Here is a 115,343-nt window from a genome sequence, read left to right as displayed (position 1 = left end):
TATTATCGCCATGATTTTATTGATCATGCCTATTTATATAACCTTTATTTTCCCCCGGAAGAGGTGTTTACCTGTTTTAAAAACAACATTCATGATCTTGTCCTGAACTACCCGGTTGCCCAGGATGTCCTGGCCAGTCTGGTAGGTAAGCTTATTGATCAACCGCCCGAGCGCATTGTTGTCGGTAATGGCGCGGCAGAGCTTATCAAAATCGTCTCGGGGCATCTGACAAACCGTCTCATTGTTCCGGTGCCGTCATTTAATGAATATGTAAATGCAGCGCCAAAGGGCAGCGCCATAGAGTTTGCCCTTGAATGGCCCTCTTTCCAGCTGGATGTGGACAAATTTGCAGCTCACGCCATTAAAGCCAACGCAGATGTTGCAATTGTGGTCACACCGAACAACCCCACCTCCATCGCTGTTCCAAAACAGGACCTGGTACGCCTGGCCAAAAAACTTTCCAGTCATGATTGTCAGCTGATTATTGATGAGTCCTTTATTGATTTTACCCGAGATCCGGATCAATTTTCAATGGAAGATCAAATTGAAAAGTATCCCAATATCGCAATTTTCAAAAGCATGAGCAAAGCATATGGTATCTGCGGCATTCGAATCGGATATCTGGTGACAGCAAATCTGAAATTTGCCGATGCGGTTCGCCAGGGTATCCATATCTGGAATATTAACGGATTTGCCGAAGAGTTCTTAAGAATCCTGCCTGATTTTCATAATGATTTTATTAAAAGCTGCAGCCAGGTTAGACAAGATCGGGATAAACTCTATGAAAACCTGAACGCCTTTTCACAGCTTTCGGTTTATAAACCAGATGCAAATTTTATTTTTTGCCGTCTGCCCGACACTGGATTGAATGCACCCCAATTAACAAAAAAATTATTTGTTGACCATAATATATATATTAAACATTGTCTGGGTAAAACCCTGGCCCATGGGGATCGTTTTGTCCGTATCGCCTCCAGGACACAACAAGAAAACACCAACCTGGTGGATGCCCTGGCATCTATCCTTGGGTATAAATAGAGAGCTTATGATGAAAACACCACCATATCAACCTTCCCATCAGACCGGCATGCTCTGGTTTGCCAAAGACCTTCCGAATATCTGCTCCCTTGCAGGGCTTTTATGTGCACTTTTAGGAATCTATTTTGCAATTTTACAACATTTTTCCATTGCCGTCATTGCAATGATCTGGGCCGTTCTTTTTGACTGGGGAGACGGCATTATTGCCCGAAACATGAAGGGCAGAACACAAAAACAAGGGGAATTCGGAGGCCAGCTGGACTCATTGATCGATATGGTCAGTTTTGGCATCTGCCCGGCTGTTTTTCTTTTAAGTTACGGGCAGTTCAGTGCATGGTATTTGCCGGGTGCCTTTGTGATTGTTGCCGCAGGTGCCATACGACTGAGTTATTTTAATGTATTCGGCCTTGTGGACAGCACAACTTACAAGGGGCTTGCACTGGACAACAATGTTATTGTTTTCGCGTTTATTTTTCTGTTTGAACATTTTTTTGATCCCGGTACTTTTTCAATCATACTCTATGCAATGTTCATGATCATGGCGGGCTTTAACCTGTCATCCCTGCGAACACCAAAATTTTCCGGCGCCTGGTTTTATGTCCTCATGGGGTATACGGTAATTTTAACACTTATTTATAGCTTTATCAGTTTTTCATAAATGATTGAGTGGATATGACCTAGGGTCCAGGCGACAACTATCTGTTTAAACGATGAAGAACATCGTTTAAAGGGCCCAAAAGATGTGATAAAAGAAAGAATGCTCTGGCTTTTAAAAATAATATTGGCCCCTGTTTTAATCTACCAGGGGAAACAGGTCAGGAAAAATACCCCCAGATTGCCCGAAGCCGCTGGACTTCGCAAGGGTATCCAGGGCAATGGGGTTAAACAGGTCCGCCTGCTGATCCTTGGGGATTCTGCTGCTGCCGGGGTTGGTGTGGATGACCAGGCCAGGGCATTGTCCGGGCAGATTCTTGTCTGTTTTGGAAAAGAGTTCAGGGTTGAATGGGAATTGATTGCAAAAACCGGTGCCACCACCGCGGATACCGTAACGCATATGCAATCCCTGCCTTCGGCAACTTTTGATGTTGCGGTCACCTCCCTGGGGGTCAACGATGTAAAAGCGGGGGTGACAAAGGACCAATGGATGGCAAGCCAAAAAAAACTGGTGTGTCTTTTGCGGGAAAAATTCAAGATTAAAAAATTGCTCATTTCTGCAGTTCCCCCCATGGAAATGTTCCCGGCGCTGCCCTGGCCCCTGGGATTTTACCTGGGATTGTGTTCAAGCCAGATGAATCGACCCATGGGGGCCTGGCTTGCGACCCAGGCCGATTGTGAATTCCTGAAATTTAATTTACCCTTTGATGAGAAACTTATGGCCGAGGACGGCTTTCATCCGGGCCCCAAACTTCATACCCTCTGGGGAAGACAGATCTTTGAACAGATCAACCGGCACTTTCGCACATGAACATTCGATAATTAAACTTTAAGGTTGGAAAAATACGACCGGTTGCAAGCCCGACTGAGCCGCCATTATCCACCGATAATTCACACCGGATTCATTGGTCTATTATATTTTCATGGTTTCAAAACTGATCAGGAAAGATAACTTCCCATTTTTTAGTTTTCAAAAGCGGACTCTCATTTTTATCCAGTCCCTTCATTGCACAGATTTTTTCTTTTAAAAGATTCTGCTGCTCATCGTTTTCCGTGACAAAAATTTTCATACCAGGTTCTGTCTTTGCATAATCAAGCATGGCAAAATCACTCTCTGAATTGCCTGCCACAAGCACTGGCTTTTTTACGGAATCGACATATTCTTTTATGGCAGCGACCTTACCTGAATACCAGGTTGTGATACCTGACAAAGAAGACGTAATCATACTTTCATAATAATTTTTATTCAGACGCTTATCATACTGACCTAAAAGGTTCTTACCATTTGAAGATCTAAGGGCAAGCCTCATTCCGATGACGCTTGAAGACGGAATATCAAAACCGTATTTCGGATCTGCAACAACCATTCGCACAAGCTCTTCCTGGGATGCCGTCACAACATAAACCTTAATCCCTTTTTCAAATAAAAATGCCCGCAGCTCCTGCTGCCAGAAAAACACTGTTGGTCGATCAATCCGCTTTTCAACAATGGAACCATCATTTTGAGATGCCATATATGAAATTGAACCATTTTTATTAAACAAGTCATCAATATGCTCTTTTAACGCTCCGGGTGAAAAACCGGCAAAGGCCTGACACAGCCAGAAGTAACCAAGATTTATATCCGCATCACAAAGTCTGAGGTAATAAGAGACCAGACTCTCTCCTGACATAATCGGCATTGGAAACATAGCTGCATTATACCTGCCAACTGAAATAATCTTCTCAGATTCAAGAAGAGAAAGCAGCGATTCACTTAGATCATTGCTCCAAAGGGTTCCGTCTGCATCGAATACGGCATAGTTATCATCATAAGCAAAGGCTGAAGCAAGCTTTTCAAGTCTGGCAACAATTTTTTCAGGCCAGGAAGAAAGCATTCTTCATTTCCTTTAGTTTTACTTTAGTTATTCCACCCAATGTCTCATCAAAGTGAATTGGCAATAAATTTTCCGATTACACAATCCCCCCGGGCAGGGGCGGGACCTCTTCCCCGGCCAGGACAAAACCGCCGTCAAGACGGACAACGCTGCCGGTCATATAGGGGGCATCCTTGATCATAAAAAGGCAGGCCTTGACCACATCTTCGATGGTGCCGGTCCGCTTTACAAGCGTGTGGTCAATGAGTGCTTGTTTTTCATCCTCCGTGAGCACCTCTCGCCAGCCCCGGGTTCCCTGGGCATGACGGGTTTCAAAAATCCCCAGCATAAGCTCGTTAACCCGAAGAGTGGGTGCCCCCATTCGGGCCCAGGTTTCGGTTAAAGAAGAGATCCCCCGGTTGGCCATGGCATATCCGTCATTGAAGACAAGCGCTGCGGGACCTGCTCTTCCCACCATGCCGGCAATGGAGGACAAATTAATTACAATGGCGTCACGAGACGCCATGAGCTGCGGATAAACCGCGTCAAAGACCCATCGTTTGGCCTTGAGGGTGGTTTGAATTTCAAGGTCCCACTGCGCTTCAGTGTATTTGCCGTGGACCGTGGGCCATCCTCCCCGTTCAATATTATTAATAAGGATATCCAGACGACCGTATCTGTCCCGGATGAAACCAGCTATTTTTTCTATATCCGAAGGTTTGCACAGATCTGCGGTAAAGATATGGTGTTCGGCCCGGCTGGCTGCAAACGCGTCCTCCATGGCGTCAAAATCGGTTTCCCAATCATGGCGGGTGAGTATGAGAGTTGCCCCCTGATCCGCCAGGGCAAGCCCTATTGCTTTTCCGATTCCCTTTACCGCCCCCAGAACCAGGGCGACCTTGCCTTGGATCTCCATTGCCTATTCCTTTATGTATAGTTCTATACCAAAGAGCATATTTTTCACCCAGGCAATGCCAAAGTCCATGAGGGCTTCATCATCGATTTTCAGCGTCTGCAAACGGGAGTCGGCCAAGTTGAAATTCTTTAAAATACCCCGCTCAAAAATCCTATACCTGAATTCATCCAGGTCATACAAGGCCAGATATACCTGATCGGACTGGGCACCGTCAAGCTTCCCCGGCAAAATCCTATTTTTCAAACTGATCAGTTCCATGAGTTTGTCATTGTGCAAATTATGGAGCGCCACCTCCTGACCGTCCATCCATTCACGGACCGTCAAATTTGTTTTTTTGCCAAATCCCTTGCAATGGGGTTCTTCAATTAAAGCAAAATATTCATTAATTTCCTTGGTTTCCCGATCCATGGCAATGGCCCGAGCAAGGGGATAAAGTCGGCAGGAGCCTGGCCTGTCCGCATATACGGAACAGCCTTTTGGGGTTACAAAGGGGCATTCATAGCCTGTGGCAGGATCGAGTTTAAACGCAACAATGGGCAGCCCCGAATTCGGTCCGAAATGAAAGGAGGTGTAGCGTTTGAGAAAAACCTGGGAAGATATCCCCAGATTTCTTTTGAGCCTTAAAATATCATAGGGGGTTAAGGCCTGGTTCAGGTCCCGGCAGCAGTCATTAAAGCAGGGGTTCTCAGAACAACACTCAAAGGGCATCGGGTCTCGTTCATGGACGGGGATCATGTCTTCGGTCATTTTTATGTCCTTAATTAAATTTTTTCGTTTTTAAACCGCACTTAAATTACCAGGATTCCTTTAATTTTTCCAGTCCCTTTTTGATCAGGACACCTCACTACATATGGTACCTCGTCCCGCCTGAATTTAATATATATTGTAATGAATTTCAGCCGCCAAAACAATTGGAAATATAGGTCAATCTTTTTTCAAAATTTCTTGACAATAGCCATATCAGAGTGCTATTGCCTTAACATTTATGCGAAGCTTGCATCAGGTGCAGATTAACTTTTTTACTTGGAATAAACTGCACTGGTCCAAGAACTGGCTTATGGATTACCAGGCGGAACAGTGAATGATTCGGCCTATGTTGTTAATAAAAATAGTAGCACAACGGTATTGTGCGATTTGATTAACTTAAATTATGGAGGTATTTTAAATGCCATCTTTTGTAATTGCAGAAAAATGTGACGGCTGCAAAGGTGGGGACAAAACAGCTTGTATGTATATCTGTCCCAATGACCTGATGGTTCTTGAACCCAACGAAATGAAAGCATACAACCAGGAGCCAGATCAGTGCTGGGAATGCTATTCATGTGTAAAAATTTGTCCTTCCCAGGCAATTGAAGTCAGAGGATACTCTGACTTTGTTCCAATGGGAGCTTCTGTTGTTCCCATGATGGGTACCGAGGACATCATGTGGACCTGTAAGTTCCGGAACGGTGTTGTGAAACGCTTTAAGTTCCCCATCAGAACTACTCCTGAAGGTGAAGCCAATTCCTATGATGATCTGAAAGGCAAAGATCTTTGGTCTGGTCTTCTTTCCACCCAGGAAGCTGACGGTTATGTTCTTGCAGCTCCAACCGAGCTTGCATAATTAACTGTCACAATTAAAATTTGATACTTTATATATAATTTTGGAGGTATATAATGGCATTACCAAATAAACCTGTTGGAGAGCTTAGAGCTGTAAGAGATCCTGAGGTTGATAAAAGAGACGTTGATGTTCTGATCATCGGTGGCGGTATGGCTGCCTGCGGAACAGCATTTGAAATTAAAAAATGGGCATCTGACGACACAAAAATTCTTCTTTGTGACAAAGCAGCCCTTGAGCGGTCTGGTGCAGTAGCCCAGGGTCTTTCCGCAATCAATACATATGTTGGCGAAAACAAACCTGAAGATTATGTCCGCATGGTTAGAAATGACCTTATGGGTATTGTTCGTGAAGACCTTATCTTTGACTTGGGTCGCCACGTTGATGATTCCGTACATCTTTTCGAAGAATGGGGACTTCCCATTTGGAAAAAAAGTGACGACGGAAAAACCCTTGACGGGAAAAAAGGTCTGAAACAGGGTACGCTTAAGGGCGGCGCCGCTCCGGTCCGTACCGGTAAATGGCAGATCATGATCAATGGTGAGTCCTACAAGAGAATTGTTGCCGAAGCCGGTAAAAAAGCCCTTGGCCCAGACAATATCATTGAAAGATGCTTCATCGTTGAGATTCTCAACGACAAAGATGATCCCACAAGAGTTGCTGGCGCTGTTGGTTTCTCACTGAGAGAAAACAAAGTTTATATCATCAACGCAAAAGTTATCATGTGTGCTTGCGGTGGCGCGGTTAATGTGTATCAGCCCCGTTCAGTTGGTGAGGGAAAAGGTCGTGCCTGGTATCCCATCTGGAATGCAGGTTCTACCTATACAATGGCTGCCAGAGCAGGTGCCGAGCTTTCCATGATGGAAAACCGTTTCACCCCTGCTCGTTTTAAAGATGGTTACGGCCCTGTTGGCGCGTGGTTCCTTCTTTTTAAAGCCCAGACCGTTAATGGTCTTGGCGAGAACTATGCTGCATCCGACGAAGCAAAAGCAGAGCTTGCAAAATATGCTCCTTACGGAACTGCTGCTGTAACGCCTACTTGTCTGAGAAACCATCTCATGATGAAAGAGTACAAAGAAGGCCGTGGTCCCATCATCATGAAAACTTCCGATGCCCTTGCAAAACTGGGCGAAACCATGAGCAAGAAAGAACTCAAACATCTTGAGTCTGAAGCTTGGGAAGATTTTCTTGATATGTCCATTGGTCAGGCCGGTCTCTGGTGCGCAACTAACACTGAACCTGAGCTGAAAGACTCTGAGATTATGCCGACCGAACCCTACCTGTTAGGTTCTCACTCCGGTTGTTGCGGCATCTGGTGTTCAGGTCCTGAAGAAGATTGGGTCCCGGACAGCTACAAATGGGGTTACAACAGAATGACCACCGTCAACGGTCTGTTTACCGCTGGTGATGGGGTTGGTTGTTCCGGTCATAAGTTTTCTTCCGGATCCCATGCTGAGGGTCGTATTGTTGCAAAATCCATGATGCAGTACCTGGAAAAAGAAGGTTCCAAGGTAACTGGTTTCAAAGAAACTGATGCAGAATTGGTTGACTTTGTTTATGCACCGGTCAGAAATTATCTTGATCATTGCGGTTATTCAACAGATGAGAATGTTAACCCCAACTATTGCAAACCTGCTGGTATGGCAATGCGTCTGATGAAGATGACCAATGAGTATGGTGGCGGTACTGCAACATACTACATGACAGGTGGAAAATCCCTTGAAATCCTCATGGATCTGTTCGAAATGTTCCGTGAAGACCTTGAGAAAATTGGCGCCGGTGATCTGCATGAATTGATGAGAGCATGGGAAATCAACCATCGTCTCTACACAGTTCAGGCCCATACCCGTCACATCCAGTTCCGTGAAGAATCAAGATACCCCGGTTTTTACTACCGAGGTGACTTCATGGGTCAGGATGACGAAAATTGGTTCTGCTTTGTTAACTCTACATACAACAAAGTAACCAATGAGTGGACCATGAAAAAAGTACCTTACATCAAAATCATTGCTGACTAATACAGCAATTGAGTTTTGAGGGTATAGTTTGATACGCAACCTCCAGGTGCTGGTTCTCCAGTGCCTGGAGGTTTTTTCAAATTACAGGCCTTATCCGGCCTTCTTCCTGTCTCCTCTTTTGTAAAGACATACGCGATTACTGCGTTAACCCAAGGCGTCTGTATTTACAAAATAGGAGAGAGGGTGCCGGAGAAAATCTGCAGGGCTGTAAGGCCTTGGGATTTTGGCATATAATAATAATGAGAAAACCAATAGAAACAACTCAATTGCACGGAGGGACAGCATGACAACAGATAATTCAGCCCCGGTAAGTGGAAGCATCATGGTGGTTGGCGGTGGAATCAGTGGCCTTACAACTGCCCTGGAAGCTGCCGAAGTGGGGTATGAGGTCTTCCTTGTGGAAAAGGAAGCATCCCTTGGCGGAAGAGTATCCCAGCTCAAACACTACTTCCCCAAACTTTGCCCGCCCACATGCGGACTTGAGATCAACTATAGACGACTCAAGGACAACAAAAACATCACCGTACTTACCATGTCTGAAGTGGCCAGCGTGGACGGCAAAGCCGGTGATTACACGGTAACCGTCAAGACGGCCCCCAGATATGTCAATGAAAACTGCACCGCCTGCGGCGAATGCGCCAAAGTCTGTGAAACTGAAATTTCCAATGATTTCAACTTTGGCATGGACCGCAGAAAAGCCGCATATCTTCCCCATAACATGGCATTCCCCCAAAGATATGTCATGGATCCTGCCATGAGCACCGATGACCGGGACAGAGTCAAGGAAGCCTGTAAATATGATGCCGTTGACTTTGACATGGAAGAAAAAACCATTGATCTTAAAGTCGGTGCCATTGTCTGGTGCACAGGATGGCAACCCTACGACGCCACCAAGATCGATAACCTGGGGTTTGGCCGGTATCAGAACATTGTGACCAATATGATGCTGGAAAGAATGGCCTCATTAAATGGTCCCACCGAAGGAAAGATTCTTCGACCCTCCGATAACAAAGCACCTGCAACCATCGCATTTGCACAATGTGCAGGGTCCAGGGACGAGAATCATCTGCCCTATTGCTCTTATGTATGCTGCATGGCCTCCCTAAAGCATGCCACCTATTTGAGAGCCCAGTACCCGGATGCCAAAATTTATATCTATTATATAGATCTTCGGACACCGGGTTTGAAATATGAAAAATTCTATGCCAACCTCAAGGCAGATGAGAACATCTTCTTTGTCAAAGGTAAAGTAGCAGAAGTCAGTGAAGAAGCGGAAAGCGCCAACATAAATCTTGTGGCGGAAGATACCATCACAGGCGCAAAGGTCCGTCAGACCGTTGACTTGTTGGTACTTGCCACCGGGATGCAGCCCACCTGCGCCATTGACAAACCCAATGCAGATCTTCAATACAACGAAGACGGCTTTATTGTGAATGACTTTTCAAAAGGCGGCATGTTTGCAGCAGGTTGTGCCAACAAACCTGCCGATGTCGTAACATCTAACCAGAATGCCACAGGCATGGCACTTAAAGCCATTCAGACCCTTGTAAGGAGGTAAGGACCATGGATAAAAAATACGGCGTATATATATGCACAGGCTGTGGAATCGGTGATACACTCGACATGGAAGCCTTGGTCGATGTCCCCGATGAAGAGGGCGTAAATTGTACCACTCATCCCTTCCTGTGTTCCAAAGAAGGCGTTGCCCTCATTCAAAAAGATGTGGATGACGGCAAGGTAAATGCAATGGTCATCGGGGCCTGCTCCAAGCGGGTAAACTTTGACGTGTTCAAATTTGATAATTGCATTGTGGAAAGAGCAAACCTTCGAGAAGGGGTTGTTTGGCCCCATTCAAGGGAAAAATATCCCGCCCTTACCGAAGATCAGAAGGATGATGAAGAACATTTTGACCCCATCCAGATGAAGGCGGAAGACTATATCAAGATGGCTATGATCTGTGTTGAAAAAGTCACTCTGCCCGAACCCTATAAATTAGAATCTTTTTCCAAGAAGATCCTGGTTCTGGGGGGGGGGGTTACCGGAATGGCAGCGGCACTTGATGCAGCTAAAACCGGGTATGAGGTAACTATTGTTGAAAAAACCGATGCCCTGGGCGGATATGCAGGCAAACTTCGCAGCCAGATGCCAGTTGCAGAGCCCTTTGAAGCGCTCCAGACCCCGGTGGTGGAAGCCATGATCCAGGAGATTGAATCCTTTTCAAACATCACGGTCAAAACCAATACACTGGTCGCCCGCATCGCAGGCCAACCCGGTGAGTTCACGGTGACCTTTAAAACCCCCGGTGAAAAGATTCCCTTTGACGTTCCGTTTCCGTGTCCTCCTGAGATGCTGTTGGATGAAAAAGGCAAGGAATTGGATGCCGAATCTGCCCATGCCAAATATCTCGAATACAATGAAGGAAGAGAAGATATCCTTCAATTGGATCCGGATGGCGAACTGTATGGCGCTGTAGTTCTGGCAGCCGGATGGCGACCTGCCGTTCTGGAAGGCGAAGAATATGCCCACCTGGGCGTGGACCTTGCCGATGTGGTTTCCAATGATGAATTTGAAATGATTGCGGCCAAGGGAAAGATTGTCCGACCCTCCGACGGCAAAGAAGCAAAAAACGTGGTATTCATCCAGAGTCCTGGCAAGGATGAAGATGATGCAGATTTTGAATATTGCGGTTCTGTTACCAGCATGGTGGCCCTCAAACAGGCCAAGTATGTCCGAAACGATTATTCAGACGGTAAAGCCTACATCATCTACCAGCACATGAGAACCCCCGGACTCCAGGAATATTTCTACAAAAGCATGCAGCAAGATGATGGTGTTTTCATGACCAAGGGGGCTGTCACAGAAGTTGTCCAACAGGGTGACAGCATTGCCGTCACCGCCGCCCATACCCTTTTGGGAGACAATCTTGCCATCAAAGCGGACATGGTTGTTGTTGCCGGCGGCATGGTACCGGTTACCAAGGATGATCCCATCATCAACCTGGCCTACAGACAGGGACCCGGCTTTCGGGACAATGATCTTTTCGGTCAATATGCAGACTCCAATTACATCTGCTTCCCCTATGAAACCCAGCGAACCGGCGTTTATGCAGCTGGCACCATCAGACGGGCCATGACCATTGAAGAATCCATTGAAGATGCAACGGGTGCTGCGCTTAAGGCCATCCAATGTATTGAAAGTGCCAACCGCGGCATGGCCGTTCACCCCAGGTCTGGTGACATGACCTATCCGGATTTCTTCTTCCAGAGATGTACCCAGTGCAAAAGATGTACGGTTGAGTGCCCCTTTGGCGCCCTGGATGATGATGAAAAGGGAACTCCCAAGATCAACCCCACCCGGTGTAGAAGATGCGGAACCTGCATGGGTGCATGTCCTGAGAGAATTATCACCTTCGCCGATTATACCATTGACAGTATCGGCTCCCAGGTAAAGGCCATCGGCGTCCCCTCTGAAGATGATTATGATGAGCCGCCCTTTAGATTTTTGGCCCTTGTCTGCGAAAATGATGCCTTCCCTGCCCTTGATATGGTGGGAATGAACCGAATTGATTATTCACCCAATGTCCGGTTTATTCCGGTCAGGTGTCTGGGTTCTGTCAATACCATCTGGATTAAAGATGCCCTGGCCCAGGGCCTTGACGGTTGCATTCTCATTGGTTGTAAACATGGGGATGATTACCAGTGCCATTTTATGAAAGGCTCAGAACTAGCCGAAGTCCGGGTAAAAAAGATTGGGGAGGCCCTTGCAAGTCTTGCCCTTGAAGAAGAGCGAGTGGCCTTTGAAGAGATTGCCATTGATGAATATGACAAACTTCCAGGGATTATTAATGCCTTTGTCGAAAAAGTTGAAGAAATGGGCCCCAACCCTTTCAAAGGATTCTAAGGGTAAATTTGCAAAATTATATGGAGGTATATTAGTATGACTGAAAAATATCTTGCACAACCAGATCTTGGGTTTATTGCCCAAGTAAAGGGTCTTGGTGGAGACACACTCAAAAAGTGTTACCAATGCGCCACCTGTTCCGTTGCCTGCCCCATTGCACCGGAAGACAGCCCTTTTCCCAGAAAAGAAATGATCGCGGCATCCTGGGGCCTCAAAGATAAACTGATCGGCAACGGTGATATCTGGCTTTGCCATAATTGCGGTGATTGTTCAGACCTTTGCCCCAGGGGAGCTGCTCCCGGAGACGTGCTTGCGGCTATTCGATCGGTTGCCATTATCGAATATGCAACGCCAAAGGCACTGGCAAGGGCGGTGAATGACCCGAAAAAACTGCCCTTCCTGATCGGCATCCCGGCCATTTGGTTTGCCCTTCTGGCCTTCATCACCATGAATTTTGGTGATACCATGACCAAAATTTTTAATGTCCTCTTCGGGGATGCCCTTGGGGGTCGCCTTCACTGGTCCCATGCCCACGAGGGAGCACATGTGATATCCCATTCCAATTTCTTTTCCACCTGGTTTGTGGATATGACCATGATTCCCACAGCCACCTTTGCTGTCATTGTATTCGTGCTGGCATTGAAACGCTTTATTGTGGATATTCATAAAAATGCCGTATCGGAAGGAAAAACCGACAAGACCACCCTGAACTATAAAGAACTCTTTCAGGCTCTTCTCCGGGTGATTCCCACCATACTCAAACATGATAAGTTCAACGAATGTGAAACAAATAAAGACCGTGCCACCCCGCATATGATGGTGTTGTATGGATTTATCGGACTTTTCATTGTCACAGCAGTCTGTGGAATGATGCTGTATCTTGGCGGATATCCCGGCCCCTACCCACAGCTGAACCCCATTAAATGGCTTGCCAATATTGCCGGGGTTTCTCTGGTCATCGGTTCCGGCCTGATGATCAAAAACCGGCTGAGCAATAAAGATACGCTGAACACTTACAAAGACTGGCTTATCCTGGGAATCGTTTTTACCCTGGGATTGACCGGTATGCTGACGGAAATGGCGCGTTTGGCCCATTTGGAATACATTTCCTATGCGCTTTATTATGTGCATTTGATTGCTATCTTCAACCTGTTTGCATTCCTGCCGTTTTCAAAAATGGCACATATTGTTTACAGATTTACTGCCATGGCCTATGCAGAATATGGAAATAGAAGATAAGGGTTAGGTTTGTTTTTTAGTGAAAGGAGGCTGGTGCAAATCAGCCTCCTTTTTTTTTTGATTGCATTTTGTGGGAATCAGTAATACTCCAATAATCACACTTTTTTATAGAATGACAAACAGGAAGGAGAAAAAATTTTGCAGCAGGGAACAATCAAGTGGTTTAATTCAAAAAAAGGATTTGGATTTATTGCCCAGGAATGCGGAGAAGACATTTTTGTGCATCATTCGGCCATCGAAATGACGGGTTTTAGAACTCTGGCCGAAGGAGAAGTGGTTGAATTTGAAACACAGCAGAATGACAAGGGACTGTCTGCTACCAGAGTGTTAAAAGTCTAAGAGCAACTATTCGCCCATGGGAACCGTTGTATAGGGGATCTTGGTCTTATAATTTCTTTTCACCCGCCTGCCGCAGCGAGGACTGCGGCATAAAAGTCCATTTTTTCCCCCTCTAAATCCTCGAATTAAATCCAGTATATCTAAATAGTTTTTATAATGACTGAATTTTAAGATTGCATAAAATCCAAATTCCTATATGATGGTAATAATATTTACCCAAAAAAGGAGATTGGTTAGAGTGAGCAAGATTGCAGTATTACCAGGCGATGGAATTGGACCCGAGGTCATGGCCCAGGCAATTAAAATTCTGGATGCAGCCGCAAAAATATATGAATTTTCCCTTGAATACGAATTTGCCGATATTGGCGGCGCTGCCATTGACAATCATGGCAAAGCACTTCCCGCCTCTACCCTTTCTCTGTGCGAACAAAGCGATGCGATCTTATTTGGCTCCGTGGGAGGACCCAAATGGGAGACCCTGCCACCGGCGGAACAACCCGAAAGAGGCGCCCTTCTCCCTTTAAGAAAACACTTTGGCCTATATTGCAACCTGCGGCCGGCCAAAGTATTCCCCACACTGGCATCGGCATCGCCCCTGAAGCCTGAAATTGTTCAAAACGGTTTTGATATCCTCTGTGTGCGGGAACTCACCGGCGGCATCTATTTTGGAGAACCCAAGGGAAGACGGGGTTCGGGAAAAGATGAAACGGCCTTTGATACAATGGTATATTCCAGGTTTGAGATTGAACGAATTGCCAGAATGGCCTTTGAAGCAGCCCGGCTGCGAGACAAACGCGTCACTTCCGTTGACAAGGCGAATGTATTATTTTCCATGGTGCTCTGGCGGGAGGTCGTAACAGAAATCGCAAAGGAATACCCCGACATCTCCTTGAACCATATCTACGTGGACAATGCCACCATGCAGCTTGTCCGCAATCCCCACCAGTTTGACGTATTGCTCTGCGGCAACATGTTTGGGGACATCATTTCAGATGAATGTGCCATGATTACCGGCTCCATGGGCTTGCTGGCCTCGGCCAGCCTGAACGAAGATAAATTTGGACTCTATGAACCAGCCGGTGGATCTGCTCCGGACATTGCCGGCAAAGGCATTGCCAATCCCATCGCCCAGATCCTGTCCTGTGCCATGATGCTCAAGTACACCCTTGGACAACCCCAGGCGGCTGATGCCATTGAATCCGCCATATCCAGCGTTTTGGAAGCTCAAATATTCACGGCAGATCTGACCGGCCAGGTAGAAAAATCTGTGGATACGAATGCCATGGGCGATGCAATTTTAAAAGAGTTAGTGGCATTGGCCTAAAAATTTTCATGGCCATCCCGGCACTCTGATTTTACAGGAGGTCACTTTCAACCCCTTTGAAATGACCTCCCCCCCTCTTTTGGGTCCCCACACCCCTTCCAACAAACAGCCCAGATGTTTCTCCTTGACTTTATACTTTTTTTTTCTTAGTTAATTATATTATTTCTCTAACAGCCAAATTTGGCCCAATCCTTATCCTGGATGAAAAAAAAGAATGAAATTAAAAATCAAAACAGTGGTGTTTTTATTGTGTACCGTTTGCTGGATGTCTTCTTGCCAAAAGGAAGAGGTGGCAACCCAGGCCCCCCCTCCACCTGAAGTAAATATTTACATGACAAAAGCAGAAGAGGTGCCTATTTATCAAACCTATGTGGGTCAGGTTTATGGAGCAAAGGACATTGCCATTCGCGCCCGGGTTGAAGGATTTTTAAAGGGAGTTCATTTTCAGGAAGGCTCGATTGTTACAGAGGGGACACTTTTGTATACCATTGATCAACAGCCCTTTGAAGCCCAGGTGGCTGCCCAGAGGGGACTTGTGGCCGAGGCCAATACCCGGTTAACCAAAGCCAAAAACGATCTGAACCGATACCGGCCCCTTGCGGCCAAAAATGCTGTCAGCAAGAGCGATCTGGATGCAGCCGAAGCACAGTACGAGGCGGCCCAGGGCGCTTTAGATGCTGCCAATGCCAACTTGAGGGCCGTTGAGATTCAAAAGGGATATACCAAAATTTATTCCCCCATTTCCGGCATCATCGGGAAGACAAAGGCCAAGGTCGGAGATTTCGTTGGCAGGGATGCTAATACCATCATTTTGAACACCGTCTCCAATACCGACCATATCCTGGTGGAATTTTTTCTGTCAGAAACCCAATACTTGATAGTTGCCCGAAGATTCTTAAGCGAAACAGGGGCAGAAAAACAAAATCCAGAAAAAAAATCCCGGGAAATTGAGCTTATTTTAGCAGATGACAGCATTTACAAACACAAAGGAAAGTTAACTTTCATTGACCGCATGGTGGATCCCATGACCGGTGCCATATTGGTCCAGGCCTCTTTTCCTAATCCCGAAGGCCTGTTGCGTCCGGGCCAGTTTGCCAAGGTAAAAATTCAAATCGACACGGCCGAAGAGGGCATCCTGCTTCCCCAGAGGGCTGTCACCGAACTCCAGGGAATGAACCGGGTGTTTGTGGTGGATGAAAAAAATACGGTCCAGGAACGAAAGGTCGAATTAGGTCCCAAGGTTGACAATCTCTGGCTGATCCGGGAAGGGGTAAAACCGGGTGAACGCATTATTTTTGAGGGCCTCCAAAAAGTTGCCGATGGGGTTGTTGTCAAACCGGTTGAAACAAAATTCAAACGCATAAAACAAGGGCAATAATTCACATGGGAAACTTTTTTGTCAGGCGGCCCATTGTCGCCATTGTTATGGCTATCATAACCACCATTGTGGGAACCTTGTCCATCAAGGGCCTTCCCATGGAACAATACCCCAATATCACCCCCCCCATTGTACAGGTGAGGGCCAATTACACCGGGGCCAACGCCATCAATGTGGAACAATCCGTTGCCACCCCCCTTGAACAACAGATCAACGGGGTGGATAACATGATTTACATGAAATCCACCAATGCCAATGACGGCAGCATGTCCATCGATATTTCCTTTGAAGTGGGTACTGATCCGGATATGAACACGGTGTTTGCCCAGAACAAGGTGTCTGCCGCAACCGCTAAGCTGCCCGAAGAAGTCGCCCGCATGGGGGTAACCACTCAAAAATCCCTGCCCAATATCCTTATGCTGATGGCCCTGACCGATGAAACCGGGGAATATGACCAGACCTTTTTAAACAACTATGCCCTCATCAATATCAAGGATATACTGGCCCGGATCAAAGGTATCGGACGGGTGGATATCATTGGAGCCTCTGATTATTCCATGCGGATCTGGATCAAACCGGACCGGTTGGCCCAGTTAGGTATCACCGTTCCCGAAATCATCAATGCCATCCGGGCTCAAAATATCATCGTCCCCGGCGGAAAATTTGGAGCGGAACCGGCGCCAGAGGGAACAGAATTCACCTACACCGTCCGCCTGCCCGACCGGCTGCAGTCGGAAAAAGAGTTCGGAGAAATTGTTATCCGAACCACCGAAACCGGTTCCCAGGTCAAGATCAAGCATATTGCACGGGTGGAATTAGGGGTGGAATCCTATCATGCTTTTACACGGCTCAATGGAAAATCCTGTGCTATTATCGGCCTGTACCAGGCCCCGGGTTCCAATGCAGTTCAGTTGGCCCAAGATGCCAAAACCGCCATGGAGGAACTTTCCCTGTCCTTTCCCAAGGGTATTAAATATGATGTCGCCCTGGATGCAACCCTGCCCATTACCAAGGGCATTGAAGAAATCATTGAAACCCTCTTCATCGCACTTGCCCTGGTTATCCTGGTGGTCTTTATCTTTATCCAGGACTGGCGGGCCACCCTCATCCCGACTCTGGCCATACCGGTTTCCCTTCTCGGGGCATTCATGGCCTTCCCCTTGCTGGGATTCACCATCAACACCCTTTCCCTGCTCGGCCTGGTGCTTGCCATCGGTATTGTGGTGGATGATGCCATTGTGGTGGTGGAGGCAGTTCAGGTAAACATGGCAAAGGGAATGAATGCCAAAGATGCAACAAACCTTGCCATGAAACAGGTAACAGCCCCTATCATTGCCACCACCCTGGTGCTGGTGGCGGTTTTTGTACCCGTTGCAATGATGGGGGGGATCACGGGCAGCTTATACCAGCAGTTTGCCATCACCATTGCCGTTTCCGTTCTCTTCTCATCCATGAATGCCCTGACCCTGAGCCCGGCCCTTTGCGGACTTTTACTCAAGCCCCCCAAACCCTACCGGGGTCCTTTGGGATGGTTTTTCTCCATATTCAATAAAATTTTTGACCGTTCGACCAAAACTTACATGAGGTTTGCCCATGTGTTGGCCCGGAAAATCATTATGGGCCTTATTTTCATCGTTGCCCTTGCTGTGGGAACCGGTATGCTCGGCAAAATACTTCCCGGAGGGTTCATGCCCGCAGAAGACATGGGATACCTCTTTGTTAATGTTCAGCTGCCCGACGCAGCTTCCCTCCAGCGCTCGGACGCCGTCACCAAAAAAATAGAAAAACTCATCAAACGCTATCCGGAAGTGGAATATATCACCACGGCCACAGGGTTTAGCATGCTTTCCGGCAGTATGAGTTCCAATTCAGGCTTTTTATTTCTCTCGTTAAAAGACTGGGATCAACGAAAAAAAACAGTGGCGGATCTTGTGGGGGAACTGAACCGTGACTTTTTCCTCAATGTCAACGAAGCCCAGGTGTTTGCCTTTGGCCCCCCCGCTATTCCGGGCCTTGGCAGCGGTTCCGGTTTCAGCATGATGCTCCAGGACAGGGGGGGAAAGACCCCGGCCTACCTGGGTGAGCAGGCGACTAAATTTATACAGGCCGCCCAGGCAAGACCGGAAATTGGGTCTATCTATACCACCTTTCGCCCCAGTGTCCCCCAAAAATTTATAGAAGTTGACCGGGATAAGGCCCTGAAAGCCGGGATTTCCCTCAATGATATGTACACCACCATCGGCGCATTTCTAGGAGGCGCCTACGTCAACGACTTCAATCGCTTTGGCCGGCTTTACAAGGCCTATATCCAGGCAGAGCCGGAATACAGAGAAGATGAGAAAAAAATCGGCCTGTTTTTTATCAAAAACGGGGAGGGAAAATCGGTCCCCCTCTCTGCTTTTGTGAAGGTCAGTGAAGTATACGGCGCCGACTACACCAACCGGTTTAATCTGCTCAGGGCAACGGAATTAAGCGGGGGGCCAGCAACGGGATATACATCGGCCCAGGCCCTGACAGCTCTGGAAGAAGTCGCAGCAGATGTGCTTCCCGACGACATGACCTACTCCTGGAGCAATATGTCCTACCAGGAAAAAAAGGCGGCGGGTTCCGGGGCAACGGTTTTTGTATTTTCCCTTCTTTTTGTCTTTCTCATTCTGGCAGCCCAATATGAAAGCTGGTCTCTGCCCTTCAGCATACTTCTGGGAACCCCTTTTGCTATTTTCGGTGCATTCCTGGCCGTGCTTGTGGCCCGGCACTACGATCTGGCCTATGAAAATAATATTTTTGCCCAGATTTCCCTGGTAATGCTCATTGGCATGGCAGCCAAGAATGCCATCCTCATTGTGGAATATGCCAATGAAAAATTCCAGGAAGGATTGTCTCTTTACGATTCTGCCCTTGAGGCGGCAAAATTGCGGTTCAGGCCGATTCTCATGACCGCCTTTTCTTTTATCCTGGGCATTTTGCCCCTGGTAATTGCAACCGGAGCAGGCGCCCAGGCCAGAAAAGTGATGGGGATGTCCCTTTTGGGAGGAATGGCCCTGGCAACCCTTCTGGGTGTGTTTTTCTACCCCATGCTTTTTATTTTCATTGGTAAAATCGGCCGGTATGAAAAGAAACGTGATCAAAAAAAAGAGGTTTAAACGATGAACTTTAAAAAATATTTTCCCGGGGTCATCCCCGCCAGCCTTCTCATGGGCCTCCTTCTCATGGCCTTTCTCGTTCAAGGATGCACCGTGGGGCCGGATTTTACCCCCCCACAGATCAAAACCCCGGATACATTCCGCTCCACCCTCAAAGGTGATGCAAAGACCACAAGTGACCTGAAATGGTGGGAATTATTTGATGATCCCATTCTCTTTCAACTGGTCAACACCGCCCTTGAAAACAACAAAAATGCAAAAATTGCCCTGAGCAGCATTGAACAGGCAAGGGCAGAACTTGGCTTTTACAAGGCAGATCAATATCCCGCAATCGGCATCAGCGGTGGGTTGTCCACGGGAAATTACGGCGGCGCCCGTTCAAACGATACCACCAGTAATGCCTATATTGCCCCCATGTTAAATTGGGAGCTGGATTTTTGGGGTAAATTTAAAAGATCCACAACTGCTGCAAGAGAAAGGCTTTTGGCCTCAGAATATGGTATGCGGACCATTCAAATCGGTCTGATTACAGACGTGGTCAGCACCTATTATCTCTTGCTGGACTACCACCAGCGATTAACAATCTCCCGGGAAACGCTTCTTTCCCGGACCAAAAGTCTTGGGATCATTCAGCTGCGGTTTGATAAAGGCATTATTCCTGAAATTGATGTAAATCAGGCCCAGATCCAGACAGCCATTGCAGCAGGTTCAATTCCCAAGTACGAGCGGGCCATTGCCAATGCTGAGAATGCCTTGAGCCTCCTCATGGGACAGCTCCCCCGGGAAATCCGAAACAAAGAGTCCCTGGACTTGCAGAAGATCCCCCCTTTTATTCCCGATTTCCTCCCCTCCCAACTGCTTGAACGGCGGCCTGAGATCCGAGAGGCCCTGGCCCTGCTCAAAGCCCAAAACGAGGAAATTGGGATTGCCGTGGCACAGCGTTTCCCTGCCATCAGCTTAACCGGTCTTCTCGGGATTGCCAGCAGTGACCTGGGTGCCGTCACCAGCAGCGGGGGTATCTGGTCTGTGGGGGCTGGCCTGGTCGGTCCCCTCTGGGATTTTGACAAGAGCAAAAGCCGGGTGGATATCCAGACAGAACTGACCAAACAGGCCTTATACCGCTATGAAAATATTGTGTTGATCGCCTTCACCGAAGTGGAGGATGCCCTGGTTGAAATAGAGACCTATCAAAGGGAGCTAACAGCTGCCAGCCAAAAGGTGACGGCGGCTCAAAATGCCAATAGCCTCTCCTTTGAACGCTATGATAAAGGGGTCAGCAGTTACCTGGAGGCATTAGATTCCGAGCGAACGCTTTTCAGCGCCCAGTTGGAACTTTCAGAATTGAAACGAAATTTTTTCAATGCCTATGTAAAATTGTATAAATCACTTGGCGGCGGTTGGATAAACGAGACTGAGGTAAAATCCCCTCCCCCTTCCTGAACCCAAAATTAAATTGCAGTGAAAAAAAGCAAGTTCTTATCCAAATAAAACAAACAGGTTGACTAATTTGAGTGAACCTGAAAATTTGTTATGCTTTTCTATGCAGGAATACAATATTTAAATATAAATAACTGTTTTAATAGGATTTAAATCTAATCATGGTATAAAACCATGTGAGATTGACTATAATGGATACTGCTCTTCCCCTTTTTTACCCTTTGTGTATGCCGGGGCATGGTGGTTTTGAACAAATAAAATAAGGACATCTATAATGAACAAAAAATCTTTTTTCCAATTTGGGATTCAAAATAAAATTTTATTCCCCATAGTTTTAATGCTTTTTTTATCAATCCTTGCTATCTCCGTTTATTCATACAGGCAGCAGAACCACATTATCAATGACCTGATGGCAAACATCGTGACCACATCTTTAGCACAAATTGCCTCAGATATTGATCGATCCGAAGATTCCATACAGGCCTTAAAAAAAGCGTTAAACAAAAATTACCTTCGCCAGGCAAGGGCCATCAGGGAAATATTTGAAAAAAATCCAGATATGATTTCAACCCAAAATATAATTGCCCTGGCAAAAGATATTGGTGTGGATGAAATCCATGTCGTGGATGAAAACGGAATACTTAGATGGGGAAATATTACCGGGTTTTATGGTTTTGATTTCAGCACCACAGACCAGACCCGATCCCTGCTCAAGGGGTTGAAAGACAAAACCTTTGAACTGGCACAGCGACCCACGGAAAGAGGTGCAGACAAGGTATTCTTTCAATACATAACGATTGCAAGAAGGGACACCCCAGGCCTTATTCAGATTGGTGTTCAGCCAAAAGAACTTCAAAAATTGATAGCAAAAACAGACCTGCAGACCATTGTTAAAAACCAGAGGGTCGGTGAAAAAGGATATGCAGCTCTTATGGATCTTGAGGGAAGGATAATTGCACATCCTGATTCCCAGAAAATAGGGTCAAAAATTACCGACCTTGAATGGGGCCAAAAAATTGTCCAGCAAAAGCAGGGAAAGCTTAAATATTTTTTTAACGGCCAGGAACATTTTTCCGCCTTTCAACAAAAAACTGATAAAATTATCCTGTCAACCCTGACGACAGAACCATATATGGCACCTTTAAAGCAGCTGCGAAACCGGATGATCATGGCTGCTATCCTCTCCATGGTGATTTCAGTCCTGGTTATCGTTACCATTGTCAGGAAGATTGTTATCTCAGTTAACCACGCCGTCAATGGCCTCAAGGACATCTCGGAAGGAGAAGGAGACCTTACAAAACGACTTACAATTAGCAGTAACGATGAAATTGGGGAACTCGGAAAATGGTTTAATGTCTTTATAGAAAAACTCCAAGGGATCATCACCCATATTTCAAAAAACTCAGGTGATCTAAACGGTTCATCCGACACGCTTTTAACCATAGCAAAAGAGATGTCTGATGAGGCCAATAATATGTCCGAAAAATCTCAGTCGGTTGCAACCGCTGCAGAAGAAATGAGCGCCAATATGACATCAGTGGCCGCTGCTGCTGAAGAGTCTTCTGCTAATATTAATATGGTTTCTGCGGCAGCCGAAGAAATGACATCAACGATTAATGAAATTGCACAAAATACCGAAAAAACGAAACTTACAAGCAATGATGCCGCGATTCAAGCAAAGAGCGCATCATCCAAAATTAATGATTTAACAAAAGCTGCCCTAAAGATTGGCAAGGTTGTTGAAACCATTACCGATATTTCGGAACAAACAAATTTGCTTGCTTTAAATGCCACAATAGAAGCTGCCCGGGCTGGTGAAGCAGGAAAGGGATTTGCTGTTGTTGCGGCTGAAATAAAAGTTTTGGCAAGGCAAACAGCAGAAGCAACATTGGATATTAAAGAAAAAATCGAGCAAATACAAACGTCAACAAAAGATTCTGTTTCTGAAATTGCACAGGTGACAAACGCTATTTTGAATGCCAATGAAATGATTGATACGGTTGCTGCTGCGGTTGAAGAACAGTCTGCGACCACAAAAGAAATTGCTGAAAATGTGAATCAGGCAGCTCTGGGTATTCAGGAAGTTACTACAAATGTCGCCCAAAGTTCGGTGGTGTCACATGAGATCGCAAAAGATATTGCCGATGTTAATCATTCATCAAATAAAATGTCTGAGAATAGTCATAAAGTAACCAAAGATTCTGAAGGACTGAGTAATTTATCCGAAGAGCTTAATAAAACTGTAGATCAATTTATTATTTGATAAATGAGCATTCGTTCGGTTATCAAACGAACAAGAAAAATAAAAAGGGTTTCAGCAAAGTGCTGAAACCCTTTTATATTGTGGCGGGAGTGACGAGACTCGAACTCGCGGCCTCTTGCGTGACAGGCAAGCGTTCTAACCAACTGAACTACACCCCCGTATGTCACTTTTGTTGGTGGGCGATGCAGGGCTTGAACCTGCGACTTCAACCTTGTAAGGGTTGCACTCTCCCAACTGAGTTAATCGCCCGAAAGCAGAGAGGTTATAACAATAAACAAAAATGGTGTCAAGCACTAAATACTCAAATTTTACTTTTTCCTTCCAATAAAAAAAAGGCGGCAGGATTCTTCACCAGGGCCTTGCAACACGCGCATATTAGTGGTATATTTGTAGCCAATAGTAAAATGTAAGAATACAATTACTCGATAAAATCTAAAGCAGGGCATTTTTCTTTTTTTTCTTCTGAGGCTTCCAGTCACAAAGAATGATCGTAAATTCTTAACCCGTCTTTTTTATCGCTAAAGCAATATCCCAGTTTGAATGAAGGAGTTTGACCATGGAACCAGTCCAAGGATATCTGGAAATAATGGACAAAGGGTTTGGTTTTTTAAGGACCATTGAAGAAAACTTTCAACCCCAGCCCGAAAATCCCTACGTCCCCAATAGCCTTATCAGAAAATTGAATCTCCGGGAAGGTTGTTTTATCCAGGGATTTGGTGAAAAGAAAAGCCCCAGGAATCTTAACCTTGCCCTGATCCGCATAGAGACCATCAATGGTCTTCCCTTTGATGAATTTGCTGACGTGCCAATGCTCCAGGATCAGACCAGTATCAATCCATTTGAACGATACACCATGGCCCAGGATGAAGAGGATATCACCGGCAAGGCCCTGGACCTGATTGCCCCCCTTGGTATGGGGCAGAGGGGGTTGATTATTTCCCCTCCCAAATCCGGAAAAACAACCATTTTAAGACATATGGCCAATTCAGTTGTTACCAACCATCCAGATTCAAAGGTGTTTATCCTTCTGGTGGATGAACGCCCTGAAGAGGTAACCGATTTCCAACGGGGCCTGACCCAGGCCCATGTTCTCTATTCTTCTGCTGACCAGCAGATCGGCCAGCACATGAGGATGACACGCCTTGCCATGCACACAGCCATTCGTTGTGCTGAGATTGGACAGGATGCGGTTGTTTTTATAGATTCCCTGACCCGCATGACCCGTGCCTTTAATGCCGACACAGACAGCCATGGCAAAACCCTTTCCGGCGGCCTTGGCGCCAATGCCATGGAATTTCCCAGAAAAATTTTTGGAGCAGCCAGAAAACTTGAAAACGGAGGTTCCCTAACCATAATGGCCACCATTTTAGTGGACACGGGCAGCCGAATGGATGACATCATCTTCCAGGAATTCAAAGGAACCGGCAATATGGATCTGTTCCTGTCCCGAGAATGTGCGGAACAAAGAATCTGGCCGGCCATCAACATCAATAAATCCGGAACCCGGAAGGAGGACCTTCTCATGGACAAGGACACCCATGAAAACATGGTTCAAATCCGCCGAAAAGTGACAACCAAAGACGAAGTTTCTGCCATGTCTGAATTTATCTCCATGCTCGAAGGCTAGAGCATTTATCTCCATGCTCGAAGGGTAGCGTTTGCTATCTCGAAGGATAACGTTTAATAAATAGATGTTCTCTTAAAAACAAAAGCCCCCTGATCTTGCAAAATCAGGGGGCTTTTATATCTTTTGTCCTATATCTTATACCAGTGCGTGGGTAAGCACCTGGCTCATATCATCCACAAAGACAATTTCCAATTGTTTTTGAATCGATTTAGGAATCTCTCGAACATCTTTTTCATTTTCCACTGATACAATCACTCGCTTAATCCCGTTGGCATGGGCAGCAAGCAATTTTTCCTTGAGGCCGCCAATGGGAAGAACCCTTCCCCTCAGCGTGATTTCACCGGTCATGGCCACTGTCCGGCTGACGGGTTTGTCCGTAAGGATAGAGACAACTGCGGTGCACATGGCAATCCCGGCCGAGGGTCCGTCTTTGGGAATGGCCCCTTCAGGCACATGGATATGGATATCGGTATCCTTGTAAAAATCTTCCCGAATTCCTAAGATCTTGCTGCGGGAACGGACATAGCTGACAGCTGCCTGACTGGATTCCTTCATCACCTCCCCCAGCTTTCCTGTCACCATAACCCGTCCCTTGCCGGGCATGGTAACCGCTTCAATGGTGAGCAACTGGCCTCCGGCCTGGGTCCAGGCAAGACCGGTAACAATCCCTGCCTTATCTTCTTTTTCAAGGCCGCTGTCACGAAATTTTGGCTGTCCCAGATATTTGAGCACCATGGTGGTGGAAATCTGATGGCGCGTTCTCTTATCGGTCTTGACAATCTGGGTGGCAATCTTTCTGAGTACCGATGAAATTTCCCGCTCCAGGTTTCTGACCCCTGCCTCCCGGGTATACTGCTTGATAATCGACCGAATCGCTTTTTTTGAGAACACGGCATCTGAATCATCAAGGCCGGTTTCCCTTAATTGCTTGGGTACCAGGAAACCTGTGGCAATGTGCTCTTTTTCATATTCCGTATAGCCGGGGATCTGGATAATTTCCATCCGGTCTCGCAGGGGCGCTGGTATGTCGTACAATGTATTGGCCGTGGTAATAAAAAGGATTTCAGATAAATCATAATCCACTTCAAGATAATGGTCGTTGAAGTTTTTGTTCTGCTCCGGATCCAACGCTTCCAAAAGGGCTGAGGAGGGATCCCCCCTGAAGTCCGATGTCATTTTATCAATCTCATCCAGGCAGAAAACCGGATTGTTATACCCAGTTTTTTTCAATGTCTGAATAATTTTACCGGGCATGGCCCCCACATAGGTCCGCCGATGCCCACGAATTTCTGCCTCGTCCCTGACACCCCCAAGGGAAATGCGGGCAAATGCCCTGCCCGTTGCAGACGCAACAGATCGGGCCAATGATGTTTTTCCCACACCCGGTGGCCCCACCAGGCATAAAATAGGTCCCTTGATTTTCTTGACCAGAATCTGGACTGCCAGGTATTCAAGAATTCTTTCCTTGGGTTTTTCAAGGCCAAAATGATCTCGATCCAGAATGGATTCAGCCTTTTTCAAGTCAATTTTGGCTCGATTCTTCCTGAACCAGGGCAGCGCAATAAGCCAGTCAATATAATTTCTGACCACAGTGGCTTCAGAAGACATGGGAGACATCATCTTGAGCTTATCCAGTTCCTTTCGAACCACCCCTGAGGCTTCCCGGGACATTCTCTTTTGTTTTATTTTTTTCTCAAGATCTGCAAACTCTCCCGGTCCGCCATCTTCCCCCATTTCCTTTTTAATGGCACGCATCTGCTCATTGAGATAATGTTTTTTCTGGAGCTTTTCCATCTGATCTTTCACTCGACCCTTGATCTTCTGGGACATGGAAAAAACCTCTGTTTCCTTTTGGATCAGTTTGAGCAGGAGAAAAAATCGTTTTTCAATATCTCCGCATTCGAGCAATTCCTGTTTCTCTCCCACCTTGAAGGGCAGTTGGGAAGCGATGGTATCCGCATACCTGGAGGTCTGATCCAAAAGCCCCTCCAGACCCTTAAAAAAACTCTTAGAAACCACTCCAGACAAATTGGCATAGTTCTGGAATGCCTCAAAAACAGTCCGCATGGCAGCTTCAGAGGCTTCCTCAATAATGGGTATTTCCGCAACCGCTTCATAGTCAACCGCCAGAAACCCCTCTTCATCTATCAATTTAAGAATTTTTCCCCGGGCAGAGCCCTCCACAAGGGCCTTGACCGTGCCATCGGGCAACCGAAGCAATTGGGTAATTTTTGCCTCGGTTCCCACCTGGAAGATATCCTGAATATTGGGTTTAAGAACTTCAGGATCCTTCTGGGTGGTGAGAAATATTCTTTTATCGGCAGCCATTGCTTCGGACAAAGCTTTAACAGACTTGTCCCTTCCCACAAACACAGAAGTGGTCATATGGGGGAACAAAACCATATCCCGTAAAGGCACCAGCGGCAGTGTTTTTTTCATTTTTTGATTACCGTCCTGGTTGAAAAACTTAGAAATTTTGATCATTAGAAAACTTTCTGTTTCAGGCCTGCTTTTTGGGCTGTTCGTAAAGAAGGATGGGCTCTTCATTTTTCAGAACAACTTCTTCGCCGACCACACATTCCACAACATTTTCCTTGGAAGGAATCTCATACATGATGTCCAGCATGGTTTCTTCCATGATAGCCCGAAGGCCCCTGGCGCCGGATTTTCTGGAAACCGCTTCCTTTGCCATGGCCACAAGGGCCTCATCCGTAAACTGGAGATCCACCCCTTCCACCTTGAAAAGCTGCTGATATTGTTTGACAAGGGCATTTTTGGGTTCTGTCAGAATCTTGACCAAAGAGCCTTCATTGAGCTCCCCTATGGAGGTGACAATGGGCAATCTGCCAAGAAACTCGGGAATCAACCCGAATCGTATCAGGTCTTCGGGCTTAACCTGTCCCAAAAGCTCCCCGAGATTGACATCTTTCTTTTCAGCTATTTTTGCACCAAATCCCATTGTCTTTTGGGTAAGCCGTCTTTCAACCACCTTTTCAAGGCCGGTAAAGGTACCACCGCAAATAAAAAGGATATTGGAGGTGTCCACTTTTACATAATCCTGCTGGGGATGCTTCCTCCCCCCCTTGGGCGGGATACTGGCGACGGTGCCTTCAATAATTTTCAAAAGCGCCTGCTGAACCCCTTCCCCTGACACATCCCGGGTAATCGAAGGATTATCTCCCCGCTGGGAAATTTTATCGATCTCGTCAATATAGATGATGCCCCTTTGGGCTTTTTCAACATCATAGTCTGCATTTTGAACCAGGGAAAGAACAATGTTTTCCACATCCTCCCCCACATATCCGGCCTCTGTGAGCGCCGTTGCATCGGCAATGGCAAAGGGAACATCCAGAAAGCGTGCAAGGGTCTGTGCAAGAAGAGTTTTACCGCAGCCCGTAGGTCCGATGATCAAAACATTGGATTTTTGAATCTCAACATCATCACTGGTTTTTTCGATTACCGAGGCCAGGCGTTTATAATGATTGTAAACCGCAACGGAAAGCACCTTTTTGGCCTTGTCCTGTTCAATCACATAGGAATCGAGCATGCCCTTGATCTCTTTGGGCACCATAAATTCCTTGGACTCTTCACTCTCTTCGGACTTTTCCTTTTCTTCATCTTCAATGATTTCACTGCACAGCTTGATGCACTCATTACAGATATAAACACTTGGCCCTGCTATCAGTTTTTTGACTTCTTTTTGGTTTTTCCCGCAAAAAGAGCAGAAAAACTGATCCGTGGGTTCTTCTTTTTTAGTCATGTTTTACGACTCCTTTGAAGCCTCCTCGGTTTCTTTTTCCAATTCGCTTCTGTCAGCAACCACCCTGTCAACGATACCGTATTCCAGTGCTTGGGCACCGGACATGAAAAAATCTCGTTCCGTATCAACAGCAATTTTTTCAATATCCTGACCGGTATGCGAGGATAAAATCTGATTCAGGGCAGCTTTCATTCTCAATATTTCATTTGCCTGGATCTGTATATCGGTTGCCTGCCCCTGGGATCCCCCTGAGGGTTGGTGAATCATTATTCTTGCGTTGGGCAGGGCAAACCGTTTGGTTTTCGCCCCTGCCGCCAATAATAATGCCCCCATGCTTGCCGCCTGGCCAATACAGACAGTGGCAACATCGGGTTTTATATATTGCATGGTATCATAAATAGCCATACCAGCGGTTACCACTCCTCCCGGAGAATTTACATAAAAGCTGATATCTTTTTCAGGATCTTCTGATTCCAAAAATAAAAGTTGGGCCACAATAACATTGGCAACTTCGTTGTCTATGGCAGATCCCAAAAATATAATTCTGTCTTTTAACAGACGCGAATAAATATCGTAGGCACGCTCTCCCCTGTTGCTCTGTTCAACAACCATTGGAATTAGAGGCACGATTGAACTCCTTTAATTATCTCGTTTCTATGTTTAATGCATAAATAACATACACTAAGATTCAGTGTCTTCTTTGGCGTCTTCTTTGACGTCTTCTTCAGCAGTTTTAGGTTCCACTTCTGAAACGCTGCCTTTTTCTATTATAAGATCAATCGCCTTTTTTTCAAGCTGGGTATGGGTATAATATTCCAGTTGTTTGGGATCCATCTTAAAATAATTTTTAATGGAATCCACTGGGGCATTCATGCCAACGGCCATCTCCTCAAAGCTTTTATCCAGTTCTTCTTCGGTAAGTTCAAGCGCTTCCTGAGTGATCACCTTGTCCAGAATCAAATGTCTTCTGGCCTGTTTTTCAGCGACATCCCGGTACTGGGTTTTCAAAATGTCACGGCTCAAGCCGGCTTCTTCAAGACTGGTGTTATTCTGGGAATAAGCTTGTTCCGCTTCTGCAATAATGCCGTTAAGTTCCCCGTCCACCATGGCATCAGGAACTTCAAATACATATTTTTCAAGCAGATGGACAAATACCTGCTCGCTCATCTCATGTTTCACCCGCTGAGCATAGCCTTTCTCAAGATTTTCACGAATGGAGGTCCGGACCTCATCAAGGGTTTCAAATTTACCCAGATCCTTTACAAGGTCATCGTTTGCTTCCGGAAGAACCTCTTCCTGAATTTCCTTGAGACTCACCTTGTAAACAATGGTTTTCCCTTTAAGATTTTCATCATGGAAATCATCTGCATAAACAACTTCAACCTCAAGATCCTGGACCGGAATGGCACCGATCAATTTTTCTGAAAATTGATCGGGTAATGCACCCTGCCCAATACCCATCACATAATTTTCGATTTTCGGTGTTCCGGCAAAGGCTTCTTCGTTTAAAAATCCTTCATAGTCAATCAGAACAAAATCCGTTTCTTTAACAGGACGTGGTTCCGCAACCGTCTCTTTCTTGGCCAGGGTCTTTTGGATCATGTATATCTGACTTTCAATCTCGGCATCGGAAACGGCATAAGCTGTCTTTTCAAGGGCAATCCCCTCAAAGGCAATATCATCAAGCTCAGGCTTTATTTCCACAGTAATCTCAAAGGCATAGGCCTCATCTGGATTCAACTCCGGCGGATCCAGCTGGGGACCTCCCACAATATTCAACTTGTGTTCCTGAATGGTTTCCACAAATGAGTCTTGAATCAGACGGGGGGCAATCTCCGCATGAACATCTTTGGCAAATCTGTTTTCAAGGACCTTTCTGGGAATTTTTCCCTTTCTAAATCCTTTTACATCTGCTGTTTTTTTCAGTTCATTATAGGCTTTGTTAAGCTCTTTTGCGATAGTTTCCTTTGGAATTTCAAAAGAGAGCACTTTTTTGACACTGCTCTTATCTTCAATTTTTACCTGCATGTTTCCGTCCCGTTTATAATAATATTAGTAATGATATTAATTTGAACTATTCTTAAACAATTCTTCATAAAATTAAAAAAGTATGTCATATATCTATAATTATTGCGTGATATAATACATACTATACACAAAGTTTACTAAGATAACGCTTATAAATAAAGGTGTCAAGAAAATTGACCAAAGAAATATCCCGGCTCTTGTTCATAGCCTTACTTGTGACAATCGTGTTCCCTTGCGTGGCAGATGCCCTGACAATAAAAACCACCCGAAAGGTCGTCGTTCTGGATCCGGGCCATGGCGGCAAAGATACTGGGATCATATCCACCACCGGCATCCTTGAAAAACAAATCGTCCTGAAGCTTGCCCGAATGACAGCAAACCTGCTCGATGACCGATACCACCCCCTTTTAACCCGCACAACAGACACCCGCCTGTCAGCGACAGATCGAACTGCTTTTGCAAACCGAAACAAGGCAGATCTTTTTCTCAGCCTCCATCTCCACGCAATGAAAAACAAAAGTTTTTTCTTCTACTTTGGTACGCCTGACACAAACCCTGCGACCAATACCACCAAATGGGAAACCCAAGGGTTGGCACACCAGCAAACGAGCAAACAGGCAGCAGCTCTTTTTGCAAAAATATTCCAGAATCCAAACCAAGAGACCAAACCCCATTTCGGACCTGCCCCTGTCATTCCCTTGGAAGGCTTGCAAATGACAGCCATATTGGCAGAACCGTTCACCATCTCAGATATCCCCACGGCTGTCGAGCAGCAGGATTTCCTTACCCCCTATGCACAATTGCTGGCCCGCTGCATCGAGGCATACTTTGAAAACAAATTTTAAATTTCTTGCTTTTTAACCCCGTGGATGATATTAAGCATCTTTGTTTTGTTGGCGGGGCGTAGCGCAGCCTGGTAGCGCGCCTGCTTTGGGAGCAGGATGTCGGAGGTTCGAATCCTCTCGCCCCGACCACTAAACAAAAGAATCTAATTGTCCCCCCTACAAAACATCACCCTGCATAATTTTATTTTTTATCCTTCTAAAAATATTTGTAAGTTGTTTCGAGTTGCCCTATTATAGAAAGACCAATGATCAGCAATCTGGATTGCACCGTCAACAACACAGGACAACAAGGTTTAAAATGGTATTTTTTACATCCATCCTCATCGTTATTATTCTCTATTATTTGCAGTCAGACGGACTTATCTATGTCACCATTATTGCCTTGGTGGCAGAGCTGATTAATATTTTCATGACACATACGATGACAAAAGCCGTTGAAAAAAGGTTAACGGTTCAACACAGACGCATTCTGGACGAATACAAAAACCGACTCAACTCCAAGACAAATGCCATAAAAGAATTTGAAAGACTTCAAGAAGACGCTGTCAAGAAACTCTACAATGCCAATATGAAGATAAAAGAATACGAACAAGAGTTGGCCGGGTATAAGACAGCCGCTGAAACAGCTAAAATCCATCAGCCCAAATCCATCATGGAAGAGGCGCCATTGAAAACTTCCCCAGAACAGGCGATGCCGAAAAAAGAATATAGTGATCTTCCAGATGGATCTGCCAGAAACAAAGCAACCGATTAAGATGCTTCCCAACACCCTTTTCCCTGGCCATTAAAATAAATCATTCTCGGGTAATTGTAATTTTAACGATCTGACCTTCTTTGTTCAGGTAGGCAATTCCCTTTGCAAGGGCCATTCTATTAGAAGAATCCACAACCTCGACATCCCTTTCATAGAGAACAATAGGAGAAATTTCCCTTTTTTTCTTTTCCTTACCAAGAACAACAGCCGGTTTGGAGTCAGCGTTTAGTTGTTGTCGTTCAAGGGCCTTTTGCCGGTTATTTTTGTCAGAAAGCGCCTGACGTACTTCACTTCTCTCCTCCACCAGATTTGACAGGCCAGAAAAACCATCTTTTTTATCATCACAGGCAGACAGAACCAGCAGACCAAACAAAATGCTCCATAAGATTTTTCCCCGATTCATTGTTCTTCGCTTATCCCACTCCCTCAACGGTAAACCTGCGATTGAGCCTCATGGTGGTAAAAAGGCCATAGACATCCTTTGTCACATTTATCACTTTCAATTTCCGGTCGGCCTGGTTCAGTGTATTATGGGACGCAATAATAACGCCGATTCCAACGGAATCAACCATTTCAACTCCCTCCAGATCAATTACAATAATACCATCGGATGAATTAATGGCAGACAAAAGATCATCTTTAAACGCTTCTGCCATGGAAGCAACAACATCTGTACCCGGCCTGACAATTGTCTGGTCTGCCTCATTTACGATTTCACTCATATTATTCTCCTAATTTTAGAATAGACATATCCTGCCATGGATTTTTCAGTGTGACCCTGCAAGAAAAAATTTTCATTTATTCCATGCATATTATGTTATCCCAAAAATAATTTTTCATCAAACAATAATTGCATCTTAACAAAAAAATGGGCCCTGTCTATATTGGACTTGAAAAAAAAACAAAAAGCCTTTATATATATTTCTTCCGGCTGGTAGGCCGGGTGGGTTTATTCTGATCGGTCGCCTCGTAACAGAAGGCCATGAACCTCGTCAGATCCGGAAGGAAGCAGCGATAAGTGATCTCTTCTGTGTCGTGGATCGATCCCGGTCATGCAATTTTCCTTTAACCCACCTGCCAGCCGGATCTTTTCTTTCCTCCCCCTCCATACTTTTATAGCTTGACATGCATTTAAACAGACTTATTTTTCAGCCATAATTTAGGTTTTGTTAACCATTTAACGCTTACATATCAGGAATTTTGGAGCTGGAGAACACATTTGGTACTAAAAGAGAAGAAACAAACAAAGGAAAAGAAGCGAGACGATTCTCCCCAAAAAGATGCCCCAGAGAAAAAAGGCCCATTAGCGTCCGGCAAGGGAAAGAATAAAAAAGATGAAATCCAGGAGTTAAAAGACCAGGTGGAGGCTGAAAAAGACCGTGCATTAAGGCTTTCTGCTGAATTTGAGAACTATAAAAAGCGGACCCAAAGAGAAACCAATGACTTTAAAAAGTTTGCCAATGAATCCATCTTCAGGCAACTTCTCTCGGTTGTAGACAACCTTGAACGGGCCATTAGTGCGGCCGAGGAAAATTCAGAGGAATCCGCTCTTTTTGAAGGGGTAAAGCTGACCCACAAGGACATTATCAAGCTTTTTGAAACCTTTAATGTAAAATCGGTGAATGCGGACAATGAATCCTTTGATCCAAACTTTCACCAGGCAGTCACCCAGGAAGAAACTGACGAATTCCCGGATAATACAGTCACAAAGGTACTCCAAAAAGGGTACCTCCTTCATGACAGGTTGATCAGGCCGGCAATGGTTGTTGTTTCAAAAAAAGCAAAAAAAGACACAGAAGAAATCACAGAAGAAATCACAGAAAATTAAAAATATTTTGGAGGGTATGTTATGGGTAAAATTATTGGAATTGACTTGGGCACAACCAACTCTTGCGTCGCAGTCATGGAAGCCGGTGGAGAAGTAAAAATTATCACCAATTCAGAAGGGGGCAGAACCACGCCATCCATTGTGGCAATTACCGAAAGCGGTGAACGTGTTGTGGGCCAGGCAGCCAAACGCCAGGCTGTCACCAACCCTGAAAACACCGTTTTTGGTGTCAAACGACTCGTTGGAAGAAAATTCAGCTCCAAAGAAATTCAGATGGATATCCCCAACCTTCCCTATAAAATTGAAGCGGCCTCCAACGGAGACACCCGGATTAATCTAAGGGGAAAACAATACAGCCCGGCTGAAATATCTTCCTTTATTTTGAGTAACATCAAAAAAACAGCCGAAGACTATCTGGGAGAAGAGGTAACAGAAGCGGTCATCACCGTACCTGCCTATTTTAATGACAGCCAGCGCCAGGCCACCAAGGATGCAGGAAAAATTGCAGGCCTTCTTGTAAAGCGGATTATCAACGAACCCACAGCCGCCTCCCTTGCCTACGGCCTTGACAAAAAAAAGGAAGAAAAAATAGCTGTTTTTGATCTTGGCGGCGGGACCTTTGATGTTTCTGTCCTTGAGATCGGTGATGGTGTCTTTGAGGTAAAATCAACCTCCGGCGACACCCACCTGGGCGGCGAAGATTTTGATTTAAGAATCATTGAATATATTGCAAATGAATTCAAAAAAGATCAAGGTATTGATGTCCGGGGTGATAAAATGGCGCTCCAGCGCCTCAAGGAAGCAGCGGAAAAAGCAAAAATGGAATTGTCCACTGCAACTGAAACCAACATCAATCTACCATTTATAACAGCAGATGCATCGGGTCCCAAACATCTGGATGTCAAATTAACCCGGGCCAAACTGGAATCTCTGGTGGCCGATCTTCTGGACAATCTTGAAAAACCATGCAGAACCGCTCTGAAAGAAGCCAACCTTGGTGCCGGAGGAGTAGACGAAGTGGTTTTGGTCGGCGGCATGACCCGTATGCCAGCCGTTCAGGAAAGAGTTGAGAAAATATTTGGTAAAAAACCCCACAAGGGAGTGAATCCAGATGAAGTGGTTGCCATGGGCGCTGCTGTCCAGGCCGGTGTTCTCCAGGGAGATGTCAATGATGTACTGCTCCTGGATGTTACGCCGTTATCCTTAGGGATTGAAACCCTGGGCGGTGTCATGACCAAACTCATTGAAAAAAATACCACCATCCCCACCAAGAAAAGCCAGGTATTTTCCACTGCAGCCGACAACCAGCCAGCCGTTTCCATCCATGTACTCCAAGGAGAGCGAGAAATCGCAACCGGCAACAAAACTTTGGGACAATTTGAATTGAAAGAAATCCCGCCGGCTCCCAGGGGTGTACCCCAGATCGAAGTTTCCTTTGATATTGATGCCAATGGTATTGTCCATGTGGCGGCAAAGGACAAGGCAACCGGGAAGGAACAATCCATCCAGATCACTGCAGCCAGCGGACTTTCCGAAGAAGAAGTTGACAGAATGGTCAAAGATGCTGAAATGCATGCCGACGAAGACAAGAAGAGAAAGGAACTTGTGGACACCAGAAACCAGGCTGAAAGCCTTTGTGACCAGACTGCAAAGACACTCAAGGAACATGGGGACAAGGTGGATGAGGAGACCAGAAAGGCCATCGAGACAGCTTTGGAAGCATTGAAACTCGCTAAGGATTCAGAAGATGTGGAGGACATAAAAGCCAAAGTTGAAACCCTTTCCCAGGCCTCCCACAAACTTGCCGAGGTCATGTACCAGCAAGCGGCCCAGGAAAACCAAGGGGAAGCAGGAGCTGATGCCGGTGCCCAGGCCAAACCGGCCGATGATGACGATGTTGTGGATGCTGACTTTGAAGAGGTCAAAAAAGACAAATAAAAGATTAGTAATCTGTTGAATATAATCCTGCCGTGGTCTATAGTTGCCCGGCAGGATTTTTTTATATTCATTCACAAGGCTTTGATATCCCATGCTAATTACCGACATACTCACACAAAACAACCAACTCTACCCGGAAGAAACAGCCATTGTCGAACGAATTCCTGCCACAAACACCCAACGACAGATCTCCTGGAGTAACTTTTTCAAATCCGCCTGCAGGTTTGCCAATGCACTGAACCACAGCGGGATCCAAAAAGGGGATAAGGTGGTCCAGCTCATGACCAATAGTCTTGACTGGCTCCCCCTGTATTTTGGTGTTTTGTATACAGGGGCATGGGCGGTTCCCTTAAACTTCAGATTTGAATCCGAGAAAATCCTTCTGTGCACCCAAACGGCAGAAGCAAAGGTCTTTATTTTCGGGCAGGAGTTTATCGGGCGTATCGAAGCGATCAAACCTGAATTGGACAAATCTGTCACCCTGTGGTTATTTTCAGGACCAAAGGAAGCCTGTCCCCAATGGGCAAGACCTGTCCAGGAATTTATCAGTCAAAATTTAAACAAGGACAATTCAAAGGCGGAGAATTCAAACGGTGGAACTTTTGATGATACCCCGCCAAATGTCGACCTTTCCATGGAAGACGAGGCAGCCCTGTATTTCACCTCTGGGACTACTGGCACCCCAAAGGCTGTGCTGCTCACCCATAAAAACCTGTCCCACGCCTGCTATTTGGAAAACTCCCACCATGGTCAGACCCATGAAGACATTTTTCTATGCATCCCGCCTCTGTACCATACCGGGGCCAAAATGCACTGGATGGGTAGCTTTCTTGTGGGGGGAAAATGTATCCTCCTCAACGGCGTAACCCCCAAATGGATTATTGAGGCGATATCGGAAGAAAGGTGCACCATTGCATGGCTCCTGGTCCCCTGGGCCCATGATATCCTCATTGCAATTGAGAACAAGGAGATTCTTCTCGCTGACTATAAACTGACCCAATGGCGCCTCATGCATGCAGGTGCCCAACCCGTTCCTCCCAGTCTCATCGAAAACTGGAAAAAATATTTCCCCGGCCAGGCCTATGATACCAACTATGGCCTCACCGAATCCACGGGACCCGGGTGTGTCCACCTGGGAGTAAAAAATGCAGATCGGATCGGCCCCATTGGATTACCCGGCCAAGGATGGGAGGCAAAAATTGTGGACAAACAGGGAAATCATCTCTTTGCCAACGAGTCCGGTGAACTCATCCTCAGGGGCCCGGGGGTGATGAAAGAATATTATAAGAACCCGGAAGCCACCCGAAAAACCATTCAAAATGGATGGCTCCACACAGGAGATATTGCCAGATTTGACAAAGAGGGATTTATCTGGCTTGTGGACCGGAAAAAAGATATGATTATCTATGGGGGTGAAAATATTTTCCCCGTTGAAATTGAAAACTTTTTTCTCACCCACGATAAAATTAAAGATATAGCCGTCATCGGCGTACCCGATGAACGGCTTGGGGAAATCCCCGCCGGGATCATCAGCGTTAAACCCGGCGCCATGATGGGGGAGCCAGAAATCATTGAGTTTCAAACAGCCCTGCCCCGGTACAAGCAATTAAAACAGATATTTTTCGGAGAGGTTCCCCGGAACCCCACCGGGAAAATAGAAAAACCAAAGCTGAGAAGGATGTATGCAGCAGACAAACGGAAAGATATTAATAAACTTCTCAAATAAAAGGATGCGTTCCCGTGAAATCCCGACTTATTAATTCCCTGGGTAGTCCTATACAATTTTTACTGTTATTGGCTGCCCTTCTTGCCCCACTGAACATTGCCCAGGCAAATACCCAGGCAAATACCCAGGCAAATACCCTTGGGGAAGACACATTGACTGCCATTGAAAAATTATATACCCACAACGGATTTTCAGCTGATTTTAACCAGGTTTCAGAATTAGCGGCTCTGGAAATTACGGAAACGGCTTCGGGCAAAGCCTGGTTCAACCATCCGGGAAAAATGCGATGGCTGTATCTTAGCCCCCAGCGCCACGAAATAATTACAAATGGCCAGACGCTTTGGATCCATCGCCCCGACCAGAATCAGGTCATGAGGGGGAATGCCCAAAAATTTTTCAAAGCCGGAGCAGGCGGTGCTTTTTTAGCCGACATTGGGCGGATGAGGAAAAACTTCACCATGGAGGTCAAAGAGACAACTGACACCCACATCTCCCTTCTTTTGACGGCCAAACAGGAGAACCCGGATTTGGTAACTCTTCTTATCCGGGTATCGCGCACCACCCATGAAATCCAACAGGTGACAACCCAAAACACCTATGGAGACACCACCTCATTTGAATTCACCCATATTCAATTTAAACCAATGGAACCCGCTATATTTGAGTTCAAGATCCCCGAGGGATACAGCATTATTGAAATGGACTAAGCAAAAAAAGGACCTCATAGAAAATGAACAATCAGACAGAAACAGGCCAGATAGAAACAAAAATAAGACAATTGGCCAAGGAAAAAAATGCCATTATCCTGGCCCATAATTATGAACCCCCTGAAATTCAGGAGATTGCCGATCTTTGCGGGGATTCCCTGGAATTGAGTATCCAGGCATCAAAAACCTCGGCGGATATCATCGTGTTCTGCGGGGTTCTTTTCATGGCGGAAACCGCCTATATTCTTTCCCCGGAAAAAACCGTGCTCCTGCCCAACCCAGATGCCGGATGCCCCATGGCAGACATGGTGGACCCGATCGCTCTTACCGCCAGGAAAAAAGAACTGGGCAATATACCGGTTATCACCTATGTCAATTCTTCCGCTGCGGTAAAGGCTGTTTCCGATATTTGCTGCACCTCGGCCAATGTTATTCGGGTGACCAATGCCATTGAAGCCGATGAAATCCTCATGACACCGGATAGAAACCTTGCCCAATATGCGGCAGCCAACACCCACAAAAAAATTCATCTATGGGAGGGATACTGCCCCTTTCACAACAATCTAAGGCCCCAGGATGTGGCCGCGGCAAAGGCGGCCCACCCAAAAGCCCTTTTCATTGCCCATCCCGAATGCCCCCCCGAGATTTTGGAATTGGCAGACAGTATTGAGTCCACCTCGGGCATGATCCGATTTGCAGGAGAATCAGACCGAGATCAATTTATCCTGGGAACAGAAACCGGACTGATTTATCCCATCTCAAAGGCCCACCCCAACAAACGCTTCTTCCCGGCCTCTGACAAGATGTACTGCCTTGACATGAAAAAAATCACCCTGGCCCATGTGCTCGACAGCCTTGAAAACCTGACAGGGGAAATCAAGGTGCCTGAGGATATAAGGATCGCCGCCCTTGGATCCGTACAAAAGATGATTGATATAGGATAAATTCAACAGACCTAAACCCCAAAAAAGGAACCCAAAAAATATCAGTTCCTTTTTTGGTTTTAGGATGGATCGAGCAGCCAGAATAACCTTGGCTTCAATCCTACATGGCTTCAATCCTACATGGCTTCAATCCTACATGGCACCAATCCTACATGGCTTCGAAGGCCTCATCGGGAATATCCGCATTGGTATAAAATTTTTGGATATCATCACAATCATCCAGGGCCTCCATGAAACGGATCATCTGCTCGGCTTCCTTTCCTTCCACGGCTGTCATGTTCTGGGGCAGCATGGTAATTTCCGCCACATCGTATTTTATTTCAGCCGTGTCAACGGCCTCCTTGACCGCATCAAAATCTTCGGGTGCGGTGATGATCTCAAAAACATCTCCTTCATCCGTGATATCTTCTGCTCCGGCTTCCAGAGCAACCTCCATCAAGGTCTCCTCATCGGAATCTTTCTTGCTCACCGAAATAAGCCCCTTTTTATCAAACATCCAGGCCACACACCCGTCGGTTCCCACGTTTCCACCGGCTTTCCCAAAGATATAGCGAACATCGGCAATGCTCCGGTTCTTATTATCGGTCAGGCACTCCACTAGAACGGCCACGCCTCCCGGGCCATACCCTTCATAGAGAATTTCCTCGTAACTCACCCCGTCCAGATCCCCGGCACCCTTTTTAACGGCCCGCTCAAAGGTATCCTTGGGCATGTTCTGGGCCTTGGCATCATTCAGGGCGCGGCGCAGCCGCGGGTTGGCTTCCTGGTCCCCCCCTCCCATTCTGGCGGCCACGGTGATCTCTTTGATCAGCTTGGTAAAAATTTTGCCTCTTTTTACGTCAGCCGCCCCTTTTTTATGTTTAATGGTCGACCACTTACTATGTCCTGACATGCTATTGCCTCCTTATTTTTTGCCTTTTGCAATTATATATATTTCTTTACTTTGTTTTCGACAACTTTCCGGCTTAAAGGTTTTACACTCTCTAAACGCAGATTTAACCGCTTGTTCAAATTTTTTAAACTCATTTCCCTGGAATATCTTACAGACAAAATTACCATTGGGAGCCAAAAATTTTTCAGCGGTTTTCAGGGCCATGTGACAAAGTTCAAATGACCTGAAGGAATCCACATCCTTTCGGCCTGTTGTGGCAGGCGCCATATCACTCAAGACGGCACCAAATCCCTCTTTCAAAAAATCATCACTTTCCAGAGCTAAGATATTATCCTGGATGGCGATGACATTATCCGGAAGTTTAATCTCTATCAACTTCAGATCTATTCCAAAAACCCGGCCCTTACCGCCCACCTGTTTTGCCGCATACAAGAGCCAGGAACCAGGGGCACACCCGAGGTCCAGCACTTGACTTCCCGGCCGAATGACCTTGAATTTTTTCTGGATTTCCTCCAGCTTATACACGGACCGTGCCGGATAATTTTCTGCCTTGGCCCGCTGGGTCAAATGGTCTGCCCATTCATTGCCCCCAGACCCCTTACCGGTCCCTTTACCAGACCCTTTGCTTAACCCTTTACTCTTCTTGGCCATCAAATAATACCTCCATGGCGTCCTTTAAAAAACTGACACTTTCTATGGTCATTCCCTCAACACGGGAGAGTTGTTTCATGGCGGAACTTGGCACCAGACAGGTGGTAAACCCCATTTTGGACGCTTCCTTGATCCGTGCCTGGGCATGGCTCACCGCCCGGATTTCCCCTGTCAGACCAATTTCACCGATCAGGGTGGTTTCCTTGTGGACCGGTTTGTCCAGAAAGCTTGAGGCCAATGCTGCAGCAATGGCAAGATCAGCAGAGGGCTCCACAATTTTGACCCCGCCGATGACATTCATAAAGACATCCAGTCCGGATAAGTTCATTCCCAGACGTTTTTCCATGACCGCAAGAATCAGGGCAACCCGATTTTGATCAAGCCCCAGCACCGTCCGCCTGGGGTTTCCCATGCCGGAACTTGAAACCAGGCCCTGGATTTCCACCAAGATAGGCCGAGTGCCTTCCATGCTGGAGGTCACCACCGAACCCGGCGCCACAGCCGACCGATCCGATAAAAATATAGCCGACGGGTTGGGGACCTGTTCAAGACCTGTTTCCCTCATTTCAAAAACCCCGATCTCGTTGGTGGACCCGAACCTATTCTTCACCGCCCGCAGGATTCTAAAAATATGGCTCTTATCCCCTTCAAAATAAAGAACGGTATCCACCATGTGTTCCATGATCCTGGGACCGGCAATGGCCCCGACCTTTGTAACATGCCCCACCAAAAAAATGGGAATCCCCGTGGTTTTGGCCAGGCGCATGAACTGCATGGAGGCCTCCCTAATCTGGGTCACGCTACCCGGGGTGGAAGACACATCGGGATGGAATACCGTCTGGATAGAATCAATCACCATGGCATCATAATGCTGTTTTTCCACCATGGAAAGGATGGCGTCCAAGTCTGTTTCCGCCACTATAAAAAGGGAATCACTTCCCGAATCCAGTCGTTTTCCCCGCATGGAAAGTTGGAGAATGGATTCTTCCCCGGATACATAAAGACATTTTTTTTGGGATTTAGACAAGGTCGCCAGCACCTGGAGCATAAGGGTGGATTTACCGATGCCGGGATCCCCCCCGATCAAAATCAGCGATCCATCCACAATCCCACCGCCCAAAACCCGATCAAACTCAGTGATGCCGGTCATCAACCGTTGGGATTCCGTGACCTCCACGGAATTTATGGAAACCGGCTTGGGAGCGGTTAGGGTTCGTGGTTTTCCCGACCCGGCGGAAATGATTTTCTCCTCGGCCAAGGTGTCCCAGGCCCCGCATTCCGGGCATCTTCCCATCCATTTCGGGGTCTGACAGCCACAGGCCTGGCACAAAAAAGTAAATTTATCTTTTTTTTTCAAAAAATCTCTTCTCAAATTAAATTTAATAAAGCGAAGAAATATACCATTTTAAGGCTCTGGTATCAAGGTGCCGGAACATTTCTGCAAAAAAGACTATTTGCAATTTTTACAAGGACCCAAAATGACAACAATGGTAACATAATGACCTGGATCAGAAAAATCCCCGCATAAAGGAATGTCAGTTTTAAAAGATTCTCTATGATGTCTCCCATATGGCTGACCGTATAACCAAGGGCATCTTTAAACGCTATTGATTTTCGTTTAAGAAAAGAAGCGCTATTTTCGATTGTTCCCAAAACACCATCAATTTCAGGAAGAGAAAAATCTTTTAATTTATCAAGTCCAACAGAACCCAGGGCCAGCTCTTTATTTACGTCCGTTATTTGATCGGCAAAATAATGCTTTTGAACGAAAGCATTTGCCGCAGAAGAAACCGGAAGACAAAACCGGGCAATGGCAAGAAGCAACAGAATCTGCAGTGTCAATTTCTGAAGGGCAGTTATCCTTTCATTCTCAAACCATATCAGGACAGACAGGATGAACAGGCAGACAGACAGCAGCATGGGTGCCAGCGATATGCTGATTTCATGCGCCAGTTTCTGAACCCCCAATGCAGTAATCGCAGTTATCAGCACATCGGACAACCGCTCGGTCATATCGTCAATCGGGTCCAGGGCCTGCCCCACAGCCAGTGATATCCCAACCCCTGCTGGTTCCAGTTGCAGGGTAGAATCCTTTACAATTGAAACCGACGCATTGATCACCCGGCAGGTGGCATAGGCAACACCTGCCTTTGTTATTGCTTCACGGAAATAAGTATCCGTGGTTGTATCTATCACCGGAAGTCTTAATCCCGCGGCAAAAAACAGCACAATTGCTATCAGAACACCAATAGATGACTGTATTGCCTTTTGTTTTATTGTTGTTTTCATTTTACGGATTACCTCAACGCCTTTTGCAGGTCCATTGCTTCAAAACATCATTTTTCCTCATATGCTTGAACCCTTCAAATACGAGAGTCGGCAATATTGATCCAGATGTATTCATAACCTCTGAGTATGACATTTTCTCCTGCCGGCAGTTCTTTTTGGGTACATACATCATAACCGTCAGACCGCATACCCATATCCTTAAGGCGGACTGCGCTCATGACCTGATCATGTTCGGAAAAATTATTAATGATCAGGAGCTTCTGGCCTTTATTTGCCCGGCTATAGCCAAATATATGGGGATTGCCGGTATCAAAGACTTCCATGCCGCCGTTTTTTAAACAGGGCAATTTTTTGCGCAACTGACACAGTTTCACCATTTCATGAAAAAACCGCCATTCAAGGGTGTCTTTCCGGGTCAAGTCATCAGCGGCATGCCATCGTTTTTTTGAACGGTGCACCCAGCGGCTGTCAGTAACCTTGGCGGGATCGGTCAGAAAGGTATAGTCATTCAGGTGCCCATATTCATCCCCGGCGTAGAGCAGCGGGATACCGCCAATGCTAACCAAAATGCTTCGCAGCATATTGATCCGTTTCACTGCAAGCTCGATCAGGATATGGTCCTGTTTTTCCAGAGCTTGTTCCAGTCCGGCCAGAGAGGATAAGGTGCCGGATATCCTCAGGTCCCCGGTTTCCGGATGATATTGAAAGGGCACTCCCCTGGCAAATGAACCCGGGTATTGTCCTGTATAAAAATCATTCAAAAATTGTCGATGTCCCTTGGGATCGATACCCATTTGTCTTGCGTCCTCGTCGTCAAATGTCCACCCGATATCATCGTGACACCTCAGATAATTGACCCAGGTACATTCATCCGGAAGCCGTTCCCGGTGCTTCATGGAAAACGCCAGCAGCTTCACTTCCCGGGTGGCCAACGCTTCCCAGATAAGTGCCATCTGCAGCGGGTTATAGGAAAGCTGGCATTCATCCCTGTGAATATATTGAATCACTTCATCGGGATGAACGATGGCCTCGGAAACAAAAAGCAATGATGGGGCAACGATTCCGGCCATGGCATTGAATGCCCGGATAATCGTATGGGCTTCAGACTGATTCTCGCAGCTGGTGCCGATCCGTTTCCATATAAAGGCCACTGCATCAAGTCGAAGCACCTCAACCCCTTCGTTGGCCAGAAACAGCATTTCTTCAGCCATGGCCAGGAATACGGACGGGTTGGAGTAGTTCAGATCCCACTGGTAATTGTTGAAAGTGGTCCATACCCAGCACTGCATTTGATCATTCCATGTAAAACTACCCTTGCGGATGGTGGGAAATATATCCCGCAGGTGTTCCTGGAAGCGGTCGACCAGGGCGCGATCCGTAAAAGTAAAAAAGTATTCTTTGTATTCCGGATCACCGGCCTTGGCTTTGGAAGCCCATTCATGCTCATCAGAGGTGTGATTAAAGACAAAGTCAAGTACAAGACTGATGCCATGTTCTCGAAGTGCCTGGGCCAGTCGGAAAAGTTCTTCCATGGTTCCCAGATCCGGATTAACCGATCGATAATCGCTGACGGCATAACCGCCGTCATTTTCTCCATGGGGTGTTGAAAAAAGAGGCATCAGATGCAGATAGGTCACCCCGAGCTTTTCAAAATAGGGGATATGATCATGCAGTCCGGCCAGGTTATCACTGAACAGATCCACATACAACACAATCCCGATCATTTTTTCAGACGTATACCAGAGAGGATCGGCTTCCCGTTTTTCATCAAGCCTATGCAATACAGGTGGACGATCAAACCAGTACCTGATAAGGATCTCCATGGTTTTTTCCAGGGTATGATAGAAATCAAACTGCCAGCCGTAAAGTTCGTGCAAATAGATAAACAGACGTTCCCATTCTTGATTTATGCGGGTTTTAAACCTGTCCCATTGTAATGGGGTATCAACGATCTTTTTTTGAAGGGATTGCTCAAAGCCGGGTAAGATTTGTGTCAATGCTTTCTGAGCCGCGGCCAACCGCCAATCATGCTGGTTCATCAAGACTCCTTTGCTTCACCATCAGGGTTTTTAAATAATAGGGTTTATCCTGCAATATCATCTTTTTTTTAAAAAAAAGCAACAAACCGGGCAATTCCAGGAGGGGTCAGGCTTGCGTTATTGTGCTTTTAACAAAAGCACAATAACGCAAGCCTGACCCCGTTTATTTAAAAAACAATTTGCCTATATATAAAAATAGGGTAAAACGATTTACGATGAAGCGGTAGGAACCTTTTTTGAAACAAAGGAGAATTGTGAATGAAGTTTTTTTTCGAACCCAGGGGAATTGCGATCGTGGGGGCCACAGCCAGTAAAGGAAAGGGTGGCAATATTATTGTTTCAAATCTCAAAAAAGGGTATCAAGGAGCGGTGTATCCGGTCAACCCACGATATGATGAAGTTGAAGGGTTTACCTGCTATCCTTCGGTTGCCGATGTTCCCGACCCTGTGGATCTTGCCATTGTATTTGTTTCGGCTCAAATGGTCCCCCAGGTCATCCAGGCCTGCGCCCGAAGAAAAATTCCCGGTGTTATGATCCAGTCGGCTGGATTTTCTGAAAGCGGACCCCAGGGAGATGCATTGCAGCAGGAAGCAAAACAGATCGCCGACAAGACCGGGATCCGGTTGTGGGGGCCCAACTGCATGGGGCTTGTGGATGCCGGCCGCAGGTTCGTTTTTTCCACGGTGACGCCCAGCATCTGGGATACGGGGCTTACATTCGGGAACGTTTCTCTGATTGCCCAAAGCGGTATGCTGGCCGGAGCGTTTCTTATCGACCTCATGTCTCACCAGACCATGGGAATCTCTAAGGTCTGCTCCATCGGCAATAAGATGGACGTGGATGAAAACGATCTCCTGGAATATTTAATCGATGACCCCCACACATCTGCCATTGGTTTATACCTTGAATCTTTTACCGATTGCAGACGGTTCATGGCGTTATCCCGAAGTACGACAAAGCCTATCGTGATCCTGAACGGGGGAAAAACAACCCGGGGAGCTGCTGCTGCACTGAGCCATACCGCCAGTCTTTCGGCCAACGGGATCATCATCAGCGGAGCCATGGACCAGGCCGGCGTTGTAAAAGCCAATGATTTCTATCAGCTGGCCGACTATTGCAAAACCCTGGGCATTTATCCTAAAATACCCCCCAAAAACGCAAACCGTGTAGCGGTTCTTACCTACACCGGTGCTGCAGGGATTGTTTCAGCCGATATCATGGACAAACACGGCCTGGTGTTGTCAAAACTGAATGCCGCCACTCTGGAGGCGTTAAAAACCGTTTTCCCGGAATGGATGCCGCCTTCAAATCCTGTGGATATGTGGCCGGGAATTATTCTGAATGGATCAAAAAAAGTTTACAACAAAGCCATGGAAGCGGTCTGCACCGACCCGGGTGTCGATGCTGTTTTTGTACATTGTTTTGCAGGCGGGTTCAGCCTTGAAACCGATCTATCGATGATGGCCAAAACGGCACAAAAGGCAGGTAAACCTTTCTTTTGCTGGATATCGGGTGAACGTGAACGGGTATATGAATTCCAGGCATCCGCTCAACGCCTCGGCATCCCTGTCTTTAGAGAAATTCTTAGAGCTGTCGAATGCATGGGAATGCTGCTGAACCGGCCCTTGTTAAATACGTCGAAGGAGCCCTCAAATGCGGGTCAAACGAGTTCCAAGATCAGTGGAGATACCCGCCTTGATATTCTGACATCGGGAAAAGGCCAGTTGGACGAATATGTATCTAAGAAGGTACTGGCCGCCTGGGGTATTCCAATTGTAGAAGAAAAACAGGTTACGTCTCTGGATCAAGCCCTGCAGACTGCAAAAATATTCGGATTTCCCCTGGTTGCCAAGGGAATACTTCCGGGAGTCTCCCACAAGACCGAGTCAAATCTGGTACAAGTGGGCATCTCTTCTGAACAAGCGCTTGAAAAAGCCGTGGAAGACCTTGAGCAAACCATGCAGGGCCGGGGCAGTATTCTTATCCAAAAACAGATAACAGGAAAAATTGAACTGGTAGCCGGATTTGTCAGAGACCCCCAATTAGGCCCCTGTGTCATGTGCGGCCTGGGCGGGATATTTGCCGAAGCACTTAATGACATAGTCTTTGGCGTTGCCCCATTGAGAATAGACGATGCGCTTAGGATGATTGACCGGCTCAAATGCCACCCTATTCTGGACGGATACCGCGGATTGCCTCCTGTGGACAAAAATGAATTTGGCCGTATCCTTGTCTGTCTGGGTGATCTGGGATGTGCGTATCCTTGCATCCAGGAAATCGACATTAATCCGTTCATCATCCACAAAGGAAAGCCCATTGCAGTGGATGGACTGGTGGTGGTATCGGCAAGCAACAACGCCTGTTAACAAATGAACCATGGAAAAAAATGAACCCGAAAAGTTTAAAGGATCGGTTAAAAAACTACAGGGCCCTTTTAGGTCAGGTGGATGCCCATATCAAACGGGTGGAAACAACCTATTCAGATCAAATTGTCTGCAAAAAAGGCTGTGACAGCTGCTGTCGGTTTTTAACTCTTTTCCCGGTTGAAGCCTTTGCCCTGGCATCCGCCTTCCTTGAGATGAACAAATCCGACCAAGACATTGTCAGGGCCGCGCTTGAAAAAACAACAACGGGTTGCCCCCTTTTAATCAACCATCAGTGTCTCCTGTATAAAGCGCGCCCCATCATCTGCCGGACCCATGGATACCCCCTTTATTTTAAAAAAAAGGGCGAAACACTTGTGGACTTTTGTCCTAAAAATTTTAAAGGTGTGACATCCTTTCCCAAGGAGAGTTTATTGAATCTTGAACAGCTGAACACACTGCTGGTGGCGATAAACAATCAATTTTTGGAATCCATTAAAACCAAGCCATTTGCTGACAGAATTCCCATGTCCAGCGCATTGTTATTGCTCGTTGAAAGTCTACTCTAGGATAGTGACCAGCTGACTGGCCGGAACAATACGAATTTTGCCTTTCAGCTTGGGCAATTCGATCTTCAGGGTCTCAAGGGTTGCCCTGTAGGGATGGCCGATACCGATGGCAGTCCCATGTTTTTGGGCATACTTGATGAGCTTTGCAAATTGTCCGGTAATATAGGGAATATTTTGAGAGTTGTCCAAAAAGACGTCCCTTTGGGCAAAGCTGAGCTTGAACAGCCGTGCAGAGGCCTCACCCTGGGAAGTGGAAGATGTTCTGGAATCGACAAAAAACAAATCCTTCTTTTTTAAAATCGTAAAGATCTGATTCATCTTATCGGAATCAGCTGTCAATTTTGACCCCATGTGATTATTGACGCCGACAACACCCGGCACCTCTTTTAAATCTTTCCGAAGCTGGGCTAGAAGCGTGTCCGGTGTCATTGAAGAGAACAATGCCCCCGGTCCCGGATCTGCCTTTGGGTATTGAACCGGCTCCATGGGCAGATGAAGCATGAGCTGGGCCCCTTTGGCACTAAGTTTGTGCGCAATGGCAGGCCCGAAAGGAGAAAAGGGAAGCACAGAAAAGGTAAGGCTTGGGTTCAGCAGGCACAATTCCATTGCAATCTGCTTGTCATAGCCGATATCATCAATAATGATGGCTATTTTCGGGATATCGTCCCTAACCTTTGGCAGAACAGTTTTTTTGTCAACCGGACTGTGGTCCAGGTCCTCAAAAATCTCATACAAAATCGGCCGCTGGGATTTGTCCCTGAGTCCCGCCGACGGCTTTTTATTCCGGATATCACCCATGTCTTCAGATACCGGTAGTATCTGCTTTATCTTTTCCCCCGGCTTCCCTTTGGAAGGTTTATCGGTTTGGGTAATATTGGATTTGGAGGGTTCACCGCCTGATTTTCTTTGCCCAGTAGTAATAAATATATCCGCTATCATGGCCACGGTCAAACAGACAGCAAGCAGGATGGCTACCCCCAGAACTATTTTTTTAAATTCTTTGCCAAGGTCTGGTTTCTGTTTTTTCCGGGCCCCTGTTTTTTTTCCCGGTGTTTTTTTTCCTGATGTTTTTTTGGGGGGAGCAGCATCTCGCCCCCGGGTTCCCCCCTTTTTCCTAGTGACCATTTAATTTACTAAACACCCCGTAACTTATCAGAATATCAAGGGCTCTTTTTACCTGGGCATCCTTCTCAAGCTGTTCAGCCTCTAAAATCTGGCGACTTTTTCCAGGCGTTTTCTTTTCAACTTTTTCCGGGTCTTCTCCTTCGGGCTTGAGACTGTTCTTCAAATCTTTTTCCTTCATCATTCTGTCAAAAACCGAAGGTGTTTTTTCTTTTTTCTCAATGATTTTAAATTCTACTTCTATATCCGGCTGGATCCCCTTGGCCTGGATAGAACGCCCATTGGGGGTATAATAACGGGCAATGGTGTATTTAATCCCAAATCCATCCTTAAGCGGCCGAACGGTTTGAACAGATCCCTTTCCAAAGGAGGGCGTCCCAAGGATAAGGGCCCTTGAGTGGTCCTGGAGAGCGCCGGCCACAATTTCAGATGCCGACGCAGAACCGCCGTTGATTAAAACAACAATAGGGTAATCCCTGTCTTCCTGGTCGGGGTATGCGTTAAACACCTGGGTGTTCTTTTCAAGTCGGCCTTTGATCGAGACAATACTGCCCTGGTCCAAAAACAAATCGGATATTTTAATGGCCTGGTCCAGCAGCCCGCCTGGGTTATCCCGAAGGTCAATGACAAGGCCCCTTAAGGGGGTATTTCCTGTTTCAAGTTTTTTCAACTCTTTTTCCATGTCTTCTGTGGTGTTCATCCGAAAATTGGTAACCCGAAGATATCCATACCCGGGTTTAAGAACAGCAGATCTCACACTGGTCATGGGGATCAGATCCCTTTTCAGAGAAAAGGCCAAAGGAACAGTCTCCCCTTCCCGGATCACCGTGATCAACACTTTTTTGTACCGGGGGCCCCGCATCTTGCCAACAGCCTCCCACAGGGCCATACCCTTTGTGGACGAATCATCTATTTTAATAATAATATCCCCGGCCTGGATGCCGGCCTTATACGCCGGCGTACCCTCAATGGGAGAGACCACGGTCAAAATACCCTCTTTCGTGGTGATCACAATACCAATACCGGAAAATTCTCCCTTGGTATCGTCCTGGAGGTCATCAAAGGCTTCCGGCGGCATGAAACTTGAGTGAGGATCCAAATTTCCCACCATGCCTTTGATGGCATTATGGATAAGCTCATCCGCATCCACCTCATCCACATAATTTTTCTCTAATTCTTCCAGAACCTCGGTAAAGAGCTTCAATGTTTCATATTTTTTTTCATCACTTGCCAGGACCTGAGAATAAGATCCTGTCATCAAGATAAAGACCAAAAAAGCTGCCGTTATCGACATCCAGTGCGTTATGAACTGGGGAAACTGATTTTTCATGTAGTTAAGCTCCTTTGCTTATCCATTGCATTGGGTTGACAGGTTTTCCATGATGCCTTACCTCAAAATGGAGGCACAGCCCTTTCACAGACCCGGTATCACCAGCCGTGGCAATTACTTCACCGGTATCAACCGTCTCGCCTTTCTTTTTAAAAATTTCTTCCACATGGGCATAGAGGGTATAATAATTATCACCGTGGTTGATAATTAGCAAATTCCCATACCCTTTCAGCCATTGGGCAAACAAAACCTCTCCTTTAAAAACGGATCGGACAGGCTCGCCCCTTTCCACCCTTATATCAACTCCGCTTTGAAAAGTGAAGGATTTGTAATCCCCGTTCTTTGAAGTACCGAAGGTTGATACGATCTTTCCTTGAACCGGAATGCGCAACCGCCCTTTCTGACGTGAAAATGACACGTCTCGAACAGGATCTGAAACCTGTTTATCAAAGGCACTCAATTTCTCATTGAGTGCATCTGCCGACGCTTTCAAGGATTCCAAGACCGCCTGGGACAGATCTTTTTTCCTTTGGATGTCATATAAAATCGCTTCTTTTTTAAAGGTCTCTTTTTCCTTAATCCGAATCTGAAGATTCAGTTCTGCTTCCAAATTGGTTTTTTCCGTTGCCTGTCGGCCCAGTTCCTCTTCCAAAACACCCAGGTGTTTAAGATCTTTGGCTTGGATTTCAAGAACCTGTAAATCAGATTGAATCACCTGTTTCATGGCATTTTGGGTTAAAAAAAAATCAAACACCGAGGAAGGCACCCCCGCAATATCCAAACGCCCGATCATCCGCATCCGGTAAAGGGCATTGAGCCGCTGGCCGGCGTAACCCCGGTCTTTTTCTATCTGGACTGTCAAAAGTTCCTTTGATTCCCGGACCTTTATATTTTTCATTTCCAGATCCCTTGTCTCCCGGGACAGGGTTTTGGCTTTTAAACGCGCCCGGTTCAGACCATAATCAATTTCATTCAACCCTTCAATGACTTCCATCTCTTTTTTAGAAAAGGTCGCTACTTTTTTTTCTTCAACGGCAATTTTTTCTTCAACAGCAATTTTTTCCTGGACAACCTTTTTGGAGACAGCTGCCGCCTGTTTTGGTTTGATTTTTTTGGATACCGGTGCTTTGGCCACAGGTTTCAAAATGATATACTCGGATCGATTCCGGATATACCCTCGTTGGCCCTGATATTCCACGGTCAGCCACCCTCCGATGCCTCCCTTTTCCTCAACAACATCCACCTGCCATCCTCGTTCAACCACAACAATCACATCTGAAGACCGGGAGGGTGTTCTCCTGATATTGAGTTTAAAGGACTTGACAATGCCTTTAAACAACACCCGTTCCCTGGCGCCGGAATGGCCAACAACCAGGAAAAAAAGCAGGCCGACAACAAGACAGCATCTGATTTTGAAACCAATTGATTTAGAACCCATTGCTTTTGAACCCATTACTGTAGAATCGGTTACTTTAAAATTTGTTTTAAGGACAGATAGCATCCAAACCAACCTAAAAATGTACTGGAAAAAAGAATAATGAGAATGGCTCGTACAGAAAGGAACTGGATGTCCGTGTATACATATGCAGCCAGGTTTTCTGCAATGCCAGATGATATGGTCAGATAGCCGACCAGAAGAATCACAAGACCCACCACTCCCCCTATAAACCCCTGGAAAACACCTTCCACATAAAAAGGCGTTTTGATAAACCCTTCCGTTGCCCCCACAAGTCGCATGATCTCAACCTCAAGCCTGCGGGAATAAAACGCCAGCCTCACCGTATTGGCTGTGATAAACAAGGCAATGAGCAGGAAAAGACCGCACATGGCATATCCGGTCATTTTAAACAGGTTAAAGATATTTAAAAATTTGCCCAGCCACCCCTGGCCGTACTCCACATTTTCCACCATATCAAGGGATTGAATCTGCCGGGCAAAGCCTTGTATCTGTTCAAAACTGCCATGGGATTTCATCTTGATTTCGATTGCATCAGGCAGGGGATTTGTTTGAAGGGTTTTAAAAAACTCGGTGCGGGACGCCATCTCTTTTTTTAATTTATCCAGGGCCTGGTCTTTGGAAATAAAGACCATTTCCTCAATCTCGCCCAGACCACGGATTGTTCGTGTAAGGTGGGGAAGCATCTCTTGGGAAAATTCTTTTTCCAGGTATATCATGGCACGGCCCCCCTGGTTCCAGACTTCAATGACCCGGCTTGCATTTTCAAAAAAAAGCATAAAGACCGACACGATCAAAATTGAAAGGGAGATGGTGATAATCGTAATAAAATTTAAAAATCGGTTGGACCGAATATCTGCCAGGGCTTTGTTTACAAAATGGATCATAGACTAAATCTCATCTTCATTAGAGCATGGTGGAGGTTGTCTTCAGTTTTCCTTCTTCCAGGACAATATTGCGCCCCCGGACCGTGCTTTCCATCAGGTGGAGGTTATGACTTGCCACAAGGATGGTCGCTCCTTTTTTATGGTATTCCATCAAAAAATCCATTACAGCCTGGGCAGCCTTGTCATCCAGGCTGCCCGTGGGCTCATCGGCCAGAATAATGGAGGGCTCACCCACAACAGCCCGGGCAACCGCCACCCGCTGCTGTTCTCCGCCTGAAAGGGTGGGGGGCAGGGCATTTGCCTTTTTTTCCATACCCGTGGTCCTGAGCACATGCATCACTTTCTTGCGTATAAAGCTTTGGCTTTCACCCGCAACTTCCAAGACCAAAGCCACATTCTCAAATACGGTTCGGTTGGTAATCAATTTAAAATCCTGGAACACCATACCAAACCTGCGCCGCAAAAAAGGCAATTTCCCCGAAGAAACCCGGGCCAGGTTCATGCCGTCAATAAGAATCTGGCCTTCGGACACATTTTCTGCAAGGTAGAGGACCCTTAAAAGGGTTGATTTCCCCGCTCCCGAAGGGCCGGAAACAAAGATAAACTCTCCAGGCTCAATATCTAAAGAGACATCGTTCAGTGCCAGCTTGGCGCCATAACGCTTGCTCACATTAAACAACCTTATAATCGGATTACTATTTTTGTCCACATTCATAATTTTGGTTACGGCCCTGCCATGGTCTATAATTGACTGAAGATGAATTTACTGATATATTCTTCGTGTGTCAAGGAGTGCTGAAAAACAGTTTTCCATACACCAAGCCTTCACTGTAACCGTAAACCGGCTTCTTCCACCAGTGAAGGCTTTGACATTTCAATCAATGGCAGTCAGGCAAACCAGTGACGCCATACAATAAAAAAAAGGAATAGCACTTGATGAAACTCTTTGATTCCCACTGCCACATTGATGACAAGGCCTATTCCAATGATATTTCAGAGGTAATAGACAGGGCCTGTCAGGAAGGGGTGAGGGGAATGATGATTGTGGGGGTTGATGTTCAAACTTCCCTGAAAGCCATTGAGCTGGCCCAAAATAAGATAACCCAGGATCATACAAATCAGGAGGTCCAGGGTCATCCCATCATAATCACCTCCGTGGGAATCCATCCCCATGATGCAAAAAATTGTTCCATAAAAACCCTGGAAACCCTTAAAAACATGGCCAAAGACCATACCTGTGTCAAAGCATGGGGGGAAATCGGTCTTGATTTTAACCGGATGTTTTCTCCGCAAAAGGATCAGGAAACCTGTTTTTTATCCCAGCTCAACCTTGCAGGAGATCTTGACCTCCCCCTGATTTTCCATGAACGGGATTCCAAGGGAAGATTTTACGAGATATTGAAATCAGAGGGTCCCCCAGCCCGAAAAGGGGTGGTTCATTGCTTTTCAGGCACAAGAAAAGAGATGTTCAATTACCTGGATCTGGGGTACCATATCGGTATCACCGGAATTTTAACCCTCCAAAAAAGAGGGGAATATCTCAGGGGAATAGCCCCTTTAATCCCGGAAGACAGACTTTTGATTGAAACCGATGCCCCCTACCTGACCCCGGCCCCCCAAAAAAACAAGTTCCGGCGGAATGAACCGGCATTTGTAAAATCTGTCCTGGTAAAACTGGCGCAAATAAAAGAGGTAGACCCCGAAACCTTGTCCCAAACTATTTTTGAAAACACCTTAAAATTTTACAACCTCCCGCTTTAGCAGGTTAGTTTTTGACAGCCGGACAGGATCGTCTTCAGAGGGGACGGGCCTGGAGATTAAACTCACTGCCCCTGCAGCTCAAGTACCCTGGCAATGATCTCCTTATTTTTTTCCCGAAGCTGGGAAGAATGAACCGCTAGAAGATCGGATTTTCTGGCCAGTTGTTCAGCCTGGTGCAAATTTCCCTGCAACAGCTGAATTTTGGCCAGAAGATGCCAGAGGAAAGGATCCTGGGCATCAATATCCACTGCCTGCTCCAAAGTGGTAAAGGCCTTTTCCAGTTCGGTTGCAGCAATCTGTTGTTCTGCTTTTTTTGTCAGGCGGATGATAATTTCCGGGCGGGGTGATTCCAGGGAAAGCGTCTCTTGCCGAGCTCCGATCTGGGGCAGATTTTCTGCAGGCCGTGTGTGTGACGGCCCAAGTTGCCCTGCGCAGGAAAAGAGAAACAGGCTGAACATGGGGCACAGCAGCCAGGAAAGTCCCTGAATAAAGTGACAACGTCTCATTTTACCAGCTCCTTTAGCCAGTCAATTAAATACCGGGGTTTTTGCTTTATTTTGCCAACCGGCAACCGACCGGTGCAGGAAGTAACTTTATTTGGGACAGACCCATTGATAAAGGGTATTGCCATGGCATTGCTACAGGTTTCATCGGTTCTAAGGCCGGTGATGGCATCCACCACAGCCCATTCCACATTTTCCGGCACAACCAGATCCAGGGCCTGATTCGAAATCTGGTTCATGAGATGCCCGAAAACCTGCATGGCCCCGGCAGATCCCGTGAGATTGCAGGTCTGATTGTCGTCCCGGCCCACCCAGACAACGGCCAGCCGGTTTCCGGTAAACCCTGCAAACCAGCTGTCTTTAAGGTCATTGGTACTGCCGGTCTTGCCTGCCACGCCCAGGTCCCTTGGCAGTATTTCTTTAAGGGATTTACCAGTGCCGTCCAGGACAACGGCCTGGAGCATTTTGTTCACCAGAAAAACAGCGCCCGGATCCAGGCGCTGCTCAATGGTCAAAGGATATCTTTCCAACAGCTTTCCCTGGGGCGTATAAATGGCGCGGATGCTCCGGGCAGGAGAATAAAATCCTCCGGATGCAAGGGTCTGATACATCTGGGCCACCTCAAGGGGCGACATTTCCAGGCTGCCCAGCAGGGAGGAGGGATACAAGGGGGCATCCCTTTTAACCCCCATTTTTTGCAGGGTTTCCAGAACGTTTGAAAGCCCGACATCCATGCCCATCCGCACACTGGAAACATTATAGGAATTGACCAGGGCAAGATAAAGGGGCACCTGGCCATGGTAGTGTCTGTCAAAATTTTCCGGAACCCAGTCTTTGCCGTCCTGAACCTTTATCGTAATGGGCCCGTCATCCACCCGGGTGACCAGAGTATAGGCGTTTGGCCGGCTTAATGCCGTTAGGAAAACAGCTGGTTTGATAAGGGATCCAATGGGCCGCCTGGCATTCAGGGCACGGTTAAACCCCTTGTCATGGGGATGATTTCCCCCGACCAGGGCCTGGATCTCATTGCTGCCCGTGGCTGTCACCACGACACCGGCCTCAAGCATCCCTATCTTTTTTTCCGCGGAGATCTTTTTGAGCTGGGATGAAAGGGTCTGTCTGGCAGCCATCTGAACCTGGGGATCCAGAGCCGTAAATATCCGCAGTCCCATGGATCTTAGATCCACCTCCCTGTATTCTGTCAGCAATTGGCGTTTTACAAGATCCAGGTAAAACGGAAAGGGGGAATTCCCCTGCATCGGCGTTTCAATCACCCCCAGGGGCATGGCCAGTTGCGTTTCCATCTGTTCCCCTGAAATAAGATGCTGGTCCCCCATCATCCTGAGCACGGTGTTCCGACGGCTTGTGGCCCTGTCCGGGTATTTCCGGGGATTATAATAGGAAGGCCCTTTAAGCATTCCCACCAAAAGCGCTACTTCATGGGCCTGGAGATCCTGAATGGATTTTCCGAAATAAAAAACAGAGGCCAGGCCAAACCCGTGAACCGCCCGGTTCCCGTCCTGGCCCAGGTACACCTCATTGACATAGGCTTCTATAATCTGTTGTTTGTCATGGTTCCGCTCAAGGGCTGCTGCCATGAAAAGCTCATTCACCTTCCGGGTCAAGGTCTTTTCCTTGGTCAGAAAAAAATTTCTGGCCAATTGCTGGGTAATGGTGCTGGCCCCCTGGGTCATTTCCCAATTCCTGATATTGACCAGCATGGCCCGCAAGATGGCCTGAAAATCCACGCCAGAATGGGTATAAAACCCTCTGTCTTCCACACAGATAAGGGTATCGGGCAAAAGAGAAGAAAGGTTCGTAAGATCGATCAAAATCCGGTCTTCCCTGGATACCGGGAAAAAACTGCCCACAAGCACAGGATCCAGCTGCACCATATCCAGAACAAGGCCGGTGTCTAAATTTTTTAATGTCATAATCTTGTTCTTTTCAATTTCCAGGACCAACCGGCAGGCAGGGGTTTGCCTGTCCCCGAAATCAAAGGGCCGGCAAAAGAGGGTAAATTGATTCTTCTTCTGGATGTATTTTCCCGGAACATCCAGTTCCTGGAGCAACCGCACCCGCTGGTACCCCATGAGCACAAGCTCCTGTGCCAGCGCCTGAGAAAAGAGCTCCATACCCGGATACAAAACCTGTGGCCGGGCATAGACCCTGGCCGGTAACTCCCAGAGACGGCCTTCAAATTTTTCCTTCACAACCTTGTCAAACCCTGAGAAATGCCGGTAAACACCCGCTCCTGCTCCCAGGAGTCCCACAAGAACAATTATTAAAATCAGACCTGTTTTTTTCATCTCAATTCCGATATCAAAAGACGCCTGTATCACTTTACAGAATGGCCTTTGGAAAATTTTTAAAAAAAGCGACACACAGCAGGAAGAAAGATACCGTAATGGATATTAAAAAGCCAGAAACATTTATGGAGGGTCCAATCGTTTTAATGGGAAGGCATTATTGTTTAATCTTATTTGTTAATGTGTTAACAGATATAATCCAATTTGGTTACATCATGAATTAAGTCCTTTACTACAGAAAGGGAAAAAATATGAAAAAAATATTGTCAATTTTGTTTATGGTCCTGTTCATGACCTGCGATTGTTTTGCAGGAACCCTACCGGATTTATCCTTACTCCTCAAGGAAGCAAGAAGGGGGGATGTTGAGGCCATGTGCGATCTGGGAATGGCCTATTTCCATGGAAATGGGACATTGAAAGATCCGTTTAAGGCCAAGTGCTGGATTAAAAAATCATATGATAACGGATCGGGGCGGGCAGAAAAAATCTGGAACGACTTAGAATTGTGGAGATATTCGGGAAAATGTGAGATGTCTTTTGATGATGCACAACTCCCCATTTATGCAAAAGGAGATTATTATAAGGATCCTGTGACCGGAATAGCCTTTGTATTTATCCCTGGCCGATGTTTTATGATGGGGTGTCATTCCTTGGCAGGAAAATGTAAAAAAGATGAAAAGCCAGGCCATGAGGTATGTGTCAGCGGATTCTGGATGGGAAAATTTGAGGTAACCCAGAAGCAGTGGCATCGGGTCATGGGAAGCAATCCTTCCCGATTTTCCGGTGACTTAGACCGTCCTGTTGAAAATGTTTCCTTTGATGACATCAAGGACTTTATAAAAACTTTGAATGCAAAGACCGTGGAAAAGGTTTCCCTGCCCACTGAAGCCCAGTGGGAATATGCCTGCAGAAATGGGGGAAGGGCTGTTAATTTTTCCTGGGGCAATGAATCCTATCGTCCTGATGAAAATTGCGGGACCTGCAATTCAGGTGATTTCCACGGGGAAACAGCACCTGTCGGCAGCTTTCCCCCCAATGATTTGGGATTGTATGATATGGGCGGCAATGTTAAAGAATGGTGTCAAGATAGTTATCATAAAGATGCCTATTCCCGGCATGCAAAAAAAAACCCGCGTTATGAAGGAAAAGGACAATCCCGGGTGATCCGGGGAGGATCCTTTGCAGACAACACGTCAAGGCTGCGATGCACCAGCCGGGATGAATCCATCGCCGGCATGAGAATCGATCATCTGGGTTTCAGGCTGGTTCTGGAGACAATGCCCTTGTGACCCGATTGATTCCAAACAATCAGATTACCCTTCTTGAAAACGGGGGAGCTTATTTTCCAGCCCTTGAGGCGGCGTTGGACAGGGCAGCGCATGAAATTTATCTGACCGCCTATATTTTTAAAAATGATACAATGGGCCGACGTATTGCAGAATCGCTCAAGAAGGCTGCCATGCGAGGTGTGAAGACCCGCGTGCTGATCGATGGATTTGGTTCGAATCCGTTGCCCAAAACCGTGGTCGCCGAACTTATTGCAGCCACTGTCATGGTGATCAAGTTCCGGCCAAAAATATCCCCCTGGACGATTCGGCGCCAGAGGTTACGCCGCCTGCACCGGAAAATTGTGGTTGTGGACCGGAAACTGGCATTTGTCGGCGGCATCAATATCATCAATGATTGTGAGACCCCTGATCAAACAGCGCCTCGGTATGACTACGCCGTCTGTGTGGAAGGGCCGCTGGTGAAAGAAATTCATGCATCTGTCCACCGGATGTGGCGGCGGGTGGTCTGGAACCGATTGTCTGTGTATGGTAGGGACGATCACGGACCGGTGCCGGTTATAGAATCCAGGGGTTGCATGCGGGCGGCTTTTCTGGTACGTGATAACCTTCGGCACCGCCGTGATATCGAAAATGCCTATCTTCGGGCCATTGAACAGGCACACACTGAAATCATTCTTGCAAATGCCTATTTTCTGCCCGGAAAAAAGTTTCGCCGTGCCCTCGTGGATGCTGCCGGGCGTGGTGTCCGGGTGGTTTTGCTGTTGCAGGGAAGAATGGAATATCCATTGCTGCAGTATGCCTCGAAATCCTTATACGGCAGCTTTCTGGATGCGGGAATTAAAATTTACGAATATCATAAAAGCTTTTTACACGCCAAAGTTGCGGTGATCGATACCCATTGGTCGACGGTAGGTTCCTCGAACCTGGACCCTTTCAGCCTGCTGCTGTCACTTGAGGCAAACATCGTTGTGGAGGGTAAAGCCTTTGCCAGCACATTAAAGCAAAGCATAGAGGCCGCCATCACTAACGGTGCACATCAGGTACAGCCGGTTGACTGGAAAACTCAACCTGTCCATCAGCAGATAAAAAGATGGATAAGCTACAGATTGGCGAGATTCATGACCGGTATGACAGGTTATGCCCCGGACACCCATGGAGATGAAAATGAAAAAAATACAAAAAGGAGGTCCCACGGATGAGTGATACACTTCATATGATCAAAACCCTGATGGTGGATGCTGGAACCGGTTTTTACCGCATGCAGCGCAACCGTACCGGCGAATTTTTTGGTCCGGTGGATATGGGTATCCACCTGGCCTTCAAGCATAACGCTCTGACCATTGGTGCCGGACTTTTGGCGGGCTCTGTCTTCCCCGGATTCAACCGGCTCGTCTTTGCCGGAATTTCTCCCTGCTGGCACGGATTCTATGTGTCTTCCATGGGAGGCGCAGCCCTGGTGTTTAATAACCTGGGCATCAACAACCTTTGTATCATTGGCAAAGCCTCGCACCCAAGCCTTTTATACCTGAACCGCAACCACGGCGAAGAGATAGAAATGGAGCTGATCAAGGTCGTTCCTGAACAGATCTGGGAAACGGGGCGCAAAGGGCTTTACGCTGTGATGGAACATGCCATTGAAACCTTTGGACCACGGTATGAAAAAGATCCCCGGGTACTGGCTGTTGGACCGGCCTCACACTGGTCTGATTTCGGTGCCATCGGATCTGCTCCAATAAAAAAAGGCCGGTTGACCCATGTGGATACCTGGGCGGGACGGGGCGGATTTGGCTCCAAATTGTTTCAGGAACACGGCATTATCGGCATCATCTATGGTGGAACACATATTGATGAGGATTTCCAGGACCGTTCCGTGGCAGACCAATGGTTTAAGGACAAATTTAATCAGCGGATGGCAGCCAAGGACCTGGAGGCCACCACCAAATACCGTTTTGACCCGAAATTCAATACCGGCGGCACCTTCGGGATCAATTATGCAACCATGGGCAGCGATATTCTCGCCTTTAACTACCGGACCATCTACTGGCCCGAGGCGGCGCGCAAGGACCTTCATGAACGGTTTATCCTCAATCATTATCTCAAACAATTCAATGAGGAGACCATCCAAACAAAACAGCAGCGCAATTGCGGTGAGCCATGCGCGGCCGTCTGCAAAAAAATGAATGGGCCTTATAAAAAAGATTACGAACCCTACCAGACCATGGGGCCCCTGCTAGGTATCTTTGACCAGCGGGCAGCCGAACAGATTAATCACCATGCAGACCAGCTGGGGTTTGATGCCATTTCCCTGGGCGGGACCCTTGCCTGGCTCATGGATTGTCTGGACAGTGGTCTGATAATGCCCCGGGAATTGGGGGTGGATCAATTGCCCAGATGGGATATGGACAGTTTTGATGTGACGGGTGATTCACTGCACAATGCCCAGTTGGGAATGGCATTAATGGATCAGATGACAGGACCCGAAGGGAAAATATCTTTGGCATTCGGGGCCAGAAAATGGGCCCGGGGTCTGGCGCGGAAAAAGGGCAAAGCCGTGCTGGAAAAGTTTGTATACAATGCCTTTGCCCGCCAGGGCTGGATGGTTCCCAACCAGTACTGGACACCCGGCGTTTTTTCACCCATGGCCATTATGGGAAAATATTATATGTATTATGGTCAAGATTTTTTTCCACCACGGGAATTGGGCAGAAAAAATGCCCGGCGCATGATAGACGAACTTATGCTGGACAACCTGGGTGTCTGCAGGTTTCATAGGGCCTGGGCCGAAGCGTTGATACCCGATATAATAGAAAACATCTTCGGGCAGAAGGATGCCTTCCTTACGTCCATCCGTCTCACGGCCGGCCGCATCACCAGCCGCAATGCATCGGTGTTCTGGGAGTCGGAGCGTAATATGGACATGGTGTTCACCTTCCTGAAGAACAAAAAATTAATAGATCATGTTGTGGATCCTGATCTGGAGTATTGGATCGACTTTTTCACCAGAGATAAACATGCGGCTGCTTACGAGTTCTGGTATGAAATGCACAAAGGCATCCATGAGACGCTTCGGGAATTTCCCGTGTAATGCGGCTGCATCATTCATTGGAATGGTTATTTTCTACCCTTAGTTTTTGACCATTAATTTTTCCACGGCTTTTTCAAGGCCGTCCAGGGAAAGTTCATACATGGGAAAAATCTGGGCAATGGTCATAATGCTGTGGGTATACCCCCACATGGATTCAGAAACCGGATTAAGCCAAACCGTATGGGGAAAGGTTTTGGCTATGAATTTCAATTGTTCAAGGCTTGGCCTGCCGCTTCTTTCCGAAATATGGATGGAGCCGTCATGGGCCATGAGTTCATAGGGGGCCATGCTGGCATCCCCCAGGACAATGAGGCGGGTGTCCGGATCAAGCCGGGAAAATTCCATGAGACTTTTGGGTTTCTTGTACCGGGCCGGATCCTCCCATAAATAATCATAGATCGTGTTGTGGAAAAAATAGGTCTTCACCTCTTTAAACTGGGATTTAGCATAGTCAAACAGGGTCTGGACCACCCTTATATAGGGGTCCATGGACCACCCCCCGTTGTCAATGGCAAGAATCACCTTGAGCCGGTCCTTTAATGCCCGGTCAAAGATGAGCTCAATCTCTCCTGCATTGCGCAGGGTCTCTTTAATGGTTTCGTCAATGTTAATCATGTCCTTGGGACCTGCGGGAATAAGATTGCGCAATCGCTTTAAGGCCTCGCCCATCTTGGCCTGGGTCAAGGGACCCTTTGTGGAATAATCCTTGTACCGCCGTTCATTGGCCACCTTTACCGCTGATTTGTTCCGGGACTCCCCTCCCACCCGCATGCCGCCGGGATGATGGCCTGAATGGCCCACGGGAGAACGGCCCCCTGTCCCGATCCATTTACTCCCGCCGTCATGGCGGCCGTCCTGATCCTTGAGACGTTTCTTAAAATATTCTATCAATTCGTCCGGGGACATTTTGCTCAGGGTTTCTTCGTCCATCCCAAGGGCTTTTGCCAATTCTTTAGGATTTTTCAGCCATTCATCCAGCATGCCCCTGGCAATCTCGTCAATTTCAAAACCATCCCCTTCGGGTAGAGGAACCCCTTCAAAATGGTGGGCAAACACCTGATCATAGAGATCAAAATAACGTTCACTCTTCACCAGAATGGCCCGGGCGCAGGTATAAAATTCATCCAGCCCGTTGATATCCCCCTGGTGCAGGGCTTTTTGCAGTATCAGAAAAGAGGTGGGAGAAACCGGGATGCCGACCTCTTTGAGGGTATAAAAAAAAGTTACAAACATGGAGTACCGCCCTTAAAACATTTTGCGTCTGGTGGTCAGCTCTTTGGCCCGTTCATAATCCGGGCTCTTTTTAAACAAAACCCCCAGGAAGGGCATTTTTTCTTTGACAAGATCCTTGGCCTTGAAATCCGGGTCCGCATTCAATGCCCGGATCCAGTTGAGCAATTCCCGGGTGGCTGGTTTTTTTTCAATGGCCTCAATCTCCCTTAACCGATAAAAGGAATTGATGACATTTTCTGCCAGTCGGTTGTCGATATTTTCAAAATGAACATTGATGATCTTGCGCATCATCTTGGGATCAGGAAAGGCAATGTGGTGGAAATTACACCGCCCGAGAAAGGGATCGGACAGGTCTTTTTTGGCATTGGATGTAATAATGATCACAGGCCTGTGGAGCGCTTTTACGGTCCTATCGGTTTCAATAATATCAAACTGCATCTGATCCAGAACATCCAGCATATCATCCTGGAAATCCGTATCTGCCTTGTCAATCTCATCAATGAGCAGCACGGTTCTTTTGTCAGCACAAAAGGCCTGGCCGATTTTTCCCATTTTAATATACTCGTCAATATCACTGACATCCCGCTTGGAATCCCCGAATCTTGAATCGTTTAACCGGGTCAGGGTATCATACTGATACAAGGCTTCCACAAGCTTCATGCTGGATTTAACATTTAATGTAATAAGGGGCATGGAAAGGGTTTCGGCAATGGCGTAGGCCAGCATGGTTTTACCTGTTCCCGGTTCTCCCTTGAGCAGCAGGGGCATTTCCAGTTTCATGGATATATTGACAATTGAGGCCAATTCCGTGTCCAGAACATATTTTTCCGCACCATGGAATTCATTGTTAAGGGGCTGGTTCATTGATGATGTCTCCACAAATTTTGTATTTTATAATTTTATTACCATTTACTATTCTTCAATATAATTCAATAAGAGAATATATGAATCATCTTCTCTCTTTTCACAAGGATTTTATTACCACCAGCTGGATTCCTATTATATTACAAATATGTTGTTTTGATTTTTTATTGTCAAACTCTAAAAGATTGACACCCATACAACTTAATGGTAATAATTTTATTTTGATTTTAAAAGTGATGACTTAATAGGAGCGTACTATGATTGGTGGACTCGGAATGCCGGAACTAATAATAATTCTTGTTATTATTCTTATCATCTTTGGGGCGGGAAAACTTCCTGAAATAGGGGCTGGCCTGGGAAAAGGAATTAAAAATTTCAAAAAAGCCACAAAAGATCCCATTGAACATAAGGAAGACGAACCCGAAAAAATCGATAAAGATTAGTTTTCTTCCTTTGACCTTAGGGTATATCCCCCCCGCCGGACATGGTTTCTATTTCCGGCGGAGGATTTCCCCCTTCTTCCCTGCAGATAGCAAGACATTCTTTATAAAGATCATCTTTTCTTTTAATTACAAAAATGAAATCTTATACCCCTAAATGGTGACATTTTTGTAATTAAAAATTCATTTTTTAATTCATTTCCACATCTCAATTCTGCCTCCGCTCTGAAAAGCTTGATAGGCAAGCCTTGGCACGCCCATTGCTTATTGGATTAAATTAGATCATAGATGTCACCATGTATTTTTAAAAAATGGAATTTAACAATGACCATTGAAAGACCGGAAGCAAGTATTTTAATCGAAAAAAGGGCAACACTGATCCAGGAGTTCCTTGCCGGGGAATCAATGGATTTTCTTAAATCCCTGACCTCTTTTCTGGATGAATACTTTTACACCGTGTTTGAAAAGAGCATCTCTGCCCGAAAAATGGTTGTCTCCGGCAATCCCTTTGCCATTATCGCCCTGGGAGGGTATGGCCGAAAAGAGCAGTGCATCCATTCGGACATTGATCTATTGATCCTTTTTGATCGATCCGTACCCCCGGAAGTGGAAGCCTTTGTCCAAGAACTTTTATACCCCCTGTGGGATGCAAGATTTGAAGTGGGATATGCGGTCCGGAATATTGAAGAATGCATTGACATGTCCTTTGAGCGGTTTGACATTTTAACCACGGTTCTGGATGCCCGGTTTATCTGCGGTGCCTCCCTGGTCTATTCCTCTTTTATGGAAACCTTCAGGTCCCGGTTGTCGGGAAAACGGCTCAAAGACACCCTGAACTATCTGTTTGAACATGGAAAAAAGCGACTTACCGACTTTGGGGACTCGACTTATCTGGTGGCACCGGATCTCAAATCCGGATTTGGCGGGTTACGCGATTACCACACCCTGCTCTGGTATTCAAAAATAAAATCCAATATCAAATTCAGGCGGGATCTGGAATACTATGGATTTTTGTCGAATGTTGAATATGACAGTCTTGAAGATTCCCTGACCTTTATCTGGGATATCAGAAACCGGCTCCACCATATCACAGGGCGCAAATGCGACACCCTCCATTTTGAATACCAGGCCGAGATGGCAACCCTTCTTGGCTATAAAAACAAAGCAGGGCAGCCGGATGTGGAACGGTTTCTTGGCGAACTCCATGAAAAAATGGAATTTTTAAAACAGCTGAACCAGATTACCTTTGAAGATATTCTTTCCAGCCGGAAAATCAAAAAAGAATTTGCCACCCCCAAGCCCACAAAAACAGAAGGCCTGGTCATCAAAAACAGACGGCTCTACTTTGCCAATACCGTGGCCATCCTCCAGAAACCGGACCTGCTGTTAAACATATTTCTGGAAAGCGGCCAGACCAAAATTCCCCTCTCCATTGAGGCCATGCGGGTTGTATCCGAATTTTCTCACCTGGTGACAGATGAAATGAGAACAGATCCCCATTGCGTTAAACTGTTCAAACGGATCCTGGCCTTGTCCTATTGGGAATTCAATGTCCTCAATGTCATGCTGTCCACGGGAATTCTTGAACGCTTCATCCCCGAATTTTCAGCCATTGTCAACAAAATTCAATATAACCACTACCATTTATTTCCCGTTGACAAGCACTCCATCCGATGTGTTCAGGTAATCAACAGCTTTAAAGAGCCTGGCGCCACTCGGATGAAATCGCTCTATGCCGGGATTTTTAAGGATATCCGGAATAAAAACATTCTATTGGTGGCAGCCCTCCTCCATGACATTGGCAAATCAGATCCCGCCAAGGAACATTCAAAACGCGGTGTAAAGATTGCCGGCCCCATACTGGACCGACTCGGGTTCAACCCAACGGAACGAGAAGATGCCCTCTTCTTGATCCAGCACCACCTGCTGCTGGCCAAAACCGCTACCCGCAGGGATATTTTTGACGAGGAAACCGCTGTATCAACAGCCAATACCATCGGCAAAATCCGCCTTTTGCGCATGCTTTTTTTACTCACGGTTGCAGATTCCAAGGCCACCGGCCCCAAGGCATGGAATGACTGGACCGAGAACCTTATAAAAGACCTTTTTCTAAAGACCATGGGCATTTTAAAAACCGGTGAACTGGCATCCAAAAAGACCCAGCGACTCATTGACAAAAAGAAACAAGAGGTCTTGGCACTATTAAGGGAAAACTGGCGGGAAGAAGAGGTCACCAACCAGTTAAACGGCATGTCCCAGCGGTATCTCTTATATGTTCCAGCCCAAAATATTGTGGATCATATCAATTTGTACCGGAACCTTCGAGACAGAGATTTTATCTGGCAAATAACCAAGGAAAACAACTCGGATATTCGAACCGTTTCCATCTGCGGCAAGGACAAGCCGGGATTTTTTTCCAAAATAGCCGGGATTTTTTTCCTGAACCAGATTGATATTGTTGCCTCCCAAGCCTATTCCCTGGGCGACAGCCATATCCTGGATATTTTCAAGGTCATGCCCCCAAAGGATTTAATATTTGAAAGGGAAAAATGGGAAAAGGCAGAACGAGACCTGACCCAGGCCCTTGAGGATGATCATTTTCTGGACAAGGCCCTGGGCAAGATTCCCGACACCCTTGCCATTTCTTCGGGCACCCCCCCTGAAACAAGCAAGGTTCGGATCGACAACCAAACATCAAGCTTTTTCACCATCATTGAGGTATTAACCTATGATTTTCCAGGGCTATTATTTTCCATTACCAACGCCCTCTACCGCAATGGCCTGAATGTCAATGTGGCAATGGTGGGAGGAAAAGTAGACCAGGTCATTGATATTTTTTACGTTCGAGATATCAATGAAGATCAAAAAATTGAATCCGATGAAAAGCTTGAACAAATTAAAACATCTATTTTAAACACTCTTCCACACATATCTGCAAAGGAGGTTCTAAATGAAAAAAATTGAAGCCATCATCAAACCCTTTAAACTCGATGATGTCAAAGAAGCACTCAGCGACATCGGAATTTACGGGATGACCGTAACAGAAGTCAACGGATACGGACGCCAGAAAGGGCACAAGGAAATATACCGAGGTGCCGAGTATGTGGTTGACTTTGTTCCCAAAATAAAAGTTGAAATTGTGGTCAATGATGACCGGGCACAGGAGGCAGTTGATACCATCAGAAATGCTGCCAACTCCGGCAAAATTGGCGACGGTAAAATATTTGTTCTGTCCGTGGAGCAGGCCATCCGGGTCAGAACCGGTGAAACAGGAGACGAGGCACTTTAAACAAAGAAACCTTTTATATTTAACAAAATACCCTAAGCAAAGGAAAAAAAAATGACACCCAAAGACGTTATTGAACTGGCAAAGGAAAACGAAGTAAGAATAGTTGACATCCGCTACATGGACTTTATCGGCACATGGCAGCATTTTTCAGTGCCCATAGGAGAGCTTGGTGAAGGTGCATTTGAAGACGGATTCGGCTTTGACGGATCCAGCATGCGGGCCTGGCAGGCAATTGACAACTCCGACATGATCGTTATCCCCGATCCTGCCACGGCAAAAATCGACCCGTTTTTCGAAGTTCCCACCCTGGTCCTCATCGGAGACATCCATGATCCCATTACAAGGGAAGCCTACAGCCGGGATCCCCGAGGTATTGCCAAAAAAGTGGAAAACTACCTGAAAAGCACGGGCATTGGCGACACCATCTACGTGGGACCAGAACCTGAGTTTTTTATCTTCTCCAATATCCGGTATTCCTCGGAACCCAATGCCGCCTTCTTTGAGATTGACTCCGATGAAGCCCATTGGAACTCCGGAAGGGATGAAATGCCCAACCTGGGACACAAAATCCGCCCCAAAGGCGGATATTTCCCCCTGCCCCCCAATGACAAATACCAGGACATGAGAACCGAAATGATGCTTACCCTGGAAGACCTGGGCATTGCCATGGAATGCCAGCACCACGAAGTTGGCGCTGCCGGCCAGTCTGAAATCGATCTTCGGTTTGATTCCCTTTCAAACATGGGCGACAGCCTTGCCTGGTTTAAATATGTCCTGAAAAATGTGGCTACCAAATATGACCATACTGTCACCTTCATGCCCAAACCCCTCTATGGCGACAACGGCAGCGGCATGCACATCCACATGAGTTTCTGGAAGGACGGCACACCCTTGTTTGCCGGCAACAAATATGCTGGCATGTCCGAGATGGCCCTCCATGCCATCGGTGGCATCATGAAGCACTGCAAGGCTCTTTGCGCCATCACCAACCCCACCACCAACTCCTACAAACGGCTGGTACCCGGATTTGAAGCCCCCATCAACCTGGCATATTCCAGCCGGAACAGAAGTGCGGCCATAAGATTGCCCATGTATTCCGGGTCCCCCAATGCCAAACGGATCGAGTTCAGAACACCGGATCCTTCCGCCAATGGATACATGGCCTTTGCCGCCATTGCCATGGCCATGATCGATGGTATCCAGAACAAAATGGATCCCGGCGATCCCATGGATAAGAACATCTATGACCTGCCGCCCGAAGAACTGGCAGAATTAGAATCTGCACCCGGAACTCTGGAAGAAGCCCTGGCGGCTCTGAAAGAAGACCATGAATTCCTGCTCAAGGGAGATGTCTTTACCAAGGATGTCATTGATTACTGGATTGACTATAAAATGGAAAACGAAGTTAAACCAGTCATCAGCCGTCCCCATCCCCATGAATTTTATCTCTACTATGATATCTAAACGCTTTTAGATACTCTTATTACCCGTCAGGCCCGATGGAAGCCCCCATCGGGCCTGACTTTTTTGATAATTTTCACCCCAACACCCAGGCGTTCCAAAGTATGCTGCCCCCATCCTGGCCACCTGTTCTCTTTGGCCATGCCCCGGATTTATTTTTTTAATGCAATCGGAAAAAAAATAAGCTATAAGGAAAAAACAAACAGGTGCCGGCCATAAATCGATTCTATTACTCGGTCGAAAAACAACAAGGGAGTGGACATCATCACCATGGAACTTTTACCATTGTCATTTAAACGGATATCAAAAACTTTCTTCATTTTACTGTTTTGCTTTTCCTTGAGTTTTTCTCCTGCCCTTGCACAAGAATCCAAGAAAGGAAATGAATTTGATAAATTGTCCCAGCGATTGATTCAGGACGGCTTCGATCCTGAAAAAATCAATACCCTCTTTGCCAGTAAACAGGTATTTTTTACACCATCTGGCGTCTCTTCATTTTTTATTCATTCTGAATCAAGCCTTAACTATGACCAGTTTCTTGCCCCAAAACCCATTGCAAAAGCCCGTGAATATATGGAAACCCACAAGGAAAGCCTGGATCTGGCCGAAAAAACCTATGGTGTGGACAAAACCGTCATCACCGCCATTCTCTTGGTGGAGACCCAACTGGGCGGGTATCTTGGCAAACGAACTGTCATCAACACCCTGTCCACCATGGCGGCCCTCACCGATGATGACTTGAAAGAACGTATCTGGAACTCTATCCCGAATAAGAAAAAGCCCCCACGGGAAAAATTTGAAAAAAAAGTAAAAAAACGATCCCAATGGGGCTATCAAGAGCTTAAAGCCCTGATAAAATATACGGATAGAGAAGGCGTTGTCCCGGAATCGATCAAAGGTTCCTATGCCGGGGCCATGGGCATCTCCCAATTCATGCCCTCCAATGCCCTGACACTGGCAAAGGACGGCGACAACGACGGCCGTGTGGACTTGTTCAACCATTCCGATGCCATCTCTTCGGTGGCCAATTACCTCAAACACCATGGCTGGAAACCCGGCATTCCCCGTCAACGTCAACACGAAGTTTTGTTCCGATATAATCACAGCAACTATTATGTCGACACCCTGTTAAAAGTCTCAGACAAATTAAAAGAAGGATAAACACTATATTTCATGGATAAGCTTGCTTTATATATTCTTCTAATAGCCGCCCTGTCATTGGGCCTGACAATGCTGGCCCTGATTGATATCATCAAAAAGGACTTTGGATCAGCCAAGGCAAAGGTTCTCTGGCACTTTGTCGCCCTTATTCCCCTCATTGGCTGGTTGATCTACCTTATTTTTGGTTTTAGAAAAGGTCACAAAAAACCAATTTAATCATGGAATTTCAATTGACTTTTTTTCTCATCCAGTATAAATAATGGCCTTTACTGATGGTCCCATCGTCTAGCGGTTAGGACGCTGGCCTCTCACGCCGGAAACCGGGGTTCGATTCCCCGTGGGATCACCAAGTAAACCAAGGGTTTTCAGAGATTGTCTGAAAGCCTTTTTTGTTTTTCCGGTCCGCCTCCAGTCCTCTCGAAATATTTGCTTTGCACAATAGGGGTTTGTTGGATTCTTTGTTTTGATTTAAGATAAAGAAAATATAACTCAATATCTATATTTGATTTAAACAGAAGTGTAATACGAAATTTTATTCAAGAGTTCCGTTAAAGGTAATCTCTTTTTTGCCAAACGAATAATAATTTGATAACTCTGAGCCTTTTTTAAAACCAAAATAATTGAACAATCTTCGGAATTGATATTCTCGATGAGAAGAAACTGTGATCAATGGTTTATAAGTATGGAGATAATCAAAGGATCCTAAAACAAGTTTTTTACCAATCCCATTATGCTGAAAATTATCAAATACTCTTAAAGTGCATATCTTTTTTTCATTTTGTTCTTTTTTGAGGATTGCAACTCCAGCAATGTAATCTTTTGCAATAGTGAAAATGATTTCCCTATTTCCATTGAGAATCCCGTCTCTAACCTGATCATAATACCATTTATAGAAATCAGGATAATCTTCTTTGAGTTGGAATATTGTATGATAGATAGAATCAAAATAGAAATCAAAATGAGCTGGAGACCCAAGTAAATTGGATATTTTTATATTTGAAATATTCATTTTGTCTCCTTTTGTTTAGATGTTATCATTTTTGACTTACTAATATCAACATTTTTCTGCACTGAAGCCTCTATTTCGAGTACCGACTCCTTTTCGGAAGATGAAACCAACCAACTATCTAAACGTGATGAAGCCAAATTAAAACAGATTGATAATAAAGCAAGAGCAATCAGATATTTGAAGAGCGTTCCCACATTTGATTTATGATATTTTATTTTCGCTAAAGTGTTGAAAGAATCTATGACATCATCTCCATTTGTTTTTTTTGACCAATGATATGCTATAATATCTTCCAACACATGTTCTTTATCGACGTATTTTCTCCATAGATCAGATTCTATTAGACGACAACTAGTTTTGAGGTGGTTAGATTCAAAATCTTCACGAGAATTCCGCATTAATAAAAAATGAATTTTTTTAATCTTAAATTCTTTTTTACTATTGATATATTCAAGTAGGCTACGATTGTAACTTCTTTTTTCATTTATCCTAAAATCAATAATTTCAGTGGCTGTGAAAGCACTATTAAAAAATTTATTCTTAGGAGCTAATTTCCTTGTAAAAACAGATGAAAAACTATCATCCCTAAGGCGTAATCGGAAATAGTATTTACAACAATCACTATCGGGAGTTATAGAGCCAATATTGAGCGAAAATATCGAACCATCATATTTTTTTGTTATATAGCAATCTCCGGCTGTCTTTTCAAAATCAATTGCATAAATATTAAACTGTTTTTCAGAATTCGCATTGAATACATTAAACTGTTTTGGTTTATCTGTATTTCCACCTTGAATCGTATAGTCTTCATTAAAGACAGAACTTACTAATCTATGGTCTTCATGCAATTTAGCCCCGATATCTTCAATGTTATTTTCGTCTATTTCAAATGGGAAATGCAAATTTAGCAATGCGACTTGACGAACATCATGAACCATAAACCCCATATCAAGTAGGTACTCTTGCTTTCTTTTGCGAGTATTATACAACTTCCAAAAATTGATATGTAACTCTAATTTCACATTTTTTCCGTTAACTCCATTTGCCTGATCATACCATAGTGCGATTGTTTTCATGACTTATACCCAACCTTTTGGAATATACATAAATGATTGTGGTGCCCGGAAATCACCATATATGAAATATGGATCTTTGGGTTTTTCGTAAATGACCAGATTTTGAATTTCTATAGCGTATGCTATTAGCTTATTATTGAAATATTTCTTAAATTCATCTTCGGTAATGCCCGCAGATCTTTTTGTGGATTCCCATATTTCATGTGGGATACCCTTCTCAAATCCATTATATTCGAAATAGCCTATGATCTTTTTTTCAGGAGCAGATGAATAAATGTAGATATTATCTACATCTTTTTTGAAAATTTTTTTCCTGTATTCATACTTCTTTTCACCTGATATGATCTCCTTCACGTATTTAGGCTTAATAGAAATTAAAACATTCATCGGAAAAAGGCCTCTACAATAATAATTGGTTTATCTTTTATTTTTTCTTTGGATTCATAACTTAAATTTCTGTTCTAATTCGTTCGAGCAAAACGGATGCAGCCTCATCTGATGAATCCTGTGTCACAAGTTCTCCTTCGAAAGCTTTTCTGAGGATTTCACTATCGAGAATACTGATATCCTGAATTATTTCTGCTGTATGCCTTGAAAGTTTTCCTACTGCTTTAATCTGTTTTTCGACAGCAACAACAATTTTATTTTGTTCATCAATAGGTGCTATTGGGATCATCATATTTTGAACACGTGTTTTATTAAGCGCAGGTTGATTATTTCCCGATCCCAATGTTCTTGTTTTTACGTATTGTTCTTCAAGATATCTATATACATATTCAGGAAGGATCTGTGTCTCAGAAACCCTTATTGCTGCACTATTTTGATTATTACAGGCTTCTATATCGAGAATAGCTACTTGCCCACGAGTTTTCCCTTCTCCGATCATTCCTATCAATATTGTCCCTGGAGGATGAATGCGTGTTGATGTATTCTCAAGCCCAAGTTTGGTAATATTTTCTATAGTATTATTAATTCTACAAAATGCGACTTCTCCACTACTAACCCAGGGGACATTACCATTCCAGTATGACAGTTCTTTTCTTCGGGGTGTTGCACCCACACATACCTCAAATATTCGCCCAAGAGATGCCCAACACCAGCCAGCGGGTAATTCTGACAAGGTTACATTATCAACAAGTTCAGGTTCTTTATATTTGGATTTCCACTTATCGTCTTTCGGTTCCTTGCCTTTGGCCCTCATTTTGGCCAGTTCATTCTCTTCCCATTTTTTCCGGCGCTCTATCCGAATACGTTCAAGCAGGATAGAAGCAGGCTCAACATCAGGATTATTTTTACGCCAATCAGCGGTCAGGTCCCCTCGGAAAGCAGATGCCAGTATGGATTGTCTCAGTTTATCCAGAAGGGGCTTGGCTGTTTCCAATGCCTTTTTTGCTTTTTTGCTTTTGGCCTGAAGAATTTCTATCTTTTTTGCTATATCCTTTTGTTCATTAAAAGGGGCTAAAGGTATTTGAGTCTTTTTTATTATAAACTGGCTTATATTTGGTTGCGCTCCACCTTTGCTTGTAGCTATCAGATCTTTTCTGATATTTTTTAGTAAATAGAATATATATTTAGTATCAATATATTTAGAAAGAAAGAGAGCACAAACCGCCTGATTCGTTGCTGCATCACAGGTCAATATACCTACTTTACCGACTGTAGCTCCATACATTGCAATACAAAGAGTTCCTTCAGGGAATATTTTCGCACTTGAGTTTTTTAGGCCATCCTCGGTAATTGATTCAGATATGTCATTTACTTCACCATCTCGTAACTCTCCTGATTTCACCCATGGGATATTACCACCATAATATGAACTATCAGAACGCTTAGGAGTTCCCCCACTGGAAGTCACTGCAATTTCTTCTATATTAACAATTATCCAATTATGGGGAAGAAATTTTTCATTATCCTTCATGGAAGAGTTGTCTCCCCATTATTTAATTGGACCATCAAATCTTCCATTTCTTCCGTAGCTAACCTTAGCTGCTCCATAATCTCAGCAGCAATAATTTCAGGTTCCGGCAGCTTTTCTCCATTTCCAGAACTTTCGTCCTGCAGCCAGGAAATATCAAGATTATCACCACGGACTTTTATTGTTTCTCTGTCAAAAGCCCTGAATCTCCCTTCTTCTCCCTGATCCTTCCGTTTACTCATGCCCATAGGATCATCACCAAAGGCCTGTTCAAATTTCTTAAGATTTTTTCTGGTAAAAGGTGTCCGCTTACCAAAAGATGGCATATTAGTCCTCAGGTCATAGACCCAGACCTCTTTGGTGTTATCTTTTTCAGTCGTTCCTCTGGAAAAAAATAGGACATTTGTTTTAACACCCTGAGCATAGAAGATACCCGTTGGAAGCCTAAGAATAGTGTGTAAATTACATTTGTTCATCAGGTCTTCTCGGACTTTTTGCCCAACATTATCTTCAAACAATACGTTGTCTGGAAGAACCACAGCAGATCGTCCACCAGGCTTTAGTCCACGGTATATATGCTGCAAGAAAGCCAGCTGTTTGTTGCTGGTAGGGAATGTGAACTCTCTTGTCGGTGCTCCCCCACCCTTTTTAGTTCCAAACGGGGGATTTGTCATAATGACATCAACTTTTGGCAGAGCCGCACCAGCTGATCCAAGGGTATTACCTAATTGCAAAGGCCCTGCAATATCATGAAGCATCATATTCATCAGGGCCAAACGATGGGCATCCTGGACAAGTTCCATCCCGCATAGCGCCTGATTAATCTGAAAATTTTGGGCTTGTTCTGACAGGTCAAACAGATCATCAGTTCTTTCCTTGATATACCTGTCTGCCATCAGAAGAAATCCACCAGTTCCAGCGGCAGGATCTTGGATGATTTCACCAGCCTGGGGCTTTACCAATTCGACTATGGATTCTATCAATGGCCTGGGGGTAAAGTATTGTCCGGCGCCGCTTTTTTTCTCATTTGCATTCTTTTGCAGAAGCCCTTCATACATATCCCCGAGGCCTTCCTGCCTGGCACTGTACCAATCCAATTCATCAATATTCTGGATCAGTTTATTCAGGTTTCTAGGGTGTCTCAATGCCGTGGTGGCATTGGCATATATAGATTGTACCCGCCCACTGCTTTTGCTTCCCAATTCTACCAACATGAGGCGGTAAAAAGTTAACTGATCTACCCCTTCTTCTTTTATCAAGTCATCCCAACGGTACCCATCTGGCAACTGGTTTTCAGTTTCAGTCTCCTTTGCCATCTTCAAAAAAAGAATATACGTCAGTTCTGTTACATATTGGTGATAGGTGATGCCGTCATCCCGAAGAATATCACAGAAACTCCAGAGTTTTTGTACTATATCAGTTGTTGTTGCCATTGTTTTCCTTGAATTTATTTGCCCGATTTCTAACCGGTTGCTACATCTTTCCAGAGTTCATCTGAAATCTGGCCAAGTATCTCATTCATTTTGCCACCAAATATTTTATTCAGCCTGTTGAAACCACCTTGATCCTTGAACCGTCCACTATCAAGAGCAGAACGATCCACAATGGTTTCTTTTTCCAGCTGCTTGCCAATTCTTTCAAGCCATTTCCTTTGGGGAACAGTCCATTGCTGGCTTGCAAGAATCTTTGTCATGGCATTTTTCACCCTCTCTTTATATGGTTTCAGGGGAGAGTCAAGTACTGATTGTCGTATGAAACCAATTATTGATGCAGCGATCTCAACATTATTGGTATCTTTCCAAGCTGTTCTCAGGATTGTTTCATTATAGCCTGCCTGGTCAAGGAGTAACTTGAGTTGCTTTAGCTGTGCTCTGGTCAGGTCTCTTGGTTTGGTGGTTACAACAATTAATGCCGGGATTTTGTTCATGTTATCCCGGATATATTTACCAAAGGATTCCAGGTAATCCTCAGGTTTTTCATATTCTCCATATCCATGGGATACATCAATCACTTCATCTTCATGGCCGGATATGATCAAGACTTTTTCTTTTTCGGCTTTTAGGTCATCCAGGAACTTTGGCAGATCAGGGCGGGCAACAAAAAAGTCTTTGACCTCATCCCCTGACATTTTCAAAAGCTTGCCTATGACCTGTTCTGGTGTTCCCCCGGCCATCATCTTGAATTGATCTAAAGCCTTGTCTTTGATCAGTCGTTTTTTGTACTGCATCTTTGCAGCTATCTGATCTCGAATTTCTTTTCTATGGTCCTCTTCCTCAACTTTGACAAGCTCTTCCACCATCTGGACAATGGTTATCTTAGGATTGGGAACAACCGGCTTCATTGTGGAATACGGTTCCAATGCAGCATAGAGGTCTACGGTGTCATATATTCTAAACAGGTCTTTTCCTATTTCATCACATAGCCGTGTGGCCCTGCCAATCATCTGCTCATATAGGATTCTGCTTTTAACCCTTCTAATGAAAACCAAATTTACAATCTCTGGCACATCAATGCCTGTGGTCAGAAGATCCACGGTTACAGCTACAGAAGGAAACTTTTCCAGCTTATACCGTCTGATCTTATCCATGGGCTTATCTGCGGCAGCGGTAATCTTAACAACGGCATCATCATCCACTGCACCATATTGGTCTTCAAATGCTTCCTTGAGCATAGAGACAACCATATCTGCATGGCTGTCTGTTGCACAGAATACAAGTGTTTTCCCGGGCAAATCAGGATCTATATGTTTGGCAAGTTCAGCACAGATTGTTTTGTTAAAGTTTTCCGTTATGACATAGGTATTATATTTTTCGACCTCAATGGTGACTTCATCGGGTGTTTTATGGGAAGACATCGTCCCAGAATTGACATGATATACTGCTATGTCTTCATTTACTTTCCAGGTCATGCCCTCATCCACCAACTTTGTCAGAATACGGATGGGAGGTTCATGGTCCCGCAGATATCCTTCAATGACGGCTTGCCGATACGAATACGTATAAACAGGTTCATCGAAAATTTCAGTGGTGTGTAATGCAGGGGTTGCCGTAAGACCAATCTTTACGGCATCAAAATGATCCAATACCCGTGTATATTTTGATATGTAATCCCTATCACTTCTAAAAGACAGTTCACCTTCTGTCATTTCACGGTCCAATGCATACCCTCTGTGACATTCATCCACAATTATGCAATCGTATTGGTCAACAGCCAGTGGTATGGTGTCTTTACCAGGATACAGTAGTCGCATCATCATTCCCTGGATGGTTGCAATATGTAGTCGGGTATCGATCTCAGGGGTAATATCCCCTAATTCTTTTACATCATATATGTCAGAAAAGGATTGAAGGTTTTCCAGTTTTACATCGTTGAAAGCACCGGCAGCCTGCTCACCCAATGATGTCCTATCCACCAGAAACAGAATACGCCTGAATCGTTTAGCCTTGAGGAGTCTGTATGACAGTCCAATACAGGTTCTGGTTTTCCCGGTCCCTGTTGCCATAGCCAAAAGAATTTGTTGTTTTTCATCGGCAATTGCCTTTTCAGCAGCTTTGATGGCTTCTACCTGATATTCCCTTAATCCCAGGTAATCCATCGGCTCTTTTTCCAATTTTTCTGCCGCATCTTTAACATCTATATTGAGAAGTGCCTTGAGTCCATCAGGTGTGTACCAGGAATCCAAAGGCCTGGGATGATTGGTGGGCAGTCTTCCATCAAGGAACCAGATACCACTTTTTGTTTTCAGCTGCCTTAAGAACGGTTTTCCATTGGTTGCAAACAGGAACGGCACATTATATTTGCCCCATGGTCCACCGGCAAGCTCCCACCCTTCTTTTGCGGTAAAGCCCTTGCTGTATCTTTTGGACTGTTCTATTGACCCAGAGACATCTTTATTTTTTCGTTTTGCTTCCACTATACCAATGGCAGTGAGTCCCACAAAAAGGACATAGTCAGCAGGGCCTTTCTTAGTCGGCCATTCTGATATGGCCATATTTTTACCTTTTGCCGGACGAACACCTTTTTTATAAGTCAGCTTTTTGGTATCTGTTTCCCAGCCTGCTTCCCTGAGCTGTGCATCAATGATTTTTCTGGTGTCGGCTTCATTCAGGTCAATTTCCTCATCAGCAGTAGCCGCTTTAGCAAGGGCAAAGTGAATAGCTTTCGGTTCTGCTTTCGCCTTGGTTTTGAGTTCCTCAATATATTCCTGATGCTTTTGTTTCTCTGCTATAAGCTGTTCTTCGGTTTCCTGGGCAAGGGAAAAGGCAGCATCAAGATCGTCATACATTTTCTGTATTTCCATCTCCTGACCTTCTACCAGATCCACTTTCTCCTGAGCCTTTGCCAGCTGTTTTCTCAGCTGTCTAAGCTCGTCTTTAAGGTCAGTATCTGCCTGGGTCGGATCAGGAGGAGGAATAAATGGGCCTTTGGCAATGTCAGGATTCGCTCCAAAGACTTTATGGAACCATACAGCCAACTGCCTTGCCATCCGCAGATGATACAAGGCTTCACCCTGGTCACCGACAAGTTGATGCACTGCTTTATTGCCTGTCTTTCTTAAACTATGGAATAACTGGGCAGCCTTGGGTGTAAGGATATTGCCATCTTCCAGCTTTCTTAAGACGGTTATGGCATTGTCCTCTGGAAATACATCAATACCTGTCCTTGCAGCTACCTCCTGGGCTAGTAATTCGCCGAACTGACGTAGCTTGATCAATGATGTATTAGGATCATCAAAAACATATCGTTCTGCCTGTACAGCGCATTGGGCAAGAAGAGTGCTGTGCTCAGAAAGAAATGAAAAGTTTGGAGACTTATGTGTTTTATTTTCTACGGTTGTATCCATTTTTATTAGTCCAGATCTATAATTCCCGGTCTTTTTAACTATTTACATACCGTACCACCATCTCAATATCGCTTAATCACTGTAAAATCAAATAAATATAGTAAATTTATATGAATTTCCGTTATTCCTGCTCAAACCCTGTTTTCTCCTCGAAAAATACCCATAACCAAAGCCTTACCGCTGTAATGATTAATACAAACACATAACCTACTTACAAACGGTGAATCAAATCGCATACTCTTTCATAATGAATACATATGGTTTTAAGTCGTTCGTGCCTTTACAATATCTACTTATATTGATATTGCAATTTACAGATTTAAACAGCGTTATTCGGATTGGCCTGTTTAATTAATATTTTAGAATCAGACCCTGGGGCTATCAAAATGAATATTTCTATAACAAAATGGTTATCACAAGTGCTGAGTGATCCTTTTTGTCTTTCATATTTATCATTACAGGTATTAATTTTTATTATATTTTGTTTTCATGTTCTACTTCCTATTTTTAATAGAACAGGACAATTTAACACCGTTATTACCGGAATGAATAAGAATGCTCCCAAAAAAAAATCAAGTGGCGAGATTCGACTCTTTATTCTGGAAATAATTAAAAAAACCATTCCGTGGGGATACGACAGATCCCAAGAATATAAAGAGGCCTGGTCTAACTCTCGTATCGGTGATGATGAAAAGGCATCCTCTCCTATCCGAATAAAAGATTTTTTAACTCCGGAAATTGTTCTTGATAGAATAAGAAATCAACGACTTGCCAATGCGCTTCCAGGGATATTTGTTTCCGTTGGTATTTTTGGTACTTTTCTTGGTCTTGTGCTGGGTTTGGCCGAGGTGAACCCAGAGGATGTTGCAGGTATGGCCAAAGGTGTCAAATCCTTAATGGCTGGACTATCTCTAGCTTTTTCATCCTCATTGTTAGGTATTCTTTTTTCCGTTTTATTTTCTTTCGTATATAAAGTCCAAATAACCCGGCTTGAAGATACATTCCTTTCATTTGATGAGAGTGTATGCAAATGTTTCCCATACCATTCCAGCGAAAAATTCTCGGCCCAATATTTAGAAACACAAATAGATATTAAACATAGTATGCAGACTCTTGCTACAGATATTGTAACAAAGTTAGGCCCCAAAATCGGTGAAGCCATCGGCGCAGAACTAAACCCATTGAGATATGATTTTTCATTATTGTTAGAAAATTTGCAAAAAAACAATTCCGATACGTCAAAAGGCTTGGTGGAACTTTTTGACACTAAATTTAGAGAAGTGTTTAAAGAACTATCAGTTATTGTAAAGGAAACAACAGAGGCTCAATCAGATATTAAAGACCAAATGATACACTTTGCTGAGAGCTTACAAAAACATTTTAAAGGCCAGGCAGAATTAATAGAAAAAACAAGCAGAGCAGGTCAAATCCTTGGAGATAGTTTGGAGAGCCTTGAAAGCATTTCCGGCCAGTTGAAATCATCGGCAGACCATGTAGTTACCGCTGCAACATTGCTTGGAGAATCTGCTGAAAAGGCGAAAGATGGTCATGAAATTTTAAGAGATACCATGGAAAAACAAATTGAGGTCTTAACAAAGACCAGAGAAGATCTCACTGCCTCCTGGCAAAATATCACTGATAATACCGAAGGTGTTGTTGAATTAATGAGATTAACAATCGGGGAACTTCAAGAAGGTGTTGGGACAAATCTCTTAAAGGCACTTGAATCATTTGATGGCAAGGTAGCAGAAGTTGCCGAACGGTTTAGTGGAACTCTTTTTGAAACTTCAGAGATCATTGAAGAACTCCCTGCTCTTTTAGCTGATCTCAATGAAACATTCCAAACAATTGGATCTGAGATCAGTGCTCAAAAGGATATAATCAAAGAATTAAATAGTACCACCAAAGATATGGTTGCACCGAATATAAATGAAGCGGCAAAAGCTGCCAATGTTTTAAAAGATTCCAGTCAAATGCTTCTGACGATTAAAACAGATCTTCATAATCTGTTTGCTAAAGTAATTCCCAGCTTACAATCAAATTTCAAACTATTGGGGCCTGAAGGGCCAATGATAAACCAGCTTAACCAGTTGAATAAAAATCTAAACGGATCAGATTCTTTAAAAAACAAAGAAGACTCCGAATACAATGGACATATTAAAGAAATAAGCACGCATTTAGAACACATTAAAAATATTATTAAAACCAATCGAGTCCCTGAAAATGACAATGGGGACGGCAAACTATTGAACTCGATAATTGCCATTGATGACAAGATTGACTCAATTTCTAAATTTTTCAATGAAACCTCCTTTAGCACACTGCAAGAAAGTCAAATTGCCAATATAAAGATGGCACAAACATTTGATGAACTCAAAAACACTTTAACAAATGAAACATTGTCCCAACCTGTGAAAAAAGGTTTACTGGGAAGAATGTGGAATAAATGATGCTCACTGTCAAAAAACATAATAGCTCCTGGGGTTCAACCAAAAAATTCGAACCTGAAAATTTCTGGGCATCATACAGCGATCTTATGGCAGGTTTGTTAATGATTTTTGCCCTTACCACAGTTGTAACCATTCTTGAAATCGGTCACAAATTGATTGAACCTACTGAAATGCTGGAAAAGTGGCAAAAAGTTATTAATGAAATCCGCAATGATAAAGAATTAGCAACTATTTCAAATATACATATTGACCCTGACACAGGTGCGTTAATAATTAGCGATAAAAATCTTAGGTTCGGCTTTGGAGATTCAGATCTTGGTCAAGAAGCTGAAGAAATATTGCGACGGGCTGTGCCGAAATATATAGAAATTGTTTCTAAATACCCTGATTTTTTAAAGCTCATCAATGTAATCGAGATTGCAGGGCATACAGATAGAAAAGACCTTAATAACGCAAATCCTTATCTATCCAGACGTCGAGCAGGTCAAGTACATCATTTTTTATCCAATGAACCTGCCATGAAACCGCATTTGAAATTATTCAATGACAAAGCTATTACGGCAGGATACGCTGCAACTCGTTTCCCAAATACATGCATAGAGGACACTTGTGCTGAGGCAAGGCGTGTTGAGATTACAATCCTGCTTAAAGAAAGAGATGTGTTAAAAGAATTTCAAAGAATTTTAAAAGAGATCATTCGTTGAGATATGGAATTCAACTTCAAACCTTTGCATTTAGAAAAGATTCTAACTCGAATAAGGGAGGAACATCCCAATCGTTCGGGAAAAGAAATCATATTAGAAGAATCAGTTCTTAACCAGGTAAAAGAAAAGCTTAAACAATGTCCCAATGAAAAATTGTCAGAACTAGCATTTAAATTTGATTCTAAAGAAATCAAAGTATGCCTTGAACTGCTGTGTTCAAGCACTGACGATGAAATAAATAATAAAGCGTCAAAGGTACTTTTAATACGTCCCCGGAATCAGATTATTCTGAGAGGGTGGTTCAAACTCATAAAGAAATATCCTCACGATCTGTTAGAAAATACTTTGAAAAATCTTATTTCTATTAAAAGCTTCAAAGTGCTCTTAGATAATAAAAACATTTCTCCGCATATAACTGAATGGTTCATGAGCGACAAGCTCGTAAGAGGATTGATTAAAAAATATCAGAAAAAGGACCAGTATAAAAACTTTGATGCCTATCTATCTGAAAGTCATATTGAAAATGATTATGGCTTGTGGAAAACAGCCTGGCGATGGTTTCTATGCATTTGCTCGAAAAACAGTCTCAAAAAAGAACTCCCTGTCAGGGTATTTAATGAATATACAGATGCAACAAATGCTGGTTATTTAAAACGGTTTTGCCAACACTATCTTAACATTCTGCCAGATATAAAATTGTGGGACAATCAAATAGCCTCTTTGATATATAGCAGCTTTGGAGCACCCTTTACTTCAAAAAAACTAATCGAAACGGAGACTACCTTTTGGAGCAAAGTGTCAGAGGACGCTATACGTCAATTTAACAAATGGATAATGCTCCATCATATAGAATCTTTTTTTGAAGGGGAAAGGGCCGATTTCTGGAAAATTTATGTTTCTTCAGATCATGTTTTACAGGTAAAAGAAATTCTGTCTGGTCAAGGGTTTCTAATAGATTTTGGCAAATTTGGTGTTGTTGAATTTAAAAAAGTCGGTAATGCTGCCTATGTTTATCCTAATTCAATCTTCAAACAGTTTTGGAAGCGCAGCAATGTAAGTGATGGTAAGCCTGAAGACTATAAGAGTATCAACGAAACGATAACACTGTCAGACTGGAATGGTAGAATAATTCATCGTGAAAATTGGGAATATAAAACCCAACCAATTATAAATAGCCTTCTGAGGAGATGATGAAACTCTTTTCAAAAAAAAAGAAAGATCAAATCAAGATTAATTATTCACCACAAGGAATTAATGTATTTTTTGAAGGGAAAAAAGCCCCAGTATTCCCTTTAAATAAAAACGAACCTGATGTTCTTTCTGGGCTGCTTCATGAGGGTGGTAAATGGTCTGCTTTAGAAAGTCTTTGGGAGGAAGACTTAATTAAAGCTGTGGACAATAATCATTGGCTCGTTTCTTATGATGTTTATCAAAAATTAGACTCAACTCAAGATCAAGATATATTTGATGCCATTAATTTGCCCATTCCAGAAAAACTACCTGTCGAGCTAAAAACCAATTCCCATATTGGTGACAAAAATTTTAAAATAACTGCCCAAGCACATCACCCAGATGTAGGTTCATTAAACGAAAAAGATTACCCTCGTTATGGACAAGTTTTTTATCTTAATGAAGACCAAATTATTCCCTTAACGGGTGATCAAGCTTCAGTTTTTGAAGCCGCCCAGGATAGAAAAGATTCGTGGGATCTTGATGATCGGATATTATATATAGCAAAAACAAAAAAGATAGCCCAAGAGATTGATGCCAAAATTGATAAGTACCTTCAGACAGAAAACTATGAGTTTCAAACAGACGTTGGTTTAGATTTAAAAGAAGAAGAATCAGGTAATCTTACCCTTATTCCTAATTTCAAAGATGTCAAACTTGATGAGTATGGCATTGATGATCCTCAATCGCTTATCCAAGACACTCCTCCTTCTGTTTTAACAAAGCCAGGAGCTGATAATAAACGCAATCGTATTGTAATCGATAAAAAAGCCAGACAAAACTTATCCAAACTTCCTGAGAGAGGAGAAATTAAAGGCCAAGATATTCCGCGATTATTGACGACACCCGAGCAAATAATTCCTGATGGATTTGATCTGTCTCTTTTTAGTAAAAGAGTTAAGGGAATACGAACTAAGGTATATAATTCAAGACCCTATTTACATGTAAACAAATCGACTGGCGGGTGGTTTGATGGAATACCTAAAGTCAAATTGGATGACTGGTCACCAGGCGAAGATAATGAAACAACCCCAGATACTCAATTATCCCCTGAAACCTTAAAAAAGCTTGCCCAAAAAGCAAAAGAAACCGGTGATGAATTTGTGCAAACTGATGAAGGAGACTGGGTTCGGATAGATCCTGATGAATTCGAAAACTTTGAAGAAAGTATTAAAGAATTTGAAGCGCAACCTGACGGTACTCTGAAAATTCCACCTGGAAGTATTCTCGATATTATCGAAAATGTGGAAGTTTTAGGCTATTCAGAAGAGACACACCTTGAAACTCCATCAATTTTACCAACAGATTTACCAGACATTTCTCCTCCTGAAACTTTAAATGGTACTCTTCACCCTCATCAGTTGATTGGCTATCGATGGCTTAACAGGCTGTCCACAAGATCTATCGGAGGCCTCCTTGCAGATGATATGGGTTTAGGGAAAACGGTACAAGTAATAACTCATTGTTTAAAATTAAAATCTGAAAAAAAGACTAAAGGCCCACATTTAGTTATCTTGCCGAAAACTTTGATTGAAAATTGGGAAAGAGAAATTGCCTCTTTCTCAAATGGCCAATTAACAATTTATAGGTATGACGGACCACATCGAATTTTCTCCGAGGATTTTCTAAATAAATTTGACATTATTTTAGCAACGTATGACACTTTAAGACGGGATCAGGCCAGGTTGGGTACCATTTCATGGGATATGGTTGTCTGTGATGAAGCTCAGTATGCAAAAAATCCAACAACTCAAAGAACATGTGCTGTTAAAGCATTAAAATCTAGACATCGGGTTGCCCTATCCGGGACCCCTGTTGAGAATGGATTGATTGAATTTTGGTGTATTATGGATTTTGTTCAACCTGGCCTGTTAAAAAGTTGGGCTGATTTTAGAAAAGAATATGAACGTCCTATTATTAATGAGGATGATGACAACCGAGATGTTCATGTCAAAAGGTTGTTGAATGAAATTCAAGGGTATTATCTTCGAAGATTGAAATCAGATATTTTAAAAGATCTGCCTCAAAAAGAGATAATTGTTAGGCCCACAGTTTTTGGTAAGGAACAGTTTGATATTTATTGTAAAATTGCCAGAGATGGAAAGGCGGGTGGTGGGAAAGCGGCCTTGGGAGCGATTCAAAAGCTTCGTATGGCATGTGCACATCCTTCTGCTGTAGAAGAGCTCTCTAACGGGTCCACCAAAATTTCATGTCCAAAGTTGAATGAGACTATGGATATTATTTCTGAGATTAAAAAAAAATCTGAAAAAGTTATTATCTTCACAGATTTCAAAAAAATCCAACGGATACTACGCGATGAGATTCAACAAAGATTCCATCTACTTCCAGATATTATCAATGGCGAATTAAATGCAAACAGGCAACAAGTAATTGACATATTCTCAGAAAAAGAAGGGTTTAATATCATTATTTTAGGACATCAAGTTGCCGGAGTCGGTTTAAATATCACCGAAGCTAACCATGTAATTCATTATACACGCCCTTGGAACCCAGCCAAAGAAAACCAAGCAACGGATCGTGTTCACAGGATCGGGCAAATAAGACCTGTTAAGGTATATTATCCGATTATTTTTGATGATCGATTTCAAACCTTTGAAAAAAAACTTGATGAATTATTAAAATCAAAAGAGGACCTTGCTCGAGATGTTTTAAAACCATCAAAAAACATGAATGTAAAATCAGAGGAATTTTTAAACTGCCTCAACGTATAATTGTAGCTTAAACCTATATAATCTCTTACTCAGATTTTATTTTGAGTTGAATATCGATTGAACATATGATGCGATTTAACTTAATGGCATTTCTGGAGATGAATTGCCACTTCTAACATCAAATTTAGTCGATAATCGGAATTCTTCGATCTCAGATTTTTAGCCAAATTCTTCGATTTTTACATGGAAGTTAGTCAGGTTTTTTAAAACTCGCCAGTAACTCTTTTAGCCTGGATCGATGCTCAGAAATCAACAAGCTCATTGTTGGTGTCCTTATCAGCTCTTTGATATCCTCCACTTTGCAGGCGTCATATCCCCCCATAATCCAGATAAATTCCATTGTATAATCTGGTTTCATTTTCAAAAGGGATCTTCTTGCCGAGGCAATCTCAGACCTATCTTTTGGCGTCCACTTGAAACCGTGTCTCGCCAGCAGATGAATGAGTCTCATCTTTTGTTTTGTTTCATAAGTATCGATATTCTTTCTTTTTCTGTTTTCAGAAAATAAATTGCTATAGTCCCAGTCAATGGAATCAAGAAGGATCTGTATGACGATTGATGGATCTTCCATCATAGTTGGTTTGAAACCTTGGTCAAGCATCTTCTCAACAGATTCGAATCTGGCAAATCTACATGCAGATTCAAAAACATCTGCTATTTCAGGCCTTTTAAGATTGATCTTCATCTTCTTCAGTTCAAGAATCTCGTTGTGGCGTCCTAAAATAGCCTGTTCAAAAGCACTTGTATCGTAACCCACATCATCATGTACATCATAGGGACCATGGCTGTAGGGATCGGCTCCTGCCCAAAGCAATAATGACGCCCATTTTGTATCGCCTTCCTTACAGTGACATCTGAGTGCAATATTCAATTGATCCTTAAAGGACGGAAAACTATCTTTATACCTTTTATAAACTCCCAGTGCTGTCTTGATACGCCATGTCAGAGCGACTGCAAGAGGAGAATCTGTTTCAAGGTCAGCTCCATTTTCAATGAAATAGTCCATGATTTCCGGTGTCCAGGTTTCAAAGACTTGAACCATACAAGCTGATTTAAGATCCGCACCGTGCTTTGCAAGAAGTTTGATTAGATCCAGGCGTTTCAGTTCAATTGCATGTGATAAGGCATCGTATCTGAAAACAGAAACCGGTGTACCAGCTTCAAGCAAAACCTGGACAAGGCTATGAAATCCTCTTTCCATTGTATATTCTAATGGCGATTTCCACCTTGTGCCTGCCTTTTGATCTGGAAGAAGAAAAGGCTTGCCATCTTCAATCCATTTTTGCACCTCGAATAATTTACCAGCTTTGCAGAGTTCTATGAAGGGTTTCAGATCCTGTGGTGTTTTTGCAGTTTTCATACTTACCACCAGCTCTGCCTTTGACTGGCTCTTTCAAGTTCTTCAGCATGATCCAGAATTGAGGGTGGACTATCATTCAAGGGATCAAGCCGATCTGCCTGATTTTTAGCCCATTCCATCCAAGCCTCAACACTCCCTTCTATAAATGAGATACTCTCTCCATTTTTTAAGCATTTTTCAACCTCGGCGATGTATTGCCTTAATACAAAAGCCTTGTTCCAGTTGTCGGAATCTTCAAGCAAGCCAGAAACACGCTCTTTTTCAAAATTGTACTCATCTACTTTCTGCTGAAGGATTTTTTTGTGTTCTTCCCTTAATCGTTCTTCTTCTTTTCGCTGTCTGGTTTCTTCACTTTTTATTGCAGCGATTTGTATCAGGCCTGAAATAAACTTAGGTAATCGGTCCTCAAGAACTGCTGACTTTATATCACGCCAGTTTTTCTGCTGGGTTCCTGGTCCACCAACCCATTCGTCTATAGAAAGGCACAGAACACCAGAAGGAATTCTATCATAACTATAGGGGCTATACTTATTCGTATATCCAAATTGATAATTCCATTCTAAATTGTGATCTTTAGGTTTTTTGGGAACAGTTTTGTATTCTTCTTTCAGCTGGATTTGAATACTTATATCAAAGATTTTAACCTGGGTTCTTGAGTTTTCAATGACAACAGGAAAACCTTTTGAATCAAGCACTCTAATAACAGCATCCATGATGAGGAGACCTCTTCTAAGAGCCCCTGGGGAAACTGTAATATCAAGATATTTATCTATTGGCGGCTCCAGCATTTCATCTACTTTTTTCGAAACCGTTTTAAAATAATCGGATGTCTTTTTGATTAAGGGGTGAGCCCCTTTTAAAGTTTTTTTGACAGGAATTGACTCGATTTTATTTTTCTCAACAAAGTCATCAGCAATCTTTTTTTCTGGTTTTTCACCAGGAGAATCTTCGAGCCTTATAGCGTCTGTACTTTCAGTTGAGGGCAGTGGAATTTTTTTAACCTTTTTACCTGCCTGAAGTTTTGCCCAGTATCCACGTGGAGGACAGGGGATATCATGTTTGTTGCAGATTTTTGATAGGCCACGACCTGACAACCCATATTTTTTTGCAAGCTTTATCATAGGTATAGACCACACCTGATCATACAGCTCTTTTCGTGTGAAACTGATTATTTTTGATTCCATTTTTCCCTCACAGATAATAATGATTGTTTCAAAACCATTTTACCCATACGTGGAGAAAATGAAAGATCCTTTTGGAATTGGACCTAAGCCCTACTTTAAAAGTATTTGACATATAACAGTTTGGTTTGTTAAGAAGAAATCGTTAGTCCGTAGCTTTAATATCAATGGCAATGGACCGTCTATAAGCGCTTCGGAGCATCGTTATTTAAAGTGGAAATCTTTGGGTATTGTCACGTCAATCATCTGATTTTCAGCGGTTCTACATATAATTGTTATTTTTTATTAACCATTTTATATGGAGGACGCTGTTATGTCTGAAAAAAATCTTAAGTTCAATTCTCGCCATGCGAATGGCAAAAACCCCAACAATAAGTCTTTTTGGCAAGATTTGGGTTATGAAAAACGTCCAAAGAATTGGAAAGCTTTATTGAAAGAGATGGGGTGGGAATCAAAGCAACAAAAAGAATACATCGATCCGAACGGTGGATACGATTGGCCGCTGTGTAAAGACGATTACTGATCTATTTTTGTGAGCTGTTGAATGTGAGAAGTTTTTTGAAATGAACAAAAAAAAAGGATTCCACTATGAGTAAAAACAATAATGACAACCATGCCAATCAATGCAATCCAAATAACGATGCATATTGGCAGAGTAGAGAGGACGATTTTAGGCCAGAAGATTGGGAAGACCGAATTGATGATGATTATCGACCCACTAATTCTGATTTAAATAACCATTCAAATCAACTAAACCCAAGTCACCCAGAATATAAAAAGAGATCCATTGTGGTGCCCTCTAAAATATAATTGGAGGGCATCATTCTTCACCGTCATTCATGACTTTTGGTTTCTGAACCAACCACAACATATATACATGGCGGCGACAGGGGAAAAATTATATTACTTGCTAACCCAATACTGAGTAGGAGCTGTTTCGTTTGTATTACTTAATGAGCTTGGGAAATAGGGGGAATTGGTGGATTTGGTGGATTTGGGGGCGCTTCTGATTACTGACCTACCCGAAAAGAACTGGTTAACTTATAGATGAAAGTTAACCAGTTCTTGTGTATGGACGGAATAATACAGTTTGATTTGTCAGCATTTTAAAAAATCACGATTGCTTTGTAACATCAAAATATGGTTACAGATCCACTGCGCATGTATTGACAGATATTTCAATACATGAAAGACTCTAACGGTCAAAAATTTAAATTTGCTTTTTTAATTTAAATTTAGCATTACTAAGGAAGTTTTCATTAAATAAAAATGGAGGGTAAGGTGAGCGACATGGAAAAAATTAATGAGCAACTGAAAAGTTTATCAGATAATAAAGAATGTATCGAATGGGTTCTTGGACAGCAGGCAACATTACGCAGTGAGCTTTTAGCTTTTTTCAAAAAAGATATCAAAGAAATTGATTCGGCGATATCAAGTTTGAGCCTTGGTGAAACTGCTAAAGATTTTTCAATTAACATTATCGAACTCGTCCGAGATACATATATTGATCATTGGCGTCAATCATTCCAGTTAGTTTCACCAGAACAAGTGGAAACTATTGGAGGAAAACAAAGTAATACGTCTAAAAGTGTAACCGAATCTAAATAAGTTGACGAATAAAAACCTGAAAGCAACTGGGAATATTAGCACTATGGATGCGGGTATAAATCGAGCTTTTGAAATTTTATCAGCAAATCGCGCTGCTTTTGAACTGCTTTTACAGGAGAAACGCCGACTTAGACAAGAACTTGTGTCTGCTTATGTTGAATCGAATTCTGTATGGGAAAAACTTCCAAAAGACTTATCAAAAGAACAGCGTCTGGATTTGCTTAAAGCAATATTAAAAAAGAACAGCGATGAAATTACACAAAATCTCGATTTTATGGACAATCAGCTTTTGTGCATACTACAAAATGCTGATATGGCTGAACATGAAAGCTCCTTCCAGAAAAAACTTACTAACCAAAATAATAAATACCAAGATAAAATTAAAAATTTAGAGCGAGAATACTCTGAAAAACTTTCTACGGAAATAGCTAAACGTGATAGTGACTATCAAAAAACATTATATAATCAAAGCAATGACTACCAAGATAAAATTGATAGTTTAAGGCAAGGACACGCTGAAAAACTTTCTGAAGAAAAAAAGAATAATAAAAGATTGCTAAATGCTATAATTGAAGATTTAAATAAAACAATCCCAAATTCTGATTTCATAGAAAGCATTACCGAAAACAGTCTACTCAACCGTAATAAAAAAGAAAAAGAAAAAAAGATGAACCAACTATCTTCCAATATAGAGGCTATAGTTCATAAACTTAAGGAACTTGTCAAGAAATGTGACTAAATGGAAATTTCGTGATGAACAAATGGGAGAAATGTTTTCAAGGTATTGAAAACGAGATGAATAAGCACCGTGCTTTTTGTGAAGATATTTACAAGGCCACCAACAAAAATATCGACCACGCTATTTTTAATTTATCAAAAAACAATTCTCTAACTAATACAAATTCGCCGGTACCTTGGTCCCATGTCGATCATACCCTTCGTTTTATTGGCGAAGCAACAAAAATTCGAAAGGAATGGAGAACTCAATTAGAGAATGAACCATTCCTTCAGACTGCAATACAAGCATGTTCTTTACATGATAAAATGTTATTACCTATAAATATTGATATAGATTCGAAAGTATATCCTTATGTTGATCTTTCCGATTTTTTTCTCTCTTATGAAGGCGACATATCCAAAAATATCACTGAAAATCCATTAAATTTAATTGAGACAACAAATGTTCCCAGACCGATTGCTATCGAATATATTGATGGTTATGCAATCGCTTTTGAGCGATTATCTGATGATAACACCACATGGGAAACGATCCCGATCAGAGGTCGATCACTCTTTGATTATGATCAAGGGAATGTATCCATAGTTACAGAACTTAGCGATTATTATGACGTAGATCCAGAGGAACTTAAATGTCAAATCATATTGTATACAAATCACAATGATATTATTAATTTTAAAAAATTTTGTGACTTAGAGATAAAAGAGCCCACTATAAATCGGAATGAAGTGACTTTAGTATGCGCTGGAACAATTCACATCGATCTGACGATGGATAGATTGGCTATTGGTATTGTACTACGTGGGAAGCTACATTGGAGATTTTTTCCCGAATGGTCATTACGTAATTGGTTAAGGCATATTGTTAAAAAGTATTCTCCTGAATTTAAAAACAGTGTAAATTCCTCCGGATTCGAAAAGGAAATAAAATTGATGTTATTGAGGAATCAACCGAGAGACTTTTTTACTGATGAAGGCGACACTCGCCAGATTATTCCATCTGATCTTCGTATCGATAATTTTGTTAAATGTATATCACAAACCATTCCAGACGCTGTAGAGAATATTTTATTGTCTGGCTGGCTTAATACTTCTTTGGCCAAAGAGGCAATAAAAAAATTTAGTGAGATGGAGGGTGGGCGAATAGATTGGAATTTTGGACAAACGATACCTCTATCCCTTTGGCAGCATAGCATTATGCGTAACAACTAATAGGTGGTTTATGAATGATATTGATCCAGAAGAAAGAACAATTAAACATACCGATAAATTGTCTGAGACTGAATCTCTTTCGCGCATCTGGTCAATGCTTGATGATTTTAAGAATGCTATAGAAAGACGACGCATCGGTGAATATTTATCTACCGATTTACCAAGGGATGAAATTACAGAAATACCAACGATAGAACATTTTCGCCTTATCAGAATTACGGGGATAAAATATAGAAAACGAGAAAATATTGCGAAAGCACTTGAAGAATTTTACAGAATTTTACATGTTTTTGGCACACCATTCATCTATTTTTTGTCTGTCATAGATGACCAAACTGATCTCTGCCTCGGGCTCCATGTTAATAATAAAAAAGATCATGAGAAACTTTTAAAGGTATTTAAGGCTCTCCAATATAGTCTTCGAGGTATTTTACCAGGCTGTGTATTTGAACAAATGCATGGAGAGGAGAAAGCAACATACATAAAAAATATAATTGGACTTCCTGAAAAGCATATTATAAAAGGAGTTCCTTCAGTATCACAGAGTAAAGACACAAACGATTCACCCCCAATTGACGCTACAGCTGGAGTTGAGCGACTGTTAGATGCAATGAACGGGCAAGAATTTGCTGTTGCTGTTGTGGCGACACCATTACTTGATAACGAATTATCCGATTTTCAAGTTAGAATTGAACAACTTCATGACCAGGCAAATTTATTAAAAAAGGCTTCTCTTCAATACAGTTCAAGTTATCAAAACACTCAAGGCTGGTCAAACTCATTCACCGACGGGACTCAGAAATCAGAAATGACAGGAACACAAGAATCCGCTGGTGTTCCGCATCAAAAAGGTAATCTTGGCGATCGTGTTAAACAAAATTTAAAAGCATTTGCGTCTGGTGGAGACAAAGCACTAAAACAAAACACCACTGGTACGTCGACACAACAGCAGTCAGGTAGCTCACACCAGAAAACTTACGGGGATAATGTTACTGACGGAAAAACAGAAACAGGCTCAATTACGAATGAACGAACTAGCAAAACGGCCGAGAATATCGTTCGGCAGCTTGATGAAATGTCTCAACGTACACAAAATAGCCGTGGCATAGGAATGTGGAAAGTTGGGACAACAATCCTGTCACGAGACTTGTCTACATGTGAAAAAGCTTCCCGGATATACGCAGGTATGATCAGCGGCGAGAAAAGCCATATTGATCCAGTTCGGTCTTATAAGGTCCAAAATTCAGTAAACCTATTTTCTGTGGCTAATGATTCATATGAACAGAATCATCTCCTTGGTGCCGGATACACAGGTTTATACACCTATATGACTTCATCTGAATTAGCCGTGACTGCCGGACTGCCTTTTTATGAAGTACCATATCTACCCGTAGAAGAGATAACTGACTACGGCCGTTCTCAGGGGAAGTCGATATTTAAATCTCAAACTAAAAAAATCAAATTGGGATGCATAGTTGACCGTTCGGTAGAAACATCAAATCCAGTCTATATAACGACCGAGCAGCTAAACCGTCATTGTTTTGTGACAGGTGCAACCGGATCTGGTAAAAGTAATACAATGCGATACCTGCTATTGCAGGCTTGGGAAGAGCTGAAGATACCATTCCTTGTTATCGAACCTGTTAAGTCTGAGTATCGGCATCTACAAAATAAAATCCCTGATTTACAAGTTTTCACTCTTGGCCACCAGACTGGTTCTACCCTTGCACTTAATCCATTTGATTTTGAACAAGAAGTTGGTCTCATATCACATATTGATCATCTTAAAGCTGCATTTAACGCATCTCTTGGTATGTATTCAAGTATGCCGTATATTTTAGAGGACATTATCTATCGTGTCTATGAGGCTTTTGGATGGGATCTGGGTAGCGGAAAAAATGAATTACTTGAACAATCAGCAAAACAACTCGGAGTACCAGTTAGTGGCCCTATTCGGGATCTTTTTCTTCCCCAACTGTCAGATCTAATTCCACTAGTACAAGAAGCGATTGAAGGTTTTTTTCCAAGCATGACTGATTATGGAGGAAGCCTGTTGGGGGCATTACGCGCACGTTTAACAAGCCTGACGAAAGGGACAAAAGGGCAACTCCTTGATACTAGGAACTCAGTTTCGATGGATTGGCTGCTTAAAAAACCTTGCGTCTTAGAGATTTGGCCATTTGCTGACAATGAGGAAAAATCTTTTGTAATGGCCCTGATCTTAATTAAACTATATGAATACAGAGAATCCCAACATTTGTCAGGCAAACGCCCCGACGGACTTGAACATCTTCTTGTAATTGAAGAAGCACATCGGTTACTCTCAAAACCTGAAGGACAGGGTGAGCACGGAAGTAATAGCAAGGCCAAAGGTGTTGAAGTATTCGCTGACATTCTATCCGAAATTCGTTCATATGGTCAAGGTATTATGATTGTGGACCAGATCCCTTCCAAGTTGATTTCCGATGTTTTAAAAAACACCGATGTTAAAATAGTCCATCGCTTAGTTGCAAAGGATGATCGGGAGATTGTTGGTACAACTATGACCCTTGAAGAATTGCAAATACGTGATTTAGCACGCCATGAGCCAGGACAAGCGACAACATATTTTGAGGGTCTTCATGCACCGTTAAAAATTAAAGTCCCTGAATGCAAGTTAGATGAAATAGAAAATACTAATAATAATGTAGATCTTAGTTTGATAAGAAAACTGGAGTGTTTCGGAATAAAAAAGTCGGATTCAATGACTACCTTTTTATCGGATAGTCATCAAATTCTCGCGTACCAGTTAGTACATGGTGTGCTCTCAACTGCATTATCAATAGGCTCTGATGGTGTTAAAAATTTAAGAACAAACATAGAACATCAGGCGCGTATTGAACCTGCCGGAAGTGAATGGACATTTATTGTTGCAGGGCTGCATATCTTGCATGAATATTTAATTCGCTATGAACTTGATCCTGGTAAGCGCGTACTATCTCCAGCTCAAGCAGGTTACCTCATTTCCTTATCGGCTTCATTTCTCAGAAAATGGATTTCTGGGAATGACTATGCTGAAGAATTAGCTATATTACGGGCAGAATCTCTTGGGCTTGGAGTAATTTCTATAGTCTCGGAGGAAAGTATTCCTGTAGACTTTTTGAGCATTTTAATTGGATTGCATATAAATGAGCCATCAGGACGTTTTCATAAAGAAATAACACTTGCAATCCAAGCGGACAAGGAATCCTCTGAATTAGATTGGACAAACTTATACAAAGAGCTTTCTAAATATAGTAAGGCGTTGGTTCTATCTTCACCTTACAGTACAAATGTTTTTTCTGAATTGGGGGCACGTTTACTGACACAATATCGGACGAATGACCAAGAGTATAAATCGCTTGCAGGGCTCGCTTTAGGGACGTTAGTTAAAGCCGTGGCCAAATATAATTCCGAAACTGAAAAGGAATAAGTCAACTATGGAACCAATATCAATAGCAAAAACTGTTAGCTATGGTGCTTTTGCTACTAAGAGAGTAGCAGATGGTGGTGATCCATCTATTATTGATTTGGTATATTTGGCAAACATAGGAACAGGCTTTGCTATGCTTGGTGCCTCTGAAGACCAATCAAAATTGATACCCGAAACAGCTCAAGAGGTTGAAACATCCCATGATAAAAAGCAAATTGTCATTCAAGGTGAAGGTGTAGATAGGATATATCTCACACAAGGACCAGAAGAAATTATTAGTGATGTCACCTCAACCTTAAATGATGAAACCCAAAAGAGGACGATTTTAACACAACAATTTGTAGCTGAGGAACGTTATGCAAACTACGGTAACTTCCTTGATGTAGCTGGGCAAATTAGGAATGGTGAAATTCCAGATATGGGTAGTTTGTTTCTATCTGTAATTGATGTGTTTGACTATTTAACACTGTCTTTGCTGAGACCCTATTTAATCCAATATAAACTAAACCCACATCTAAAAGCGCATATTCAAAGAAACATCACACTTGAATATACAGATGTAGTTACGCAGCCAGGCATGGAGAATGAAACTGACAACTCAGTGGTTTCTCGTGAAGAGAATATTGAAAAACTTGGTATACTTAAACAAAGAACTAGTTTCAAAGAAACAACAATATCGAGCAACACAGAAATCAGAACTCGGGTCGAACAAAAATCACAAAGCAGTTTTTTAGTTAATGCTTCTGAAGTTCCCGGAAATGTTCCAACCATCCAACAAGACCATTCGACTCCTATTCTTCCAGAAAAAGAACAACATACAAAGCCTGAACAGATTCAGGCATCAACTGGTCTTGGCCCCAATGACGAATTTCCAGTTATCAATGAAAAAGCACTTATGGAACAAATGCCTGATAGAGTTAAACAGTCTGTACCTGAAGATGCTTTAATTAAATTGCTAAATAGTGCACAGCCATATGCTGAAACACACCATTCCACAATACAGTCCATTACTACAAAATCAACCCGGACAGATGTAGAGACTGGCTCACAAGTCGAACATAGGATTTTGGGCTGGAGATTAGGCTGGTTATCTGGAATCAATGATGAGGGAACCGTTACAACCTCCACAATTGAAAGTTTTCATCATGCGGTTGAACAATCACTTGAAAATGTTGATCTACACTCTGTTCGTGGGTCGACTGGCTCAGTCACACCAGAAATGGTTGATAAACTTGGTGGTAAAGTTCTGCGAGAGGCAGAAATAGAATTACCAGACGTTAAGAATACAACAATCAAGCCTGGTGAGTTTAATGATGGATTAATTTCTTATGCACCTTTTGTAGGTGGTATTGTTCATGTAGGCGCAAAATATGATCTTGGTGGATCAATAACTAAGGGTGATGTTTTTTGGGCTGCTATGGATGCCGTCGAAATTGCTGTACTAATAGTGACCTTGGGAGTTTCAAGTCCTTTCACAGCTCTTGGAAAAACAATTGCGAAAGCCGGTATTAAAACAACGGTGAGAGCTGGAGCAAAACAGGTAGGTAAAAACGTTTCTAAACTTGGGGTTAAAAAAGCCTCCAAAAGTATTGCATGGGAAACTGGTCAAGAATTTATTGAATCAAGAACTAAGAAGATGGCCACAAAGAACTCAATGGAAACAGCTGTAAAAGAAACTGGGGAACAAGCCGTGAAAAAACCTGGTGGGAATGCTGTGACGCAAGAGGTGGTTCAAACGGCAGTAGAAAAAACTGGGCAACAGGTATCAAAAAAGGGAGTAGGTAAAGCATCCCAAAATATAAGTGAAAGATCAGTAAAGGAAGTAGTTGAATCCACCGCTGAAAAAGGGGTAAAACAAACCGTAAAAGCATCCTCACCAGAATTGGGAAAAAATCTTGAGAAAGCTGGCAAATCAATGCCAGCACCAGATCATCAGGCTCATCATATTGTTGCTGGCAATGAACATAGTGCAACTAATGCAAGAAGACTTTTAGAAAAATTTAAAATTGATATCAACTCTGCTGACAATGGTGTTTGGCTACCATCAAAAGAAGCGGCAGGCAAAGGAACCATTCACAATGGACGACATACTGGGAAATATCACGCTGAGGTTGAAAGAAGATTAAAACAAGCAAAAAATAAAGAGCAAGCTCAAGAAATATTGCAAGGAATATCAGACGATTTAGCTAATGGGAAGATACCATTGTAGGAGAAAAAAATGAAAGTATATAATCTAAAAGCAGACATGGATAACTATCAAAACCTGATATTTTCAGAGGAAACCGATTACGAACTACTAGATTTGTTTGATGGAACAATGATAGATAAAGATTGGAAGAAGCCATCTGTTAAAATATTGTTTGATGATCATTTGAATAAGAATTTGTTAGAGGGTGATTTCCCATTTTTATCCTCGCATGTTCCTGTATTTAGCAAAAATGCCATCTCTGTTTTAGAAGATTTAATTTTACCACATGGTGAAATTCTTAGTTTAAATTATAAAAGTGATGAATATTTTGCGTATAATGTCACTTCGATTATTGATGCTTTAGACCACCAAAAGTCAGTTTTTAAAAGATTTAAATCGGATGGTAGTATTATGGATATCATAAAATATATTTTTAAACCTAAGTATATCGAAGATATCCCAATATTTAAATTACCACAAACCTCTTTGATGGATGTATTTATTACAGATGTTTTGTATAAACGGATAACAGATAAAAATTTATTAGGCTTTAATTGTATAAAAGTCTGGGAAAATTAATTCACTACCCACTATAGAGATGAGGAGCTACTATAGTTAAAAAAGATTGATATTTGCTTCATGCTTAATTTTTTCCGGTCCGCCTCCGGTCCCTCGTGATACAGGGAATAGTCTGAACAAAAACAGTTTTGATTTGAAGCGTATGGGATTGTGTCAGAATTACTGATTACTCAGAAAAATTTGTTATTACAACTACTGTTTCTGATTTTTTGAACTTTTTCTGATTTTGTATTGATTCCATTTTTCTGTTAAACATGGTGAATAGTCTGGAGATTTTTGAAACTTGATTGCAAACTAAATCCCATGGTGCGAGGGTCTCTCACGCCGGAAACCGGGGTTCGATTCCCCGTGGGATCACCACTAATAACAGCAAGGCTTTCAGAGATTTTCTGAGAACTTTTTTATTTTTGGAGAATCCGATCCCCCACCATATCCCCCACCTCTTGACCTGAGTTACAAGTATTTGTAGGTAAATAAAAATGATAAACAAATTGGAAGCATCCACCAGGGACAAGGATAAACCCTGTTTCCCGGCAGACTTTAATCCCGGGCAAGGATTACCACTGGAACTCTGAAATGTCTGCTTTTGCCTGAAAGTATAACCTTCGGTGGAAAACTATTATTTCAAAGACCTTTCTGAGCCCTCCTAATTTTTACCATCTTTATATCCTATTTTCACAAATTCAAACAAATCTTGTTCTTAAATTCATTTGAGGATATATTGAGACTTAATCTACATTTTTTTGTTGGCAACTTTACTGGTGAGATAAATGCCTAAGACTGAAATGAAGTGTTACATTATTGCAGGGCCGAATGGTGCCGGAAAAACAACCTTTGCGGAAAATTTCCTGCCTGATGAAGCCGGGTGCCTTAATTTTCTAAATGCAGATTTAATTGCCCGGGGCATTGCACCCTTTAACCCTGAAAGTGTCGCATTAGAGGCTGGCAAATTTTTTTAAAAAAGGATGGATACTATTGTTTCCAATAAAGAATCCTTTGCGTTTGAAACGACCTTGAGCGGATTAAACTGGTATTGACAGCATTAAGGACTGGAAAAAGGCCGGTTATGAAGTAATTTTATATTTTCTTAAACTCCCCAGCGAAGAAATGGCACTCAAACGTGTCCGGACAAGAGTCTCTGAAGGTGGACACAATGTTCCTGAAGATGTTATCATAAGAAGGTTTCATCGCGGATGGGCCAATTTTCAAAAACATTATAAACAAATCGTTGATGATTGGGTGGTTTTTGATAATTCCGGTGATATACCCTTGATTTTGGAGGAAAAAGCATGAAAAAAAAATCAAATTCACAATTGGCTTTAAATGCAATGCACCGGGCTTCGAAGAAAGCCGTTGAGAAAGCAGCCAATCTGGACCTGTCAATCCCCGTTTGGAAAGATGGTAAAATTATTTTTGTGAAAGCCAAGGATAAACTGCAAAAATCAGGAATAGCATAATCGACCGTTGAAGTTATGAAGACAAATATCAGCATTGGAGCCTGAAATCTTCCGGTCCCCCTCCGGTCCTCTCGAAATATTTGCTTTGCACAATAGGGGTTTGTTGGATTTTTATTCAGTTTGTTTTTTTAGAACTGATTTTTATCTCACAAATCTGTTTCCCAAAAATATGCAGTATGGATATCAGTTCTCATTGGAATGACATGTAGCACCCCCCACTACTGGAAAACGAAGTCAACACCAATAATATCAAGGATTATGATCCAAATAAATAGACGAAGGAATCACCTTTTAACTATCTAAAACCTCTCTGATAGTTTGAGCCATTTCTCTTTTCATAACTGTGATGGTGGCTGAGTGGAAGTCCACCAAGGATGGATATTGAGAAAAACCAACGAGGAGGCACTTATACCTTGAATGAAACTTTTATAGGAGAACAAATGGTTTCGTAAAGACAAAAAGACCCCGAACGGTATCCTGTTCAGAATCTTTTATTTTTATAGCAAGATGCCTTTTTTTAAAGCAAATAAAACAATTGGCTATAGCACTGTTACATTTGTTGCAGCAGGGCCTTTCTGCCCTTCTTCTATATCAAATGAAACACGGTCCCCTTCATTCAAGGATTTAAAACCTTCTGAATTGATGCCGCTGTGATGTACGAATACATCTTTCCCGCCGTCTTCCTGTTCAATAAATCCAAAACCTTTTGAGTCATTAAACCATTTTACTGTACCTGTGGCCATACTGAAAATCTCCTGTAATAATAAATAAAAATAATACTCGTTTCAACTTTAAGGGTAATTCCGCTTTTGCTGTCAGGGATATACTCCTTAAATAATTGCACAACCTATGTGCTTTGCTTGAAACGTGTAATCATAGCTATAAATAGTATTGTCGGTAGAAGTCAAGCTTTTTCTAATCAATAAAGTGTCGCAAGTTCTATTATAAATTTTCCATCAACTCATTTGTACAGCTGTTCAAAAAAACCAGATCCAGCTTGTTCTGAATTCATTCTCTATTTGGACAATTTCAAGAATTGACAATAGTCGTTGTTCCTGCTTGGTGATCCCTGGGACTATTAATAATTGTCCACCCCACATCGATGTCCCGCCATTACGAAAAATAAAAGATGATATGATAGCAGGCTTTTTAGAATCAGTGACGACATTTACAGAGACTGGTTAACTTTTCTTGTAAAGTTAACCAAGTTGATACAGTCCACTCATTTAAAAGGATTTCCAGCGTTTATGAGGAGTTTGGGAAACTTGAAGGTTATCTCTCGTAATGAGCAGGTTTGCTGTTCGAATCCGTACATTTGCTCCACCTATCCCGTCTCAATGACCAGAACATGACAGCGCTGGCTAGTGCCAGCAAACATACGCCAAGGCCGAACACACCACTGAATCCGATATACTGGTATAACCAGATACCGAAAAGAGGTGCAATAAGAGCCCGGACCCCCACCATGGTAAGGTGTATAGACTGATACGCACCGGCATCATCATCTCTGCAAAAGTAGGCTGAACCGATATTCCAGAGTAGTGGCATGGTTGCAGCAAACAAGCCCATCCAGGCATAAGCAATCACGATCAGGTAATAAAACCGGTACACTCCCATATCAAAATAATAGGGGGAATACTGGGTCAACCCCATAAAGAACAGATGCATGAGTAGGGTTAAAAATGTAAAGGCTGCAAACTTTCTGGGATCTATCCGGTCAATGAGGTTGCCAAAAAACGGCAGCAGCAATATGGCGATCAGGTTATACGAATTTTTATAAAACGCTATACTGGTGTAATTCAGCTTTAATTCTTCAACCATAAAAATCGTAATAATCGAAGCCGTCAGCATAAATGAAAACCCATACAGCATAAATCCCAGCTCAAAATCACGATAGGGTTTGTTGACAGTGATAATGGCCTTCATATCTTTCAATGACTTGAGAAGCGATTCTCTCAAGGAAAGGATTTTTCCCTCGAATTGCAGGTAATCCGTCTTTACTGCAGAGGAGAGAAGAAACAGGGAAATAATTCCCAGTATCCCCAGAATCGGATATATATAAACAAAAGAAAATGGATCGTTATCCAGAAGCCAGCCAAAGAAAAATGTCGTCAACATCATCACAATTTTCTGGGTCGTTATCGCATAACTGTAAAGTGTCCCAAAATGCGAATGGGTGTAATTATTCTTAAGAATATCATTGATGATAGGATAAACAATGGGCTGGGCCAGATAATAAAAAAGAAAAATTCCCAAAAACAAGTAATGAAAGAAAAGCATTTTTTCTACCGGGAGGACTTCCCTGGGGAATGCAATGACCAGAAGCAGTGGCAGCCGGGTGATCAAAGCCGTTACCCTGAGGATATGTTTCTTTTTGTAGCGCTTTAATATCTCATGGATAAGAGCGGTAAAGATAAAGACGATCACACTGGTCTGGAACAGGACTGCCAGCTGCATCTGTGAGCCTTTAAGGGTTTTAATGAACACAAACTCATTGAGAACCACAGTTCCGACCAATATGCCTTCAATAATCGAATAAAGGATATGCAGGGAAAATATTCTTTTTTCATCTTTTTTTAAATCCATTTGTTCAATTTCTATCCTTTGAAAAATTCTTGTATCGAAATGTTTATCCTTATATCAGACCTTGTGAAAAATAGCATTTTAAAGTCCCCGGATATCCATCCCAAATCCCCCACACCGGTCATCGGTCGATTCACTGGATATTGCTGTTGGTTGTTGATTACCGAATTGATGGTCGCTACTTGGGAAGATGTTCTGTGGAGCTGCTTTGAGAATCCTTCAAAAATATGATCTTTCCCTACAAATGAGGTATCACAGGGCCTGACCACTTTTCTTTGTCCACATTAGCCATGTAGAATCCAAGCAATGACAGAATTTTAGCAGTTTTAGCAGTAGATACACTGTCATTGGCGCTGCCCTTCAAAAAAATAAGCTAGTTAACTTTCTATAAGAAGTTAACCAGTTGTTGCTACCAGGAAAACCTGGTTACTAAGTTTCAGTATATTTTCAAAATCAAGATGAACAGCTATAGTGCGAAACGCCACCAACGTTAAAAAACGCCTCAGGTTTTAGACGATAATATTTATCTTCTACCCTTTGTGATTGCTCATCATATGGAGAGCTAAGCACTTCTTGCAACTCTCTTACTAATGTGTAGTCACCCTGCATGGCTTGTTGGTAGGCGGGGATAATCAACCACTCTCGCCATGCATATTTGGGGTTAATCTGTTTCATCTTTACCGATATCTCAGCCAAATTGCCGCCTTTGATAACGAGGTCGTGCCAGCTTTTTAGCCAAGATTGCCATTCCTCATCGAGTTGTTGTGAGGTCTTGCTATAGAAGCTCTTTTTCAAGGCTGAAACATTCTCTGGTACATGGGATAATTCACGGAAGAAAATGGTGTAATCCACCTCTGATTTGGTCAGTAACTGCATTAATACCTGCAATAGCTTTGGGTGATAGTCCGTCAAGCCAAGCTTGGCCGCCCACATTTTTTGGATTTGTTTTTGCATTGCCTCTGCAAATCCATGACGTATTTTACCCAATTGTTCCAAAGCTTCAGTATCTTTTGCAAGTAGTGGTCTCACTGCAGTCCAAAACATGTGGTAATTCGCTTCTGCTGCGGTTGGCTGATTGAGGAAGGAAAAGTGTTCGCCGCCGCCAGTCCATGGTTGAAACCCAGGGTCAAAAATTTCACAGAATCCAAATGGTCCATAGTCGAGGGTAAAGCCACCAGTGGCGCAGTTGTCACTATTAAAATTACCCTGGCAGTACCCAATACGCTGCCAATTGGCCACTAATGACGTAAGCCGCTGGCGAAAAAGCTTAGCCAACTCAACCACTTGATCCGCAAAAACAAGGTCTTGATTAATATCGTTTTGGTATTCTCGGTCAATTAAATGCGACACAATCATGCGCAACTCTTCTAAGGCTCTTTGATGAGCTTTGCCGCGAACCCGGCGGGCAAATAACTCTAACTGACCAACCCGCAAAAAAGATGGTGCAACGCGAGTTGAAATAGCCACAGGATTATCCACCATAATATCAGGATCGGTGGAATGAGAGTCTTGGGAGTACCAGGGCCGGGTAACACTCTCAGATTTAGATACATACAGGGTTAGAGATCGCGTTGTGGGACCCCCCAGGGCGTGCATATACTCTTGCGCGAGAAACTCACGCACACTTGAACGAAGTACTGCGCGCCCGTCAGCACCACGGCAATATGGCGTTGTACCGCCGCCCTTTAGTTGCATTTCCCAACGCTGTCCATTGAATACTCCTTCAAATACAGATATCGCCCGGCCATCGCCATAACCATTGCCGGTACCAAATGGACATTGGTGGGTATATTCGGTGCCATAAATTGACAGGGCATAGCCAGTTGCCCAGCCAATCTTACGCATAGGCTCGTGCGCTGCTGAGATATCACCAGAAAATACCTGACAAAATTTTGCATCATTTACCAACTCGTCGCTCAATCCAAGTTCATTAAAAAAAGTGCTGCTATGGGTTACATATTCTGGTTCTGGAAGCGGCGTGGGAGTCACCGGTACGAAGTGACCAGAAAAAACCTGACGGGCACGGTGATCATCACCATCTCCGGTGGCATCAGGATCGGCATTTAAGGTATCCATTAAAGAATAATCAGCTAATCGCACAAACTCATCGAAAGTCGATATGCTTTGCTGAGCAGATGGTGCAAAACCCATAATTTCCCTCCCTTTTAAATAATTTTGAGGATATTGCGTGTTTTATACCTAAAAATACAATTTTGCACGTCTCAACTCAGTGTCAAAAGACAAAATGAAAGGAAAACGGGTTGGCTGAGCAGCAAATTGTAACCACACATTAATGGTATAATATCACATAGGACGTGAAGATCAAAGCACCCAGCACTACTTTTGTTATTCGTGTTTTTTATAAACCGAACAACCTTGTTAACGTTTCTCTTACAACTCCTTGCCCACGCCAGGTGCTCTATCGAAAAGAACGCTATGTAGCCCTAAAAACTTTTGCTTTGGATAAAAGATAAAGGATGTCGGAAAACAGACGGCAAATTCATTGACTCCAATTTCTCAAGGATTTTCGTGTGAAACTTTCTTCTGGTAGTCCTTACCGTATTTTTATGCCTTGAATTCCCATTAATGTATTTTTCAATAAGATCTTCCAGTAAATATATACTCGAAACGCTTATTTCCGTTATTAAGTCATCTTGATTTGTACTTGAAGCATCAATGGTTTTTAAATAATCACCTTTAACATACTCTGAATGGTGAGATTTAATACCGGTCAGTTTATCAGAAAGTGACAGTTTGTGTTTACATCTTCTCACTGCGTAAGAAATATCCCATTCTGTAGCCATCTTTTTTTTTCGAGGATAATGACCAATAGTTATTGAAATTTTGTATTTATAATTATTTTTTAGAATATCAGCATAATAAGAATATCCGTCGGAAGACGAGTCACTCTGTTCATTTAAAATCGGTTGTGGATTACTAAAACTAATATTAATTGGATTTGATAATGACTGTCCAACTTTAAAATAACCTTGAACGTTACTTATCACACGATCAGCAACAGCATAAGGTTTGGGTGTAGATTGGATTTTGTCTAAGTCTTTGTCCCGATTTTCTATTTTTTGCCCTATCATTATTTTTTCCTTTCTATGCTTTTTGTTAATTGTATATTCATCAAATGTGCCAGATATATTTTTATCTTCAATATTTTAGAAACATATCGATAATAAAGGGAATATATGGTTCTTGCTTAAAACAAAGAGGCAGTAAGAACAGTCACAGGTGTGATTATATTTCGCTAATCTGTCATATTGCGACGGCCAAGCCTAAATATAACCATTTTGGATCTTATGTTGTTCAGGCTCTGATTCGTATTAAAAAATCAATTTATTGATATCTCATAAATATTGTCCTTCCTATTGCTATTTAGGCCGTAAGGGCTCTCTAATAATTCTATTAAATATTATTTATTCTTTGAAATAACTAAAAATCCTTGACAATATATATTTCAATAATAGAATATGTATTCTATAAATGAATCGAATGGAGAATAAATGGAACCTCTATCTCGAAAAGAGAGAGAAAAAAAGCGTAAACGTGAGGAGATTTTAGCTGCGGCTATATCTGTATTCGCACAAAAAGGATATCACGGTGCAACCATGGCTGAGATTAGCCAGGTTTCAGAGTATCCACTGGGTACCATATACAAATTTTTCCAGGGGAAAGAGCGGATCTACCATGAGATGGTTATGGAAACAGGTGTTGCCCTTGGAGATATCTTGCTTGATATCATTAAGAAGAATGAAGGTTCTCCAAAAGATCAGATTAGAAAGTGTTTCAATGAGTACCTAAAGTATGGAATTCAAAGAAGAGAATATTTTTTAATTTACAACTCCCAGAGAAGCTCAATAGATGCAGTCCTTGTTCCTAATATCAATAAAAGTATAAACAAACTTCATAACAAAATGAATGAACTTTTAGCAGATATTTTTGAAGAAGGGATCAAGCAAGGAGAGTTTAAAGATCATCCACCCCTTGAAATTGCAAATGTTTTTAGCAGTGTGGTTTTTTCAACAATATGGTTGATTATGGGCGATCCTGAGAACTATGGGCAGAAGAGACTTGATAGTATTTTTTCTATATTTATGGAAGGGGTTTATGCTTAGCAAATGATAAACTGTTGTTCCTGAATTAATAATCCAAAATTAGTGGTGACTACAACCAGTCGAAAATTAAATTTATTAGTATAAGGAGAGTTTAGCATGGCACAGGAAGTTGCAGATAAGAGAGATCAGGAATTTGTTTTACATGAGATGTTAAATGTTGCAAGTTTTTCAGAGAATGAGCAGTTCGCAGATTTTAATAAAAAAACGGTTGATATGATTCTTAAGGAAGCAAGAAACCTTGTAACAAAAGAGATTGTACCAACAAGAGCACTTGGTGATGTTGAAAATGGTCATCCAGAAGGTTGTAACCATGCAAATGGTGCTGTTAAGGTTCCACAATCATACCACAAGCCTTACGAACTATTCTGTGAAGGTGAGTGGCTTGCAATGAGTGATAATCCTGAGTGGGGTGGTCAGGGAATGCCTCACTGTGTTTCTATTGCACCTGCTGAAATGTTCTCCGGGGGAAACATTTCTTTTATGATGTATCCAGGTCTTACACACGGTGCTGCAAAAATCGTTGAAGAATTTGGAACACCCGAACAAAAAGATACATATCTTAAGAAGTTATTTTCAGGTGAGTGGGGCGGAACAATGTGCCTTACAGAGCCAGAGGCGGGTACAGATGTAGGTAATCTGTCTACAACAGCCATAGACAATGGAGACGGAACATACACAATCACTGGTAACAAGATTTTCATCTCCGGTGGTGACTCTGATATGGTTAGCAACATTCTTCACCCCGTTCTTGCAAGAATTGAAGGTGCGCCAGCTGGGACAAAAGGTATCTCACTATTTGCTGTACCAAAATACAAAATAAATGAAGATGGAACTCCTGGAGAATCCAATGATGTATCTATTACTGGTATTGAAGAGAAAATGGGTCTTCACGGTAACTGTACATGTTCTATAGCTTTCGGATCAAAAGGTAATTGTGTTGGTACGCTTCTTGGTGAAGAGAACAAAGGTATGAAGGCTATGTTCGTTATGATGAACGAAGCAAGATTTGGCGTTGGTCTTCAAGGATACGCTCTTGGTTCAGCTTCATACATGAACGCTGTAAACTACGCAAAAGAAAGAGTTCAGGGTGTTAACCTGATGGATATGTTCAACGAAAATCCTCAGCCTGTAACTATCATAAACCACCCAGATGTACGTCGTCAGCTTCTTTTCATGAAAGCATATGTTGATGGTATGAGATCTTTCATATACTACTCATCAAGACTTTTCGACTTTGAGAATCTGGCTGAAACTAAAGAAGATAAAGATAAGTACAAAGGACTTCTTGAGATCCTTATTCCAATCCTTAAATCTTATTGTACAGATAAAGGTCATGAAGTATGTACACAAGGTATTCAGGTTTTTGGTGGATACGGATTCATCAAGGAATATCCCCAGGAACAACTACTTCGCGATTGTAAGATCACATCTATCTACGAAGGAACAAACGGTGTTCAGGCAATGGACCTTCTTGGTAGAAAGCTGGGAATGAAAAAAGGCAAGCCTTTCATGGACTTACTTGGTGAAATGAATGCTGCTATTGCGGATGCAAAAGAAACTGAAGGGCTGAATGAAATGGCTGAAGCAGTTGAAAAAGCTGTTAACAAGCTTGGTGACGTTGCAATGCATATGGGTTTGACTGCAATGAGCGAAAAAGTAATGGATGCTTTCGGTTCTGCAACACCATTTCTCGAAGTCTGTGGTGATGTTGTTATGGCATGGATGCACCTATGGAGAGCAACTGTTGCAACAAAAGCGATGGCGGGGAAAGCTAAGAAGAAAGATATGGCTTTCTACAAGGGACAGGTTGTTACAGCCAGGTACTACATGGAACAACTTCTTCCAAATGCAATGGGTAAAATGGATTCAGTTAAGAACACTTCAACTGCAATCATGGAAATGCCTCTTGAAGCATTTATTGGATAGAACGTTTATAAAAGTTTTAGTTTTATAAATATATCGTTGTACTACTCAAAAAATCATATACACAAAAAGGCAGTTTCATAATTTGATCCTGCCTTTTCCTTTTTTGTGCAAGTACAATCTTAATTGACCGTTGAAATTATGAAGGCTAAATATCAGCATCGGTGCAGGTCTGTTTTTACAAAAGTCTCCTTATTTCAACATTCCTTCTTTCTCTTTCAGAACCTGTCAATTCATTCCAGAGTATATCAAAAAAACTGTCAAAGGATTCAGGATTATCTTCCAACTCAAGATCCAACCATGACATGGCATCAAAAGTATCAGATGAATCTTCCTTCTCTGCAACCTTTGCGGCATTTCTAACATGATCCATTAAACTTGAAATTTTTGCTTCGTTCTCCTGCTTTGTTTCTATCTTGACATCTTTAGCCAGTTTGAACAAAGATGAAAATTTCAGGACTTCCATATTATCTTCATTAAATACCGTTGCAACACCTTGAACCATTCTGTTTTCTAAAAATTTAACGGTTGCTTTTGCTTCAAGGATTCCCTTTGTAACCGGTGCAAGGAATTCAGAGTTTAATGAAATTGTTCCAAAACGACTGTCCGGAGGAATAATACTTTTTATGGCCATAGCCACTGCTGTATCAGCGAGTGTTACAATCGCCCCTCCATGTGCCAGTCCTTTCCCTTGAGCTAATTTAAAAACAAACGGCATGGATAAATGAGCATCACCATCACTGGCTTCGATGATTTTTATTCCCAGGAGTTCTTCAAAGGGTGCGCAACTGACCCATTCTTCAAGTTTAACTTCATGTGGACCCGTTAATGGAGGATGTACTTTTATATTTGTTTTTTCTTTTTTTGTTTTCATATTAAAACGACATCTATACCCTTCTCATTTAAAAATTTAATGGATTTACTGCAAACCGGAGCACTTGTTTCTAAGACAACCGAAGCATTTGGCACTTTCTCATTTATTTTTTCAACTTTTTTTAGAATTATTAATGCATCTTTCATTATAATTCTGCTTTTCCTGCTGATAACGAGGCTAAATTTTTCAGGTCCCATCCTTATTAAGACGGTTCTGGGTGGCAGCCCATATGATTTAGGATCAACTTTTTCTTTCAATCTTCCTCCCCATTAATCCTATCCCGCAAAATCCCAGCACATTTGAAAGTAACAACCCGTCTTCCCTTCAGCATCATTTCTTCATCAGTGGCTGGATTCCTTCCCTTCCGCGGTGCCTTTTCATTGACCTGGAATTTTCCAAACCCTGATATCATGACATTTTCTCCAGAGGCCAATGTTGATTTCATGATTTCAAGAAGGTGTTCTATTGTATCCTTTGCTTCTGAAGGCGACTGCTCAATTCCTTCTGAGATTTTTTCAATGATTGTTTGTTTAGTCAGTGCCAACGGATGCTTGCTCCTATTTTTTATGTAAATATAAAGTGTTATAATATATGCGGAGCATTGATTTTGTAAAGAATTAATGATCAAATTGAAAAATTGTTTTTAGAGATTAGAGATCTTCACCCAGATTCTTTTGTTTTCTATATCCTCATCTATCACTTGGGAGTTCATACCCCGAAATTATCCCTGTTTTCCCCAAGGCAGTGGCTTGGTTCATTTTTTATCTGGGATGCTTTCTTTTTCACATCCTCCCTCAATGTCATCCACGGGAATATAGACATTTGAGTTTTTTTTCACCCAAACTAAAAGGCAAATTTTGCCATTTCCATATTCAATAAACAACGATGCAGTACCCTCTAAAAATAGTATGGTTAATATATACAATTGCCCCCAGTGGTTTTACTATTGGCGATTCATGTTCTTAATTTTCTCGTTGGTAACTAGCCCGAGCTCATTAAATAGTGTAAACCCTATAATCATCAATCCCCCAAGGACCTGAACAGGACTCATGGATTCATTTAAAACCATAACAGAAATAATGATGGCAACAAGGGGATCAACATAGCTGAAAATAGCAACTTCCTGTCCTTCCAAATCTTTCAGCGATGAAAAATAGAGGCAATAGGTGATCCCAGTATGAATCGTACCAAGGACCAACAGGTTAAACAGGCTCCACCGATCAAGGCTTGTTATATGAATGCCTGAGGTCAGATAAATATAGGGTAGCAAAATGATAATGGCGGCAAAAAACTGAATCAATGTCCGGTCAATACCGGTGACGGATTTAATATGCTTATTTAGCAAGATCACCGTGGCATATAACGCTGCGGCGGATAGCCCAAAGGCAATTCCAATAAAATTGCCATGGGATTGATTTGCACCGGTGACGCCTATGATCATCACAAGCCCTAAGGTTGCCATAATAAAACAGATGATTTGTTTACGGCTTAACTTCTCTTTAAAGACTACAGGAGAGGCGATCATTACAATAATAGGTGCAAAATAGTAACTGAGTGTTGCAATGGAGACAGAGGTATAATGATAGGCCTTAAACAAAAAAATCCAGTTGAATGCCAAAGCCGCACCGGATAAAAAAAGTATGGGCAGCTCTTTTTTTATCCTGGATAACTGGAGTTTTTCAGCGGTCAGAAATTTATAAAGAAGGATGGCAGCAGATGCAATCAAGGCTCTGAACAGAGCAATCTCTCCCGGTGGCAGGGAGATGTTTTTTACAAACAATGGCAGTGTACCAAAAACTGCCATGGAGATTATTATTTTAAACTTTGCATTCATTGTTGTTTTTCAGAAGCCCTTTTAATCGACTTTTCCATATTTATCCAAAATCTGTATAGCTGAAATATTATCAATCGGCACACTACATTTCTTAATATGGTTTGAAAAAAATATATATCTTTTTACACACACATTTTTTAATATCAAATGAGTTCCAGTGTCTGACAACTCAGCCACGTCAGCTCTATAAATCTTTTTTGTATTTAATCCAGAATCTATTTGCTTGAATATCAGTTTAACTTTTTTACCCACCAGCTTAAGGTAATCACCAACTTTTTTTAACTTGAACAGACCGTCTATCTGGAATTGTACATTTTTATTGTTTTGATTCATCCAATAAACCTTATATCTCCATGGTTACAATTGCGTTCTTCATAAAGTATATTTGAATAGAACACAAGGTTTCAACTGATCATAAAAAAGCCTCAAAGGAAATTTTTCCTTTGAGGCTTTTTCTATTTTTTAAATTATAGGATGCCTAAAAACAGATGAATATCCCTGGATGGCCTCCAGAAATTGAGCCAGAACTGGGCTCCATATTTTCCCATGGGGGCTCGGGGTGTAGGCTGAATAGATTATTATTCCCACCGACCTAGAATAGCCATGCAAGGCCGATAGCAAAGATCATGGATCTTGAGTCGTAAAATTTAATATTGGTATCGTTCTTTTTAAAAGATGTAAATACACTGGCAGTGAAATCTTTCCAGCCAAAAGGGGCTGCATAGCCAACCCCCAGGGTGGTACCGTATATCACATCCTCCCGGGTTTTTTCGAATATGGGATTGGCTTCGTCATATTCTGCCAGACCTAAAGAAATATTGCCAAAAAACCACCACCGTTCATAGGGGTATGCAAAAGAGACTTTACCCTGGAATCGATTAAAACTGTTGGCATCTCCTATTGCATCCCCTCTCACATAGCTTACCCCGGGCCGGATCATAATACCCCGGCCAAAGGAAATCGCATACTGGGCTTCCAAAAGATGAAAATCTGAATCCCGTTTTAACATCTGCAAATCAGCAGTCGTGAGGGTTGAATCGGGTTGCTCGAAAAGATAGACCCCAGATTGATCATCATCAATTTTCTGCCGACCAAATCCATATCTCAAATTAACGGGGCTGCCGAAAATGGACTCAGCCTCCACTTTGAAAGCCTGGGAGTCCTGGTCAGTTTCCTGTCGGTCAGAGCCCAATAAAAAAGGATCTTTCCAGGCTTCATTGTCCAAAATGGGTAGTTTGGGAACCCAGGCGGCTGTCAGAATGGTTCCGCCGGACAGTTTTTGCCGAATACCGGTTTCCAGGAAAAATGTCCCCTCCACAATGTTTTCTTTAGGGGTGCCAGCATAAAATTGGGTAGCACTATTATCAAGGGTATAGACCATTTCCCAAAGAAGGATGGGAAAAAAATCAGTTTCAGAGTTGGCATCCTGGTCTAGAGAGTTTATCTTTTTTGTATCATCACTGACATCAGAGACGGATTTTGAATACCCAGCCGCGATCATAGGCTGGACATAGCCGCTGAAACCCGGTGTAAATTTATTTCCCGGCTGCCGGCTAATGGCATTGTCCGGAAGGGCAACAATAAGGAAGATACCAAGCAAAAATACCGAAATCTGCGCCCGCATTCTTGTCAGGTAGTCAGGTTTTAAAGCTATTTTCATCTATTTTCTCCTGTTTTTTCCTATTTGAATTAATTCCAGAACGAAATCTTACCCCATCCTTTGCGTTATCGCCATCGAGAATTTGTTTTGTTTAATTTGAGATTGGCCCATAAGCATTGAGCGCTGTACTCAAAAATTCACCCTTCATCATTCCTGATTCACCCAGATTAGATCCTGGATCGCAAATCCGAGTTCTTTAGATTTTCTCGTAAATTCTGCCTTCAATTTGTCACTAACTGTGGGCGTTCTTGATAAAAACCAAAGATATGATTCACTATACCCGGAAACAAAAGCGTATTGATAATTTTCTCTCTCCAATTCAAAAATCACATAAGAACTGTAAAATGGACCAAAAAACGAGACCTTGAAATATCCCTCGTCTGATTCACGCACAAAAAAAGCCTTCCCAATAGCTTCATTCCACTTGTTCTTTTCACTTGAGAACCCACGATTTGTTACTTTAACCCCACCCTCTTCAAGTAAAGAATACTCTGCTGTCACTTTTTCAAGACCCCGCTCAAAAGAATGATCCAATCTTGCAATTTCGTACCACTTGCCCAGATAATTATTGAGTTCAAAATCCATGATGGGTTTGATACTTTTCGGGTGCCCCATACATCCGGTTAAAAGTAAGGATAAAATGCTTAATATTAGATTTTTCATGTTTTCCCTTTGTGGTAATTTAACCTGCAATTTTGTAGACCTGGAAATCATTTAATTCTACGAAACGAATTGATATTTACAAAAAAAGGAAATTCAGGTTAAAATTAAATTTTAATCTTATATTCTATGGTTATCATAATGGCTTCAAATTGTGAAGGTCGATTTGTATTTTCAGACGAGTCACTCACCTGAAGGTTTTAGATGGTTTTCCCCCCCCCCAAAAAAGGTCCAGGTTTCGTTGCGGGTTAAGGATTGAAAAACCACGTCAGAAATAACAGATGGGGCTTGCAAATTCCATCAGCAAGCCCTACTTATAGCAATCAATTTTATAAAAAGGAATTCTAATATGCCTGATACCGCATTTTCAACCTTGATGGATAAAGTTCAAAACGCGAGGGGAGAGACACAGTTTCATGTGCCTGATGACTGGATGCAGGGTCGTACTGCCTATGGGGGATTAGTTGCAGCAATGGCCTTGAAGTCAATGCGTGGACATGTTTCCCAGGAACGAAAATTACGCAGCCTTTTATTTTCTTTTGTTGGCCCGGTTAATTCTGAACCTTTCTTTATTCAAACCCAACTATTACGTTCAGGGAAGTCCGTGACTACGATTGAATCCAAATTAATTCAGAACGATAAAATATGCTGTACAGCGGTGGGGAGTTTCGGTGTTGATCGGGATTCAAAAATAAAGATAGCCCCCATTAAGCGGGTAGAGATGCAAAACCCTTCAAAGGCACTTGAACTGCCGTACATTGAGGGGCTAACACCTACTTTTACTCGCCATTTTGACTATCGATGGGCAATTGGTGAATTACCTTTTTCCGGCAAAGGGGGTCAAGAACTTGGTGGCTGGATAAACTTTCGAGAAAAGACAAACTGCCTGACCGAAGAATGGCTGGTTGCATTGGTAGATGGTTGGCCAACACCCGTGCTCTCTAAACTAAAAGAACCAGCCGCAGCAAGCACATTGACATGGGCTTTGGGATTCGTCCATCTGGATCGCATGACCTGCTCTGAAAAAGAATGGTGGGCCTATCACTGCGTAATTGACAGCGCCGAAAGGGGTTACGCTCATGAAAGAAGTACCATCTGGGACCCTGAAGGGAAACTGGCGGTATACAGCCAACAGACGACAACTGTTTTTGCATAATTTTCATCAATCGTAACATTTTGCAATCGAATCAAATGTTATTCCAGATTATTGAAAGACAGTTTAACTGATCGATGGAAAAAACAGGGGTCAAAGATGACGCTGGATACTAAAAATAATTCCTCAACTTGAGCTCAAACGGGTGCGGTCTCAAATATGTCTGGACCTTCAGCCAGGGCTGGTCATATTTCATGACATAATGATTTATCAGGGTAATTGGCACAATCAATGGGACGTAACCTAATCTGTATTGATCAATAATGGACAATAGTTCTTGCTTTTCATCGCTGGTCAAATTCTTTTTAAAATACCCCATTATGTGATGGAGGACGTTGATATTTTTTTTTAACGTAGTTTGAAGCGCCAATGCCTTTAAGAGTAACTCCTCATAGGCGTCAAATAATTGTTCTAAATCACAGCTTTTCCCCTGGGCAACAAGCCTTCCCATCTTTCTGTATATGTCCTGGTTGTGTGAAAGTATCAGCAACTTGTTTTGGGTATGAAATTCTACAAGACCTCCCAATGTTTTATTTTGATCCA

The 115,343-nt window shown here is 43.3% G+C and carries 95 protein-coding genes, 4 tRNA genes and 1 other RNA gene (2 of these 100 cut by a window edge); 55 read left to right on the top strand and 45 right to left on the bottom strand.

What is annotated here, in order from left to right; all coding sequences use genetic code 11:
* From ACZ45G_RS00750 to ACZ45G_RS00740, 3 genes are all read left to right on the top strand, one after another.
* Nucleotides 1-1,038: the 3' portion of a pyridoxal phosphate-dependent aminotransferase gene (locus tag ACZ45G_RS00750; RefSeq protein ID WP_464174695.1), read on the top strand. It extends 66 nt beyond the left edge of the window; the window shows 1,038 of its 1,104 coding nt (coding positions 67-1,104); its start codon lies beyond the left edge, outside the window; it ends in the stop codon at nucleotides 1,036-1,038.
* A 7-nt stretch (nucleotides 1,039-1,045) separates the two neighbouring features.
* On the top strand, nucleotides 1,046-1,696 hold the full coding sequence (locus ACZ45G_RS00745; protein ID WP_464174694.1) for a CDP-alcohol phosphatidyltransferase family protein: 651 nt from the start codon (nucleotides 1,046-1,048) through the stop codon (nucleotides 1,694-1,696).
* Nucleotides 1,697-1,780: 84 nt separating this feature from the next.
* Nucleotides 1,781-2,503: an SGNH/GDSL hydrolase family protein gene (locus tag ACZ45G_RS00740; protein ID WP_464174693.1), complete on the top strand. Its 723-nt coding sequence runs from the start codon at nucleotides 1,781-1,783 to the stop codon at nucleotides 2,501-2,503.
* A 118-nt stretch (nucleotides 2,504-2,621) separates the two neighbouring features.
* Here ACZ45G_RS00740 and ACZ45G_RS00735 read toward each other — a convergent pair whose 3' ends face one another.
* The 3 genes from ACZ45G_RS00735 to ACZ45G_RS00725 form a co-directional block, all read right to left on the bottom strand.
* On the bottom strand, nucleotides 2,622-3,569 hold the full coding sequence (locus ACZ45G_RS00735; protein WP_464174691.1) for an HAD family hydrolase: 948 nt from the start codon (nucleotides 3,567-3,569) through the stop codon (nucleotides 2,622-2,624).
* A 76-nt stretch (nucleotides 3,570-3,645) separates the two neighbouring features.
* Complete coding sequence (locus ACZ45G_RS00730) at nucleotides 3,646-4,464, bottom strand: SDR family NAD(P)-dependent oxidoreductase (protein WP_464174690.1); 819 nt, start codon at nucleotides 4,462-4,464, stop codon at nucleotides 3,646-3,648.
* A 3-nt stretch (nucleotides 4,465-4,467) separates the two neighbouring features.
* Nucleotides 4,468-5,211, bottom strand: coding sequence for a YkgJ family cysteine cluster protein (locus tag ACZ45G_RS00725; protein ID WP_464174689.1), 744 nt, complete (start codon nucleotides 5,209-5,211; stop codon nucleotides 4,468-4,470).
* Between the two features lie 418 nt (nucleotides 5,212-5,629).
* Between ACZ45G_RS00725 and aprB the strand changes: the two genes are divergently transcribed.
* The 11 genes from aprB (at nucleotide 5,630) to ACZ45G_RS00670 (ending at nucleotide 23,105) form a co-directional block, all read left to right on the top strand.
* Nucleotides 5,630-6,067: an adenylyl-sulfate reductase subunit beta gene (gene aprB / locus ACZ45G_RS00720; protein ID WP_464174687.1), complete on the top strand. Its 438-nt coding sequence runs from the start codon at nucleotides 5,630-5,632 to the stop codon at nucleotides 6,065-6,067.
* A gap of 53 nt (nucleotides 6,068-6,120) precedes the next feature.
* Complete coding sequence (aprA, locus tag ACZ45G_RS00715) at nucleotides 6,121-8,082, top strand: adenylyl-sulfate reductase subunit alpha (RefSeq protein WP_464174686.1); 1,962 nt, start codon at nucleotides 6,121-6,123, stop codon at nucleotides 8,080-8,082.
* A 283-nt stretch (nucleotides 8,083-8,365) separates the two neighbouring features.
* On the top strand, nucleotides 8,366-9,640 hold the full coding sequence (locus tag ACZ45G_RS00710; protein ID WP_464174684.1) for a CoB--CoM heterodisulfide reductase iron-sulfur subunit A family protein: 1,275 nt from the start codon (nucleotides 8,366-8,368) through the stop codon (nucleotides 9,638-9,640).
* A 5-nt stretch (nucleotides 9,641-9,645) separates the two neighbouring features.
* A complete protein-coding gene (locus ACZ45G_RS00705; RefSeq protein ID WP_464174683.1) occupies nucleotides 9,646-11,982 on the top strand; it encodes an FAD-dependent oxidoreductase in 2,337 nt (778 codons plus the stop codon).
* Nucleotides 11,983-12,018: 36 nt separating this feature from the next.
* Nucleotides 12,019-13,221 carry a quinone-interacting membrane-bound oxidoreductase complex subunit QmoC gene (qmoC, locus tag ACZ45G_RS00700; protein ID WP_464174682.1) on the top strand — a complete coding sequence of 401 codons (1,203 nt, stop codon included), beginning with the start codon at nucleotides 12,019-12,021 and terminating at the stop codon, nucleotides 13,219-13,221.
* Nucleotides 13,222-13,359: 138 nt separating this feature from the next.
* A complete protein-coding gene (locus ACZ45G_RS00695) occupies nucleotides 13,360-13,560 on the top strand; it encodes a cold-shock protein (RefSeq protein WP_464174681.1) in 201 nt (66 codons plus the stop codon).
* Nucleotides 13,561-13,798: 238 nt separating this feature from the next.
* Nucleotides 13,799-14,884: a 3-isopropylmalate dehydrogenase gene (gene leuB / locus ACZ45G_RS00690; protein WP_464174680.1), complete on the top strand. Its 1,086-nt coding sequence runs from the start codon at nucleotides 13,799-13,801 to the stop codon at nucleotides 14,882-14,884.
* Nucleotides 14,885-15,098: 214 nt separating this feature from the next.
* Nucleotides 15,099-16,262 (top strand): efflux RND transporter periplasmic adaptor subunit, encoded by a 1,164-nt coding sequence (locus tag ACZ45G_RS00685; RefSeq protein ID WP_464174679.1) that lies wholly within the window; start codon nucleotides 15,099-15,101, stop codon nucleotides 16,260-16,262.
* Nucleotides 16,263-16,267: 5 nt separating this feature from the next.
* Nucleotides 16,268-19,405, top strand: coding sequence for an efflux RND transporter permease subunit (locus ACZ45G_RS00680; protein ID WP_464174678.1), 3,138 nt, complete (start codon nucleotides 16,268-16,270; stop codon nucleotides 19,403-19,405).
* A 3-nt stretch (nucleotides 19,406-19,408) separates the two neighbouring features.
* Nucleotides 19,409-20,845: an efflux transporter outer membrane subunit gene (locus tag ACZ45G_RS00675; protein WP_464174677.1), complete on the top strand. Its 1,437-nt coding sequence runs from the start codon at nucleotides 19,409-19,411 to the stop codon at nucleotides 20,843-20,845.
* 271 nt (nucleotides 20,846-21,116) lie between these two features.
* Nucleotides 21,117-23,105 (top strand): methyl-accepting chemotaxis protein, encoded by a 1,989-nt coding sequence (locus tag ACZ45G_RS00670; RefSeq protein ID WP_464174676.1) that lies wholly within the window; start codon nucleotides 21,117-21,119, stop codon nucleotides 23,103-23,105.
* 81 nt (nucleotides 23,106-23,186) lie between these two features.
* On the opposite strand, the gene ACZ45G_RS00665 is transcribed toward ACZ45G_RS00670, so the two are convergent.
* Together ACZ45G_RS00665 and ACZ45G_RS00660 are read right to left on the bottom strand one after the other, a co-directional pair.
* Nucleotides 23,187-23,263 (bottom strand) — tRNA-Asp (locus tag ACZ45G_RS00665).
* A gap of 15 nt (nucleotides 23,264-23,278) precedes the next feature.
* Nucleotides 23,279-23,354: transfer RNA gene (locus ACZ45G_RS00660), tRNA-Val, on the bottom strand.
* 307 nt (nucleotides 23,355-23,661) lie between these two features.
* Between ACZ45G_RS00660 and rho the strand changes: the two genes are divergently transcribed.
* The gene (rho, locus tag ACZ45G_RS00655) at nucleotides 23,662-24,732 is read left to right on the top strand and encodes a transcription termination factor Rho (protein ID WP_464174675.1); all 1,071 of its coding nucleotides are present in this window, start codon (nucleotides 23,662-23,664) and stop codon (nucleotides 24,730-24,732) included.
* 135 nt (nucleotides 24,733-24,867) lie between these two features.
* Here the strand turns inward: rho and lon are convergent, their stop codons facing one another.
* Genes lon through tig form a run of 4 tightly spaced genes read right to left on the bottom strand, consistent with a single transcriptional unit; the run spans nucleotide 24,868 to nucleotide 30,520 of the window.
* Nucleotides 24,868-27,216 (bottom strand): endopeptidase La, encoded by a 2,349-nt coding sequence (gene lon, locus ACZ45G_RS00650; protein WP_464174674.1) that lies wholly within the window; start codon nucleotides 27,214-27,216, stop codon nucleotides 24,868-24,870.
* Nucleotides 27,217-27,232: 16 nt separating this feature from the next.
* Nucleotides 27,233-28,492 (bottom strand): ATP-dependent Clp protease ATP-binding subunit ClpX, encoded by a 1,260-nt coding sequence (clpX, locus tag ACZ45G_RS00645; RefSeq protein WP_464174673.1) that lies wholly within the window; start codon nucleotides 28,490-28,492, stop codon nucleotides 27,233-27,235.
* A gap of 3 nt (nucleotides 28,493-28,495) precedes the next feature.
* Complete coding sequence (gene clpP / locus ACZ45G_RS00640; RefSeq protein WP_464174672.1) at nucleotides 28,496-29,119, bottom strand: ATP-dependent Clp endopeptidase proteolytic subunit ClpP; 624 nt, start codon at nucleotides 29,117-29,119, stop codon at nucleotides 28,496-28,498.
* A gap of 54 nt (nucleotides 29,120-29,173) precedes the next feature.
* Entirely contained in the window at nucleotides 29,174-30,520 is a 1,347-nt protein-coding gene (gene tig, locus ACZ45G_RS00635) for a trigger factor (RefSeq protein ID WP_464174671.1), read from the bottom strand.
* A gap of 173 nt (nucleotides 30,521-30,693) precedes the next feature.
* On the opposite strand from tig, the gene ACZ45G_RS00630 reads away from it, so the two are divergent.
* The 3 genes from ACZ45G_RS00630 to ACZ45G_RS00620 all read left to right on the top strand — a co-directional run bounded on the left by ACZ45G_RS00630 (nucleotide 30,694) and on the right by ACZ45G_RS00620 (nucleotide 32,119).
* Complete coding sequence (locus tag ACZ45G_RS00630; protein WP_464174670.1) at nucleotides 30,694-31,365, top strand: N-acetylmuramoyl-L-alanine amidase family protein; 672 nt, start codon at nucleotides 30,694-30,696, stop codon at nucleotides 31,363-31,365.
* Between the two features lie 52 nt (nucleotides 31,366-31,417).
* A tRNA-Pro gene (locus tag ACZ45G_RS00625) sits at nucleotides 31,418-31,494 on the top strand.
* A gap of 169 nt (nucleotides 31,495-31,663) precedes the next feature.
* Nucleotides 31,664-32,119 carry a hypothetical protein gene (locus ACZ45G_RS00620; protein ID WP_464174668.1) on the top strand — a complete coding sequence of 152 codons (456 nt, stop codon included), beginning with the start codon at nucleotides 31,664-31,666 and terminating at the stop codon, nucleotides 32,117-32,119.
* Between the two features lie 40 nt (nucleotides 32,120-32,159).
* Here ACZ45G_RS00620 and ACZ45G_RS00615 read toward each other — a convergent pair whose 3' ends face one another.
* Both ACZ45G_RS00615 and ACZ45G_RS00610 read right to left on the bottom strand, forming a co-directional pair.
* Nucleotides 32,160-32,522, bottom strand: a complete 363-nt coding sequence (locus ACZ45G_RS00615; protein WP_464174667.1) for a SadB/YajI family lipoprotein — start codon at nucleotides 32,520-32,522, stop codon at nucleotides 32,160-32,162.
* Between the two features lie 10 nt (nucleotides 32,523-32,532).
* A complete protein-coding gene (locus ACZ45G_RS00610; RefSeq protein WP_464174666.1) occupies nucleotides 32,533-32,841 on the bottom strand; it encodes an STAS domain-containing protein in 309 nt (102 codons plus the stop codon).
* A 234-nt stretch (nucleotides 32,842-33,075) separates the two neighbouring features.
* On the opposite strand from ACZ45G_RS00610, the gene ffs reads away from it, so the two are divergent.
* The 6 genes from ffs (at nucleotide 33,076) to nadA (ending at nucleotide 39,262) form a co-directional block, all read left to right on the top strand.
* Nucleotides 33,076-33,172: signal recognition particle sRNA small type (gene ffs, locus ACZ45G_RS00605), an RNA gene on the top strand.
* A gap of 166 nt (nucleotides 33,173-33,338) precedes the next feature.
* Complete coding sequence (gene grpE, locus ACZ45G_RS00600; protein WP_464174665.1) at nucleotides 33,339-33,947, top strand: nucleotide exchange factor GrpE; 609 nt, start codon at nucleotides 33,339-33,341, stop codon at nucleotides 33,945-33,947.
* Between the two features lie 21 nt (nucleotides 33,948-33,968).
* On the top strand, nucleotides 33,969-35,885 hold the full coding sequence (dnaK, locus tag ACZ45G_RS00595) for a molecular chaperone DnaK (RefSeq protein WP_464174664.1): 1,917 nt from the start codon (nucleotides 33,969-33,971) through the stop codon (nucleotides 35,883-35,885).
* 91 nt (nucleotides 35,886-35,976) lie between these two features.
* Nucleotides 35,977-37,611 (top strand): class I adenylate-forming enzyme family protein, encoded by a 1,635-nt coding sequence (locus ACZ45G_RS00590; RefSeq protein WP_464174663.1) that lies wholly within the window; start codon nucleotides 35,977-35,979, stop codon nucleotides 37,609-37,611.
* 14 nt (nucleotides 37,612-37,625) lie between these two features.
* Nucleotides 37,626-38,318, top strand: a complete 693-nt coding sequence (locus ACZ45G_RS00585) for a LolA family protein (protein ID WP_464174662.1) — start codon at nucleotides 37,626-37,628, stop codon at nucleotides 38,316-38,318.
* Nucleotides 38,319-38,341: 23 nt separating this feature from the next.
* Entirely contained in the window at nucleotides 38,342-39,262 is a 921-nt protein-coding gene (gene nadA, locus ACZ45G_RS00580; protein ID WP_464174661.1) for a quinolinate synthase NadA, read from the top strand.
* Between the two features lie 148 nt (nucleotides 39,263-39,410).
* Here nadA and ACZ45G_RS00575 read toward each other — a convergent pair whose 3' ends face one another.
* The 5 genes from ACZ45G_RS00575 to ACZ45G_RS00555 all read right to left on the bottom strand — a co-directional run bounded on the left by ACZ45G_RS00575 (nucleotide 39,411) and on the right by ACZ45G_RS00555 (nucleotide 45,133).
* Nucleotides 39,411-40,154, bottom strand: a complete 744-nt coding sequence (locus tag ACZ45G_RS00575; RefSeq protein ID WP_464174660.1) for a YebC/PmpR family DNA-binding transcriptional regulator — start codon at nucleotides 40,152-40,154, stop codon at nucleotides 39,411-39,413.
* Nucleotides 40,155-40,166: 12 nt separating this feature from the next.
* On the bottom strand, nucleotides 40,167-40,805 hold the full coding sequence (locus ACZ45G_RS00570; RefSeq protein WP_464174658.1) for an RlmE family RNA methyltransferase: 639 nt from the start codon (nucleotides 40,803-40,805) through the stop codon (nucleotides 40,167-40,169).
* Nucleotides 40,789-42,162 carry a DNA repair protein RadA gene (gene radA / locus ACZ45G_RS00565; RefSeq protein ID WP_464174657.1) on the bottom strand — a complete coding sequence of 458 codons (1,374 nt, stop codon included), beginning with the start codon at nucleotides 42,160-42,162 and terminating at the stop codon, nucleotides 40,789-40,791. Before radA ends, ACZ45G_RS00570 begins: the two co-directional genes overlap by 17 nt.
* Before the next feature lie 62 nt (nucleotides 42,163-42,224).
* Complete coding sequence (locus ACZ45G_RS00560) at nucleotides 42,225-43,094, bottom strand: hypothetical protein (protein WP_464174656.1); 870 nt, start codon at nucleotides 43,092-43,094, stop codon at nucleotides 42,225-42,227.
* A gap of 74 nt (nucleotides 43,095-43,168) precedes the next feature.
* Nucleotides 43,169-45,133, bottom strand: a complete 1,965-nt coding sequence (locus ACZ45G_RS00555) for an amylosucrase (RefSeq protein ID WP_464174654.1) — start codon at nucleotides 45,131-45,133, stop codon at nucleotides 43,169-43,171.
* 258 nt (nucleotides 45,134-45,391) lie between these two features.
* Here ACZ45G_RS00555 and ACZ45G_RS00550 point away from each other — a divergent pair, with 258 nt between their 5' ends.
* The gene (locus ACZ45G_RS00550; protein ID WP_464174653.1) at nucleotides 45,392-47,500 is read left to right on the top strand and encodes an acetate--CoA ligase family protein; all 2,109 of its coding nucleotides are present in this window, start codon (nucleotides 45,392-45,394) and stop codon (nucleotides 47,498-47,500) included.
* A gap of 20 nt (nucleotides 47,501-47,520) precedes the next feature.
* Nucleotides 47,521-48,066, top strand: coding sequence for a YkgJ family cysteine cluster protein (locus ACZ45G_RS00545; RefSeq protein ID WP_464174652.1), 546 nt, complete (start codon nucleotides 47,521-47,523; stop codon nucleotides 48,064-48,066).
* On the opposite strand, the gene ACZ45G_RS00540 is transcribed toward ACZ45G_RS00545, so the two are convergent.
* Genes ACZ45G_RS00540 through ftsE form a run of 5 tightly spaced genes read right to left on the bottom strand, consistent with a single transcriptional unit; the run spans nucleotide 48,058 to nucleotide 53,576 of the window.
* Complete coding sequence (locus ACZ45G_RS00540) at nucleotides 48,058-49,191, bottom strand: divergent polysaccharide deacetylase family protein (protein ID WP_464174651.1); 1,134 nt, start codon at nucleotides 49,189-49,191, stop codon at nucleotides 48,058-48,060. The two genes, ACZ45G_RS00545 and ACZ45G_RS00540, sit on opposite strands and share 9 nt — an antisense overlap.
* On the bottom strand, nucleotides 49,181-50,518 hold the full coding sequence (locus tag ACZ45G_RS00535) for a S41 family peptidase (RefSeq protein WP_464174650.1): 1,338 nt from the start codon (nucleotides 50,516-50,518) through the stop codon (nucleotides 49,181-49,183). Before ACZ45G_RS00535 ends, ACZ45G_RS00540 begins: the two co-directional genes overlap by 11 nt.
* A 4-nt stretch (nucleotides 50,519-50,522) precedes the next feature.
* A complete protein-coding gene (locus ACZ45G_RS00530) occupies nucleotides 50,523-51,956 on the bottom strand; it encodes a peptidoglycan DD-metalloendopeptidase family protein (protein ID WP_464174649.1) in 1,434 nt (477 codons plus the stop codon).
* Nucleotides 51,957-51,985: 29 nt separating this feature from the next.
* Complete coding sequence (gene ftsX, locus ACZ45G_RS00525; RefSeq protein ID WP_464174647.1) at nucleotides 51,986-52,861, bottom strand: permease-like cell division protein FtsX; 876 nt, start codon at nucleotides 52,859-52,861, stop codon at nucleotides 51,986-51,988.
* A gap of 19 nt (nucleotides 52,862-52,880) precedes the next feature.
* Complete coding sequence (gene ftsE / locus ACZ45G_RS00520) at nucleotides 52,881-53,576, bottom strand: cell division ATP-binding protein FtsE (RefSeq protein ID WP_464174646.1); 696 nt, start codon at nucleotides 53,574-53,576, stop codon at nucleotides 52,881-52,883.
* Nucleotides 53,577-53,797: 221 nt separating this feature from the next.
* On the opposite strand from ftsE, the gene ACZ45G_RS00515 reads away from it, so the two are divergent.
* Nucleotides 53,798-54,622: a TatD family hydrolase gene (locus ACZ45G_RS00515; RefSeq protein WP_464174645.1), complete on the top strand. Its 825-nt coding sequence runs from the start codon at nucleotides 53,798-53,800 to the stop codon at nucleotides 54,620-54,622.
* 62 nt (nucleotides 54,623-54,684) lie between these two features.
* Here ACZ45G_RS00515 and ACZ45G_RS00510 read toward each other — a convergent pair whose 3' ends face one another.
* Nucleotides 54,685-55,128, bottom strand: a complete 444-nt coding sequence (locus tag ACZ45G_RS00510) for a tetratricopeptide repeat protein (RefSeq protein ID WP_464174644.1) — start codon at nucleotides 55,126-55,128, stop codon at nucleotides 54,685-54,687.
* Nucleotides 55,125-57,434 (bottom strand): penicillin-binding protein 1B, encoded by a 2,310-nt coding sequence (mrcB, locus tag ACZ45G_RS00505; protein ID WP_464174643.1) that lies wholly within the window; start codon nucleotides 57,432-57,434, stop codon nucleotides 55,125-55,127. The genes ACZ45G_RS00510 and mrcB overlap by 4 nt, the downstream gene beginning before the upstream one ends.
* A gap of 251 nt (nucleotides 57,435-57,685) precedes the next feature.
* Between mrcB and ACZ45G_RS00500 the strand changes: the two genes are divergently transcribed.
* Genes ACZ45G_RS00500 through ACZ45G_RS00490 form a run of 3 tightly spaced genes read left to right on the top strand, consistent with a single transcriptional unit; the run spans nucleotide 57,686 to nucleotide 61,808 of the window.
* A complete protein-coding gene (locus tag ACZ45G_RS00500; RefSeq protein WP_464174641.1) occupies nucleotides 57,686-58,723 on the top strand; it encodes a formylglycine-generating enzyme family protein in 1,038 nt (345 codons plus the stop codon).
* Nucleotides 58,720-59,922, top strand: a complete 1,203-nt coding sequence (gene clsB / locus ACZ45G_RS00495) for a cardiolipin synthase ClsB (protein ID WP_464174640.1) — start codon at nucleotides 58,720-58,722, stop codon at nucleotides 59,920-59,922. Before ACZ45G_RS00500 ends, clsB begins: the two co-directional genes overlap by 4 nt.
* Nucleotides 59,919-61,808, top strand: a complete 1,890-nt coding sequence (locus ACZ45G_RS00490; RefSeq protein WP_464174639.1) for an aldehyde ferredoxin oxidoreductase N-terminal domain-containing protein — start codon at nucleotides 59,919-59,921, stop codon at nucleotides 61,806-61,808. Before clsB ends, ACZ45G_RS00490 begins: the two co-directional genes overlap by 4 nt.
* Before the next feature lie 39 nt (nucleotides 61,809-61,847).
* Here ACZ45G_RS00490 and ACZ45G_RS00485 read toward each other — a convergent pair whose 3' ends face one another.
* Together ACZ45G_RS00485 and ACZ45G_RS00480 are read right to left on the bottom strand one after the other, a co-directional pair.
* Nucleotides 61,848-63,041 (bottom strand): vWA domain-containing protein, encoded by a 1,194-nt coding sequence (locus tag ACZ45G_RS00485; protein WP_464174637.1) that lies wholly within the window; start codon nucleotides 63,039-63,041, stop codon nucleotides 61,848-61,850.
* Between the two features lie 12 nt (nucleotides 63,042-63,053).
* Entirely contained in the window at nucleotides 63,054-63,905 is an 852-nt protein-coding gene (locus ACZ45G_RS00480) for an AAA family ATPase (protein WP_464174636.1), read from the bottom strand.
* A 257-nt stretch (nucleotides 63,906-64,162) separates the two neighbouring features.
* On the opposite strand from ACZ45G_RS00480, the gene tatA reads away from it, so the two are divergent.
* From tatA to ACZ45G_RS00445, 7 genes are all read left to right on the top strand, one after another.
* Nucleotides 64,163-64,348 (top strand): twin-arginine translocase TatA/TatE family subunit, encoded by a 186-nt coding sequence (gene tatA / locus ACZ45G_RS00475; protein ID WP_464174635.1) that lies wholly within the window; start codon nucleotides 64,163-64,165, stop codon nucleotides 64,346-64,348.
* A gap of 321 nt (nucleotides 64,349-64,669) precedes the next feature.
* Nucleotides 64,670-67,309 (top strand): [protein-PII] uridylyltransferase, encoded by a 2,640-nt coding sequence (glnD, locus tag ACZ45G_RS00470; RefSeq protein ID WP_464174634.1) that lies wholly within the window; start codon nucleotides 64,670-64,672, stop codon nucleotides 67,307-67,309.
* Nucleotides 67,296-67,634, top strand: coding sequence for a P-II family nitrogen regulator (locus ACZ45G_RS00465; RefSeq protein ID WP_464174633.1), 339 nt, complete (start codon nucleotides 67,296-67,298; stop codon nucleotides 67,632-67,634). The genes glnD and ACZ45G_RS00465 overlap by 14 nt, the downstream gene beginning before the upstream one ends.
* Before the next feature lie 51 nt (nucleotides 67,635-67,685).
* Complete coding sequence (glnA, locus tag ACZ45G_RS00460) at nucleotides 67,686-69,098, top strand: type I glutamate--ammonia ligase (RefSeq protein WP_464174632.1); 1,413 nt, start codon at nucleotides 67,686-67,688, stop codon at nucleotides 69,096-69,098.
* A 267-nt stretch (nucleotides 69,099-69,365) separates the two neighbouring features.
* Nucleotides 69,366-70,256: a lytic murein transglycosylase gene (locus ACZ45G_RS00455; RefSeq protein ID WP_464174631.1), complete on the top strand. Its 891-nt coding sequence runs from the start codon at nucleotides 69,366-69,368 to the stop codon at nucleotides 70,254-70,256.
* Between the two features lie 12 nt (nucleotides 70,257-70,268).
* Nucleotides 70,269-70,472, top strand: a complete 204-nt coding sequence (locus ACZ45G_RS00450; RefSeq protein WP_464174630.1) for a PLDc N-terminal domain-containing protein — start codon at nucleotides 70,269-70,271, stop codon at nucleotides 70,470-70,472.
* Nucleotides 70,473-70,530: 58 nt separating this feature from the next.
* Nucleotides 70,531-70,605: transfer RNA gene (locus tag ACZ45G_RS00445), tRNA-Glu, on the top strand.
* Nucleotides 70,606-70,788: 183 nt separating this feature from the next.
* Here ACZ45G_RS00445 and ACZ45G_RS00440 read toward each other — a convergent pair.
* The 6 genes from ACZ45G_RS00440 to hsdR all read right to left on the bottom strand — a co-directional run bounded on the left by ACZ45G_RS00440 (nucleotide 70,789) and on the right by hsdR (nucleotide 79,099).
* Entirely contained in the window at nucleotides 70,789-71,265 is a 477-nt protein-coding gene (locus ACZ45G_RS00440) for a GNAT family N-acetyltransferase (protein WP_464174629.1), read from the bottom strand.
* Nucleotides 71,262-72,341, bottom strand: a complete 1,080-nt coding sequence (locus ACZ45G_RS00435; protein ID WP_464174628.1) for a hypothetical protein — start codon at nucleotides 72,339-72,341, stop codon at nucleotides 71,262-71,264. The genes ACZ45G_RS00440 and ACZ45G_RS00435 overlap by 4 nt, the downstream gene beginning before the upstream one ends.
* 3 nt (nucleotides 72,342-72,344) lie before the next feature.
* Nucleotides 72,345-72,728: an ASCH domain-containing protein gene (locus tag ACZ45G_RS00430; protein WP_464174627.1), complete on the bottom strand. Its 384-nt coding sequence runs from the start codon at nucleotides 72,726-72,728 to the stop codon at nucleotides 72,345-72,347.
* Nucleotides 72,729-72,789: 61 nt separating this feature from the next.
* Nucleotides 72,790-74,259 carry a restriction endonuclease subunit S gene (locus ACZ45G_RS00425; protein ID WP_464174626.1) on the bottom strand — a complete coding sequence of 490 codons (1,470 nt, stop codon included), beginning with the start codon at nucleotides 74,257-74,259 and terminating at the stop codon, nucleotides 72,790-72,792.
* A complete protein-coding gene (locus tag ACZ45G_RS00420) occupies nucleotides 74,256-75,689 on the bottom strand; it encodes a class I SAM-dependent DNA methyltransferase (protein WP_464174625.1) in 1,434 nt (477 codons plus the stop codon). Before ACZ45G_RS00420 ends, ACZ45G_RS00425 begins: the two co-directional genes overlap by 4 nt.
* A 29-nt stretch (nucleotides 75,690-75,718) precedes the next feature.
* Complete coding sequence (hsdR, locus tag ACZ45G_RS00415) at nucleotides 75,719-79,099, bottom strand: type I restriction-modification system endonuclease (protein ID WP_464174624.1); 3,381 nt, start codon at nucleotides 79,097-79,099, stop codon at nucleotides 75,719-75,721.
* A gap of 386 nt (nucleotides 79,100-79,485) precedes the next feature.
* On the opposite strand from hsdR, the gene ACZ45G_RS00410 reads away from it, so the two are divergent.
* From ACZ45G_RS00410 to ACZ45G_RS00395, 4 genes are read left to right on the top strand one after another with little or no spacing between them, the layout of a single operon-like run.
* Nucleotides 79,486-81,549: a hypothetical protein gene (locus ACZ45G_RS00410; RefSeq protein WP_464174623.1), complete on the top strand. Its 2,064-nt coding sequence runs from the start codon at nucleotides 79,486-79,488 to the stop codon at nucleotides 81,547-81,549.
* Nucleotides 81,546-82,253 (top strand): OmpA family protein, encoded by a 708-nt coding sequence (locus tag ACZ45G_RS00405; RefSeq protein ID WP_464174622.1) that lies wholly within the window; start codon nucleotides 81,546-81,548, stop codon nucleotides 82,251-82,253. Before ACZ45G_RS00410 ends, ACZ45G_RS00405 begins: the two co-directional genes overlap by 4 nt.
* A 3-nt stretch (nucleotides 82,254-82,256) precedes the next feature.
* Nucleotides 82,257-83,444, top strand: coding sequence for a hypothetical protein (locus ACZ45G_RS00400; RefSeq protein WP_464174621.1), 1,188 nt, complete (start codon nucleotides 82,257-82,259; stop codon nucleotides 83,442-83,444).
* Nucleotides 83,444-86,215 (top strand): DEAD/DEAH box helicase, encoded by a 2,772-nt coding sequence (locus tag ACZ45G_RS00395; RefSeq protein ID WP_464174620.1) that lies wholly within the window; start codon nucleotides 83,444-83,446, stop codon nucleotides 86,213-86,215. The genes ACZ45G_RS00400 and ACZ45G_RS00395 overlap by 1 nt, the downstream gene beginning before the upstream one ends.
* 190 nt (nucleotides 86,216-86,405) lie before the next feature.
* Here the strand turns inward: ACZ45G_RS00395 and ACZ45G_RS00390 are convergent, their stop codons facing one another.
* Both ACZ45G_RS00390 and ACZ45G_RS00385 read right to left on the bottom strand, forming a co-directional pair.
* A complete protein-coding gene (locus ACZ45G_RS00390; protein ID WP_464174619.1) occupies nucleotides 86,406-87,575 on the bottom strand; it encodes a hypothetical protein in 1,170 nt (389 codons plus the stop codon).
* 2 nt (nucleotides 87,576-87,577) lie between these two features.
* Nucleotides 87,578-88,759: a hypothetical protein gene (locus tag ACZ45G_RS00385; protein ID WP_464174617.1), complete on the bottom strand. Its 1,182-nt coding sequence runs from the start codon at nucleotides 88,757-88,759 to the stop codon at nucleotides 87,578-87,580.
* A 310-nt stretch (nucleotides 88,760-89,069) separates the two neighbouring features.
* On the opposite strand from ACZ45G_RS00385, the gene ACZ45G_RS00380 reads away from it, so the two are divergent.
* The 11 genes from ACZ45G_RS00380 to ACZ45G_RS00330 all read left to right on the top strand — a co-directional run bounded on the left by ACZ45G_RS00380 (nucleotide 89,070) and on the right by ACZ45G_RS00330 (nucleotide 99,989).
* A complete protein-coding gene (locus ACZ45G_RS00380) occupies nucleotides 89,070-89,279 on the top strand; it encodes a hypothetical protein (protein WP_464174615.1) in 210 nt (69 codons plus the stop codon).
* Nucleotides 89,280-89,344: 65 nt separating this feature from the next.
* On the top strand, nucleotides 89,345-89,566 hold the full coding sequence (locus tag ACZ45G_RS00375) for a hypothetical protein (protein WP_464174614.1): 222 nt from the start codon (nucleotides 89,345-89,347) through the stop codon (nucleotides 89,564-89,566).
* 480 nt (nucleotides 89,567-90,046) lie between these two features.
* Nucleotides 90,047-90,364, top strand: coding sequence for a hypothetical protein (locus ACZ45G_RS00370; protein WP_464174613.1), 318 nt, complete (start codon nucleotides 90,047-90,049; stop codon nucleotides 90,362-90,364).
* 43 nt (nucleotides 90,365-90,407) lie between these two features.
* Nucleotides 90,408-91,103: a hypothetical protein gene (locus tag ACZ45G_RS00365; protein ID WP_464174611.1), complete on the top strand. Its 696-nt coding sequence runs from the start codon at nucleotides 90,408-90,410 to the stop codon at nucleotides 91,101-91,103.
* A gap of 14 nt (nucleotides 91,104-91,117) precedes the next feature.
* Nucleotides 91,118-92,314: a hypothetical protein gene (locus tag ACZ45G_RS00360; protein WP_464174610.1), complete on the top strand. Its 1,197-nt coding sequence runs from the start codon at nucleotides 91,118-91,120 to the stop codon at nucleotides 92,312-92,314.
* A gap of 10 nt (nucleotides 92,315-92,324) precedes the next feature.
* Complete coding sequence (locus ACZ45G_RS00355; protein ID WP_464174609.1) at nucleotides 92,325-95,765, top strand: ATP-binding protein; 3,441 nt, start codon at nucleotides 92,325-92,327, stop codon at nucleotides 95,763-95,765.
* Between the two features lie 7 nt (nucleotides 95,766-95,772).
* Nucleotides 95,773-97,974 (top strand): AHH domain-containing protein, encoded by a 2,202-nt coding sequence (locus ACZ45G_RS00350; RefSeq protein WP_464174608.1) that lies wholly within the window; start codon nucleotides 95,773-95,775, stop codon nucleotides 97,972-97,974.
* A 9-nt stretch (nucleotides 97,975-97,983) separates the two neighbouring features.
* On the top strand, nucleotides 97,984-98,532 hold the full coding sequence (locus tag ACZ45G_RS00345; protein ID WP_464174606.1) for an imm11 family protein: 549 nt from the start codon (nucleotides 97,984-97,986) through the stop codon (nucleotides 98,530-98,532).
* A gap of 770 nt (nucleotides 98,533-99,302) precedes the next feature.
* On the top strand, nucleotides 99,303-99,491 hold the full coding sequence (locus tag ACZ45G_RS00340) for a hypothetical protein (protein ID WP_464174605.1): 189 nt from the start codon (nucleotides 99,303-99,305) through the stop codon (nucleotides 99,489-99,491).
* A 73-nt stretch (nucleotides 99,492-99,564) separates the two neighbouring features.
* A complete protein-coding gene (locus ACZ45G_RS00335) occupies nucleotides 99,565-99,825 on the top strand; it encodes a zeta toxin family protein (RefSeq protein WP_464180061.1) in 261 nt (86 codons plus the stop codon).
* Nucleotides 99,822-99,989 (top strand): hypothetical protein, encoded by a 168-nt coding sequence (locus ACZ45G_RS00330; RefSeq protein ID WP_464174604.1) that lies wholly within the window; start codon nucleotides 99,822-99,824, stop codon nucleotides 99,987-99,989. The genes ACZ45G_RS00335 and ACZ45G_RS00330 overlap by 4 nt, the downstream gene beginning before the upstream one ends.
* 539 nt (nucleotides 99,990-100,528) lie before the next feature.
* On the opposite strand, the gene ACZ45G_RS00325 is transcribed toward ACZ45G_RS00330, so the two are convergent.
* The 4 genes from ACZ45G_RS00325 to ACZ45G_RS00310 form a co-directional block, all read right to left on the bottom strand.
* Nucleotides 100,529-100,732, bottom strand: coding sequence for a cold-shock protein (locus ACZ45G_RS00325; protein ID WP_464174603.1), 204 nt, complete (start codon nucleotides 100,730-100,732; stop codon nucleotides 100,529-100,531).
* Between the two features lie 529 nt (nucleotides 100,733-101,261).
* Nucleotides 101,262-102,575: an MFS transporter gene (locus ACZ45G_RS00320; RefSeq protein ID WP_464174602.1), complete on the bottom strand. Its 1,314-nt coding sequence runs from the start codon at nucleotides 102,573-102,575 to the stop codon at nucleotides 101,262-101,264.
* A gap of 450 nt (nucleotides 102,576-103,025) precedes the next feature.
* The gene (locus ACZ45G_RS00315; protein WP_464174601.1) at nucleotides 103,026-104,723 is read right to left on the bottom strand and encodes a protein adenylyltransferase SelO; all 1,698 of its coding nucleotides are present in this window, start codon (nucleotides 104,721-104,723) and stop codon (nucleotides 103,026-103,028) included.
* 293 nt (nucleotides 104,724-105,016) lie between these two features.
* A complete protein-coding gene (locus ACZ45G_RS00310; protein ID WP_464174600.1) occupies nucleotides 105,017-105,664 on the bottom strand; it encodes a hypothetical protein in 648 nt (215 codons plus the stop codon).
* Between the two features lie 420 nt (nucleotides 105,665-106,084).
* Between ACZ45G_RS00310 and ACZ45G_RS00305 the strand changes: the two genes are divergently transcribed.
* Together ACZ45G_RS00305 and ACZ45G_RS00300 are read left to right on the top strand one after the other, a co-directional pair.
* The gene (locus ACZ45G_RS00305; protein WP_464174599.1) at nucleotides 106,085-106,696 is read left to right on the top strand and encodes a TetR/AcrR family transcriptional regulator; all 612 of its coding nucleotides are present in this window, start codon (nucleotides 106,085-106,087) and stop codon (nucleotides 106,694-106,696) included.
* Between the two features lie 96 nt (nucleotides 106,697-106,792).
* Nucleotides 106,793-108,622, top strand: coding sequence for an acyl-CoA dehydrogenase (locus ACZ45G_RS00300; RefSeq protein WP_464174598.1), 1,830 nt, complete (start codon nucleotides 106,793-106,795; stop codon nucleotides 108,620-108,622).
* A 175-nt stretch (nucleotides 108,623-108,797) separates the two neighbouring features.
* Here ACZ45G_RS00300 and ACZ45G_RS00295 read toward each other — a convergent pair whose 3' ends face one another.
* The 7 genes from ACZ45G_RS00295 to ACZ45G_RS00265 all read right to left on the bottom strand — a co-directional run bounded on the left by ACZ45G_RS00295 (nucleotide 108,798) and on the right by ACZ45G_RS00265 (nucleotide 113,650).
* Complete coding sequence (locus ACZ45G_RS00295; RefSeq protein ID WP_464174596.1) at nucleotides 108,798-109,493, bottom strand: PaaI family thioesterase; 696 nt, start codon at nucleotides 109,491-109,493, stop codon at nucleotides 108,798-108,800.
* A complete protein-coding gene (locus tag ACZ45G_RS00290) occupies nucleotides 109,490-109,750 on the bottom strand; it encodes a hypothetical protein (protein ID WP_464174595.1) in 261 nt (86 codons plus the stop codon). The genes ACZ45G_RS00295 and ACZ45G_RS00290 overlap by 4 nt, the downstream gene beginning before the upstream one ends.
* Nucleotides 109,747-110,037, bottom strand: a complete 291-nt coding sequence (locus ACZ45G_RS00285; protein WP_464174594.1) for an integration host factor subunit alpha — start codon at nucleotides 110,035-110,037, stop codon at nucleotides 109,747-109,749. Before ACZ45G_RS00285 ends, ACZ45G_RS00290 begins: the two co-directional genes overlap by 4 nt.
* Nucleotides 110,038-110,436: 399 nt before the next feature.
* A complete protein-coding gene (locus ACZ45G_RS00280; protein ID WP_464174592.1) occupies nucleotides 110,437-111,327 on the bottom strand; it encodes a DMT family transporter in 891 nt (296 codons plus the stop codon).
* A gap of 21 nt (nucleotides 111,328-111,348) precedes the next feature.
* On the bottom strand, nucleotides 111,349-111,660 hold the full coding sequence (locus tag ACZ45G_RS00275; RefSeq protein ID WP_464174591.1) for a hypothetical protein: 312 nt from the start codon (nucleotides 111,658-111,660) through the stop codon (nucleotides 111,349-111,351).
* 259 nt (nucleotides 111,661-111,919) lie between these two features.
* Nucleotides 111,920-112,987, bottom strand: a complete 1,068-nt coding sequence (locus ACZ45G_RS00270) for a DUF2860 family protein (RefSeq protein ID WP_464174590.1) — start codon at nucleotides 112,985-112,987, stop codon at nucleotides 111,920-111,922.
* A gap of 147 nt (nucleotides 112,988-113,134) precedes the next feature.
* Nucleotides 113,135-113,650 (bottom strand): lipocalin family protein, encoded by a 516-nt coding sequence (locus ACZ45G_RS00265; RefSeq protein WP_464174589.1) that lies wholly within the window; start codon nucleotides 113,648-113,650, stop codon nucleotides 113,135-113,137.
* 346 nt (nucleotides 113,651-113,996) lie between these two features.
* Here ACZ45G_RS00265 and ACZ45G_RS00260 point away from each other — a divergent pair, with 346 nt between their 5' ends.
* Nucleotides 113,997-114,803, top strand: coding sequence for an acyl-CoA thioesterase (locus ACZ45G_RS00260; RefSeq protein WP_464174588.1), 807 nt, complete (start codon nucleotides 113,997-113,999; stop codon nucleotides 114,801-114,803).
* Between the two features lie 109 nt (nucleotides 114,804-114,912).
* Here ACZ45G_RS00260 and ACZ45G_RS00255 read toward each other — a convergent pair whose 3' ends face one another.
* On the bottom strand, nucleotides 114,913-115,343 hold the end of the coding sequence (locus ACZ45G_RS00255; protein WP_464174587.1) for a YbgA family protein. It continues 520 nt past the right edge of the window; 431 of the gene's 951 nt are visible here — the last part of the coding sequence; its start codon lies off the right edge, out of view; its stop codon occupies nucleotides 114,913-114,915.

The organism is Desulfoconvexum algidum (assembly GCF_055382125.1).
This window is presented reverse-complemented; position numbering and strand designations above follow the sequence as displayed.

Coding starts and splice junctions, on each gene's coding strand:
- ACZ45G_RS00745 (WP_464174694.1), top strand. CDS start 1,046: ATGATGAAAACACCACCATATCAACCTTCCCATCAGACCGGCATGCTC.
- ACZ45G_RS00735 (WP_464174691.1), bottom strand. CDS start 3,569: ATGCTTTCTTCCTGGCCTGAAAAAATTGTTGCCAGACTTGAAAAGCTT.
- ACZ45G_RS00730 (WP_464174690.1), bottom strand. CDS start 4,464: ATGGAGATCCAAGGCAAGGTCGCCCTGGTTCTGGGGGCGGTAAAGGGA.
- ACZ45G_RS00725 (WP_464174689.1), bottom strand. CDS start 5,211: ATGACCGAAGACATGATCCCCGTCCATGAACGAGACCCGATGCCCTTT.
- aprB (WP_464174687.1), top strand. CDS start 5,630: ATGCCATCTTTTGTAATTGCAGAAAAATGTGACGGCTGCAAAGGTGGG.
- aprA (WP_464174686.1), top strand. CDS start 6,121: ATGGCATTACCAAATAAACCTGTTGGAGAGCTTAGAGCTGTAAGAGAT.
- ACZ45G_RS00710 (WP_464174684.1), top strand. CDS start 8,366: ATGACAACAGATAATTCAGCCCCGGTAAGTGGAAGCATCATGGTGGTT.
- ACZ45G_RS00705 (WP_464174683.1), top strand. CDS start 9,646: ATGGATAAAAAATACGGCGTATATATATGCACAGGCTGTGGAATCGGT.
- qmoC (WP_464174682.1), top strand. CDS start 12,019: ATGACTGAAAAATATCTTGCACAACCAGATCTTGGGTTTATTGCCCAA.
- ACZ45G_RS00685 (WP_464174679.1), top strand. CDS start 15,099: ATGAAATTAAAAATCAAAACAGTGGTGTTTTTATTGTGTACCGTTTGC.
- ACZ45G_RS00680 (WP_464174678.1), top strand. CDS start 16,268: ATGGGAAACTTTTTTGTCAGGCGGCCCATTGTCGCCATTGTTATGGCT.
- ACZ45G_RS00675 (WP_464174677.1), top strand. CDS start 19,409: ATGAACTTTAAAAAATATTTTCCCGGGGTCATCCCCGCCAGCCTTCTC.
- ACZ45G_RS00670 (WP_464174676.1), top strand. CDS start 21,117: ATGAACAAAAAATCTTTTTTCCAATTTGGGATTCAAAATAAAATTTTA.
- rho (WP_464174675.1), top strand. CDS start 23,662: ATGGAACCAGTCCAAGGATATCTGGAAATAATGGACAAAGGGTTTGGT.
- lon (WP_464174674.1), bottom strand. CDS start 27,216: ATGATCAAAATTTCTAAGTTTTTCAACCAGGACGGTAATCAAAAAATG.
- clpX (WP_464174673.1), bottom strand. CDS start 28,492: ATGACTAAAAAAGAAGAACCCACGGATCAGTTTTTCTGCTCTTTTTGC.
- tig (WP_464174671.1), bottom strand. CDS start 30,520: ATGCAGGTAAAAATTGAAGATAAGAGCAGTGTCAAAAAAGTGCTCTCT.
- ACZ45G_RS00620 (WP_464174668.1), top strand. CDS start 31,664: ATGGTATTTTTTACATCCATCCTCATCGTTATTATTCTCTATTATTTG.
- ACZ45G_RS00615 (WP_464174667.1), bottom strand. CDS start 32,522: ATGAATCGGGGAAAAATCTTATGGAGCATTTTGTTTGGTCTGCTGGTT.
- ACZ45G_RS00610 (WP_464174666.1), bottom strand. CDS start 32,841: ATGAGTGAAATCGTAAATGAGGCAGACCAGACAATTGTCAGGCCGGGT.
- dnaK (WP_464174664.1), top strand. CDS start 33,969: ATGGGTAAAATTATTGGAATTGACTTGGGCACAACCAACTCTTGCGTC.
- ACZ45G_RS00590 (WP_464174663.1), top strand. CDS start 35,977: ATGCTAATTACCGACATACTCACACAAAACAACCAACTCTACCCGGAA.
- nadA (WP_464174661.1), top strand. CDS start 38,342: ATGAACAATCAGACAGAAACAGGCCAGATAGAAACAAAAATAAGACAA.
- ACZ45G_RS00575 (WP_464174660.1), bottom strand. CDS start 40,154: ATGTCAGGACATAGTAAGTGGTCGACCATTAAACATAAAAAAGGGGCG.
- ACZ45G_RS00570 (WP_464174658.1), bottom strand. CDS start 40,805: ATGGCCAAGAAGAGTAAAGGGTTAAGCAAAGGGTCTGGTAAAGGGACC.
- ACZ45G_RS00560 (WP_464174656.1), bottom strand. CDS start 43,094: ATGAAAACAACAATAAAACAAAAGGCAATACAGTCATCTATTGGTGTT.
- ACZ45G_RS00555 (WP_464174654.1), bottom strand. CDS start 45,133: ATGAACCAGCATGATTGGCGGTTGGCCGCGGCTCAGAAAGCATTGACA.
- ACZ45G_RS00550 (WP_464174653.1), top strand. CDS start 45,392: ATGAAGTTTTTTTTCGAACCCAGGGGAATTGCGATCGTGGGGGCCACA.
- ACZ45G_RS00545 (WP_464174652.1), top strand. CDS start 47,521: ATGAACCCGAAAAGTTTAAAGGATCGGTTAAAAAACTACAGGGCCCTT.
- ACZ45G_RS00540 (WP_464174651.1), bottom strand. CDS start 49,191: ATGGTCACTAGGAAAAAGGGGGGAACCCGGGGGCGAGATGCTGCTCCC.
- ACZ45G_RS00535 (WP_464174650.1), bottom strand. CDS start 50,518: ATGAAAAATCAGTTTCCCCAGTTCATAACGCACTGGATGTCGATAACG.
- ACZ45G_RS00530 (WP_464174649.1), bottom strand. CDS start 51,956: ATGGGTTCTAAATCAATTGGTTTCAAAATCAGATGCTGTCTTGTTGTC.
- ftsX (WP_464174647.1), bottom strand. CDS start 52,861: ATGATCCATTTTGTAAACAAAGCCCTGGCAGATATTCGGTCCAACCGA.
- ftsE (WP_464174646.1), bottom strand. CDS start 53,576: ATGAATGTGGACAAAAATAGTAATCCGATTATAAGGTTGTTTAATGTG.
- ACZ45G_RS00515 (WP_464174645.1), top strand. CDS start 53,798: ATGAAACTCTTTGATTCCCACTGCCACATTGATGACAAGGCCTATTCC.
- ACZ45G_RS00510 (WP_464174644.1), bottom strand. CDS start 55,128: ATGAGACGTTGTCACTTTATTCAGGGACTTTCCTGGCTGCTGTGCCCC.
- mrcB (WP_464174643.1), bottom strand. CDS start 57,434: ATGAAAAAAACAGGTCTGATTTTAATAATTGTTCTTGTGGGACTCCTG.
- ACZ45G_RS00500 (WP_464174641.1), top strand. CDS start 57,686: ATGAAAAAAATATTGTCAATTTTGTTTATGGTCCTGTTCATGACCTGC.
- ACZ45G_RS00490 (WP_464174639.1), top strand. CDS start 59,919: ATGAGTGATACACTTCATATGATCAAAACCCTGATGGTGGATGCTGGA.
- ACZ45G_RS00485 (WP_464174637.1), bottom strand. CDS start 63,041: ATGTTTGTAACTTTTTTTTATACCCTCAAAGAGGTCGGCATCCCGGTT.
- ACZ45G_RS00480 (WP_464174636.1), bottom strand. CDS start 63,905: ATGAACCAGCCCCTTAACAATGAATTCCATGGTGCGGAAAAATATGTT.
- tatA (WP_464174635.1), top strand. CDS start 64,163: ATGATTGGTGGACTCGGAATGCCGGAACTAATAATAATTCTTGTTATT.
- glnD (WP_464174634.1), top strand. CDS start 64,670: ATGACCATTGAAAGACCGGAAGCAAGTATTTTAATCGAAAAAAGGGCA.
- ACZ45G_RS00465 (WP_464174633.1), top strand. CDS start 67,296: ATGAAAAAAATTGAAGCCATCATCAAACCCTTTAAACTCGATGATGTC.
- glnA (WP_464174632.1), top strand. CDS start 67,686: ATGACACCCAAAGACGTTATTGAACTGGCAAAGGAAAACGAAGTAAGA.
- ACZ45G_RS00455 (WP_464174631.1), top strand. CDS start 69,366: ATGGAACTTTTACCATTGTCATTTAAACGGATATCAAAAACTTTCTTC.
- ACZ45G_RS00450 (WP_464174630.1), top strand. CDS start 70,269: ATGGATAAGCTTGCTTTATATATTCTTCTAATAGCCGCCCTGTCATTG.
- ACZ45G_RS00440 (WP_464174629.1), bottom strand. CDS start 71,265: ATGAATATTTCAAATATAAAAATATCCAATTTACTTGGGTCTCCAGCT.
- ACZ45G_RS00435 (WP_464174628.1), bottom strand. CDS start 72,341: ATGAAAACAATCGCACTATGGTATGATCAGGCAAATGGAGTTAACGGA.
- ACZ45G_RS00430 (WP_464174627.1), bottom strand. CDS start 72,728: ATGAATGTTTTAATTTCTATTAAGCCTAAATACGTGAAGGAGATCATA.
- ACZ45G_RS00425 (WP_464174626.1), bottom strand. CDS start 74,259: ATGAAGGATAATGAAAAATTTCTTCCCCATAATTGGATAATTGTTAAT.
- ACZ45G_RS00420 (WP_464174625.1), bottom strand. CDS start 75,689: ATGGCAACAACAACTGATATAGTACAAAAACTCTGGAGTTTCTGTGAT.
- hsdR (WP_464174624.1), bottom strand. CDS start 79,099: ATGGATACAACCGTAGAAAATAAAACACATAAGTCTCCAAACTTTTCA.
- ACZ45G_RS00410 (WP_464174623.1), top strand. CDS start 79,486: ATGAATATTTCTATAACAAAATGGTTATCACAAGTGCTGAGTGATCCT.
- ACZ45G_RS00405 (WP_464174622.1), top strand. CDS start 81,546: ATGATGCTCACTGTCAAAAAACATAATAGCTCCTGGGGTTCAACCAAA.
- ACZ45G_RS00400 (WP_464174621.1), top strand. CDS start 82,257: ATGGAATTCAACTTCAAACCTTTGCATTTAGAAAAGATTCTAACTCGA.
- ACZ45G_RS00395 (WP_464174620.1), top strand. CDS start 83,444: ATGAAACTCTTTTCAAAAAAAAAGAAAGATCAAATCAAGATTAATTAT.
- ACZ45G_RS00390 (WP_464174619.1), bottom strand. CDS start 87,575: ATGAAAACTGCAAAAACACCACAGGATCTGAAACCCTTCATAGAACTC.
- ACZ45G_RS00385 (WP_464174617.1), bottom strand. CDS start 88,759: ATGGAATCAAAAATAATCAGTTTCACACGAAAAGAGCTGTATGATCAG.
- ACZ45G_RS00380 (WP_464174615.1), top strand. CDS start 89,070: ATGTCTGAAAAAAATCTTAAGTTCAATTCTCGCCATGCGAATGGCAAA.
- ACZ45G_RS00375 (WP_464174614.1), top strand. CDS start 89,345: ATGAGTAAAAACAATAATGACAACCATGCCAATCAATGCAATCCAAAT.
- ACZ45G_RS00370 (WP_464174613.1), top strand. CDS start 90,047: ATGGAAAAAATTAATGAGCAACTGAAAAGTTTATCAGATAATAAAGAA.
- ACZ45G_RS00365 (WP_464174611.1), top strand. CDS start 90,408: ATGGATGCGGGTATAAATCGAGCTTTTGAAATTTTATCAGCAAATCGC.
- ACZ45G_RS00360 (WP_464174610.1), top strand. CDS start 91,118: ATGAACAAATGGGAGAAATGTTTTCAAGGTATTGAAAACGAGATGAAT.
- ACZ45G_RS00355 (WP_464174609.1), top strand. CDS start 92,325: ATGAATGATATTGATCCAGAAGAAAGAACAATTAAACATACCGATAAA.
- ACZ45G_RS00350 (WP_464174608.1), top strand. CDS start 95,773: ATGGAACCAATATCAATAGCAAAAACTGTTAGCTATGGTGCTTTTGCT.
- ACZ45G_RS00345 (WP_464174606.1), top strand. CDS start 97,984: ATGAAAGTATATAATCTAAAAGCAGACATGGATAACTATCAAAACCTG.
- ACZ45G_RS00340 (WP_464174605.1), top strand. CDS start 99,303: ATGCCTAAGACTGAAATGAAGTGTTACATTATTGCAGGGCCGAATGGT.
- ACZ45G_RS00330 (WP_464174604.1), top strand. CDS start 99,822: ATGAAAAAAAAATCAAATTCACAATTGGCTTTAAATGCAATGCACCGG.
- ACZ45G_RS00325 (WP_464174603.1), bottom strand. CDS start 100,732: ATGGCCACAGGTACAGTAAAATGGTTTAATGACTCAAAAGGTTTTGGA.
- ACZ45G_RS00320 (WP_464174602.1), bottom strand. CDS start 102,575: ATGGATTTAAAAAAAGATGAAAAAAGAATATTTTCCCTGCATATCCTT.
- ACZ45G_RS00315 (WP_464174601.1), bottom strand. CDS start 104,723: ATGGGTTTTGCACCATCTGCTCAGCAAAGCATATCGACTTTCGATGAG.
- ACZ45G_RS00310 (WP_464174600.1), bottom strand. CDS start 105,664: ATGATAGGGCAAAAAATAGAAAATCGGGACAAAGACTTAGACAAAATC.
- ACZ45G_RS00305 (WP_464174599.1), top strand. CDS start 106,085: ATGGAACCTCTATCTCGAAAAGAGAGAGAAAAAAAGCGTAAACGTGAG.
- ACZ45G_RS00300 (WP_464174598.1), top strand. CDS start 106,793: ATGGCACAGGAAGTTGCAGATAAGAGAGATCAGGAATTTGTTTTACAT.
- ACZ45G_RS00295 (WP_464174596.1), bottom strand. CDS start 109,493: ATGAAAACAAAAAAAGAAAAAACAAATATAAAAGTACATCCTCCATTA.
- ACZ45G_RS00280 (WP_464174592.1), bottom strand. CDS start 111,327: ATGAATGCAAAGTTTAAAATAATAATCTCCATGGCAGTTTTTGGTACA.
- ACZ45G_RS00275 (WP_464174591.1), bottom strand. CDS start 111,660: ATGAATCAAAACAATAAAAATGTACAATTCCAGATAGACGGTCTGTTC.
- ACZ45G_RS00270 (WP_464174590.1), bottom strand. CDS start 112,987: ATGAAAATAGCTTTAAAACCTGACTACCTGACAAGAATGCGGGCGCAG.
- ACZ45G_RS00265 (WP_464174589.1), bottom strand. CDS start 113,650: ATGAAAAATCTAATATTAAGCATTTTATCCTTACTTTTAACCGGATGT.
- ACZ45G_RS00260 (WP_464174588.1), top strand. CDS start 113,997: ATGCCTGATACCGCATTTTCAACCTTGATGGATAAAGTTCAAAACGCG.